Source organism: Halopenitus persicus, from assembly GCF_900107205.1.
Lineage (GTDB): Archaea > Halobacteriota > Halobacteria > Halobacteriales > Haloferacaceae > Halopenitus > Halopenitus persicus.
The window spans coordinates 1-110,754 of record NZ_FNPC01000006.1; the positions used below are offsets into that span (position 1 = coordinate 1).

Consider the following 110,754-nt stretch of genomic DNA (forward strand, 5'->3'; position numbering starts at 1 on the left):
TCCGTGTTTCAGACGAACCTTTGAGGGGTTGAAGCTTCGGAAGAACGATGAGGACCAGAAGGGCCGCGACAGGTTTCAGACGAACCTTTGAGGAGTTGAAGCGTGGCTCGAGCGTAGATCTCCCGGTCGAAGGCCTCGTTTCAGACGAACTTTGAGGAGTTGAAGCAACGGACGCGCGGCTCATCCGTTCTCGGCTTGTCAAGTTTCAGACGAACATTTGAGGAGTTGAAGCCCGTACCAGGACTTCCGCGATCTCGAGAGCCGCGAAGTTTCAGACGAACCTTTGAGGGGTTGAAGCCTCTGAGCTGTAAGAGAGATCGCGAGAACCAGCGGTTTCAGAGGACCCTTGTGGGGTTGAAGCTGGGACCAGATCGGCGGGCTCATCGACTACGACGAGTTTCAGACGGACCTTTGTGGGTTGAAGCGTCGAGACCGTGATGTTGTTCGTGCCGTTCTCGATCGTTTCAGACGAGCCCCTGAAGGATTGAAGCGATGATCCAGTCGCCGGTATCCACGCAGTGACGAGTTTTAGAGGGATTTTCGAGTTGAAGCGTCAGTTTCCAACTCTAGTGGTCTTACGAAAGGGAGATTCAGACGAGTAGTGAAGCGCGTGATCCGGTCAAAACGGAGACCATCACTCGAGAGCGATGCTCGTCTACCGCTAGAGACGACCACCGACCCCGGAAGCACCGCCGCCAATACCGGTCCCCGAGATCGAACGATAGAACGCCACCGAGAAGACGGCGTAGAACGCGCCACCCACGGCGATCGTGACCACGTACACGACGGCGGCCACGACCAGCAGCGGCAGGGAGGCCTCCGGCAGGGGCAGTGCGGCGGGCTGGGGCGACAGCAGCATCGAGGCGCCGGCGCTGAGGCCGCCGATGACGACGCTGCCGGCGATCAGGATCGCGGTGTAGCCGAGGACGCTCAGGATGTTCCGGCGCACGAGGCCGACGCTCCGCTTGAAGCCCCCGATGATGTCGGCGTCGTCGAGGACGATCGCGTGGGCGTAAAACTGGATCGCGAAGTTCACGACCAGGTAGACGAGCGCGAACAGCAGGCCGACGATGGCCACGATCGCCAGCGTCGCCAGGCCCATCTCGGGACTGCCGGCCAGCAGGCCGGCGCCGCCGAAGACGACCACCAGGAGGCCGGCGAGGAACGCGACGAACCCGAAGACGAGGTTGATCGCGAAGACGGCCAGATACGCCACCAGCAGACTCACGTAGTTCGCCTTCCCGGCCGCGATGAAGTCGTCGAGGCCGGTCCGGCCCGAAAGCGCCGCGTCGGCCATCGAGATGATCCCGCCCTGGAAGAAGGGCACGAAGAGGATCATCAACCCGGTGATGCCCAGCGAGACGGCCGCCGCGACCAGCGGCCGCGACTGCTGGAGGGCGAACTGGGGCAGCTGGACGAGCCCGTAGAGCCCGACCAACACGATCAGGATGGGATTGCGCGTGAGTGCACCGACGGCTGGACGGAGGGAGCGGAGGGCAGCCATACCGGGAGCGTCACTACGACACACCGTAAACCTTAGCATTTCGACAGGAGGGGCGGGGGACGGTCGAGCGGGGCGAGGATGACTCCCGGACCCGGCTCCGGCTCCGACCCCACCCCACGCGAACCGTTTAGTCGCTGGCGGCGGACCGGTCGGTATGCACGCGGTCCAGTTCGCCGCACACGGCGATCGCGACGTGATCGAGTACGCCGAGGTCCCCGACCCGGAGCCGGGACCGGGCGAGGTCCTCGTCGACGTGAAGGCGGGCGCGCTCAACCACCTCGACCTGTGGACGCGCCGGGGGCTGCCCGGGATCGACCTCGAGATGCCCCACACGCCCGGCAGCGACGCGGCCGGGGTCGTCGCGGACGTCGGCACGAACGTCGACCGCTTCGACAGAGGCGACCGCGTGGCGGTCGCGGCGGGCACGTCCTGCGGGACCTGCGAGTTCTGCCGGGACGGCGACCCGACGCTGTGCCCCGACTTCGCGATCATCGGCGAGCACCGGCCGGGCGTCCACGCCGAGCTGGCGGCGGTCCCCGCCGAGAACCTCGTGCCCGTCCCGGAGGGCGTCGACTGGACGACCGCGGCGGCCGCCCCGCTCGTGTTCGGGACCGCCTGGCGGATGCTGCACACGCGCGCCGACGTCACGGCCGGCGAGCGCGTGCTCGTGCTCGGCGCCTCCGGCGGCGTGGGCCACGCGGCGGTCCAGATCGCCGCCCACGCCGGCTGCGAGGTGTTCGCCACCGCCTCGACCGCGCCGAAGCGCGAGCACGCGGCCGACTGCGGCGCCGACCACGTCATCGACTACGAGGCGACCGACTTCGCCGACCGCGTCCGGGAACTCACCGACGGCCGGGGCGTCGACGTCGTCGTCGACCACGTCGGCGCGGCCACCTACCCCGACTCCCTGGCCTCGCTCGCGAAGGGCGGCCGGCTCGTCACCTGCGGCGCGACGACCGGGCCCAACCCCGACGCCGGCCTCAACCGGATCTTCTGGAACCAGCTGTCCGTGATCGGCTCGACGATGGCGACGCCCGGCGAGCTCGACGACGTCCTCGAACTCGTCTGGGACGGAACGTTCGAACCCCGGATCCGCGAGACGCTCCCGATGAGCGAGACCGCCGCGGCCCACCGGCTGCTCGAGAACCGTGAGGGCTTTGGCAAGGTGGCCGTAATCCCCGACAGTGAACGGTGACCGCGCGGCCGGGGCCGAGGACGGGGACGACGCCGAAGGCGCGAGCCCCGGCGACGCCGACCGGACCGTCCGGATCGACGAGACGGGGACGGTCACGGACGCGGCGGACCCCGATGACGACGACTCCCCGACGGACGCCGGCAGCGCCGCCCACGAGGAGCCCGAACCGGACGGCTTCGGGCGCGCGGGCTGGGCGCTCACGGCCGCGCTGATCACCTGCACCCTGATCATCCCGGGCATCATCTACCTCTACCCGTACGTCCTCGGCCGCTTCGAACTCAGCTTCTTCGGAACCTACCTCGCGCTGCCGATGATCCCGGCGGTGCTTTTGGGCGCGATCGCCGTCTGGTCGATGACCGCAGCGACCCCCGGCGGACGGGACGATGAGGAGGAGTGACGCCCGAGAGTGACTCCCGAATCGGTCCGGCCGTCCGCCACGGCGCACCGGACGACTAATCCTTAATAACTCGCGGCGCCGTCGTTAATATATGACCGTCGTCAGCGTCTCGATGCCCGAGGAGTTGCTCGAGCGGATCGATTCCTTCGCCGAGGATCACGGCTACACCGGCCGCAGCGAGGTGATCCGGGAGGCCTCCCGGAACCTGCTCGGGGAGTTCGAGGACGTCCGCCTGGAGGACCGCGACCTGATGGCCGTCGTCACGGTGCTGTTCGACTACGAGACCACGAGCGTCGAGGAGCGGATGATGCGGCTGCGCCACGAACACGAGCACCTCGTGGCCGCGAACTTCCACAGCCACGTCGGGGCCCACTACTGTATGGAGCTGTTCGTCCTGGAGGGCGACCTCGAGTCGATCTCCGCGTTCGTCGGGAAGATCCGGGCCACGACCGAGACGCTCTCGGTCGATTACAGCGTGATGCCGGTCGACGAGTTCGGTCCGACCGCCGCGACTGACCACGCCTGATCCGGCGTGGCGGCGGTCACGTCAGGTCCGTCGACCGATCCCGACGCGACGACGACCCCCCAGTCGGAACCATAAAGAGCGAACGCCGGCTACGGACTGCCATGGCGGACTGTCCACTCGCCGACGACTGCCCCAGTTTCGAGGAACGCATCCAGGGGATGGGGTGTCAACACTACGGCAACCGCGGGGGCGCCGAGTGGTGTCAACACTACGATATGCCGATCCAGGAGCTGAAGCGCCAGCCCGTCCAGCCCGGCGAGGAGGTCGTCGTCGAGGTCGACGACATCCACGAGAGCGGCGCCGGCGTCGGCCGCACCGACGACGGCTTCATCATCCTCGTCGACGGGGTGCTCCCGCCGGCGCGCGCGAAGGTGCGCATCCACCGCGTCCAGTCGAACCACGCGACCGCCCGGGAGGTCATCGAGCGCCTCCCGGCCGATCCCGACGCGGACGACGCGGCGGCGGACGCCGACGACGCCGGGAGCGACGGCGCGGACGACGAGGACGAGGAGCACGACGGCCCGGGCCGCGAGCGGCTCGGCAGCCGCGAGAACTTCTGGGGCCGGTAGCCCCGCCCACGCCCCCCGCCAGGGGCGACGGACAGTCCGTACTGTACCTTTTTCCGGGTCCGCTCCCTTCGGTGAGTCATGACTGAAGACGACGCCCCCGAGGACGCGCCCGGCACCGCCGCCACCGCGGGCACCGCCGACGCCACGAGCCCGGCCGCGGACGGGGGCGACCGCGAGGCGGACGACGATCCCGGCGACGTCGACGCCGACGCGGCGATCCGGATCGATGATGCCGTCGATGCCGACGACCCCGAGACCGTCGCCGTCGACGAGCTGCTCGACCGGGTCGGCTTCGACGCCGACGACAGCGTGCTCACGCGCCGGCAGGCGGAGGTGCTCGCGCTGCGCGAGCGCGGCCTGAAGCAGTCGGTCATCGCGAACCGGCTGGGAACCTCCCGGGCGAACGTCTCGAGCGTCGAGTCCAGCGCCCGCGAGAACGTCGCGAAGGCGCGGGAGACGATCGCCTTCGCCGAGGCGCTCGCGGCGCCGGTGCGGGTCGAGATCCCGGCCGACACAGACCTCTATGACGTCCCCGGCCGCGTCTACGACGCCTGCGACGAGGCGGGCGTGAAGGTCAACCACACCGCGCCGGAGCTGATGAAGGTCGTCAGCGACGCGGCCGGCGACGCGGTCCACGGCCGGGAGGTGCGCCGCCGGCTCTTCGTCACGGTGAGCAGCGACGGGACGGTCCGCGTTCGCCACTCGTGAGGGCGACGAACCACGGGTAGTAACGGGTCACGGGCAGCGAGGGTCACGGGCAGCGAGGGTCACGGGCAGCGAGGGTCACGGGCACGACGAATCACGGACAGCAACGAGTCACTCGGGGACGCCGGCCGCGACCCGCTCAGGCGGACGGCACCACGCGCTCGGCGTGGCGGCGGGCGCGCTCCCGGATCGCCGCCGCGTCGACGCCGACGTGCTCGCCGTCGGCGTAGCGAACCTCGCCGTCGATCACCGTCAGCGTCACGTCGTCGCCGTGGGCCGCGTAGACGAGGTGTGAGACGGGGTCGTGGACGGGGGTCGCCCGCGCCGCGTCGGTGGCGAGCCCGATCACGTCGGCGCGGGAGCCCTCCCGGAGCGCGCCGATCCGGTCGAAGCCGGCCGCCCGGGCGCCGGCCTCGGTGGCCATCCGGAACACGGTCGCGGCGGGGAGCCGCGTGGGGTCGTGCGCGTCCACCTTCCCGAGGAGGCTGGCCTGCCGCATCTCGGTGAACGGGTCCAGCGTGTTGTTACACGGCGGGCCGTCGTTGCCGAGCGCGACCGTGATCCCCCGGTCGAGGTAGTCGGCGATCGGCGCCACCCCGCTGGCCAGCTTCATGTTCGAGGACGGACAGTGCGTGACCACGGTGTCCGTCTCGGCGAGGACCTCGCGTTCGGTCTCGTCGGTGTGGACGCAGTGGGCGAGGGTGACGTCCGGGCCGGTCAGCCCCACCTCGTCGAGCCAGTGGACGTTCCGCATCCCGGTCGCGCGCTCGACCGCCGCGATCTCGTCGCGGTTCTCGCTTGCGTGCGTGTGGATCCGGACGCCGTCGTATCGGTCCGCCAGCTCCCGGCAGCCCCGCAGGCACGCCTCGGTGCACGAGAGGGCGAACCGCGGCGTGACCGCGTACCGGAGGCGCCCGTCGGCGGCGCCGTGGTACTCGCGGATCAGCGATTCGGTCTCCGCCAGCGCCGTCTCCGCGTTCTGTTCGAGCCCGTCGGGCGAGTCGGCGTCCATCAGAACCTTGCCGAGCCGCCCCCGGATCCCCAGCTCGCGGGCCGCCTCGAAGGCGGCCGCCGAGTGGTCGACGGTTAGGTGGTCCAGGACCGTCGTGGTCCCCGACGCGATGCATTCGAGGTAGCCGAGCTCGGCGGCGGTCCGGGTGGCGTCCGCGTCCATCGCCGCCTCCATCGGGAGCACGTGATCGAAGAGCCACTCCAGCAGCGCCGCGTCGTCGGCGATCCCCCGTCCGAGCGACTGGACCGAGTGGACGTGCGCCCCGACCAAGCCGGGGGCGACGATGTCGGCCGTCCGCCGCTCGTCGTCGGGATACCGGTCGACCAGCGATGCGCGCTCTCCGACGGCGTCGATCCGCGACCTCGACACCCGGACCGCGCCGTCCTCGATGACCGTTTCGGCGTCCGCGACGACCGTTCCCGTGATCAACATCCCTCGATGGACAGGGGATCGCGGCTTAAGAAGGTGGCCGTTCGACGCCGGACCCACACCGGCCACCGCGGCGCGCTGGCGAGCGTGCAGACGGACGCGCAGCCACCGTGACGCGAGACCGCCGCATCCCGAATGGGCAGCGTTTTCCGCCCGCCGCGCCGATCGGGAGGTATGACCGCGGACGACAATCCGACGGCGACGCTGCACACCACCCACGGCGACATCGAGGTCGAGCTCTTCGCGGAGCGGGCACCCCGAACGGTCGAGAACTTCATCGGCCTCGCCGAGGGCGCCAACGACTACGAGAACGCCGAGATCGCCCCCGGAACCGGCGCCTGGGAGGACCCCGACTCCGGCGAGAAGCGGATCGACCCCCTCTACAGCGACGTCGAGTTCCACCGCATCATCGACGGCTTCATGATCCAGGGCGGGGACCCGACCGGCACCGGCCGCGGCGGCCCCGGCTATCAGTTCGACGACGAGTTCCACGACGAGCTGACCCACGACGGCACGGGAATCCTCTCGATGGCCAACTCCGGCCCGAACACCAACGGCTCGCAGTTCTTCATCACCCTGGACGCCCAGCCGCACCTGGACGGGAAACACGCCGTCTTCGGCGAGGTCGTCGACGGAATGGACGTCGTCGAGGAGATCGGCTCGCTGCCGACCGACCGCCAGGACGCGCCGATGACCGACGCCGGGATCGAGTCGGTCACGATCGAGCGGTAGGGCGGGACGGACGTCAAGGGGACGGGAATCCTCGACTGACCCGCCTGAACCCTACTCGACCGTCGTTTTCACGATGCTCACGGGCGTGCTCGAGCGCCGAGCGACGCGCTCGGTCACCGAGCCCAGGAGCCGCCGGTACTCGCCGGGGCGGTCGGTGGTGCCCATCACGGTGAGGTCGACGTCCTCCTCGTCGATGTACCGGAGGATCTCCTCGTGTGGCTCGCCGTGGGTCACCGCGGTGACGACGTCCTCGACGCCGGCGTCGGCGGCCGCCTCGCGGACCCGGTCGACCGCCTCGTGACCGACGTCCTCGAGGGTCTGCTCGACGCCCTCGAACTCGTGGACGAACTCGTCACCGGGATAGGCGTTGACGACGCCACTGTCCACGACGAAGAGGACGTGCAGCTCGGCGTCGTACCGGTTCGCCGCGTCGATCGCGTGCGTCACCGCGCGGTCGACGCCCTCGCTTCCGTCCGTCGGCAACAGGATCCGGTCGTACATCGAGCGACGGTTCGGGCGGAGCCCGGTTAAAAGCCAACCCTTACTCCGGAGTCGTGGGAACCACGGTCGGCATCGCCGTGCCGGCGCGTCAGCAGCGACCGCCGGCGGCCCAGCTCGACGCACCCGGCGTCGATCGGTGCCGATCCGGTCGCGTTGGGCGCCGATCCGGCCGCGTTCGAGTCGCCGTATTGCGGTCCGCAAAAACGTTTCCGACAAGACTTATGAGTTATCACGGGTAATGTTAACACGCACAGATGTTCGAACGCTTCTCAAGCGGCTACTACCTCGGAACGCTGTACGTCGAGCCCCACGACGGGGACCGTGCGCTCATCCAGCGCGCCGACCACGAGCGCGTCAACGAACAGCTGTACGCGACCGGCGAGGGGCTCGAACGCCTCGACGCCCCGCTCGTGATGAAGCTCGATACGGGCCACATTCCGGTCGACGGCGACGAGGAGGTCCCCAGCGGCACGCTCGTCGTGCCCGACGGGATCGCGGACGAGACCCTCCCCTCGCGGAAGAACGTCCTCCTCGCGGACGCCGACCGGGCGGCGGACCTCCTTCAGTGGGAGGGCTGGCGGCCCGCGGCCGGGGTGTGAGTCCCGTCTCGCCGACCGCTCGGCGGTCGCCGTGACCGCCCGAGCGGTCACAGCGCCCGCCGGAGGTGCTCGTCGATCTCCGCGACCAGATCGGGCCGATACGTCCAGAACCCGTCCCAGACGTTTCGTTCGTCCTCGAGCGCGACCAGCGCGGCGGGTCCGGGAGCGGATTCGGAACCCGAGTCGCCGGCGACCGCCCCGTCTCGGGAAGCGCCGGACGGACGAAAGACGACGAACCACGACCGGCGGTACTCCTCGGAGGTTCCGTCGTGGACGGTGACGGGGAGCTCCGCGGCGGGGTCCCAATCGGCGATGCCGTAGACGTGAACGTCGGTGCCGCTCCGACCGACCGTCTCGTAGACGGTCCGCGTGCCGGCCTCGTCCTCCAGCCGCGAGAGATACTGAAACGACGAGCGGAGGGTCCCCGACCCGGCCTCCGCGGCCCGGCGCTCGATGACGCGCGAGACCGTGATCAACAGCAGCTTCTCCTTGTTGGACTCGGGATAGCCGCGGAGGCGAAAGGGGACGTCGTCGAGCCCGTCCAGCACGGCCGGGAGCTCGACCGCGTCGAGCTCGCGACTGCCCGTCTTGTACAGATCCGAGTTGACCAGCAGGATCGTCGAGAGCAGCTCGTCGACGGTCGAGCGCGCGAGGACCTCCCCGTCCTCGACGAGCGCCACGAGGTCCGTCTCGCCCGCGTCCGGACTGTCGAGCTCCTCGACCGCGACCGGCTGGTCGGCGAAGAGGCCGTCGAGGAGCCGCCGCGCGGCATCGGGCGCCGACCGGTTCAGGATCACCAGCGAGCGTTCCGGCGGGTCGAGCCGGTCAATGAACGCACGCAGCGAGTCGGCCATCACCGGATCACCGACTGCCGAACATATAAATACTGTCTCGAGAGTCCGAACGGGCTCGGGAATCCGGAGCCGTCCGCGTCCGACGCGGTTCGACGTGTGGGTCCGCGTGTCCGATGCGGTTCGACGTGTGGGTCCGCGTGTCCGATGCGGTTCGACGTGTGGGTCCGCGTGTCCGACGGTTCGACGTGTGGGTCCGCGTGTCCGATGCGGTTCGACGTGTGGGTCCGCGCGTACGATGCCGTTTACGTCCGAACGGGGGATGTGAGCCGCCGATCGCGCGATCAGGGAGCCGCCGACCCGCGTGCCCCGCGGCCGGCGTTCGACGGTGCGCGTCGCACCGGGGCTCCGGATCGGTCCCATTGCCTCCTGCGACGATCCGTCGCTCCCGCGAACGACCGGATCGCGGTCGTCGCCGGGAGTGGGACCGATCGAACCGCGTGGCGAACGGCGGGCGACTCCACGACCGTGATCCGGCGGCGGTGTAACCGTCATCGGTTACTACCCTATGTCAACAGCTAACAGGTTAGAGGCCGTATATAACGAACGAGCATTACATGACAGACTTCGGCGGCTACCGCGACCGAGTGGCACAGATCGACCTCTCCGAGTCGGACGTCTCCTACCGGGGGATCGACGACGAGGACGCCAGGAAGTACATCGGCGCGCGCGGGCTGGGCGTGAAATACGTCTTCGAGAAGGGCGCCGACGTCGACCCGGACTCCCCGGAGAACCGGCTCGCGTTCATGACCGGACCGCTGACCGGAACCCAGGCCGTGATGAGCGGCCGGATCGCGCTGGTGACGAAGTCCCCGCTGACGGGGACCGTCACCGACTCACACCACGGCGGCTGGTCGGGCGCCCGGCTCAAGTGGGCCGGCCTGGACGGCCTCCTGCTCGACGGGGCCAGCGACGATCCCGTCTACCTCTACGTCGAGGACGGCGACGTGGAGGTCCGCGACGCGTCGCATCTGTGGGGCAAGGGGGTCCACGAGACGATCGACACGATCGGCGAGGAGGTCGAAGGAACGGTCGGCCGGAACGTCTCCGTGATGGCGATCGGGCCGGCCGGCGAGAACGGCGTCCGGTACGCCTGCGTCGTCAACGAGGACGACCGCGCCTCCGGGCGCGGCGGCACCGGCCACGTGATGGGCACCAAGAACGTCAAGGCGGTCGTGGTCAAGTCCGGCACGAACATGCCGGCCCCGGCCGACCCCGAGACCTTCCAGGAGGGCCACCAGCAGTCGATGCAGGTCATCCAGGAGTCCGACGTCACCGCGCCCAACGAGGGCGGGCTCTCGATGTACGGGACGAACGTCCTGATGAACATCACCGAGGAGATGGACGGGCTCCCGACGAAGAACGGGAAGTACACCTCGACGCGCAGCTACGAGGACGCCGAGGGCGTCGACATCGACGCCGAGCGCGTCTCCGGGGAGAACGTCCGCGAGAACATCCTCGTCGACGAGCCGACCTGTCACTCCTGTCCGGTCGCCTGCAAGAAGGAGGTCGAGGTGCAGACGATGCACAAGGGCCAGGACATGAACGTCCGGATGGAGTCCTACGAGTACGAGTCGGCGTTCGCGCTCGGCCCGAACTCGGGCCACTCCGAGCGCGACGACATCGCCCTCATGATCGACCGGTGTAACGACGTCGGCGTCGACACCATCGAGGTCGGCAACATGATGGCGATGGCCATGGAGATGTCCGAGCAGGGCAAGATCGAGGAGTACGGCGACCTCGAGTGGGGCGACTCCGAGGAGATGGTCGACCTCATCACCGACATCGCGCACCGCGAGAGCGACCTCGGCGACCTGCTTGCCGAGGGCGCCGAGCGCGTCGCCGACGAGGTCGGCGCACACGACAACAAGCTGTCGGTCAAGGGCCAGACGATTCCGGCCTACGACCCGCGCTGTATGAAGGGGATGGGCATCGCGTACGCGACCTCCAACCGCGGCGCCTGCCACCTCCGGGGGTACACTCCCGCCGCGGAGATCCTCGGCATCCCGGAGAAGGTCGACCCCTACGAGTCGGAGGGGAAGGGCGAGCTCACCGCCACCTTCCAGGACCTGCACGCGATCTCCGACTCCTTCGACATCTGCAAGTTCAACGCCTTCGCGGAGGGGATCGAGGAGTACGTGCTCCAGTACAACGGCATCACCGGCCGCGACGTCACCGAGGACGAGCTGCTGGCGGCGGGCGAGCGCGTCTACAACCTGGAGCGCTACTACAACAACCTCGCCGGCTTCGACGGCGCGGACGACACGCTCCCGAACCGCTTCCTCGACGGGCACCCGGACGCGATCCCCGGACAGGGCGCAAGCGAGGGCGAGCTGTGCGAGCTCGACGAGATGAAGGACGAGTACTACGAGGTCCGCGGCTGGGTCGACGGCGTCGTCCCCGAGGAGAAGCTCGAGGAGCTCGAGATCGAGGTCGGGCCCGGCACCGGCGTCTCCAGCGGCGAGGGCGCCGCGCCCGCGGACGACTGAGGCGCTCGGCGACGGCTGAGGCGCCCGCCCTCAACCGAGGTGCCGGTCGCCTCCGGACACGCCCGATACCGAGTGAAGAACGCCCCCGCCGGATCGTCCGGCACCGCGGCCGGCCATACATCTTTTTGCCGACATCGACCGAAGAGACGGTATGAACCCCCGGATTCCGGTCGCCGTCGGCGCCGCGCTCACGGCGGCCCTCGTCGTCGCGGGTGCGGTAACGGGACTGCTCGAGACCCGGATCGCCTTCTCGGCGCTGATCGGACTGCCCGCCGGCGTCCTCGCGGGCGCGATCGTCGCGGCGGCGACGGCTCGAGTCTACGGGACCCTCGCGCGCCCGACCGGGGCAGTTCTCGAGGGGATCGCGGCCGTCGGCCCCGCGTTCCTCGCGCTCGCGGCGGTTCGATATTCGGTCGCGGCGACTCGGGGCGTCCTCTCGACGACGACGGCGATCGCGCTGGCGCTGCTGGTCGGGGTGGCGGTGGCGGTGCTCCGCCGGCGAGCGGCGGGGTGAGCGACCAGGGAAGCGGGCCGGTCCCCGGGCGCCGATCCTCAGCTCTCGGCGACGGTCTCGAGCACCTCGACGCTGCCGGTGAGCTCGCGGTGGACGTAGGGCATGTCGATCCCGTCCTCGTCGAACCGCTCCTTGACGGCCTGTACGTACTCCGAGCGGACGCGCACGAAGTCGCCGCGGTCCGGGTCCTCGATCCACCACCGTGACTGGAGGCCGACGGCGGAGTCACCCAGCTCGACCAGCCGAACGGAGACGCCGGGGTCGTCGAGGATCTCCTCGTGGGCCCGCGCCTCCTCGAGGATGACGTCGGTCGCGCGGTCGATGTCGTCGTCGTAGCCGATGCCGAAGACGAACCGCTGGCGGAGCGTCTCGTAGGCGACGGGGTTCGTCACCGCCGTGTTGGCCAGGTCGCCGTTCGGCACGGTGACGCGCTCGTTGTCGAAGGTCCGGATCCGCGAGACCCGGAGGTCGATGTCCTCGACGCGCCCGCTGTTGCCGTCCCACTCGATCCAGTCGCCCACCTCGAAGGGCTTGTCCTTCAGGATGAAGACCCCGGCCACGAAGTTCCCGAGGAGGTCCTGCGCGGCGAACCCGACCGCCAGCGCCAGCGCGCTGCCGAAGACCGCGAACGCCGAGAGGAACGCGCCGTAGCCCGCGACCGTCAGCCCGATCGCGAGCGCGCCGACCCAGACGGCCGCGTTGGCGACGCTCGCCGCGAGGCCCACGACGGCCCGGTCGAACCCCCTGGCCTCGAGCACCCGCCGAACGCCCGGCACGACGACGAATCGACCGACGAGCAGGGCGATCAGGAACCCGAGGAGGAACGACGCGATCGAGACGCCGATCCCGGCGAGGTCGATCGACTCCCGCACCGCATCGACTTGTAGCGTGACGCTCATCGGGAACCGGTTCGAGTGCCCTCATCAAGAAAGTACGGCAGACGGACGCCGAGCTCGGGTCGGCGGACCGGTCACGCCTCCAGGGGGGCCTCGCGGTCGGCGACGCGCCGGAATCGACGGCCGTGAACGTCGTTTTCCCGGATCCGGTCGCGGATCGGCGCCGGAAGCCACTCGCTGTCGGTCCCGGATTCGGGTGCGACGCGCGGCTCCGGGGAGTCGGAACCGGGCGCGGCCGGCGGCGACTCGTCGGAAGTCACGCCCGCCGGCGGCGCGGGATCGATCCCGGACCGCCGGATCCCGTCGGGGAGGTACCGGTCGTGGGTCGGCAGCCGCTCGTGGAGGGCCATCCCGCCGGCGTCGGCCACCGCGCGCAGCTCCTCGAGGCCCGGCCAGGCGTACGCCGGGTTGATGTAGTCCTCGGTGACCGGCGAGACGCCGCCCAGGTCGTCGATCCCGCAGTCGACCAGCTCGGCGGCGGGCGTCAGGTTCGGGGGCACTTGAACGGAGACCGCGGCCGGCAACGCTTCCCGGGCCATCGCGACCGTCCGACGCATCGTCTCGACGCTCGGCCGCTCGAAGTCCGACCGCTCGTTGGGGACGACGTTCTGCACGATCACCTCCTGGATATGTCCGTACCGCTCGTGGAGCTCGCGGATCGCCAGCAGGCTCTCGGCGCGATCGCGCCAGTCCTCGCCGATCCCGACCAGGATCCCCGTCGTGAAGGGAACGCCCAGCCGACCGGCCGCCCGGATCGTGTTGAGCCGCTGGCCCGGCGTCTTTCGCCGCCCGCCGGCGTGGGCGTCCACGTCCGCGGTCGTCTCGAGCATCACGCCCATCGAGGCGTTGACGTCCCGAACCGTCTCGAAGCCCGCCTCGGTGAGATCGCCCGGGTTCGAGTGGGGAAGTAACCCCTCCTCCAAGGCGATCGTGCACGCCTCCCGGAGGTACTCGAGGATCGAGTCGTGACCCCACTCCGCGAGCTGGTCGTGGATCGCGGCGTACCGGTCGTCGGGGTCGTCGCCGAAGGTGAACAGCGCCTCGGTGCAGCCGGCGTCGGCGCCGATCCGGCATTGCTCGCGGATCTCCCCGGGCGTCAGCAGGCTCGCCTCGCCGGGGACGTCGTAGTAGGTGCAGTACGTACAGGTGTACCGGCACGCGGTCGTCAACGGGAGGAAGACGTTCCGCGAGAACGTGAGCTCGGCGGCGGGCTCGACGTCCGCGGGCGTGACCGCGAGCAGGCTGTCGACCGCCTCGGGGTCGACGGCGATCTCGACGTCGTAGTCGTCCGCCGCGGGGAACACGCCTGACGCTCGTGGGCCGACCCTCAAAAGGGTATCACTCGACGGCGGTCCGCTCGACCGTGACGCGGCCGTCCGCGGTCCGGAGCTCGAATCCCGCGTCCGACAGCCACCGTCGAGCCGTCCCGGTTCCGTGGAGGAGGACCTCCGCGAGGTCGTCCCGCTCGTCGACGTCGGTCCCGAGCCGATAGGAGTCGATCTCGGTCAGGGAGGCGTCGATCGACCGCGCGGCCCGTCGGTGATCGCGAACCGAGGCGCCGTGGTAGTCGACGCGGAACGCCGGGTCGCGGACGACGAGCGCGTTCGTCCCCCCGCCCCGCCCCGGCGCGAGCACGACGTCGCCCGTCGCGTCGAACAGTCGTTCCAGGGACCGCGGCGTGGCGATCGCCAGGTCGCCCATCACGACCGCGATCGCGTCGGCGGGGTCGGCGACCGTCCCGGGGAACGCGTCCGTGATCGCCGCGGAGACCGCCGGCGTCAGCTCGCGGTCGTCGACGCGAACCGCGGCGGTCGCAGCGAGGTCGGCGCCGACCCGATCGGCGAGGTCGATCGGTCGATCGGCGAGCACGGTCGGCTCCCCGTCGGCCTCCCGGACCGCCCGGAGCACGTCGCGGAGCATCGCGTCCGCGAAGGCGCGTCGCTCCGCGGGCGTGAACGTGTCCGACAGCCGCGTCTTCGGACGGTCGGCGGCGAACGGAACGAGAACGTCCATCGAAAATACCGGCGGCGACCGAGTCAGAACAGCGATTCGAGCTCGTCCTCGTCGTCGTCGACGAGCGACTCGAGGTTCTCCTCGCTCTCCTCGCGGATCTCCTCGAGGTTGTCCTGGGCCTCGATCGCGACCTGCTGGAGCTCCTTGATGCGGGGAACGTTCGTGACGCCGGCCAGGAGGATCACGGACGCGACGAACCCGGAGCCGCGGTAGGGGTAGTCGCCGCCCCGGACCTCCATCGAACCGGTCTGCTCCTCGAGCCACTTGCGGCCGCGCTCGATCCCCTTGCGGTTGAGGTACTCCGGCGGCCCGGCGAGCACGAGCAGGGCCCGTTCGGACCCCTCGATCTCACAGGGGAGCGTCAGGCGGCCGAGCGCCGCCTTGCGGACCAGGCTGGTGATGCGGTTCGTGGTGTGGGCGGTGTCGAGCTCGTCGTTCTCCTCGCCGTTTCGGAGCCGCGACAGGAGACCGCCCGAGGAGGTCTCCTCGACCTCCTCCTCGGCGTAGCCGACCGTCGAGACGCCGCCGCCGGAGAGGGTGTTGATGATCTCCGAGGAGTCGACGACGCTCTCGGCGACCTCCTGACCCTCCTTGACCTCGCCGGCGCCGAAGAGGATCCCGAACCGGCGGACGATCTCGTCGTTGATCTGCTCGTAGCCGCCCTGGACCGATTCGCCCGTCTTCCGCCAGGCGTCGTTGTCGAACACCAGCAGGTTGTCGACCTCGCGGACGAACGTCTGGAACGACCGGGCCGCGTTCAGGGTGTAGATGCCGCCCTCGTCGCTGCCGGGCAGGATGCCGAGCCCGTAGACCGGCTCGGTGTAGATGCGCTTGAGGTGCTTCGCGAGCACCGGTGCGCCGCCGGATCCGGTTCCCCCGCCGAGTCCGGCGACGACGAGGAACGCGTCGACCTCGTGGACCGGGATCGAGTCGATCGCGCCCTGTACCTCGTCGATGTCCTCCTCGGCGATCTCCGCGCCGAGCTCGTTGTCCGCGCCCACGCCGTGTCCCTTGACGCGGGACTGTCCGATCAGGACGCGCTGGCTCTCCGGGATGTGCTCGAGCCCCATCAGATCGGCTTTGGCCGTGTTCACCGCAGCGGCCGCCCGCACGATCTCCGAGCCGGTCCGTTTGTCGTACTCAAGGAACTTGTCGACGACTTTTCCCCCCGCCTGTCCGAAGCCGATCATTGCCAGTTTCATGGAATCCCCAGTCCGTCTTTGCAAAAACCACAGACGGATAGCAAATATAAGCCTTGTGATGGGGGAGATCCGTCGATCGCCCGAAAAAGCCCGAAAAGAGAGGCGTTGCGGCGTGATACGCACAATATCGGATCGAAGAACTGCAGCCCGCCCCTCGACGTCATTTCCAGGATCGCTTATATATGTCCCGTGTTCTCACGGGGCTCGAACGGTCGATGACGACGATTCGCGGGAGACGTCGGACGGGCGCGTGGCCGGCCGTCCGACGGACGCGCTGCGGGACGCGTGGCAGGATGGGCCACGATACGGACGGACACACAGCTCGGGCGGACGTGCGGCAGGACGGACACACAGCCCCGAGTGGACGTGCGGCAGGACGGTCACAAGCCCGGGCGGACCACGGCACGGAGGCAGGCCCGTCGCGTCAGGGGCCGTCGAGGCGGCCTCAGACGCCGAGGTACTCCTCGAAGGTCGTGAGATCCTCGGCGGAGACCTCGAACGCGTCGATGTCGTTTCCGTCGGTCGTGTTGTCGAACGTCAGCGACCGGTACTGGTCGGGCCCCATCGGGAAGCCGGGCACGACGCTCAACGCCGTGAGGCCGACCCGCGCGAGCGCCATCGGCAGGGGGACGATCGTGATCGACCGCCCCTCGGACTCGTAGACCATATCGGTGATCTCACGCAGCGTGAGCTTTTCGGGGCCGGCGAGTTCGTAGGTCTCGCCGGCGTGGGCGTCCTCGGTCACCGCATCGGCCAGCATCGGGACCAGGTCCGAGACGTGGATCGGCTGGAACCGCGTTCTGCGGCCGCCGCCGGGGAGCGGGTACACCGGGAGCCCGGGCGCGAACCAGGACTTCAGCCGCTTGGTGAAGGAAACGAATTCGCCGCCGTCGCCGAAGACGACCGAGGGCCGGACGATCGTCTCCTCGACGTCGGCCGCCGTCACGAGCCGCTCCGCGGCGCCCTTCGCGCGGATGTAGTGGGTCGCGCCGTCGGGGTCCGCCCCGAGGGCGCTCAGCTGCAGGAACCGGTCGACCCCGCCATCGACCGCCGCCTCGACGAGGTGCTCCGTCCCGCCGCGGTGGACCTCGTCGTGGCGTTCGTTCCCGCCGGAGGGCTCGAACAGCGGCGAGAGCGCGACGAGGTTGACGACGGCGTCGTGGCCCGCGACGGCGTCATCGATCGAGTCGGCCGCGGTGACGTCGCCGACGGTCGTCTCGACCGATTCCACCCCGTCGAACTCGTCCGACGGCGACCGCGAGAGCGCGGTCACCTCGTGGCCCCGGTCGGCCAGTTCACGACACAGGTACGACCCGATGAAACCGGTTCCGCCGGCGACCAGGATCTCCATACCCGTCCTTGGAGGAGAATCCACCTAAAACTACCGCGGGGACGGCGATTCCGAGGCGGCTCAGCGCGACAGCCCGCCGCCGATCCGCGGGCGTATCCTGACCGTTTATCCGGACGGCCGTCACAGCGGGAGTATGCTCCTCACGCTCGAGGGACTCGACGGCAGCGGGAAGACCACCGTCTGGGAGGCCCTCCGCGCCGACCGGCCGGACGCGGTGTTCACCCGCGAGCCGACCGACAGCTGGTACGGCGACGCCGTCTACCGGTCGATCGCCGACGACGACGCGGACCCGCTGGCCGAGCTGTTCTTATACACCGCCGACCACGCGAACCACCTCTCGAGCACGATCGAGCCCGCGCTCGAGGCCGGCGAGCTCGTCGTTTCCGACCGATACTGCGACTCGCGGTACGCCTACCAGGCCGCCACGCTGGCCGACACGCGGATCGACCGTCCGCTCGAGTACGTGCGCGGGATCCACCGACCGTTCACCCGCGAGCCCGACGTCACCGTCTACCTCGACCTCGACGCGGAGACGGCCGCCGACCGGGCGGGATCGACGAACAAGTTCGAACGGCGCGAGTATCTCGCGCGGGTCAGGGCCAACTACGAGCGGCTGATCGAGTCCGACCCCGACCGGTTCGTCCGCGTCGACGCGACGCGGCCGCCCGCGGAGGTCCTCGCACGCGTGGAGTCGATCATCGACGATCGGACGTGACCGACATCGTCGACGATCGGACGTGAATCGACGACCGGACGTGAATCGACGACCGGACGTGAATCGACGACCGAACCCGACGGCCACTGACGGGCGAATCGACCGACTGTGACCTCAGTCGGTCGGTTCGGGAAGCTCGTACTCGTCGGGATGTTCGACGTACAGGACGTCGATCGCCACCCCGAGAACGCCGGGCAGGAGGATCATCACCGTCAGCACGGCCGACGTCGTCTCGAGGTCGATCCCGATCCCGAGCGGACCCGAGACCACGAGCGTCGATATCAGCAGCGCGATGGGGATCAGAAAGGCCACGTAGATCGCGGTCCCCCACGTGGTGTCGAGACGGAGGCGAAGGAACCGCGTCATCACCGCCGCGATGAGGGTGTGGAGGCCCAACACCACGAGGAACAGCAGAACGCCGAGGATCGTGGCCATATCCCCCCTACGGGACCCGTGCTTTTTCCTCTATCGACTCACGAACCGACCACGAATGGGAGGTCACGGCGAGCCGACGCTCGTCCGTCCCGCGGAGACGCCGCTCACTCGTCGAGGGCGACGTAGGTCTTCGTGTCGAGAACGCCGTCCAGCTCCTGGATGGCGGTGGTGGTCGTCGACAGCACCTGGTAGACCTCCGACACATCGAAGACGACCATCACGTCCCAGTCGCCGGCGATGACGTGGGCGGTCCGGACGCCTTCCATCTCGCGGATCGATTCGATGAGATCCGGCGAGGACCCCACGTCGGTGTCGACCAACACGTATGCCCGTACCATATGGCAACGTACACCACACGATCGCAAAAACCTTCGTACGATACCCCGTCCGCAACCCGTCTCCCGATTCGCCAACAGGGTTATTTCCCGTCCGGTCGTACGACCGTGTATGCGAGTAGTTAACATAGGATATGGACGGGTCGGGTCCCGGACGGCTCGCGTCCTGACCGAGGAGGGGCACGCGGTGACCGTCATCGAGTCGGACCCCGACAGGGCGCATCGAGCCCGTGAGGACGGGTTCGAGGTCGTCGAGGGTGACGGCTCCCACGAGGACGTCCTGGAGTCGGCCGGGATCGACGACGCCGACGCGCTCGGCGCGCTCACCGGCAACCTCAACACGAACTTCGCGGCGTGTATGATCGCGAACCATTACGGCTGTCGAACCGTGATGCGCATCGACGAGGACTACCGCGAGGAGATCTACCGGAAGTACGCCGACGAGGTCGACGAGGTCGTCTATCCCGAGCGCCTCGGCGCGATCGCCGCGAAGAACGCCCTTCTCGGCGGCAGCATCCAGGCGATCGCCGACATCGCCCAGCATCTACAGGTGCTCCTCATCACCGTCACCGAGGACTCCCCGATGCGCGGATACACGCTCTCCGAGGTGGCCCTCCCCGGGGAGGCGCGGATCCTCGCGTTCGGCAAGGGCGACGACCAGCTCGGCATCCCGCTGCCGGACGACTCCCTCGAGGCCGGCGACCGCATCGCCATCCTCGCCGATTACTCCGTTCTCGACGACGTCCGCCAGCTGCTCGTCGGGGACGTCGAACCGACGGCCAGGGCGATGGCCGGAGGTGAGCGATGAGCGTCACCGCGTACGTGATGGTGAAGGCGAACACCGGGGAAGCCGACCGGCTGAAGGCCGATCTGGCGGCGCTGGAGGGCGTCGAGACCGTCAGCATCGTGGCCGGCGACGTCGACTTCATCGTCACGGTCTCCGTGGAGACCCCGGCCGACGTCAAGGACGTCGCCGCGACCGCCATCCAGGAGCTCGACGGCGTCGAGAGCACGCGGACCTACGTCGCGATGGAGTGACGCCCATCTCGGCTCCCGAACCGACTCCCGAACCGACTCTCGGACCGACCCCGATCCTCCGGACCCTTTTCAGATAGCACGACCCAGCCGCCCCGTGACCTGAGACGCGCCCCGGCACGGGCCAGACGGGTGTGCAGCATCCCGTCCGGGGATCGGAATCCGCCGCCTGTTCGCCGGGACACAGCAGCGCCGCCGGTCGTCCAGCCACCCAGCGGTCGGTTCGAGTCCCGCGTCGACCGCTCAGAACCCGCCGGCGTTCCCCTGCTGGCGCGCCTTCGAGAGGATCTCCGTCACCGGCTCGGTGTAGTCGTATCCGGGGATGATCCCCTGGACGTAGGTCCCCTCCACGAAGTCGATGAACGCCGCGGCGTCCGCGACACCCCGTCGGGCGTTCACGTCCGTGATCGTCGCCGTGACGACGATCTCCGATCCCGCACGCCGAACCGATGGATCGAACTCCCGGGACCGCTTCGTGACGCCCGAGACGTCCGCGACGCGCAGCTCGAACGTCTCGAACCAGCCATCCTCGACGACGTCGGCGACGTGCTCGTCGGTCACCGCCGAGAGCGTCGGCACGGTGACGACGACCTCGAAGGTCGTCGGATCGGTCTCCGCGACCGTCGTCTCCGTCTCAGTGTCAGCCACATCATCCGCTGCACCCGCATCCGTCTCTGCATCGACCCCATCCGTCCCTGCGCCGCCGTCCACGGACCGGTCAACCGTGACGCGGCCGTCGAACGCGGTCGTCGTGTAGTTCCACGTGGATCCGTCGATCCGCTCGAACGATCCCTCGGCCTCGAACGCACGACGGATCGGCGTCGATGACTCGCTCATACCGATCGATGGATCCGTGCCGGCAAAAGCCCGTTGCGTGGCCGGATCCGAACGCGTCAGCGCGCGGACCGGGATCCACGCGAGCCGTCGCCGACGGTGGCAGCAGCCGCCGGTTGTGACGACCTTTTTGGCCGTGACGCCGACCGATCGGTATGGCCGAGCAGTTTCTCTCGACGTCGGCGCTCCGTGACGCCCTCGCGGACGCCTCCTTCGACCGCCCGCCAGCCATCGTCAGCAACGCCCACATCACCGGACTGAGCGTGGCGCGAGCGCTCGACGCCCACGACGTCCCGGTGATCGCCCTCGACCGGAACGGGGACGGCGTCGCGCCGCCATCGAACGCGGTCGAGTTCGCCGGCACCGTCACCTATCCGCTCGAGGACTTCGAGGGGTTCCAAACCGACGTCGAAGCGATCGTCGAGGCGGTCGGCCGGGACGTCGTCCCGTTCGGCTGTATGGACGAGTGGGCCCACGCGTACGCCCGGGTCGACGGCGACGGCGTTCGGCTCCCCTTCGCGGACGCGGCCGTCGTCGACTCGGTGTTGAACAAATCCGAGCTGTACGCCACCTGCGAGCGGCTCGACGTTCCCTACCCGGAGACGCATCGCCTCTCCGAGGTCTCGATCGACGAGGCGGCCGACGCGCTCGGGTTTCCGCTGGTCGTCAAGCCCGCGTTGAAACGCGAGTTCGAGGAGGCGTTCGGCACCAACGTCATCGAGGTCGCCGACCGGGAGGAGTTCGCCGACGTCGTCACGGCGGCCGAAAACGAGGGGATCGACGTGATGGCGCAAAAGCGGATCGACGTCGCGGCGGGCGAGGACCGTTCGCTCGCATCCTACGTGCCGCCCGCGGGCGTCGAGGACGCGATCGGGGTCGTCGGCAACGCCCGCGTTCGATACCCCCGCCAGTTCGGAACGTCCTGTCTCGTCGAGCGGGTCGACCATCCCGCGATCGAGGAGCGGGCCCTCGGCGTGCTCGAGGAGACCGGCTACTACGGCATCAGCGAGTCCGAGTTCGTCTACGACGCCGACCGCGAGGAGTACCTCCTGCTCGACGTCAACACGCGGCCCTGGAAGTGGATCGGAATGCCCGTCGCCGCCGGCGTGAACCTCCCGATGGCCGCCTACGCCGCCGTGACGGACGCGGGCTACGAGGCCGCCGAGCCGCGGGATTCCCGGTGGGTCTACCTCCGCGATTACCTCTCGCTGCTCGCGGGTGAGGACGCGTTCTGGGACGTCCTCTCGGCGGACGACTGGGCCGCGCTGCTCTCGGGCTCGTTCGAGACGGCGGCCGACACCGACCTGACGACCGGCGTCTACCGCCCCACGGACCCCGATCCGGCCGCGAAACTCATCGAGACGGAGTTCACGGACCGGGAGTACTACTGTGCCTGCTGACCGGCGTGGATCCCGCTGACGGGCGTGAAAAAACGAGGGTCGCGAAACCAGAGCGACGAAACGAAGGTCGACCGTCAGTCGTCCTCGACGATCACTTCGACCGGGCCGTCGTCGGCCTCGTCCGCCTCGGCGTCGGTCGAGTCCGCCGCCTGCTTGCCCTGCCAGTACAGCCCCGCGGCGACGGCGAGGACCACCCACGACCGCCAGCTCGCGAGGTTCAGGGTGTAGCCGATGCCGAACGGCTTCTCCACGAGCATTCCCTCGTCGGGCTGCCAGTAGGACGACAGGAGCCGCCCGAGGCTCGGTCGCTCGAAGTTGTACGGGATGCCCAGAAGTTCGCCGGAGGACGGTTTCTCTGCCATACGTGTGGGTACACGGACCGACGGCTAAACCGTTTTGGCTCGCGTTCGGTTCGGGGCACCATCCGTCCGTGAACACGTCGGTCGACCGTCCGCGATCGACGGGCGGTGATCGCCGTCATTCAGCGATGCCCATCCCGACTCATTCAGCGATACCGACCCCGACCCTCGATCGTCCGGAGCCGGTCGAGGACGTTCGTTTCACCGACCGCGGCGTATCCGGATTCGGCGGCGGAGACGAGCGGATCCGGGTCGGTCGCCGTCCCGCGGATGGACTGTTCGAGGATGTGCAGGTCCATCGCGTGGTCCTCCACGTGGCCCGTGTGATAGCCGAGCCCGAAGTCGATGAGCGTCGGCGCCGACTCGCCGACGCGGACGTTTCGGGTCGTCGGATCGCCGTGAACGAACCCGGCCCGGTGGAGCCGAGCGAGGTGAGCGCCCACCTCGCGAACGCGATCCGGAGTGATCCGCTCCGCGAGATCGGCGGTGCCGACGTACTGGAGCGTCAACTCCGCGTTCGCGACGTCGACGTCGTGGACGAGCGGCGTCGGGACGCCGGCACGACGGGCCTCGTTCAGGAGGCGTGCCTCGAGCGTGGTCCGGTTCCGCCGCAAGGTCTCGTCCAGCGTCGGATGCCGGTAAGCCTTCGGCCGCCGTCGTTTGCGGACGGTCGCCTCGTCGATGATCTCGACGGCCGCCTCCGCACCCCGCAGATCGAGGGCGTCGCCGCGGTCCGTGGCGGCACGCGTCGTCACGTCCTCCGAAGCGTCGGCTGCAGTCGTCGCCGCGTCGGTCGCTGCGTCCGCCGCGTCCGGCACGGTTTCGGCCGTGTCCGCCGCGATTTCGGTCGCGTTCGCGGACCCGGCGGATGACGCCGTGGTCCCGCGCCAGGTCACCGGAACCTGATCCGGCCGGTAGTTCGGGTCGATCGCGGACTCGGAGATCGGGACGGTGTCGCCGGCCGCCAGCATCCGCGCGCCGAGGACGGCGATCATTCCGGCGTTGTCGCGGAGGAATCGCGGTTCCGGGGCGTGGAACGCGACGCCGCGCTGGGCGCACATCGTCGCCAACATCTCCCGAAGCCGGTCGTTCTGTCCGACGCCGCCGCCGAGCACGAGCTGGTCGTTCCCGGTCAACGAGAGCGCCCGCTCGGCGACCTCCGTCAGCATTGCGAAGACGTGCTCCTGAAGCGAGAAACAGACGTCCTCGACGGGCACGCCCTCGTCGTACAGGTCCTTGGCGGCCGACATGATTCCCGAAAACGAGAAGTCCATCCCCTTGACGACGTAGGGGAGATCGACGTACTCGCCGTCGGCCGCGGCCCGCTCGACCTTCGGCCCGCCGGGATGGGTCCAGCCGACGTGCCGGGTGAACTTGTCGATCGCGTTCCCGACGCCGGTGTCCATCGTCTCGCCGAGCACGCGATACCGGCCGTCGTGGTAGCCGAGGACGTGTGCGTTGGCGCCGGAGGCGTTCAGACAGATCGGGTCCTCGAAGCCGGACCGGTGGCGGCCGATCTCCAGGTGGGCGACCATGTGGTTGACGCCGACGAGCGGGACGTCGAGCGTCCCGGCGACTGCGCGCGCGGCGGTGCCGACGGTTCGCAGACAGGGGCCGAGTCCGGGACCCCGGGAGAACGCGACCGCGTCGATGCCCCCCGCGCCGGCGGTGTCCTCGGCGTACGAGAGCGCGGCGTCGATGACCTCCGGGAGCGTCTCGGCCATATGTTCGGCCGCCTCTCGAGGGTGAATGCCGCCGCTATCGGGCTCGTAGGCGTCGGACTCGATGAAGACGTCGTCGGTCTCGGCGTCGTGGATCGCGGCGCTTGCACACCACGCGGTGCCCTCGATCCCGAGAACGCGCATTCGGTATCCGGGGCGGCGCCGTCAGGCTTCCTCGGCTTCCGCCTCGGCCTCGTCGTCGGCGTCGACGCCGATCTTGTTGCGCTCGAGCATATACTCCTGTTCGACCTCGCGGGCGTCGTCAGGGGTGTCGTAGGCCTTCGCGTAGCCGATCGTCTTGCGCATTCCGAACTTCGTGTCGAGTTCGTGAATCACGACCTCGTCGGAGTCCTTGTCGAGGGTCGCGGCGAGGGAGTCGCGCACGGAGAGGCGGGAGGGGGTCGCCTCGTCGTGGGTGATCTCGAAGCGGATATCGGTCCGGTGCAACATAGGGTTCTCATCCTCGGAGACGATGTCGATGTCCATGGTCAGTTACCACTACCTCCCCGCGAAAGGAGTAAAAGGATTTCGAAGCCGACGTTTCCGCGGTTCCGCGCCGCGTCGGCCGCCGTAACGCACGCACACCGAAGCCAGGGAGGCGGTCGGCTTTTGGCCGCCGCCGTCCTAGGTCGGCCGTGGACGTACACGTCCGATACGAGGGGGACGACGACCCCGAGAAATGCACGGCGCGGAAGCTCGCCCGGTTCGACCTCGCGGACCTCCACCGGTCGGACCGAGCGACGCCGCCGGGCATCGTGTTGAACCCGCACGCGGAGCGGGCGCTCTCGCCCGCCGACGCCGCGACCGCCCGGGAGAACGGACTCGTCGCGCTGGACTGCTCGTGGGAGTCGGCCGGCGAGAAGCGGTTCTCGCTGGGCGGCGACCACCGCGCGCTCCCGTACCTCGTCGCCGCCAATCCGGTCAACTTCGGTCGCCCGATGCGGCTCACGACCGTCGAGGCGCTGGCCGCTGCGCTCGTGATCCTCGGCGATCGTGACCACGCCGAACGGCTGCTCGGGAAGTTCACCTGGGGCGAGACGTTCCTCGAGCTGAACGCCGAACCGCTCCGTCGGTACGCCGCGTGTTCGGATTCCGCCGACGTGGTCGAGGTCCAGGGCGAGTACCTCGACCGGTGAAACCGGATCGCTTTGCCGGCCTCCGGGTCGGAGGTGCGGGTGTGGGACCTTCACACTAATGTGGATGCGGCACCTACGGTCACGTATGGACGCGCGCCGTCTCGAAACCGCCCTCGCCGAGGAGTTCGGCGGCAGCGCCGCCGAGCGGCGGGTCGTCGCCAGACAGGCCCGTGACCTGTCCGACTCCGGAAAGCCCAAGCGGGACCGCGGCCACGCGCTCACGGTTCCGGACGTGCTGCGACACCTCTCCGATGCACCCGAGGGGTCGAGCCTCGTCGAGCGGTGGAACTGGTGGCTCGGCGCGCTCGAGACCGCGTACGGCGGCTACGACCGGTTCACGGTACGGGTCGTCGCCGACGACGACGAGGTCGACGTCGACCAGTAATCCGACGTCGACCGGTGGTCCAACGTCAACCGGTGGCGATGGTCCCCGACCGGTTGCTCCCGGAGCCGTACTTTCAGTTTCACTGCGGGGTATTGGCTCGCTTATACCCGTGACCGGGACGGAGCGACGCATATGAGTTCGCGAACGCAACCCACGCGGTTCGCCGGGTCGACCCGCATCGACGTCACCGACTGCGCGGCGACGCGTATTCCCGATCGGGCCGCGGCCAACGCCGTCGGCGGCGCCGAGGTGTACCTCGAACGCCGCGGCGGCCGAACCTATCTCGTCACGGAATCGGCGTGACGTCGACCGACGGTCGGCGATCAGCGGTCGGCGGTCGACGACCGGTGACTGACGGTCGCCAGTGAGCACCCGGATCCAGTCGACCGGCGGTACGCACCCGGAGCGTGCCGATCCGGATCGACGCCCACTAGCATCGTGGCCCCGGAGATATCCTCGATGGACGTTCGGTTCCTCGGCGGCGCCCGCGAGGTCGGTCGGAGCGCGGTCCTGATCGACGACCGTCTGCTGATCGACCACGGGATGCTCGCCGGAACGCCCCCGCGGTTCCCGGTGAGCGACGTCGACCCCGACGCGGTCGTGGCGAGCCACGGCCACCTCGACCACGTGGGCGTGATCCCCGCGCTGGTGAGCGGCGACGCCCGCCCGCCGATCCACTGGACGCCGCCCACTCGGGAGCTGGCGCTCACGCTCGCGCGGGACACGCTCAAGCTCCACGGCGGCACGTTCCGGTGTCCGTTCACCGAACTCGACGTCGAGCGGGTCACCCAGGTCTCCCGGACCCACGGCTACCGCGAGCCCTTCAGTGCGGCCGGGTACGAGGTGACCTTCCACGATGCCGGCCACATTCCCGGGAGCGCGCACGTCCTCGTCGACGACGGCGAGACGCGGCTCCTTTACACGGGCGACTTCCACACCGACGACCAGCGCCTCGTGGCGGGCACGACGGCGCGCCCGGAAGCGGACGCCGTGATCTGTGAGAGCACGTACGCCGACGTCGAACACGACGATCGGGCCGACGTCGAGGAGCAGTTCGTGCGGAGCGTCGAGACGACGCTGTGGGAGGGCGGAACGGTCGTCGTTCCGGCGTTCGCGATCGGGCGGACACAGGAAATGATGTTGGTCTGCGAGGCGTACGACATCCCCTGTTACGTCGACGGGATGGGGAAGCAGGTCACCGAGATGCTGCGACGCCATCCCGAGTTCGTCCGCGACGAAGAGGCGCTTCGGCGTGCGAAGTCCCACGCACGGTTCGTCACCGGCCGCGACGGACAGCGCAAGCGCATCGCCGACCAGCCAGCGGCGATCATCACGACAAGCGGGATGCTCTCCGGCGGCCCCGCGATGACCTACATCCCCGAGATACGGTCGAATCCGGTGAACAAGATCACGATGACCGGCTACCAGGTCGAGGGAACGCCCGGACGGGACCTCGTGGAGACGGGCAGCGCCGAGATCGACGGACGCGTGATGCCCGTCAGCGCGCAGGTGGAGCAGTACGACTTCTCCGCACACGCCGACCGTCCGGGGCTCCGGGCGTTCCTCGAGCCGTACCTCGAGGCCGGATCGCGGCTGCTCGTGGTTCACGGGGACCGGTGTTCGGCGTTCGCGGAGTCGCTCCGGGCCGCGGGCGGAAACGCGAGCGCGCCCGAGGTCGGCGAGACGGTTACGGTCGGGTCCTGAAACGATCGTGGTCGGGTCCCGAGACGGACGCAGTCGAACGAGCGACCCCGATCCGCGCGCCGTCATCGACCGTCACAGTGTTTGCCAGCGTGCGAGAGTATTTTGGGTGCGGCGGTCCAGGTACCGGTATGACCGACGAGCCAGGCGCGGACCGCCGTTCCCCGGTCGGGGAGCCGGTCGTCCGGGCCGACCCCGAGATCACCGGCGACCGCGCCGCGGAGGCGATCGGCTTCGACCCCGACGATCCCGAGAGCGTCGCGGAGGCTGCCGCGGTCGTCAACCGGTTCGCCACCGGCGAGGTCGGCGGCGACGACCACGTGCTGATGCTGCGTGGGGCGGCCGCCTGTGCGGCGCTCGTTCGCGGCACCGGGTCCTACAAGCGCGCCGCCGAGCGCGCCGGCGACGGGGTGTCGGTCTCGTTCATCCGGAAGTGGGCCCGCGTCCACGACCTCCCGCAGGCGATCCGCCGCCACGTCGCGCGAGGGGAGATCCCGCCGACCGCGGCCAAGCACATCGCGCGCGTCGGGGGGTCGGACCGCTACCTCCTCGCGTGGGCCGTCCTCGACGGCGACCTCACCGTCCGCGACGTGCGGTCGATCGCGTCGGACGTCAACGACGGAACGCGGCTGGAGGCGGCGCTGGAGGACCGCGACGTCAGCCCGGGCCGGATCACGCTCGATCTCCCGGTCGACGCCTACGTCGAACTTCGACGTGACGCATCGATGCGAAACGAGGATCCCGGAACCATCGTCGGCGCGGCTCTCGATGCGTTCGAACCGGACGCGTGAGCGCGACTTCCGGCTTGGTCGTGTGACGTGACTACGGAAGGATGCCGGCAGCTGAGGGCCGAAGGATGCCGGCAGCTGAGGGCGAAGGAGGCTGGCCGCTGAGGACGGTGAATTCCGTCCGTGAGCGGCGGGGGGATTCGGGAGCGGACGGGCCGACTCGATGCGGTTTCCAAAGGTCTTTGGCCGTTGCGATCCTTACTTCGGTCGATGGATGACGCCGTGCGGGCTCGTGAGGCCGCACGCGAGGCGCTGGCTGACGTGGAGCCGACGCGCCTCCGTGCGGTCCTCGACGAGAGACTGGTCGACGCCGCCGTGACGCCGGGGGTCCTCGCGATCGTCACCGCGCGAGCGCTGTCGCCCGACCTCGCCGTCGATCACGTCGAGGAACGCGCCGCCGGCGTCCAGCTGATCTACGAGGGACTCCGTCTCACCCGCCACATCGCCCACGAGGAGCCCTGGCTCACCGCCGCCGAGGGGGCCGACATCGAGGCCGACCTCGACGTGCTGGCCGCCGACGTGCTCGTCTCGCGCGGCTTCTCGCTGCTCTCCCGGACCGAGGCCGCGGCCGCCGCCGTCGAGGTCGTGCGCGCGTTCGGCCGCGACCAGACGCTCCGGGAGCGCCCCGACGCCGACGAACTCGCCCTCGACCGGAACCTCGAGGAGGACGTCTTCGAATTGGCCGTCGTGGCGGGCACGACCGCCGTGGGCGGCGACCCGCCGACCGACCTGCTCGCGTACGCCCGCGAGCTGGCCGCCGACTACGACGGCGGGTTCCCGCCCGCGGGCCAGGCCCTCTCCGACGGAACCGCCGACCGGATCGCGACCCTCTCCGAGGAGCGCGTCTGACCGCGGCGATCGGCGCCGGCGGCGACGATCCGCGGTGAAACGAAGACCCGTGTGAGGGCGTCGCGGTGGCCGCCCGAATCGAAACGCCTAAAGACGAATCCGGTCAACCGACGTATGCGCATCGAGCGCCTGGGTAGCTTAGCGGTAAAGCGCGTCCTTGGTAAGGACGAGACCCCGGGTTCAAATCCCGGCCTAGGCTTAAGCCGTTTCCTTCAATTTCCCCTGTTAAAGGGGGCGTTACGTCCAATAATAGTATTCTCAACCCCCATAAAATGGGGTGTCGCGCGAGTCGCAACTCGGCTCCGCGCGTCAGCGATCGCGAAGGACGGTGGTCGCAGTGAGCGACGCGGGCGAGTTCTTCGACCAGCTCGAGGAAGCTGACGCAGTCACGACCGACGGGGCGGATTCCGTCCAGTCGGCAATCAAGCAATCGGAAGTCGATCGTGCTCGACCACGCCGGGAAACCAACTCCAGCCCCTCGTCTCGACGACCACGTCGCTCCCTCACTCCGGAATACGTTGCTCGCTGTCGGTTCTGCCGGTGTAAATTCACGGCGGCTTCGCTCGCGCGGTATCACGAAGGGCGCTGTGACGCCGAGCCGGTCTCACAGTGCCGCTACTGCGAGGCGGAGCACACTCCGGATGATGACCCGGAACGGCACCTCGACGCCTGTGAGGCATACCAGAGCATCCTGCAACAGGAACACGACCAGGGCGAGACGGACGACACAGTGGAGGAAGCGGAGGACGAGTCGTTTGCACGGCTGTTCATCGACCCACAGCCTCACGAATTCCACGCGTATCTCAAATGGGACTGTTCCTCCCTCGAAAACCCGTTACGGTCGTACTTCGGGCTTCGGTCGCTTCAGGGAGAACATAATTTCGAGGATCACGGGCGATTGCGAACGTCGATGGAGCTCGGCGACGACACGTGGGCCGTCGAATTCGGATTCAAGCCATCCGGGATTGCGCCCCGTGACAGGCCGGATTTCCAGCTGGACGAGGTGAGGGAGTACCTCATCTACGTGTATCCGGATGCATACTCGTCGTGGGCGGATGCGAAAGACGAGGCGCGTCAGCGGGCGTACTTCCGTATCTCTCCTCGGTGGCCCGATATGAGTTCCAAAGACGGGTTGAAATCGATGTCGAACCCGGACATCGAAGGATACGACGTCGAGATGGAAGGGTCCTACTGGGAGTTCAAGCAGTATCCGGAGGTCTTCCAACGGGCACTCGACACACTCGCTGACCGCCAGGGCTTTCGATTCAATAGCCCCACGTACATCCATCCGGAGGATTTCAACCCCCGAACCATCCATTCCTCATCAAATATCGTCGATGGGGAGTACTACGTGCGTGTCAAAATCGGAGAGACAGACGTGGTAATCGCCTACGATGGAACGCTTCATCGGATCTCGCTACTGCTGTCCGGTGACCGGCAAGGGTATGCGAAGACGGTCCGCGACGACCGGGAATGTCCGGGATACTACCATACGGCCACGATCGACGCTCGACGTGCGAGTGAACTCATCGGGTCACACGAACTCCCGAAGGAATTCAAGCACTACCATATGCGGAACCCCGACGCGGTCAAAGGAACCAAGCTTGAACACCCGAAGATCGGGGTCTCGTTCCAGAATTCGATCCACGACGGGACGCTGTACTGGGACGACCTGGACAAGCTGGAGACCGAGTTGGATGAAGCACTGCTGAACGTCCTGGAGTGGTCGGACATCCCGACGCGGCCGGACGACCACTACTTCGTCGAGGACGACTACTTCACCGTCACGGGGTCTCGACGCTGGCGGAAACTGCTACCGGAGCGTCTCCCCCGCATTGAGTCCAAGCAGGACGACCAGATCTTTGCGACCGCGAGCCAGATGAACGCGACCGATGCGGAGCTCGTCGATACACTGTTGACCGACGGTGGAACAACGTCGCCCGCGGATTTGGCGGACTCCATCGGCGTGCATCTCGATACGGTCTACCGGGCTCTCAAGCGTCTTAGGCCACTCGTCGACCACACCTACGGGGAAGTCCAACTCGGCTCGAAGTACATTGCGCAGGAACTGACAGGCTATATCGACCAGGTCTCCGAGAGCATCCAACGCGGGTGGGAGAACGCCCTCGATGGACTCACGCGAGCGGAATCGTTCGGAGACGATGCTGACCCGTGGAGCCGGTGGCTCGACCAATATGGCGGAACGATAACCGCGACGGAGGGTGCTGATCCGGACGAGCTCGAGGTCGGGTTCCAGCCGGAAAGCATCGAAGACGCACGCGAACTCCTCCGCCAGGGTGCAAGACGATGGGCGGAGGTGACCGGAAATCCGCTGCGTCAATTCGGATTCGAGTTTGCGCCGGTAGTCACGTGCGTCGACGGCACCTGTTACGCACCAAAGCGCTTCGCTGACGCGCTCGGAACCCCCAGCTAGCACGCCGACTCTTGAGAGGCATCACTATCCATCCGGCCGTTTATCGGCGTTTCTTGCCCCTTCTTTGGTCCGATTCGGAGTTCATCGGTGACCAATCGAACGTGAACACAGCCGCAACGGAGAAGGTTAGTTGCAATTTCGGCGGGGGGCACCGAATTCCCTCTTAGAGGTGTGGCTAAGGAGCCACGGAAAGAAACCACTGCCTCGCTTCGCTCGGCAGATTCCAGCAGAAACAGGGGTTGTCGGCGCGCCTGACTCGGCGCGCCTCGTTCATTCCCGAGCAACTATCAAGGACTCTCCCTAGAACAATGGCGCTTACGTGAAAACCGCGGTATACGAACCGCGGCTACACGGCCGGTACCTCACGCCCTCAACCGTTACGCGGAAGCGTAGCTGACCTTGCGGTTGCCGAGGGGGTAGGTGTCAGTCGCCAGTTCATCCCTGATGAACGAGCGGATCTCGTCAGCCGACTTGGAATGGACCTCCGACACACGATCGGGGGCTACGCTCGTCACGATCTCGAGGAGGCTGTCGCGGTCCTCAGGGAGTACCACCGGACTATCCAGCCCGGGGATATCGTGCCCGACGATATACCGGCCCTGCTCGCGTCGGAGCACGTCGTATTCCCACATCACCCTACACCTCTTGGTGACGTAGTTTTGGCTGTAGTCGGTCTCCTGCGAGATTTCGGCAGGACGAGCCGCGTAGTCGATGCTTTTCAGGAACGTAACGATCTCGTCGTCTGCGGGCTTCTTGTCGTATCCCATTTAAATTGTGAGTGTGCCAAGAAGTTCCCTCGGTGAAAGTTAAGCCTAAGATGGAGGGCCGATATGCTCCTCTTGAGGCAACCCCACCACAGGGATGAATCGGTCATCCCTGTTGGCACGTAAAGGGGTGACCTCGACTGACAACCGGGACACCTGTCTGCTTGGCTGGCGGTGGGTGTCCCGACGACGGTTCTCCGATTGTGTCGGCCGTTCATGAGTTTACTTCACACGAGTATGTGAGGCACTGGCGCATAAAAATGGTTTCGGGGGTGGAGCGAAAGTGGAATGTAACAGCAAAAACGCAGTACTGAAGCGGTTTTTATCTCGAAATACGGCGGTTGAGAAAGATCAAATTAGACCAGATCTCACCTATGAATGTTGGGATATCGATCGTCCTTAGATCTGTCAGAGTAGCAGATATTGACGATCAGTTAGTGTAATTAATGAGGGTGTCGTAGAACGGTTTCCTCATCTTGTTGAGCTACCCGTGAATCGGTAAGTACAGGGGAATAATGTAACGCGACGTCTAGCAATGGCTCCGCGGAGTGGTAGGAAACCCGTACAAGATACAGAGGTGGATTCGTCGTTAGATACGCGCTATTCTACTCGTTTTCCCCGCCGTCTTCCTCGTCGTCGTGTTCCGAATCCCACTCGCCTAGCCGAGTCTGCTGGGGCTGGAAGTCAGATTTGACGTCTTCGAACGCCCGCTCCTTCCACTTTACTTCGGTCTTATGCTCGAGATACTTGTCCTCGGCAGCTTGTTTCGCCGCTTTGATCGACTGTCCCTGAAACAGGATCCGGTAGTCCCGGGACGAGTTCAGGCGGTCAGGTTCGCTCGTAAGGAAGCCGACATCGCGGCCTGTCTCGAGAAGCGAGTCCACCCGTTGCTCAACCAGCTTGTCGCGGACATCTCCGGTGAACCCAACTTGCAGCTCATCGTCGAACGCGTCGTAGAACCCGCTCCGGCTGAACTCAAACGGATGTGGATCCTCCTCCTTTCGCTTCGTATTTATCAGCCGCTCAGCGAGCGCCTTGAGTTGCGTGAGCGGATGATCGCTGAACGTAAATTCGATAGGATTCTCCACCTTGCCAGCATCCATCGAGTCGTTTACCTCGCCGGCGAGACGCTGATCGCGGACATTGCCGTGTACTTGCACGATCTGCTGGTCACCCAGATCATACCCCCAGAAAGCGTAATTCGGCGGAATGTCTAAGTCGTTGTCAATTCGGTCGTAGTCCATTGACACGATCTGAGTCAGCTTCCCGCAGACGACGTATTGCTCGAAGACGATTTCGTCGACGCCGAGCTGGTCACGGAGCACTTCGCGATACTTGTCGGTGCCAACCACTTCCTCGATTTGCTCCAGCTTCTTTGCCCAGTCTCGACCAGCAGCACCTCCCGACTTGCACTCCACGATACAGACCTTCGCGGATCCATCGTCCTCCTTTGCGAGAATAACGTCTCCGTTTTTGACTTCCTCTTCCCCGACTTCCACCGAGTTTTGCTCTTCCAGCGGTTCCGTGAACGCGAACCGGTACCCGGTCTCATACCCGTCAGCTATCGGCTTGTGATGGAATGCCGACGCGATAGCAGTGACGATCTCAAGGTGTTCTTCCTCGCGCTCGTACGTCGTGTCAAGTTCGTCGTAGATCGCGTTCTCATCGAGTTCGTCGTAGGCGTCGTTGTACTGCTCATCGAACCTGTCCCGGTCTTCTTGGTGGAGCCGAGAACGGTAGTCCTCGATTCGATCGTCGATCCGGGACATTCTGCGTCAGGAGACCCGCGTCGGACGGGCGTTGGCGTCGATCTGATCGGAGATGAACTCAAAGAGGCGGATCGACTGGTCGATCCCCGTGTCTTCACGTGGGTAAATTCGAATCGCGTCCTCGTGCGTACGGAGAACTGTCTTCCCGTACGATCGCTCATCGATGAGTTCCGCCTTCAGGTGTGGGGAGGACCGTTCAACGAGTTGCTGTTGCTGGAGGCTTTCCCCGTCAAAGTTGACGTCCGGGGGTTCGGGTTCTTCGGAGAAGGAGATGTCCAGTTCACCGATGTTGAATTCCCACTCTTGAATCTCCTCTTCCAGCCGCTCAATGTCTGCTTGCGTCACTGCGGACTCAAGCTGGACAGCCCACGGGTGACTCTCTGGGATCGTTTGCCCGCTTGCAAACTTGTTCTTCGTCCGCTTGAAGCCAGAGGTATCGATCGCATCCTTCACTTCCTTTAGCCGCTCGATCGAATCCTGAATCACTGAGAGAACTTCCGGCAGACCGCCGTTCTTGATCGTAAACACGCCACGTGTCGTCACGCGGAACTTGAACTCGTTCGATTTCTGGAACTTCAGGTTCGTCGGGAGAACTCCGTACTCGTACTTGATCTCGTTGAACGTTTCCAGTCCATCCTTGCCATAGTACTGGAAAGTACGCTCAAAGCGTGGTCGGCGCTTCGCGGATATTTCCGAATGTTGGCTACGCGACGCGGTGAAATACGGCATAAGCACGTCCGAGTAGCGGTTCACGATCCGCTGTCGCAGGTTCTCCATCTGCGTCTTGGAGATCCACATCCGCCCGATCTTCCGTTCGCTCTTCAGGTAGGCGTCGATGGATTCCGGCATATCCTCGGTCTTTCGCCCTGTCGTGAACCAGATCGGAAACTCATCGCTTAGGAAGACGTAGTACGGAACGTCCAACGCTTTCGCGTTCAGCAGAAGGAGATTACCGTGGCGCTCTTCGATGTGGAAATGCGACTGCGTGGATTCGACTAGTTCTTCCGACGAGTCGAAGTCGCAGATGGAACCGATGACGCTCAGATCGCCGTCAATCTCGGAGAGGGTTGCCGTCTCCTTGATGTGCTCTGTGACCTCCTCAAGGGAGTAGAAATCCCTGTCGCCCGCGTTCAGGAAGTCAAAGTCGCTGTTGGGCATTAGAGGTCACTTCTTTCGCTTGAAACACTTTCAACGGAGGAAATATAAAACCACCCGGATTTTTGACTCTGTGAACTCTCCCCCTCAAACTGGGATACGAGCCTGAAGGATCAGTTCCGGCCATCTCTCCGGGAAGTCGCTCCACCGCCACCCCATCTTTTCGTGCTCAGTACGCATCCATCTTACACGACGGTACGAACATCATATGTAGTGGGTGGGAAGTTCGGATCGTAATCGTGTGATCTCTCAGCTATCAGCGTAGGCGACGTGGTCGCCGACCTCGCAGTCAGTCGTCCGCGACTGCCGCTTCCACGATTTCGATCTCCTCGTCGGTCAGGTCGTAGAGGTCGTAAACGATCTCGTCGATGAGTTGATCGGTCTTCTCGATCTTCGCGTCGAGTTCGTCAGCGCGCTTCTTCGTTTCGACGTACCGCTCCAGGTCGTCGGCGACGTCGTCGGGATCCGGCAGCGTGATCGCCTTCAGGCGGTCGACGAGCGAGTTCGTCTTCGTGGCGTTCTCGCGGAAGCCCGCAAAGCCGCCGGCCTCCTCGACGGCAACGGGAACGAATGCCTCGACGAGCGCGGCCTCGTTCTCGGAGATGTCCAGCAGCGTGAACGCCTCGTGAAACTCCGTCTCCGTGTAGCCGTATGTGTCGGTCTCGTGGGCATCCTCGTCCTCGGGCTTGTACCGTGCCGTCGCGGAGACCGTGACCGTCGTGCCGTCGCGCTCAGTACGCACATCGCCGACGCGGAGGTTCTCGTGCTTCTCGGCCGTCGCGTCGAGGATGCCCGACGCGGTTGGCTGGAAGAGACCGATGTCGGGGAGATCCGGACCGTCTTCGTAGTTACCGAGATACTGTTTTAAATCGAGTGAGAGTTTTTGACGTGATTCTCGATAATCAAACATATTCTTGACTTTATTGACCATCTCTTGAGATATCTTGTCTATTGGAACACCAATTGGTTCGATGTAATCTTTGGTATACCGATAATATCCGCCTCGAAGAACGTTGCTTGTTCGCGTAATGTAATACCAAACTAATGTAGAGTTAAGTATCCCAACTACGAAGTTCGGAGGTATGTCTTCGGGGAGATCTGGGCTATAAACCATATTTGAGTAGTATAGATCTCCCTCCGAATCGTATGTGACTTCTCCCTGCTTGACGATCTGTCCAAGTACAATTTTTTCACGCTCAAACCGACGGGGATTCCGTGGACACCAATGCGCATACCATGATTCAAAGATTTGATTTTCGCTCCCTCGCTCTGCCAGAGCTGACTGGTTGGTTTTTAGATACTCATATGTTTGCGGATACTGCTTTTTTAATTCACTTTCTGATATTAGCTGTCCAGATGGGTCATATGGATAAATTAGCCGAGAAGACGTTTTCGGCGGCATATAACGGGAAACGTCTTTGCCGTCCACATATCGATGAGTTAGGTCTTTTTCAATTTCAACCTCATCTTTCAAGGCTTTCGAATATCCAGTAACTGTATCTCGATTCACCCGACAATTTTCTAGTACGAATACATCATTTGCACTTGTCTGAATTCCGACGAAAATACTGTTTGTAACGTCCTCAAATGATTCTCCTGTCCCTTCGATTTTGGATAGTATTTGTTGTTCATCTCCTCCAACAAGGGTCCACTTGTCATCACCGGTTCCAAGTGTAGAATCTATATACGGTTGATTAATTGTGGATTCCAGCTCACCGCTAACTTGTTTATATTGAACTTCTTGGGAGTTATGTCCATCTCTCATAAATAAGAGGCAGGTGTAGATTGTCGCAGAATTAAAAACCTGATTTTGGCCAAAGTCGACGATTGCTTCAACTTCTTTTGAGTTATTCAAGAATCTCCGAAGAGACTTGCCTGCTCGTGATTCGAAGAATTTGTTCGGTATAATCAGACCGACTCTGTTTTGAGTGAGTTCATATCCCCTTTCAGTAAACAACCCATAAAGATCGTATCTTTCTTTTGCCACATCGTACATCTGTTCGAAATATCTTTTGTCAGATCCACCGATGTTTTGAATCTTCACATACGGCGGATTTCCGATCACCGCGTCAAACCCTGCAGCTTCCAGCCGCTCACCGTCTTCTCCGTAGAATGCGACCGGGAACTCCAACTCCCAGTGGAAGAACTGCTCATCGCCCGCCATCGCCTGCGCACTTTTGAACCATCCCTGTTCCTCGATCTGTCCCCAAGCACTCTGCTGGAGGGCACGCGCCATCCGTTCGTAGGCGTCGTCCGGCACGTCGAGGCCGAACTGATCGGCCGTGTGGACGTTCGCCATCGCAAGGAGATGCTGGTATAAGGGGTCGTCGCGGACCTCGTCGTAGACGTCTTCCATCTCCTTGGCGTCTTCGAGCGTCTCGTTGTCGATCGACAGCAGATCCTGAAACTGCTCCATCACGTGGGCGATCGCCTCCTGGCGAGCGTGGTCGAAGAACTGCGAGAACGTGATCTGTCCGCCCGCGTCCGCCGCCTCTGCCTCCGTCTCCTCCTCGTCGCCGTTCGCGAGCACGTCCTCGATGTCGCTGCCGACCAGCGAGTTCCCCGTTTTCAAGTGGTGGTCGAGGAACGCCAGCGGCTGCTCGGCGGCGAGTGTTCGCAGCCACAGCGACACCTTCGCCAGCTCCACGGCGAGCGGGTTGAGATCGACGCCGTAGATACAGCGCTGGGCGACCTTTCGGCGTGCCCAGTTGATGTCGTGGTCCTCGTCGATCGTCTCGACGCCCTGCTGTTCCGCCTGCCGCTCCTGGGCGTCGATGATCTCGCGAGCGAGGTAGTCGACTGCGCTCGTGAGGAAGTGCCCGCTCCCCATCGCCGGGTCAAGAATTTTTAACTCGAATATGCGCTCCGCGAACTCCTCGGCGAACCCACCCTCGCTGTATGAGTCGTACCCAACCAGATCCTCGCGGATGTCCTCAACCAGCGGCCCGAGCGTCTCGTCGACGATGTACTCGACGACGTACTCTGGCGTGTAGTAGGAGCCGGTCGCCTTGCGCTCCCCGCTGCCGGTCGTGAGGTACACCTCGCCCGCCTCGACCACGACGTCGGCGGTCTCCGCGTCCTCGTCGCCCTCAATAGCTACGTACTCGCCGTCGTCCAGCGTGAGCGGTTGGTCGGCGACGTGCAGCTGGTACTCGAGAAGGCCCTCATAGATGCTTCCGAGATGACGCACGTCGAGCGATGAGTAGTCGACGAAGATCTTCCCGCCGCCGTTGCCGTTCGTGCTTCGCGTTAACAGGTCGATGACCCGCGCGAGGTGGGCGTCACCCACCGCGTGCTCAGCCAGGAACTGCGCCTCGGGGTCGTCGTCCTCGTCCGGGTCGGTCCGGAACAACCCGCCGTTGTACGCCGGAATGTAGAGGTCCTCCTCGGGGATCCCCCGCGATTTGCTCCCCTGGTCGATCAGTTCGAACAGCTCCTCGAGCCGCGAGTTCAAGTTGTCCTGCCAATCCCGGTACTGCGGGTCGTCGCCGTCGAGATCGTCGGCGACCTCCTGCTTGAGCGAGTTCAGGCTGTAGGACTCCTCGTAGATCTCGTTGTCCGTGTCCAGCAGGTCGCGACCCTCGGCCTCCGCGTAGAGCACGAAGATGAGCCGATAGAGGTAGATGAGCGAGGCGTCGTGAACGAGGTCGAGGTCGTCCTCGTCGAGGTCGTTGTCGGGATACTGGAGGTATCCTTCCGAGAGCACCTTGATCGCCTCGTAGATGTTGTCCTGGAGGTCCTCCCCGAGGTCCTGCGCGAAGACGTTCGACTCGTCGTAGACGTCGTCGAGGAAGCAGTCGCCGCCCGCGTCCTCGAGAAACGCCTGCTGTCGGAAAAAGAGGTAGAAGTATTTGAAGGCCGCAAGGTCGCCGTTCTCAAGCACCTCCGGTAGGTCGATTTCATAGTAGGAGTCGAGCCGGTGGCTCGTCGGTCCGTAGTAGAGCCGCCACTTCTTCCCGTCCGTCAGGACGGCCCACTGTGCCGGCGTCTCCTGGAGGTAGACGTGGATCTGGTAGCTCGGGTTCTCGAAGTCCCGCTCGTGCTCAGCGCTCCCGCGCGTGTCCAGCGGGCGTCCCCAGCGCTTGGCGTCGGCGACGGCGACCGCATTCTCGTAGAAGTCCCCGCCCGCCTCCCGGCGCTCGAAGGCGTCACGCGCGGCGTCCTCGCTCTCGAAGAAGCCGTAGTCGGGTCGGCGCTGCGTCCGGCTGGTGCTCTCCTCGACCTCGAAGGGGATCCCCAGCTTCCGGAACATCGGTCGGATGAACTTCTCCTCGAGCTGGGACTCGTTCCGCTTCGGAGCCGTGCTCTTTTCGCGCTCGTAGAGGTCGCTGATCTCGTCGTACGCGCTTTGCAGTTCGTCATCGTCGATCTCGTCCCACGCCTCCGTCTCTGGGAGGTGCTCGTCGAGGTAGTGGTTCGAGAACAGGTCGCGGTTCGTTCGGTAGGTGAGTGATTGCTGCATACGTTAGGCGGAGGGTCTGATGGCGGAGTCGTCCGACTTGCTACTGTTGGTGTCGCGGGGGGCGAGGACGGTCACGTCGTCGACGTCGACCTCGGCCGCGTTCCCACCGTCGAGGCCGAAGTCGCCGGGTTCGGGACCGGAACCGATGCTTCGTCCGGTGTGCCCGGGAGGGTGCCCGACTCGGTTACGGAATGTCACGTATGCACCGCATAAGTCAGGGTGGCCGTATAGTGTTTTCTTCGACCACAAACCGGGCCGCGTCTGGGGATGACGAGCCCCGTCTCCGTCGCCGAGACGTCGGGCGTGCTAGGCGTTCCGATCGATCCAGTCGCAAAAGGCGTCGAAGTCTTGGGCACCCGCTTCATCGGCGATCTCGCGGAGCGTCCCGATTCGGAGTTCGTCGTGGAGCGGGACGGTTGCCCACCGACGATCGTCCTCGTTCGTTGGGTGTTCATAGTGCAGTTGGGCGTGGTCTCCGATGGTTCGTTGCCATTCGAAGTTGCCGGCGTTGACAAGCACCTTGACGACCTCGTGCCCCGAAAAGGTCCGCCTTCCCATTTATTTGAGCACGTCCGGGGGTTCTTCATCACCCGTCGTGTTGTCCGCCGGGTCGATCCCCAACTCCTCGAGTTCCGCATCCGTGGGTTCCCGACCAATCTCTCCCCGGTAGAGTGCGACCGCTTCATCGAGGTTCTCGAGCGCAGCGTCACGGGACTTCCCTTGAGTCGTCACACCCGTCTCGACGTCCTTGGCGATCCACCAGTTATCCTCCCGCCAGAGGCGGATCTCATCCTCGTGAGGGGCCCCGTCCCGTGTTGAGGTTGCCATTACGCTACATTCGTGCTGAAAGGCGAATAAACATTGGGGGCACACCCGTGGCTGGTCACGGACGTCTGTAGCCGCGTATTCGCATTTCATCCGTGGTGGGGTACAGTTGGTCCAATCCCTCGGGGCCGTCGTATAACCACTACCAAGCGAGGCAAAATAGGTCGGGACTGCCGGGCTGTTCGGCTTGTACCGGCCCTCATTACGGCGGTGTCTCAGTCGGACTGACTGATGGCCTTCCTCCGGATACCCCGACCAACCTGGCCAGTTCGGGACGTTGGAGAGGCACGACTTCAAGCCAAATCCGTCCGTTTTGCTCGGTGAAAAAGCGGTTTAAACGACGAATAGAGGTTGGTGGTCGACTCGTTCAGTTGTTACTCACCGGTGCCCGTCAGTTCTCGGCCAATATCCGACCAATCCATCCCGATGAGCCGGGAAAGATCGTTCCGAGTCCCCGACCATTCTATTCGTGTTTCCAAACCGAACTCCGACGTTCTGACCGAGCGAGATTCGATTTCTACGGGGAGAATCAAGTGTTACTTCTGCCGGGACACTCCCTCACCGTCGATCGCTTGTTCTCCCCCGGCTAATTCCCTCGCCACAATTGGCCGGCCCCCGATCTATTAGGCTAATCTCGGCACCACGTTAGTAGAGCCACCGGTGGCTACTGATCTCTTCGGGAGACATCGCCCCGTCGTGGAACAACCGGAACTGGATGGTGCGCTCGATAGCGACGAATGCCGGCTCGTCACGACCATATAGTACCCCTACTCGAGGAGATTCGCCCGACCCCTAATAGCCGGCACGCACGGCGAAGTTGGACCAATTCGGCGTCGTCGACATTCAACTCCTCCTCGATCGTTCCGAAGCTGTCCTCGAAGATCCGCTCGGCCACCACCAATCGGTTCCGGATGTCGTCATTCATCGGTGTACACCTTGGTCCGGAGATCGGAGAGTTGGTCGGAGCCGACCAACGTGACCCCGATGTCGAATTGGGGGCGAAGCTGGTCGCCAATTCCGTGACACCGTCCGTCGATTCGCCGAGCGATTTGAACGTGTATCGATCCCCCTCGAACCGTTGGTCCTCGAGATCGCTGACGACCGAGTGGACGGTCCGCCGGGCTTCTGTTTTATCGTCGTCGACGATCACCAACAGATCAATGTCGCTGATCCTGTCCACCTCCCCCGAGCGACGCTGCCAAACAGGACGACCCCGACCAATTTGTCCACCTCGCACTACGGGGCCGAGAGAATCCAACACTTGGATAGACAGAAGGTGCGAGTCTTTCTATGACACGCTCGTAGGGTCTATAAAATGAGCTTGCGAACGCGGGTGCCCTTGGTTCCTGACTAAACCCAAAAGCGCAATGGTGGAACTGGCAGGGCGCAGTTAACGTGGCTACAGTTGCTATAGCTATTGACTTCTACTCGTCCGAACTGGAACTGCTATCTGAGGGAGCGCTGCCGTCGTCGTTGAATGCACCCTTGAACGTTTCTTCGCCGCTGGATTCAAACCCGGAGTCGGACGCGACATCGGCGGCCGAATCTCCCGAATCTGCATCATCACTCATAGGACAAATGCTAATACAGTACCACCCACTATAAACACAACGCCGATTATAGACAACCGCTTTGCCCAATTAATCGTTTTACCATTAATTTCGGTTTTCTTGTTGACTTGGGTAATCCATAATTCATAGTCTTGCAATGTTTTATAGAGATAAGCAATTTCAGAGGGATCAGTCGAACGCAAACTCTCGAACGCGTCAGTACTTTGGCCGATAGTCACTTTCGCCGCTTCCTGACCTTCAGCTGCTAAAAAAACGGAAATTGCCATACTTACTAAACCAACGCCCACGAGCAACATTGAATATACTGAGAAAGTGAGACCATCCAGCGCGTTTGCGACGGCTGCGACATATACTGTGGCGATGAGTCCGTTTAATTGGACGATACGCCATGCTTTCTCGTTTACGTCGTTGAATGCTTCCAACTGTTGATCAAGGGTTCGACGAGCCTCATCTAGTGCGTGCCGATATGTTTCGATATCGTATTCCAAGCCCTCATCTTCCTCGGCATTGGTTGCTTCTGCTTGGTCTTCTGTGGATGTACTACCGTCCACGCTTAGGATAGGTCATTGGCCGATTAAATAAGTCTTTGTCAACTATTCACGAATTACTAGATCATAGCGTATCATAGAATCATTCACAACCGATTTACTGCGGTGCAACCGGTAGAAAAAACCGATCTATCAAGCAACTAATTTAGGTGTGTCAGTCGTTATGTGGAAATAGTAGAAGACAATTTTGTGACAGTCACCGCGAACAATTCTCCGCATTCGCACTCGATTCGCTGCTCCCGAGTATCTAATTTGAGCCATTTGCCACATTCACAAGCTTCAGCGAGCAGCTGTTTCGTGTGAAGACATATCTGAAGAATAGGATTTCAACAGAGCCTCGAACCAAATACGGTCTGCATCATCATCGATATTGTAGGAGCACACCACCCGTGACAGTGACTCAAACCTGCGTTTGTGCGTCCTGAAGACGTTTATCGATGGCGTCGGGATAGCATCACAACTGATGACGGTGACACGTCGCCGCCTCCTCAAGACTCTCGGTACGACCGGCGCGATGCTCGTGTCGGCCGGATGTCTCGATAGCAGTGTTGGTGCTACGAATGACAGCAGATCGTCTACAGATACTCGGACAGCAACACCGTCCACCGACCGTAACCATCGCGTCCCGATGGGGCGGACAGTGACGATTGGAGATAGGCGTATGACAGTGGAAAACCCACGCATCAGGAAAGCGGTGGTTACCACCGGAATGGCCCACACGCGGGTCGTGGCTCACGCAGGCCAATTCGTCGTCGTGGACGTGCTAATCAACGGAGCCCAACCCAACGTGCGGGCGGTCGATCTCGATTTCTGGTCGTCAGTAGACGAGCACATCCTCTCCGACAGCGATCCGCTGTCGTCCCTCATCGGAGAGTCAGCAGCGTGTGCATTCGCCTTCCCCGCACAGCGACACGATCGGGCGGCAATCGTTCACAAAGCCGACGGGGAAGAGTCGGGAGCAGGAGTCTACTGGGACCTTCCCACTCACATTCGAGAGCGCCTCGCTTTCGAACCAAAATTCACCGTTTCGGGCTTCCGTGTTCCGAAGCACAACGGGCAACGTGTCCTAGAGCTGACCGTAGCCAACGAGGGTGAGCGCGATGGGACGTTCAGAGCACGGGTGTCGCTGAAAGGATTCAGCGGTGGGAGTATCGTGGGATTTCCCGTTCCCGCTGGAGAGTCACGGACGTATACCGGCAGCCCCGGTGATATTCTTCTCTACCTGGAGAATCAGGGCGAGGGCACGCTCACGGTTCAGTATCCCGCCGACGGGGGTCTGACGAGCATTGAACGGACTGTCCAGCCTTCCCGGACAACGACTGGGTCAAACACCTGAACGTTCAGTTCGCACGCTCTCTCTAACGGCTTATTCACTGAATCGCCGGTGAAATCAAACACCGGTAATGAGATAGAAGCTCTCCGGGGCCACTATGTCCGCATCGCTTCTCCGATACGTGCCTCGGTCGGCTCTGCAAGGTAGGGCTCGATGGCGGAGTAGTCGGACCATCCCCCGATGCTCATCATCGTCCGGACATCGACCTGACGCTCAACGAGATGGTAGGTCGCCCAGGACCGGCGGAGATCGTGCGACGAAACTGCCTGCCAGCGTGGATCGTCAGTTTGCTCTGCGACCGCGTGAGCGGCTTCCTTGACCCATCGACGGACGGAGGGGGTGCTGGCGTCGACCCACTGGTCGGAGAGGCTGAGCCCCCGTTCACGGCTGTATTTGTGAACGTCGTCGGTGACATCGTCGGGCATCCACGCGTCGCGTGTCTTCTTTGACCCGCCCTTCGTATTCTTTCCCTGGACCTCGAAGAGCCAGACCTCACCATCATCGGAGTACCGCAGGTGGCTATCGCCCGGGTAGCTCACTTCCGACGCACGGAGCCCGCATCGACCCATCAACTGGATCGCTACCTCACGCTCCCAGCCGTCCTCTCCGGCAGTTCGCTCCAGCCAGTCCAGTTCATCGGGAGAAAGCCAACACTTCGTCACGTCATCGCTGTCGTCGACGCGAACCATAATCGGGTATATTAGTATATCCGATTATATCTTTGGTTTCCTTGGACCAACTTTGCCCAGATATACCGTCCAATTGCCAGTACGTAATCGGGTTATATAATAACTCGATTAAACGGACTACCGAGCTATTCCTGCTTGCTGCATCTTCCGATTGCTGCGAACCGAACACAAGCCACTACCCAAGATCGAACTGCTATTGTTCTCTGAACCAATAGACCTATTGTATTGGCCTGTGTACCAATAGAGGAGGATGGCCTCACTGACCGACGATGACCTGGATGGCGTGAGCGAGGGGAGGAAGTATCCCGACGGGACCGTTGTCCGCGTGTTCTGTATGCGGACGGACCGTGACGCGTACCCGTCCGGGTGGGCCTACAAGCTCCACTACGGTGCAACGGAGCCCGACCCGCCCCGCACACTCGCTGATGGGACGATTCGTCGGTACGACAACTCACACGAGGATACCAAAGGACACGAACTGCACGTCGCACCGGACCCTGACCCGGACATAATCGTGTTTCCCGGGATGGTCGAACTCTGGGAACGGTTCTGGAGCGAGATTCCGAAATTCGAGTTCGAGGTCAAGTGAAGCCATCACACCACGGTGATACTATGAACGATACCACGCCGCCGCTGCACCCGATGGAGCGCGAACGGCTTCGGGCCGAATCAACCCTCGTCGTGACTGTCAAGACGTCCAATGAGTTCCACGAGGACGTTACCGATGGCATCGAGGCGCTCGAACGGGGGGACGCGGCGGATTCCACGCCGACGCTCTCGTTTACCAGTTACGACGACCTGCTAGAGACGCTGACGCCGCGCGTCCTCGAGCTCATCGAAGCTATCCGCCGAGAAGAGCCAGCCAGCATCAACGAGACCGCACGGGTCGTCGACCGGGACGTGAAGAACGTCCACGAGGAGCTCAGCCGACTCGCCCAGCTGGGCATCATTTTCTTCGAGGAAGACGGCCAGCGCAAGCGTCCAGTCGTCTGGTTCGACGAACTCGTCATCAACCTCCCGTTCGATCCAGAGGCTGGTGACGCCGCAGCTGCAGCACCGTAAGATCTGACGAGTTAACACCGTCTCAGTAGTTGATGGTTGGAGGATCGAATCATTCCTTATTTCGGGTTTGTGGCTCTGTAGAAATCCTATTTTCTCGACACCTATCTTGCCAGAATAGCTGTTATGCAGGTGTGGGACTGATGGTTAGAGAAATTACCAGTTTCGATGGATAATTATGCGAGCGTACTGCAGACACAGCGCATAGTCAGCAAAGTTCGACTTCCTCATTCGTATGACACACGGCCGTGCACCAAGAGACTAAGAGTCAACGGTGGAATTAATTATCTCAGCCAAAGTCGTCCAGTATTCTTCCTGGTCTTCAATTTGATCAGGGAGATTGAGATGAAGGTAACTCCAATGGAATGAGGGTATGACATTGTACGAACTCACGTGATGAACTTCCAAAACATCATCTTTCATTCGGCTAAATGAACTAGCACTATCAAATACTTCAAACAGAGATTCGGTCGCTTCCTCTCCAAAAGTAACGACTATTTCTGGACTAACAGTTCGTAACTCGTCTTTCAGATATTGTTCACAGTGAAGTTTCGCCTTGCGATTTTTCCATTTTTTTCGACGCCCCTCAATATCGGCACATTTCTTTATATTTGTAAAGTAGATGCCTAACTTTCGTTCATCAGAGAAATCAGCAGAGATGTCCTTAAAAAATGAATCGGAGAATCGATTCCCTTCTTTTATCCATTCAGGAATCGGATTGTTTCTGACTTTACTTTCGAATTGCCCGTCTCTTTCCTTTTGAGATTTAGGAGAGTTCTGAGTTTTGCGATCTTCATTCGGTGTTTCAGCTACAAAAGCAATCTCCGCATCAAGCACACCCTCTCCAAACTTTGGGTAGAAACGGCATTGACTATCTCGGTTTGGACATTCAAAACAGGGACCAGCTCCAGTATTCCAATTATTCCACGTTTCCTCAAAGAAGGCCGGGATATTGTCTAAGGACATAATATCACGACTATCTATCAACGGGGTTATTCCTTTTGATGAATCCGAACTCTGCTCAGAGAAAAGGATATGCCAACTGCAACCTCTGTATCGGTCACGGCGCTTCTGACGAAAATCAGGGATGTTACGACCTGGTTCGCTCCACCATCGATCTATACCCACACTGTTCAGAGTGTCTTATCGATATTATGAGTGAGACAGCCGACAACGAGTTCACGGAGCTGCTTCCACCAGTGTCGTGAGCGCACGAATACCCGCTTGCTCAACGAACCGGAGCAACCGCGATTTCGGGAGAGGTTCCATCCAGTCAGACTACCGGACGTACCTGTACCTCCCTGAGGATTTCAACAGAGTCGGTTTTGTTGAAATTCTTTGAAATTTTGACTGGTTGCGAACAACACAGGGATCTACGTATCGATCGGTCGAATGATCTCACTCAATATCTGCCAAAAACACCGTGCTAGATACAGAAGAGATAGTCAGATGCAGTTTTCGTCCAGATAAGAGAATCTATTCAGACCATAACAATATGTATTTTGAGTATGCATTATCGGTATGGGGTTATCGGCGTTCCTAAAGAAAGTCTTCGACCAGTTTCTCTCGAAGAATTCGTCTGGTTCCGTACAAGAATCTTCAGAATATGAGCAAAGCGGGCATCATAAGGATATAAGACTAGTCCGGGTGATTGATAGAACAGCTCATATCTCTCCAGTAGATCGTGAGAGAGAGATTGATTACGTGATTAACAACCCGACCGATAAGGAGTTTAATTTCGTGTTCTTGCCGCTTCGAGAATTCAAACGTAATTTACAGCTATTTGACGAGGAAGGAACTAAATTAAACTTCTATGAGAATAGAAGGGTAGAGGGTATGATTGATCAGTTAAAACAGAAGGATCCAGCTGGATGGGGGGAATTTCAGGAAAAGTTTAAAGAGTACGACTATAAAGTATTAGTGCAGTTACCTCGGGAGAGACCTCTTAAACCAGGTGATTATAGAACTATAAAAACAACATTCGATCAGTCAGAAACCGTTTCCTTTCATAGTATCTCGGATCCAAAATGGTATCTGGGATGGATATCTAGATGGGAAAAGAAATTTTTTCGAATACCCACATTCCGAGCCAACGTAGAGCAATTTCCCACCAATCATCATGATGAGTATATAGTCATTAAGGGGCCGCCTGGCTACGGTACCAAAGGTTCGACAAGACGGGAAGACGGGGAACCAGCTAGGGACCTGTATGAAAATGGGCTAGATGATGATACTCGGGTAATCTCCTGTCGATTACCACCAGCTAAGAACCGCAGATATGAATGGGATCTAGACTATGATTTGATTCCGAATCATAGCGGCCTTATGTCTGTTTTAGTGATTTACCTTCTGTTATCTATTGTCGCAGCTGTTTCTTCAATCATACTATGGGGTATGTTTTCTATATCTGATCCTCAAGGGTTAATTCAAGCTACTTCGGGAGGATTCATTACAGCTACACTTGGACTGATTTTTGCACTGAGTGCTGAGTGGACTAACAGATACAAAATTCTCTGTGTTATCCCGCTGCTTCTCCATGGAGGAGCATGGGTGCTATGGCAGTTTACGTAGAGCCCTAGATCCACTTTTGCCTTCCACACAAACTACTAATGTAGGTGTATCTAAATAGCATATAAGAAAGGGCTATGGACGACGACAAAAATCTTCAAAAGGCGGCTGAGGAACAGTTGTTTCAGGTGGCAGTACGGGGTAGTGGTACGGTCACGTGGTCCGGGAAGGAAGATCAGAGTGACGAGAATTAATCGGTGTAGCACCTGAGCTGGTCGACAGACGGTTCCGAAAATCGAGAACTAGTTGTCGCGGTTTTATTCTACAATGAGAGTAGCAAGCACGAGAGGTAGAACTCGGAGAGGATGAAACCGATTCTTGCCTGGATGATGGGTTGGTGGCGTCAGCGTTTGTACACCGTCTGACTCGCTACGTGATACTTCGATTTCTTCTGCATCAGGAGGATATGTCCACCGGAGGAGTGGGGAGGGATCGTTCATCTGCTCCGTTAGATACGTGATAACGAAATCCGCGGTTTCGTACCATCGAACCTCGAGAGTGCCAGATGCTGTCGATGAATCCTGGTCATCAACAGTTGCACGTACCAGACGCGGGTGGGTTCTGCGCGGCTCGAGGCTAACGTCCTCGACTGCCTCACGCTGACTCAGAAAACGATGAATCACCCGCAAGGACTCCCTATCCGGGCCGGTGTCCCATCGCTCGATCGTTGGGACAGTGTTTGGGGAAGTCATTGCGACTCAGGTGACGCACCGTCATCGGAATCGGTCGCAACGAACGCCGATATCAGACGGCTATCGTTTTGCTGGAGTTGACGTGCTGCCTCGTAGAGGCGAATATCCCGTTGTATGCTGTTCCACGTCCCGATCTCTTGCATCAACTCGTGGACCGGCCGGTCACTGTTTGGTTCGTATATCGAGGCAGTGTCCGGTCCTTCAACGCCGAACTCTTCCTTGAGCTCGGCTTCTTTCGCTTCCAGTTCACGAACTCGCTCAGCAAGATCCTGGGTTGAATGTTTTTCCGCAATCTGGGTTACCTCCCGCCATTCCAGGTACGTGTCGTTCCGGCGAAACATAAGGGAACGGCCGGGGTTTTGGAATTCGACGATGCCCATTTGCTTCAGACGCTTCAAATGCTTCTTTGCCGTATTAGGGGAGCATCTGGCGAGGTCAGCGATATCATCGTGTCTCGTGAATTCAGAGATCCCGAGAATCACTTCATAAATTCGTCCAAACGCGTCGTTTTCCGCGTCCCATGAATCGCGGATGTTGGTGACGACGTCTTCCGAAGGTTCCATACGAACCGCTGTCCATCTGACGCAAATTATTTTTCGATCACGAAACTATCTGTTCTCACTAATCTATTTTTACCCAAGGCCCTTCGTACCGAGTGTGAAGCACACATCGGCTCTTGAAGGAAACCCACGATTGCTGGCCCCCGAATTAACGGCCGGCATTGTGGCCCCTCACGAAGTCGATAACCAACTGATGCCGTAACCAGCACGACGAACCCAACAATATGTCCATAGAAGCGACCAGCATCTGCTCTAGCCCACGAACCGCGCGCAAATCGGCAGCCCGGACGGAGGAGAGCAATGAGTAGCCAGGAAGTCGTTTCCGAATTGAACCGCTACGCGGACCGGAACACCGAGTTCCTGTCCCGGGTTCTCGCATACGGCGACACGGAGGCGCGAGCGTATGCGCTGGCCCTCCTCTCGAACGGTGCTACGGCCGAGGACATCGACAAGATACAGGCAGAACTCGACCGAATACGACGCGATCTCAAGTAGTGGTACTACTCCTCCGAGAGGGACTCGGCAAACGCCTGTGCGTCTTCGAGAATATCGGGATTGTCGTCGACGATTTCGGAGAAGTTTCTCGCTCGCTGGATGTCCTCGAGGAACTCCGGGTTTTCCTGTGCGAGACGGAAGACCTGGTCCCGGACCTCACTTTGATCCTCCTCGATCGATTCGATTGCGCCGTACTCGAGGGGTTGATTACACCAGACGCACGTTTCCCGATGGCGCGGCGTGTCCTTCTGACATCGCGGACATTCGACCGGACCCAATGGCTCGGATTCGTCCTCCTCAACCTCGAGTCCGTGCATTTTCGCGTACTCGTTGTCGGCGTCACCGCCGAACCGTGCAACGTAGTGGGCCGTCGCATCGCTGCCCCGCTTTCGTCCTTGGCGATCCTCGATAAACGCCTGGTTCATACCTTGACGAGCCAGATACGTTGCGTTGGACTTACGGAAGTTGGTCGGTGTGACCGGCTTCTTGACGTCAGCGCGTTCGGCTGCGTCGGAGAAGCAGTTGTTGAACTGTCGGTAGCTAAGTTCCTCAGCTTCAGTCAGTTTCGACCAGAGTGGCGACTTCGGATCGTCCGAGTCAGGATGGTCGTTCAGCCACCGCTGGAGGTACGGCACGCTCGGAACCAGTGTGACCGATCGTTGCCCGGTCTTCCCGTCGACGTGAATACTGAGACCGTGCTCGTGGTCGCTTACGTTTCCGATAGTGAGGTTTCGAAGTTCACCGCTTCGAGCCCCAGAGTCAAACGCGACGGCGATGAGGGCTGCGTCACGAGAGTTTCTGGTCTCCTCGATCATCGGGAGAATATCGTCCTCCCAACGGAGCATATCGCCGGGATCGGGGACCGGGTCGTGGCTGTTAGACATTCCCGATGGAATCCACTCAACGCTCGTCGGAAGATCGTCTCCCTCAGTCACTCGCCGGGCAAGAACCCTGATAGCAGTCCGATAATCGTGGTTTGTGTATTCGTTGTCGTAATTACGGTTGATCCACCGAACGAGATCCTCGGCCGCGTCGCGGTCCTCGAGGGCACTCGCAATGCCGCCGACGTTCTCGGCCAGAATGGTACAGTGACGAAGCAACTTGTTGTGACGGTGGTCAGTATATTCCGATTTGAGGAGATCAATCTTGTCGGAAAATCTTATGAGAATCTCCTTATCTCTCTGATCTATTTCATTAGATGTCTCGATTCTTTCGCGCAGAGTTTCGATTTGTTTCCTAACGTCTGCCATTTATCGAACACCGGTGTTTTATTAGGGAAGACATTGAACCTTTTGTTTATGTCCCGGCCTAGGCTCTTTCCTCCGTACACTCCTTGTGCGCACACGTTTCCGGCGATACTCGTCTGAACGAAACCCGTTCAAGATCGGCTCCTATCGCTAGGAAAGCATCCTGAACGGTGGGCACTGCCGAATCGGTCGTCATCGATCGACCCATCAGTCGTGCGGGTGGAACCGCTCCATCGCGCGTCTGACCGCGTCCGTGTCGCCGATGAAGGTGACGTGGTCGCCGTACTCCAGGACGGTGTCCGCCGACGGGACGTGGTTCTCGCCGTCGCGGCTGACGACGGCAACGAAGGTGCCGTCGGGAATCTGCGCGTTGAGGTCGCGGATCGTCTTCCCGGCGAGGTTCTCCGCGGTCACCTCCACCTCCTGGACGTCGTGGCTATCGCCCAGCTCGTTCATCCAGTGGGTGATCGCCGGCCGTTCGATCCGGTCGTCGATGGCCACCGCCGTCGCCGTCGGCGAGTCGACCCCCTTGACGCCGATGCTCTCGAAGGCGTCGACGTTGTCCGGCTCGTTCACCCGCGAGTACACCGATTCCACGCCGAACTTCGTGATCGCGAGCTGGCACGCGAGGAGGTTGACGTCGTCGTCGCGGGTCACCGTGATCACGCGCTTGGCGTCCTCGATTCCGGCGCCGCGCAGCGTCTCCGTGTCACTGCCGTCGCCCTCGTAAACGGTGAATCCCTCCGAGCGGGCCTGCTCGATCTCGTCGTCGTCGGTCTCGATGATGATGACGTACTCGCCCCGACGCTCCAGTCGTGTGGCGAGCGCCCGGCCGACCCGGCCGCCGCCGATGATTAGCGTGCGCATTGGTGACACTCCAAGGACGTCGCCGATCCGTCGCGCCAGCCCGGCCTCGATCGCGACCGTCACGAAGATGACGGCGAACACCGTCCCGACCAGAAGCTCGCCCGCCGCCACGTTTCCCGCGAGCTCCAGTTCGATCGCGAACAGCGTGGCCACGCTCGCCGGGATGATCCCGCGCGGTCCCACGCCGGCGATGAACAGCCGCTCGGGCCACGTGAACCGCTCGACGCCCGCGGTGGCGATCAGCGCCCCGAGCGGGCGGAGCACGAGCATGATCACGAGGACGAGGCCGACCGCCCCGAGGCCCAGTTGCAGTATCGCCTCGACGTCGATCAGCGCGGCCAGCGAAATGAACACGAACGAGAGCACGACGAGCGTCGTGTTCTCCGCGAACCGCTCGATCTCCTCCCTGTTGTTGATGTCGAGGTTCCCGAGCACGATCCCGCTCGTCGCGGCCGCCGCGATGCCCGCTTCGGCGGCGACGGCCTCGGCGGCCGCGAACGCACCCACCGCCGCCGCCAACACGAGGAACTGCGACGCCTGCACGTCGCGCTCGGGGACCAGATCGCTGTCCAACAGGACGTAGATCACCACCGTCGCGAGCAGCCCCGCGAGCACGCCGACGCCGAGTCGCTCGACGAACGAGAAGACGGTCGCCGGAACTCCGAGGTCGTCGAGCAGCAGCGTTTCGAAGATCACCACGGCGACGATCGCGGCCGTCACGTCGTTCACGATCCCCTCGGTCTCCAGCGCGGTCGCCACGTGGTCCCTGACGCGGACGACGTTGAGTATCGGCGTGATCACGGTCGGCCCCGTCGCCACGAGCAGTGCCCCGATGAGCAGCGCGATCTCCCAGTTGGCCCCCTCGAAGAACCGGACCGCGGCCGCCGTCCCGAGAAACATCACGAGCGCGCTGACCGTCACCAGCCGAAGCGACACCGTGGACGCGCCCCGGATCCGGTCGATCTGCAGAGCGAACGCGCCCTCGAAGACGATGATCGCAACGCTGAGCCCCACGATTATCTCGAGCCCGTCCCCGAACGTCTCGAGGGTCACAAGCCCCAACACCTCCGGTCCAAGCACGACGCCGATGAGCAGATAGAAGACGACGCTCGGCACCTGCAGGTGGTGAGCAACCAGCTGAACGACGAGTCCCGACACGAGAATCGCCGCAATGACCGGCAACAGACTGGACACGTCTACGACTTGTACGTCCGTCGCCCTCCTTAGTAGTACTCCTCGGGGGATTCATCGAACGCCGCGTCGATGAACGTGATCAGTTCGTCGTTCGCAACGGCCAAATCAACGAACGCGTCCCCGGTGTTTCATCGGGGAAGCTGCATACTATTAGCCTGCCGAGATACGCTCTAACGACGGGGAATACGGGTTATCCAAGGGATGAAATCGGGGTATTCCGATTAGATCGGCAACGCGTTGTCTAAACCCGGTCAAATCCCGATTTATAGGGCACGTGACAGTATTCGTCCTTGGTGGGGACGAGAGCCCGGGTTCAAATTCCGGCCTAGTCTTGGCGGAGCGACACTGTTTCCCTCCCCGTTTTACGCTTCTCTTATGGGAGAAACCAATGGTACTCAAGAACGCTCCGTTGTACTGTACGGACGCCCCGACCCGGTCTCGTGGTTCGTCCAGTCGTCAAGACGCCTTGAATAGCCCCTCATTTTAAGCGAAGCGTGTCGGGAAGAACGACCGATGTGTCCGACCATCAAGGTCAGCGAAGAAACCCTAAACGAGCTGGACTCCCACCGGGAGAACGGCGAGACCCACAACGAGGTCATTCGGGAGTTGGTGAGGATCTACGAGCAGCAGGGAGCGTTCACTCGGGAAGGGTACTCCGAGTGATTCCTCCCGCGACTGCAGTCGTGGATCGTCTCCTCGGATCCGCGTACCGGATCCGATGGCGATGCCGGTTCGATCGCGCTCGGCCCCGATGACGGCTCGGAACCGGCCGTCGAGTCGGTCCCCACCTCCCGTCGTTCGAGCAGACCGTTCCGGACCGTCCCGCGTGAACCGCCCCGGAGTCGAGCGGGCCGCGGGAGCTTCGCTCTCCCGTCATTGCCGGTGGATCTCCGGGTCGCCCGTCGTCGAACCGCGGCCGCAGCAGCGAGTTAGGCCCCCCATCTTTGGGAGCCTGCCGGGATGACGGAAGCGGGTGTCACAACCGATGCAACGAAACCCGCTGGACGAGTTCGAATCGTTGTTCTCGACGTTTGCAGGTGGCGGCCAAGCGGCCGTCGATATCGCCGAATCCGACGCGGCGTTCGTGATCCGGGTCGATCTGCCGGGCTACGACGAGGACGACATCGACGTTCGGTTGACCGACCATACGCTCCACGTCCACGCCGAACGGGAAGCCGAATCCGAAAGCGAGGACGGGGAGGCGTACATCCGACGCGAGCGCAGCCACCGTGCCATCTCGCGGACGATCGAGCTCCCGGAGACGATCGACGAGGACGCCGTCAGCGCGACCTACGAGGACGGCGTGCTGGAGATCACCCTTCAAAAGGAGGCGGAATCGAAAACCGAGGACCGGACGATCCCGATCGCCTGATCGGTCGACACCGGAACGGGCCCTTGCGACCGACGTCATTGTTTCGAAACCGTCGACCCGAGTCGCTCGCCGGAGGGACGGCCAGGGAACGGTTCGATCGAAGACATTAGGTTCGGAATTGATTGTGGAACGCGGCCACGCCACTACGTGCGGGTCGCGAAGCGCCGTTCGCGGCCCGGACTTCGGAAACCCATTGACAGCCCTCGCGGCGGCTTCCGTTCGCCGCCGCTCGCCCCGACCGTCCCACGCCGGGGCGGCTTTCTCTCGTCGTGGCGCCGACGATCCGAGGCCGAAAAGCCATCCGCGGTCGCCCATGCTCCGGAACGGAGGGTAACGTTGCTAGGCCGTGTCTTTTTGCCGGGCGTCCCGGGAGTCCCCCTATGGACGAACCGGAGCGGGACCGTCCCGTCCCCGTCGACCACGAGGAATCGCGTTCCGAGCACGTCGAGTCGATCCTGGCGGAGACCGAGTGTCTCGCGGACGAGGCCCACAAGTATCCGATGCGGCGCGAGGAGTTGGCGACGGAATACGCGGACCACATGATGGACCTGCCCAACGAGACGGAGTCGCTCGGCAGCGTCTTCGACCGGCTCGTCGACGAGCAGTACGACAGCCCGATGGAAGCCCGCGAGGCCGTATACAACGAACTCACCGGCGAGGAAGCCGACCTGCGCGAGTACAACGACGAACGCCCGCTCGAGCCGCTCGCGAGTGACACGCAGGCGGTCGAGTCCCTGGACGAGGAGCAGGGTGGGTGAGACGATGGCACAGATCGATCCGCGTGGGTCGTTCCGTAGTCATCCGGAGGTCGAGCCCGCCGTCGAGTCGGTGAACAGACACGCTCGCGCGGTGAACGATCCCCGTGATCTCGACGCCCTCGTCGACCGGCTTGCCGATGCCGACTGCGTGCTTCTCGGCGAAGCCTCCCACGGCACCTCGGAATACTACCGCTGGCGGGCACAGATCACGGCGAAGCTGCTGCGCGATCACGGCTTCTCCTTCGTCGCGGTCGAGGGCGACTGGACGAGCTGTTACGAACTCAACCGCTACGTCAAGGATCTGCCCGACTCCCACGACGGGGCGCGCGAGGCGCTCGAGGCCTTCGACCGCTGGCCCACCTGGATGTGGGCCAACTGGGAGATGGCGGGCTTCTTCCAGTGGCTCCGAACGCACAACGACGGACTCCCCGAGGACGAGCAAGCCGGATTCTACGGCCTGGACGTGTACGGCCTCTATGAGTCGCTGCAGGCGGTCGTCGACTACCTCGAGGACGTCGATCCCGATGCCGCCGCGAACGCCCGCGAGGCCTACCGGTGTTTCGAACCGTACGGCGAGGACGCACAGCGATACGCCCGGTCCCTCCGGTTGGTTCCCGAGTCCTGCCAGGAGGAAGTCGTCGCGGTGCTCGAGGAGTTGCGTCGGAACGCGCCGGAATACGCCGGGATGGCCGGCGACGACGCGTTCAGCGCCGAGCAGAACGCGCTGGTCGCGCGGAACGCCGAGGCCTACTACCGAGCGATGGTCGACGGGAACGAGGACTCCTGGAACGTACGCGATCGGCACATGACCCGAACGCTGAACCGGCTGCTCGACCAGCACGGCCCGAACGCCTCGGGGATCGTCTGGGCACACAACACGCACGTCGGCGACGCGCGCGCGACCGATATGCCACGGCACGGTCGCGTCAACGTCGGCCAGCTCGCCCGCGAACAGGACACCATCGGCGACGTCGAGATCGTCGGGTTCGGCTCGACCGTCGGCGAGGTCATCGCGAGCGACGCTTGGGGAGCGGATATGCGGACGATGGACGTTCCGCGGGCCGAGACGAACAGTTACGAGGACGTCTTCCGCCGGGCGGATCCGGAGAACGCCCTGCTGTTCAGCGATGACGTGCCCGACGGTGACCCGCTCGAGAACGCGCGCGGACATCGCGCGATCGGGGTCGTCTACCATCCGCAACACGAATCCGGGAACTACGTGCCGACGGTCCTGCCCGACCGCTACGACGCGGTCGTCCACATCGACGAGACGACGGCGCTCCACCCGGTCGAGCTCCACCCCGAGCGCGAACGCGTTCCCGAACTGTACCCCTCCGGGCTCTGAGGGTGTGTTCTTCGGGCACTCAAGGTGTGTTCTTCGGGCACTCAAGGTGTGTTCTTCGGGCACTCAAGGTGTGTTCTCCGGACTCTCGAGGTTCGTTCCGTCGGGGTCCGAGGGGTGTGCGTCCAGTTTTCAGGAATCCATCGGCTGACCGTCCGTCGTCCCTGCGGCGTCCGGCGGATGAAGATGATTGGGTGGGTGACTTTTCCCCTCCGGGCGGAATCGCCGCGCAATGCTCGTCGCATTCGACTTCGACGGTGCGCTGGCGGTTTCGGACCCGTTCGTCCAGCTCGGCGAACGGCACGGCACGGGAAACGACATCGCCGCCCTCCTCGACCGGATGCAGGCCGGTGACGTCGAGTACGAGGACGGGTTGCGATCGGTCGCCAGCCGCCTCGAGGGGCTCCCGACGGAGGCCGTCGACGAGGCGTGCACCGATCTCCAGCGTCGTGCCGGGGCCACCGACCTCCTCGATGGGCTCCATCGCGCCGGTCACCACGTCGCCATCATCAGCGATGCCCCGGAGGTCGCGATCCGCTCGTGTTTCGAACCCGGCACCTTCGCCGCTGACGCGGTCGTCGGGACGCGTCTCCCGACCGAGAACGGCGCCCTCACGGGCGACATCGAGGGGCCACTCGTCGGGCAGGGCAAGGACGCGGTACTGAAGGAGATCGTTGCCCGGGCGGGCAAGGACATGACCGAGACCATCGCGGTCGGTGACGACCGGCGCGACCTGCCGATGCTCCAGGCAGCGGCGACGGGCATCGGCGTCGATCCCGACCCGATCGTCGCCGACCACTGCGATCGCGTCGTGCCCACGATTAGCCGTCTGGAACGACAGTTCGAGAAACACAACGTGGTCTAGGGGTTTCGACCCCCGGGACCAGCGTCCACGCCGTTTCCTACGGCGAGTATTCGGGCGACTGGGCTTCGATCACTTCGGCGACGTCCTCCAGCTCCTCGCCCGCCGTCGCGACGACGTCGTCGAGCGTGGCGACGCCGGTGAGTTTTCCGTCATCGACGACGGGAACCCGGCGGACGTGCGTCTCCGCCATCTTCTTCGGCAACTCGACCGCTTCGGCGTCGCCCTCGATGGTGACCGGGTCCTCGGTCATGACGTCGCGTGCTTCCAGTCCCGAGACGTCCCGCTGGTCCGCGATCGCCATCGCGAGGTCCCTGTCGGTGACGACCCCGACGGGTCGCCCCATCTCCTCGACGATGACGCTGCCGACGCCCTCGTCCCTGAGGCGTTCCGCGATGCGGGTGGCTGGTGTGTCCGGCTCTGCGACGACTGGCTCGACCGCGAGATGTTTCACTGGCATCGGTCCGTCACTCGCTTTCGGAGAGTGAGTGTTAAAGAGGAAGCCTAAGTGGAGGACCGGCACGTCACAGGAACTCCCGAACCTCCGAGTACCACATATCGTGGTGCTCGACCGCGTCGATCCGGTCGGCGATCTCGACGGCGAGGACGTGCCAACAGCGCTGGTCGGGGTCGTCCTCGTCGAGGTTGTACGTCGAGTCCGCACACGTGCAGCCGCCGTCCTCGATCACGTACTCGTCCTCGTGGCCGACGACGACGGTGAAATCCCGGTAGCGTTTGACCCGCCCCTCGCCGACGGCCTCGATCGCGCGCTTGCCGCGGTCGCCGTGGGCGTCGACGATCGCCGCGGTCGCGGGACCGGTGAGCTCGCCCGCCGCCGCGAGCGCCGCGTGCCAGTCGTCGGCCGGGTCCATACCCCCGCGTTCAGGAGGCACCGGCAAAACGGCGTCGGTGCGTGGGGCGTCACGGCGGCGTCAACGGCGATCACGTCGGGAAAGCGCCCCACCTCCGGAACGGCCGCTTTTTACCGGCCGTCGCCGAACGGGGCGGTATGGAACGCGAGGAGGGCGGGATCGTCATCGAGGTCCCGGAGTCACGCGACGGCGCGAGCGAGGGCACCGGCGACGACGTCTTCTTCAACCCGACCCAGGAGCTGAATCGGGACGTCACCGTCGCCGTCCTGCGCGCCTACCGCGACCGGGAGCCGCGGGCGGCATCGTATCTGGACGCGATGGCGGCCTCGGGGATCCGCGGCGTGCGCGCCGCCGCCGAGGGATACGACGTCACCTGCACCGACACCGACGCCGACGCCGTCGCGTTAGCCCGGTCGAACCTCGAGCGGAACGACCTCGCCGGGGAGGTCCGCCAACAGGGGTGTAACGTCGCGATGCACGAGGGGCTCTTCGACGTGGTCGATCTGGACCCGTACGGGACGCCGATCCCCTTCGCGGACGCCGCCTTCGCCAACGCCCGAAACCTGGTGTGCGTCACCGCGACCGACACGGCGCCGCTGTGTGGCGCCCACCAGCGATCGGGGATCCGCAAGTACGGGGCGGTCCCGCAGAACACCGAGTACCACCCCGAGATGGGGCTCCGGACGCTGCTGTCCGCGCTCGTGCGGACGGCGGCGCGCTACGACGTCGCCGCGACCCCGATCTGCTCGCACGTCTCCCGGCACTACGTGCGCACCTATCTCGAGCTCGACGGCGGCGCGCAGGCCGCGGACGACCGGATCGACGAGCTCGGGTTCGTGTACCACTGTGAGGACTGCCTGTACCGGTCGCACGAATACGGACTGATCCCCTCGGCCGACCGGCCGGATCGGTGTCCGCGATGCGACTCGAACCGGCTGCTCGTCGCCGGCCCGATCTGGCTCGGGGCGGTCGCCGAGCCGGACTTCGTCCGCGCGGTCGGGGACGCGATCGACGACGGGATGGGCGAGGCCGCGCGGGCGCGGCGGCTCCTCGAACGCGTCGCGACGGAGCTGGACACGCCGACCCACTACGACCAGCACCGGCTCTACAAGCAGTGGGGCGAGCCCGCGATCGGGATGGACGAGTTCGTCGACCGGCTCCGGGCGGCCGGCCACGAGGCGACGCGGGCCCACTACCACGGAACGGCGTTCAAGACGCCGGCGACGATCCCGGAGATCCGCGAGGCGGTCATCGAGGAGTGACGGCGTCCGGACCCTCGTCGTTCCAGGCCCTTCCGTTTCCCCGGATCCCCTCGTTTTTGTAGGCTACGGCCGAATCGATCGGCGTGTACGCCACGGTGTCACCCCACGTCGAGACCGCGAGGCGGATCGTCGCCGTCGTCCGCGACCGGGACGTCACGTTCCTGGCGGCCAGCGTCGCGTACTACGCGTTCATCTCCCTGGTCCCCTCCTTGCTCCTGCTGGTCGCGGTCGCGAGCGCGGTCCTCGGCGACGCGTTCGCGACGATCGTGCTGGCGGAAAGCAGGGCGTTCCTCACCCCGGCCGGTCAGGAGACCGTCGCGACCGCGATCGCCTCCGCGGAGGGACGGACGGGGGCGACCCTCCTCGGCGCGGTCGTGTTGGGCTGGTCGACGCTGAAGGTGTTCCGCGGACTCGACACCGCGTTCCAGGCGGCATACGGGATCACGGAACCGTCGACGTTGGTCGGCGAGCTCTCGGACGCGGCGGTCGTGGCCGTCGGGATCGGGACGGGGATCGTGTCGATGATCGTCATCGGGACGCTGGTGGCGGGCAGCGAGATCCTCCCCGCGATCGCGGACGTCCCCGGCGTCGAGGTCGTCGGACTGCTCGTGCTGCCCGTCGTGCTCGTGGTCGTCTTCCTGCCGATGTACTACGTGCTCCCGAACCGCCCGATGTCCGTCCGGGAGGCGATCCCCGGGACCTTCCTCGCCGCTGCGGGCTGGACGGTTCTCCAGGTGGGGTTTCAGGCCTACGCCGCCACCGCCGGCCAGTACCAGGTCTACGGCGTCCTCGGCGGCATCCTCCTGCTCGTGACGTGGCTCTACCTCGCCGCGATCGTCGTGATCGTCGGCGCGGTGGCCAACGCGGTGATCGCGGACCGGCAACTCCAAGGGGACCCCGGTCGACCGACCGATATGGGCGACCGCGAGGACACCGAGGCGCGCGCCACGAGCGACGACGAGACCCCACGGGGGGCCCCCGACGTCGCCGCGCTCGAGGCCGAGGTCCGTCGGCTTCGAGCCGACCTCGACGAGTTCGAGGACGACGTCGAGCGGCGAACCGTCGACCGACCCCGACTCGAGACCGAGCTGAAGACGTACGTCCGCAAGCGAATGCGGCGCGGACACGCGCGCGGCTGGGGACCGTATCTCGTGTTGCTGTACGGAACCGTCCTGACGCTCGGCGCCTTCCGGTACCTCGAGGGGGGCTACGCGATCGGGGCGATGCTGATCCTCGGCCTCTCGACGCTCGGCCTGTACACCCTGTTCGTCCTCGTCGGAGTCGGGCTCAACGTGCTCGAGGCGCCGGGCAAGGCGGTCGACTACGTCCGGAACCGCGGCGACGACTGATGACCCGCGGGATCGGCGAATCGGCGATCGTCGAGGCGCTGCCGGACGCCGTGGTCGTTGCGGGCGCCGCCGTGACCACGCTCGGCGACACCGCGTTCGTCTTCGTGCTCCTCCTCGCGGCCTACTGGTTTCTCCCGGCACGGGCGGCAACCGAGCCACGGCGCGCGGCCGCGACCCTGATCGCGACCGTCACCGGCGCGCTCGCCGTGCTCACGCTGTTGAAGGTCGGATTCGGACTTCCGCGACCGCCGGCTGCAGCCGCTCCGGCGACCGCACCCGACTGGCTGCCGGCGCTCCTCGAACCGTGGTTCGCGGACGCGACCGCGGCCGACGGCTTCGGGTTCCCGAGCGGCCACGCGACGGGCGGGGCGGTGACGTATCTCGGACTCGCCGCCGTGCTGGACCGGCTCGGCGCCCCGCGCCGCCGGCTGGCGCTCGGCGCGACCGGGGCCGCGGCGGTGGCGCTCTCGCGCGTCGTGATCGAGGTGCACTACGTGGTCGACATCGTCGCCGGCGCGGTCCTCGGAACGACGCTTCTCGTCGGGGGCGTCGCGCTGGCTCGAGGGCGCCTCGACGGAGTCGTTCGACTCGGCGGACTGGACGGGACGATTCGCGACCGAATTGCCCGGGAGCGACGGCGTCTCGACCCCACGCGGCCGTTCGTCGCGGCGGCCGTCGTCGCCCTACTCGGGGTCGCCGTCGCGGTCGAGGCCCGCGATCCGGGAAGCGTCGTCGACGCGAGCGCGGCCCTGGGAACCGCGCTCGGCGGCGCCGCGGGGTGGCGTCTCTGTGACGGCACGGAACCGCCGGTGTGGGCGCCGGTCGGGCTGACGGCGGCCGCGGTCGCGGGACCGCTCTGGGTGCTCGCGCTCGCGGACGTCGTCCATCCGGTCGTCGGCGCCCTGCTGGCGTTCGTGGCGACCGCGATCATCCTCGCGACGCCGCGGCTTTCGGTCCGCGTCGATCACCGGCGCGAGGCGTCCTCGTCGTACAGCGACTCGCCGTAGGTCTCCGCGAGCTCGTCGGCGAACTCCAGCTTGTCGGTGGCCTTCCGGAAGACGCCAAGCAGCGTGTGAACCTCCCGGTCGGTCGGGTGTGCGCGACCCAGCAGCCGGCGGAACAGCGTCTCGCATCTGTCCCGACGGTACTCGCGGTGGTCGGCGTGGTCGAGGAACCGCTCGAAGTAGTCGTGGAGCCGCTCGATGTCGGCCTCGGAGGCGCGCTCGAGCTCGACGTCGGGCAGCTGATACTCGTCGACGGTCAGCTCGCGGAGCTCGTACAGGAGGACGGTCGCGGCCTGTCCGAGGTTGAGAACCGGATAGTCCTCGTCGGCCGGGATCGAGCACACCTCGTCGAGCTGCCGGAGCTCGTCGTTATCGAGCCCGGTCCCCTCGCGGCCGAACACGAGCGCGGTCCGCGTCTCGACGGTGCGCAGCGACTCCCGCAGCTCGACGGGCGTCGAGTAGGGGAACCGGACGTGGCGCCGGGCGTCCTCGCCGGTGATCGCCGTGCAGCCGACGGTATGGTAGGTCTCGACGACCTCCTCGAAGGTGACCGTCTCGGCGTTCGGAAGGACGTCCTCCCGGGCGTGACCCGCGAAGCCGTAGGCCTCGCCGTCGGGCTCGAGCTCGGGCGGGTCGACGAGCTTGAGATCCGTGAGCCCGAAGTTCTTCATCGCGCGGGCGATCGTGCCGACGTTCCCGGGCGTCTCGGGTTCCACGACGACCACGACGGGATCGGTCGATCGGGGGCCGGACCCGGATTCGAAATCGGAGCTGGACCCGGGTTCGGAGTCGAATTCGGATCCGGATCCGGGGCCGTATCCGGGATCGCCCGACGTATCGGGGTCATCCGACGTATCGGGGTCGACCGGCGGGCTTCCGTCGGTCATCGGTCCGCGCTCGGATACTCCGTCGAGAGGTCGACGTCGGCGTCCGAGACCTCATCGGGCGAGAGCCGGTCGTCCGGGTCGAGATCGTCGTCCCCGTCGCCGTCCGACGCGTACGACCGGATGTCGATCCGCCGGCCCTCGAAGTCGGCCTCGAGCCGTTCCTGCACCTCCTGCTGTCCCGGCGGGTCCGGAAGGGCCTCCGGGTTCGATTCGACGTGCTCGAGGCCGCCGTATCCCTCCGGGGCGCGGTTGCCGGCCGCGTACCACTCGTGGAACCGGTCGGCGAACGTCTCCTCGCCCTTGTGCTCGCTGCCGCCGTCCTCACGGAACCAGTAGAGGAAGTCCGCCTCGTGGTCGTCACACAGCAGGAGCTCCCCCATCGGTTCGCCGTAGACGATCGTCGCCTGGTTCGCGCGGTACAGCTCCTCCTCGCCGTACTCGAGGTAGCACGCGTCACACGGTTCCTCGACCAGCTTCGTCAGCCGCACGAGCTGTTCGCGAGGCTCCTCCGGAATCTCGTCGAGCGGCTTGAACTCGCCGTCCGCGTCGAAGATCTCGGACTCCTCGAAGCGCCATCCGCGAAGCCCGACGCTCACCTTTCCCATATCCACGTCTCGGCGGCGCGGGAGTATAAGCGCGTTCTTCGCGGGGTCGGCCGTGGGCCCCACTATCTCCCCGGGGTCGACCGTGGGCCTCCTCCCGTCCGATGCCGGGCTCGCCCGCATCCGGTTCCGGACCGCCTATGGTGCTCGCGGCCGTGCCGATCCGTATGCGAACTGTGGACGCCGCAGGACTCGAGATCGGCGACGGGCGGCCGCCGCGGATCATGGGCGTGCTCAACGTCTCGGCGGAGTCGCCCTACGACCCGAGCGTGTTCGACGACCCGGGGGAGGCAGCTGAGTACGTCGATTCGGAGTTGGTGGACGAGGGAGCGGACGTCGTCGACGTCGGGCTCGAGTCGGCGAACAAGCGGTTCGACGTCCTCACGGCCGACCAGGAGCTCGACCGCCTCGAGACGGCCCTCGAGGCGATGGCGTCGACGTCGGGCGACGCCGTCTGGTCGATCGAGACGCGCTACCACGAGGTCGCCGACGAGGCGCTCCGGCGCGGGTTCGACATGGTCAACGATATCTGCGGGTTCGCGGATCCCGAGATGCCGGCCGTCTGTGCGTCACACGACGCCGCCGTCGTGAAGATGGCCTCGCCGCCGGACCTCGAGCGTCCCGGCGCGATCCCCGACGTCGACGGGATCTACGAGGCGCTGGCGCGGAACGGCTTCACGGAGAAGACGATCATCGACCCCGCCTTCGGCGGGTGGACCGAGGAGAAGACGCTCGCCGACGACCGGGAGACCTTCCGCCGGCTCCGGGAGTTCCGGGGGTACGGGCGGCCGCTGCTGGTTTCGATCAACCGGAAGAACTTCCTCCGGGACATCCCCGGCCGCGACACCGAGGCTGCGCTGCCGGCGTCGCTGGCGGCCACCTCGATGGCGGTCGAGCGCGGCGCCCACGTGATCCGGACCCACGACGTGGCCGAGACCCGCGATGCCGCGCTCATCGGCGCCGAATTCGCCCGGGAGCGGTACCGCGAGACGGTCGACGGGGTCGGGATCGAGGAGCTCGACGTGACGACCCCGCGCGAGGCGACGCGGCATCTCGACCGGCTGGATGCGACCGCGACGCTCGCCGACGAGAGCGTCGTTCGGGTTCTCGAGCTGACGGGGCTCGACGGCGAGCAGGCTCGGACGCTCCGGTCGGCGACGGAGGAAACGGCCGCGGCGTTCGCCCTGGCTGGCTCCGCGACCGCGGGCACGGAGGCGGAGGCGACGGCGACCGACGGGTCCGGGCGGACGCCGACGCATGGGCTCCTGCTCGGAACCCCGGCCGCGCTCGGCCGCGTTCACGAGCGCGTCGCGGACGACGGATCGCCGCGCGAGGACGCTCCGCTCGGGAACGCGATCGGACGGCTGATCGACCGGACGGGATGGGAAAAGTAAGAGAAAGTTTATGCCATCGGATGGAAAACGGTTCGACCGGACGCCGAAGGGGCACGTGGATAGGGGCGTACTGTGCCACTTCGGCCCACACTATTACCGACCCCGAGCCGCGGCACCCTCGATCGCGACTGCCATCGCGAACCGATCAAAGCTCCCGAAACCGCCGCGGATCGACGGGTGGACCGAATGAACTTCGAGACGTGGGAGCCGGCCTACGAGGCGATCCTGGCTGACTTCGGGTTCGACCGGGCCGCCGACGAGCGCGCACGCGACGTCGCCGCGACGCTCGCGACCCCGTTCCCGACTGGCCGGCTCTCCGTCCTTGCGGACGCGACCGTGGCGATCGCGGGGGCCGGCCCGTCGCTGTCCGACGCCGACGCCCTCGACCGGGCCGCCGACGCGGACGCCGTCGTCGCCGCGTCCACCGCGGTCGACGTCCTCGCCGAGGCGGGGATCGCGGTCGACGTGATGGTCACCGACCTCGATAAGAATCCCGGGACGGCGATGCGGCTGAGCGAGGCGGGAACGCCGGTCGCCGCGCACGCACACGGGGACAACGTCTCGGCGGTCCGGGAGTGGTTCCCGCGGTTCGAGGCCGAGCACGTGCTCGCGACCACGCAAGCCGCGCCGTGCGGTCCGGTGGTCAACGTCGGCGGGTTCACCGACGGCGACCGGGCGGCGTTCCTCGCGGACCACGCCGGCGCCGCGGCGCTGCGCTTCGTCGGGTGGGACTTCGCCGACCCGACCGTGAGCGGGACGAAGGCGCGCAAACTCGAGTGGGCGGCCCGCCTGTTGCACTGGCTCGAGCGGCGGCGCGGCGAGCGGTTCGAGATCCTGGACGGGCGACGATCGGAGCTCTCCATCCCGTGGGCGACCGATTGACCGGGGGAGGCAGGCCGTACGACGGGGAAGACGTTCCACATCGCCCGTGAACGCCACGTCGCCCGTGACCCGTGAACGCCACATCGCCTGTGAGCGCCTCCCGAGCGCGGCGCGTAACGCACCATTTATAACCGCGCCGGCGGTAGACCGTCCCACGACTATGCCGAGTTCCAACGGGCCCAACAAAGCGACGCGCAACAAGCTCTCGAACACGCCGCGCGAGCGCGGGACCTCCCCGCCGCAGCGAGCGATCCAGGAGTACGAGCCGGGCCAGAAGGTCCACCTCAAGATCGACCCGAGCGTCCGGTCGGGCCGCTTCCACCCCCGGTTCGACGGCCACACCGGGACCGTCACCGGCAAGCAGGGCTCGGCGTTCACCGTCGAGATCACCGACGGCGGCAAGGAGAAGACGCTCATCGTCTCGGCCGCCCACCTGCGCGCACAGAACTGAGAGCGCCCTATGACGATCTTCAAAGAGAAGCTCGAGGAGGAGACCATCACGACGGCCGAGGCCAAGGAGATCCTCGTCGACATCGAGGCCGAACGGGCCGACGACGAGGACCGCGAGCTGCGATACGAGCTCGCGCGGGCCATCGAGCACGTCAACCGCTTCGCGGTTCTCGAGGCCGAGGAGTCCCGCGAACTCGTCGAGGAGCTCGCCGCCCTCGAGTACGTCGACGAGCAGGCTGCGATCAAGATCGCCGACCTGCTGCCGGGCGACCGCACCGAGCTGCGCTCGGTGTTCGCCCAGGAGCGGTACTCGCTCGACGGCGACCAGCTCGACGAGATCCTGAACGTCGTCGCGAAGTACGCCTGAGTCGGTCGCGGCGGGAACGGTCGCCGATCCGGCGTCCGAACCCGACGGACTGCGCAGTGGCCCCGGAACGAACCGCGAGCCGCGACGGACGACGATCGGGCTCCATACGAGGGCCGCGATCTCGTGGTGGAGATCGGATCCGCGGGGTGGCGGGCGATTTTTAAGTGTCACCTTCCCATAGCAAGGCGTATGAACGAACCCCAGCGTTCGCGCGTGCTCCCGGACGGCGGGACCGAGGCCGAGTCCGGCGACGACACGGGGCGTTCCGAGGACGGCGGATCGGCCGCCGACGCGTCCGCGGACGCCGCCGACGAGGACCGCCGGTTTGCGGTCGCGCTCGACGTGTTACCCCAGGGCCGCCCCGGCGACGACCGGCCCCAGTACCAGAAGTCGCCGATCGCGTACGCGCTGGGGGAGGCGGACTTTCGGCTGTTCGAGCTCACGCTGACCGACGACGCCGACCGCTCCGTCGGCGACCGGATCGCCCTCGAGCCGCGCGCGGACGACGTCTCGCGGTACCGCGAGGTCGACTACGACGACCTGACCCACAACGCGGCCGCCGAGATCGAGTACGCGGTCGAGCAGATCGTCGAGGAGAACGAGCGCCGGTTCGTCGACTTCTACAACGACGCCGAGCCGATCACGCTGCGGCTCCACCGGCTCAACCTGCTGCCCGGGATCGGCAAGAAGCTGCGCAACAACGTCCTCGACGAGCGGAAGCGCGGCCCCTTCGAGAGCTTCGAGGACATCGCCGACCGGATCTCCGGGCTTCACCGACCAAAGGAGGTTCTGGTCGAGCGGATCATCGAGGAGATCCGCGAGGACGACCTGAAGTACCGCGTGTTCGTCGACCGCCGCGAGGAGTGACCAAGCGAGCGTCACGACGTCGACCGACGGACCGCCGCGACGACGGACCGGGCGACCGCCGCGACGGTCGGCAGCCTGACCGCGGTCGGAGAGCGGACCGACCGAAGCGGGACGGTTCGGCCGAGACGGGACGGTTCAACCGAAACGGGACGTTTACCGGGGCGCTTCGCCTAGCCGGCCGTATGACGGACTCGCCGAGCGATCCCGAGCCGGGCGACCGCGATCCGGACGGGTTGATCCGCCGGGCCGGCCTCCGGGTCGACCCCGACCAGGACCAGCACTTCCTCGTCGACGACCGCGTCCTCGACCGGATCCCGACGTACCTTCCGGACGCGGCGGACCGAAGCCACCTCCTCGAGATCGGCGGGGGAGCGGGGGCGCTCACCGACCGCCTGCTCGCCTCGCTGCCCGCGGACGGACGGCTGACCGTGATCGAACGCAACGAGGGGTACGCGTCGTTCCTCGAGACGGAGTTCGCGGACGCGGTCGCCGACGGCCGGCTTGCGGTCGTCGCCGGCGACGCCCTCGACGTCGAGTTGCCGCCGTTCACCGCGTCGGTCTCGAACCTCCCGTACGGCGTCTCCTCGGAGATCGCCTTTCGACTGCTGCCCGAGAAGCGGCCGCTGGTGGCCACCTTTCAGGCGGAGTTCGCGGACCGGATGGTCGCCGAGTCGGGGACGAGCGAGTACGGGCGACTGTCGGTCTCGGCGCAACACTACGCGGACGTCGAGATCGTCGAGCGGATCCCCCGGGAGGCCTTCGAGCCGAAGCCCGCCGTCGAGAGCGCGGTCGTCCGCTGTATCCCGCGGGACCCGGAGTACGAGGCCGACGACGAGGCGTTCTTCCTGCGGTTCGTCAAGGCGCTGTTCACCCAGCGCCGGAAGACGGTCCGAAACGCCATCCGGAACACGGGCCACATCTCCGGCCTCGCGACGCCGGAGGCGGTCGTCGAGGCCGTCGACGAGGACTTGCTCCGGAAGCGCCCCGGGGATCTCGATCCGTCCACCTTCGCCGAGATAGCGGCGGTCGCCGTCGAGCACGGGACCCCGACCGAAGAGTGAGCACGGGGAGCCGTCGAGGACGAGCACGAAGCCGACCGGAAGGGGAGAGGTAACGGTCGAATCGGGGGGAGCACGAGGAGTCGACCGGTGGCGTCCGGGGCGAGTGTGAAGCTTCTTGAGTGAGCACGCGCAAGAACGGCCGACAGTGACCGTAGGTGACCGATCGACGTCGACGGCCCAACCAGCGACGGAGCGCCGCCGATGACCGGCCTCGGAGCGTTCCTCGCGCCGACGACGGAGATGGCCGCCGTGATGCCCGCGCTCGTGACGGACGCCCTCCTGGTGAACGACACGATCCGGCCCGGAAACGGACGGGTCGCGCTCGGACCGCTCGAGCGGGCGGTCGCGAGCGTCGGCGTGGCGGTCGTCGTGATCGCCGTTCGGTACCTCGTGCGACGCTATCGGCGCGCCCAGACGGGCGACCTCGGGACGACGAAACGGCTCGCCCTCTCGAGCGTGATCGCCGCGTCGACCGCCGCGGGCGTGCTCACGGTCGTCGGGCTCTGGGGACTGGGCGACCAGCTCGTGGCCGCCTACGGCAGCCTCGCGCTCGCCGAGCAAGTGCCGAACATCGTGCTCGCGGTCATCGTGCTCGGCGGCGCGTACGCGCTGACGGACTTCCTCGGACAGATCATCCACGAGGTCGTCTCGACCGGAAAGACGATCTCGACCCACCAAAAGCAGATCATCTACCGGCTGACCCAGCTCGGGGTCTACTCGCTGGCGGGGCTGATCGTCATCGGCCTGTTCACCGACAACCTCGGCAGCCTCCTCGTCGGGGCCGGCTTCCTCGGCATCGTCGTCGGGATGGCGGCGCGCCAGACGCTCGGGTCCGTCCTGGCCGGGATCGTGTTGATGTTCTCGCGGCCCTTCGAGATCGGCGACTGGATCGAGTTCGAGGAGAACGAGGGGACGGTCACCGAGATCACGATCTTCCACACGCGGATCCAGACGTTCGACGGCGAATACGTCACGATCCCGAACGACCGGATCGCGAACAACCCGATCATCGACCGGTCCCGCAAGGGACGGCTCCGCATCGAGGTCGAGGTCGGGATCGACTACGACGACGACCCGGACCACGCGGCCGAGGTGGCACAGGAGGCGATGGCCGGGATCGACAACGTCCGAACCGCACCGCGACCCAAGGTGGTCGCCAAGCGGTTCGGCGACTCGGCGGTCGTCCTCGGGGCTCGGTTCTGGATCGACCAGCCGAGCGCCCGGAAGCGGTGGCGCACGCAGACGGCGGTCATCTCGGCGATCCACGGGGCCTTCCGCGAGGAGGGGATCACGATCCCGTTCCCGCAGCGTACCCACGGCGCGCGGTCGGAGGGGCTCTCGGTGACGGTCGGGTCGGGAAGCGACGTCACCGGCGCGAACGGCGGCGGTCGAAACGGCGACGCCGGGGCGGGAGGCGACGAGTGACCGACCTCGCCGAGCGCCGCGGAACGGAAACGACCGTCTACCAGCCCGCCGAGGACTCCGGTCTGCTCGCGGAGGCCGCGATCGCGGAGGCGACCGGCCGCGTGTTGGAAGTCGGCACCGGGTCGGGCTGGGTCGCCGAACGCATCGCCGAGGCCGACGCGGACGGCGACCTCGAGGTCGTCGCGAGCGACGTGAACCCACACGCCTGCGAGCAGGCACGGGAGCGCGGCCTCGAAGTGGTTCGTGCGAGCCTGCTCGACCCCTTTCGGGACGGCGTCTTCGACACCGTCGCGTTCAATCCGCCGTACCTGCCGACGGACCCGGACAACGAGTGGGACGACTGGATGGAGGCGGCGCTGTCGGGCGGGCGAACCGGTCGCGAGCTGATCGAGCCCTTCCTCGACGACGTCGGCCGAGTGCTTGCCCCCGACGGGCGCGTCCTGCTGCTCGTGAGCTCGCTGACCGGCTACGAGGCGGTCATCGACCGCGTCGAGGCGGCCGGCTTCGCCCACGAAGTCGTCCGGGAGGAGTCGTATCCCTTCGAGACGCTCTCGATACTCCGCCTGACGCGACGGTGACGACTGCTTCCCGTTGACGACCACGTCACCATGGGAGAAATCCCGTGACTACAGCGAAACCCACGCGGATGACCGAGCGGGTGATTACCATTGGGAATAAGTTGTATTAGAAAATATTAAACTACGGCATATCCAAGCGTCGGCGATGACTAACCGTGTCGCGACCACGCCGGGGCTGTTTCCGCTCCCGGACTGGGCGAAGGAAACCCTCTCGGATCTGAAGGGTCACCAGAAGGGTGACCTCCTCAGCGGCGACGAGGGGCCGGAGATCGTCTCGACGTACGCCGACGTCCGAGCCGAACTGATCGACGACCAGCTCGAGGCCGGGCTGGACCGCGTCGTCGAGGGACAGCCGCGGTGGGACGACATGATCGCCCACCCGCTGACCGTCGCCGATGGCGTCGAGACCGGCGGGATCGTCCGCTATTACGACAACAACAACTTCTACCGCGACCCGCGGGTCGTCTCGGAGCCGACGGCGAGCGGCGACGTCGCGGCGGAGCTGTCGTCCGCGGCCGAGCACGTTCCGGACGACGTGGGGCTCCAGGCGGTCCTTCCGGGCCCGTACTCGCTGTCCGAGCTGGCCACGAACGAGACGGACGCCGACGCCGAGGCGTTCCGCGAGACGATCGCCGAGTTCCTGGCGGCGGAAGTCGATGCGCTCGGCGCGCACGAGACGCTGTTCCTGCTCGAGCCGTCGCTCGTGGAGCAGCCGCCCGCCGACGGCGTGGATGCGCAGGCCAGCGCGGCGATCGACCGCGTCGCGTCGGCGACCGACGCCGACGTCGTGGTGCACACCTACTGGGGCGCGATCCCGGAGAAGCCGTACGCCCACCTGCTGGACGCCGACATCGACGCGGTCGGGATCGACCTCGTCGCCGGTGACCGGGACGATTCGGTGTACAACGTCCAGGAGTACGGCGCGCCGGACTCGGTCGCGCTCGGCGTCGTCGACGGCCAGAACACGCTCGTCGAGGAGCCCGAGACGATCGCGGACCGCGTCGAGTGGTTCGAGGACCAGCTGCCGGTCGGCGACTTCGAGACGACCTACGTCACCTCGAACACCGAGCTGTTCTACCTGCCGGAGAACAAGTATCAAGCCAAGCTGAACGCCCTCGCCGCGGGCGTGGAGGTGCTATCCTGATGGTCCGAGTCCCCGACGCCAACCGCGACCAGTTCCGCCCGGAATCGCATCCGAACGACCACTTCCTGTTGACGACCGTCGTCGGCTCGTACCCGAAGCCGAAGTGGCTCAACCGCGCCGACGACCTCGTGGAAGACCCCGACTCGAAGTTCGACGCGGACGACCTCGCCGAGGCCCACGACGACGCCTGCCGGCTCATCACCCACGAACACGAGCGGGCCGGGCTCGACACCGTCGTCGACGGCGAGATGCGCCGCAACGAGATGGTCGAGTTCTTCGCCCACCGCATTCCGGGCTACGAGTTCAACGGCCCGGTGAAGGTGTGGGGCCACAACTACTTCGATAAGCCGTCCGTCGTCGAGCCGGTCGAGTACGACGAGCCCTGGCTCGTCGACGAGTTCGAGTTCACGAGCGACGTCGCCGAGCGGCCGGTCAAGGTCCCGATCACCGGGCCCTACACGCTCGGGTTCTGGGCGTTCAACGAGGCCTACGAGACGACCGAGGACCTGGTGTACGACCTGGCCGACCTCGTCAACGAGGAGGTCGAGGCGCTGGTCGAGGCCGGCGCGCAGTACATCCAGATCGACGAGCCCGCGCTGGCGACCACGCCGGAGGACCACGCCATCGTCCACGAGGCGCTCGACCGGATCACCGCCGGGATCGACGACGACGTCCGGATCGGCCTGCACGTCTGTTACGGCGATTACTCGCGGATCTACCCCGAGCTCAACGACTTCCCGATCGACGAGTTCGACGTCGAGCTGTGCAACGGCGACTACGAGCAGGTCGAGGTGTTCACCGACCCCGAGTTCGAGCCGGACCTGGCGCTCGGCGTCGTCGACGCCCACACCGCCGAGGTGGAGTCGGTAGCGGAGATCAAGCGGAACATCAAACAGGGGCTGCGGATCGTACCGCCGGAGAAGCTCACGATCTCGCCCGACTGCGGGCTCAAGCTCCTGCCGCGGGAGATCGCCTACGGCAAGACCGAGAACATGGTGACGGCCGCCCGCGAGGTCGAGGCCGAACTCGACGCCGGCGCGATCGACCTCGAGAACCCGCTTGCGGACGAGTAGGCCGCGAAACCGCCTGCGGACGCTGCGGGATGATCGCGGCGAGCCGGTCGCGGGGTCGCCCGCGAACGGGAAGTCGCCCGCGAACGGGGAGCCGATTCGGCGTCGCGTCGCAACGCCAAAGGTCGTTCCCGCCGTCACGACGGTATGGATCTCGACGAGACGGACCGAGCGATCCTTCGGGTTCTCCGGGCTGACGCCCGAACCCCCTTCTCGGAGATCGCACGCCGGGTGAACGGAACGAGCGATTCGGTTCGCGACCGGGTGAACCGGATGGAGGACGCGGGCGTGATCGAAGGGTATCACGCCGCCGTGAACGCCCCGGCGCTGGGCTACGACGTCGAGGCGCTCGTCGGGCTCGAGGTGACCCAGCGCAACGTCGACGACGTCCTCGCGGCGCTCGCGGACATCGACGCGGTCCGCGACCGCCACCTCACGGCCGGGGAGTGGGACCTCGTGCTCCGGATCGTCGTCGAGGACACCGACGCGCTTCGGACGCTCGTCCACGACCGGATCCCCGGGATCGAGGACGTGATGCGGTCGCGAACCACGCTCGTGCTGGACACGGAGACGGACGCGGGCGGCCTGCAATCGTGACCGGAGGCGCTGCAATCGTGACCGGAACGCTCAACCCGCCGCTCGTTCGCTTGTGAGTCAATGAGCGATTGGCTCGATGACCGCCTCGACGTCTCTCCCGAGGTGGCGTGGATCGCGACCCTGATCTCGATCGTGGTCGGACTGACTGCCGGCGCGGCGCTGTTCCCGCGGACCGTCTACGACGGCTTCCTCTGGCGGTACTTCTGGGGGCCCGTGGTCGCCGACGGTGAGGGCGCCGCCTGCGCGGTGCGCCGCGGCGGCGGAACCGAGTATCTCTACTCCTCGGACGCGTGCGCGGAGGCCGCGGCGGCCGCCGACGCGGTCGTCGCCTCGCCGGGGTACACGATCGTCTCGACGGTCTCGTACATCGTCATCCTGCTGTTCGCGCTGATCGGCGTCCTCCTGTTGCTCCGCCGGCTCGGGATCGGCGAGGAGCGACGGTTCTTCTTCGCGCTGTTTCCGTTCGTCCTCCTCGGGGGCGCGCTGCGGACGATCGAGGATGCGGGGGTGGCCGCGCTCGACGCGGGCGGCCAGCATCTGATCCCCGCACCCTGGACCGCGCTGTTCATCAGCCCGTTCATCTACGTGACCGTGTTCGCGATCACGCTCGGCTGCGTGGTCCTCGCGTACGCCCTTGCGGCCCGCGGATTGGTCGACGACTACGCGCGTCCGCTGTTCACGATGGGCTCGGTGGCGGTCGTCGCCTCGGTCGGCTATCTCGGGTACCTCGCGGCGACGACGTCATTCGTCGGCTTCAATCCTGCGGTGATCGGCTCCATTCTCACGATCGCCACGGCGACGACCGGCGTGACCTGGTGGCTGATCGAGCGGTACGAACCGTCGATCAACGACGGAACCGGGTACATCGGGCTCGTGATCATCTGGGGACACGCGATCGACGGCGTGGCGAACGTCATCGGCCTCGACTGGATGCCCGTTCTCGCCGGAAGCCCGAACCTCGTTCCGAAGCACGTGGTCAACGCCGCGATCGTCGACTGGACCGCGCGGCTGCTGCCGGCGTCGGTGCTTGCGGTGACCGGCGACGCTTGGCCCTTCCTGATCGTGAAGCTCGCGGCCGCGACGTTCGTCGTCTGGGTGTTCAACGACGAGATGTTCGCCGAGTCGCCGCGGTACACGGTCCTGCTACTGATCACCGTCCTCGCCGTCGGCCTCGGCCCGGGAACGCGGGATATGCTACGGGCGACGTTCGGGATCTGAGACGGATGTGGTCGACCATCCTTCCGGACGTGCATCGAACTCTCACGCCGCCGAAAAATCAAGGATCGGCTGAGATCGAGCCGATCGGCGCGTGAAAATTCCGAAATCTGAATTTTCAGATCCCTCCACGGTACCACGTGTCGCACAAGTGTTAACCGTCGGTGGGGCCTGTCTTCAGTTGCAATGTCGAAAGGTACGGTTGACTTCTTCAACGACACTGGCGGCTACGGTTTCATCTCGACTGACGACGCGGACGACGACGTGTTCTTCCACATGGAGGACGTCGGCGGTCCTGACCTCGAGGAGGGGCAGGACGTCGAGTTCGAGATCGAGGACGCCCCGAAGGGCCCGCGCGCGACGAACGTCGTTCGCAACTAGGCCGTTCACTCCGAAGACGCCAGCGTCACGCTGACGGTTTGCAGTTCTCGACGCGCCACCCCGGTCCGGTTTCGGGCGACCGCGTTCGCAACGTTCACGCTCGCTAGCGACGGGTCATCCCGTCGAGAGGGCGGCGTTTTTGCCGATCGGTCCGATACCACGAGCCCGAATAGCGATCGCGTTCGACCGTTCGATACGGCTCGGATGAGTCGACCGCCGGATGAGTCGACCGCCGGATGAGTCGACCGTCGAATGAGTCGACCGCCGACGCGGTTCGACTCAGTCGATCTCGGCGGCTGCCGCGAGCAGCTCGTCGTGGATCTCGCCGTTGGAGGCGACCAGTCCCGTCGAGTCGTGTCGCCAGCGGTCGCCTTCGAGGTCGGTCACGGTGCCGCCGGCCTGCCGGATCAGGTGAACGCCCGCGACCGAGTCCCAGGGATGCGGGACGACGTTCGTGATCGCGCCGTCGATGCTGCCGTGGGCGACCCCCGCGAGCAGTGCCTGAGCCGAGCCGATCCGCCGGATGTCCCAGAAGCGCTCGAGCAGCGCCGCGCACGCGTTTCCGTACTCCTCGCGGCGGTCCATCGGCCACCACATCGCCGGCGCGGCGAGGGCGGCCTCGGGATCGGTCACGTCGCTGACCGCGATCGGCTCGTCGTTCCGGACGGCATCAGTCTCGCCGGCGACGTAGACGTCCTCGAGTGCCGGCAGCGCGACGGCGGCTGCGACGGGCTCGCCATCCACGACCGCCGCGACGGCGGTCCCCCAGACCGGATCGTTTCGGACGTAGTTGGTCGTCCCGTCGATCGGGTCGACGATCCAGGTGGCGCCGGCGTCGGGCACCGCCTTCAGCTCGTCGTCCTCCTCGCCGACGACCGCGTCCTCGGGGAAGTCCTCCCGCACGACGTCGATGACCTCCCGCTGGGCGGCGCGGTCGGCCTCGGTGACGACGTCGGCCGTCCCGCCCTTCGTCTCGACGGCGATCCCGGTCCGGAAGTGCTCGTGGGCGACGCGGGCCCCGGCCCGGGCCGCGCGCTCGGCCACCGTGACTCGATCGACGGTGTCGGTCATACCCGGACTCGAGTTGGCGCGCCCGTTAACGCATCGATCGGGAGGGCAGGACTGTGTCGGGATGGTCACTCAACGTGTACAAGGGGACCGAGGGTCGTCTGTGGGGGATCGACTTTTCGACTCGAGGGAGTGAGTCCAAGCTCGAGAGGTACCTCCGGCGATCATACTGGACAGAGACACTCCACCGTTTCACGTGAAGCGGAGTGTTGATGGAGGGACAACAGTCGGGGAGAATATTGGAATGCGATGAGATCGGTGATCGTCACACAAAGAAATATCAACGCTTTAGAAGAAATTGTGGAGTGAATGAGATAGTGAGGATAGTACGTCGTATCTTCCGCCGCTTCACTTGCAAGTGTGGTGTGTTCGATCCGTAATATACCCCTGTTATCGAGGATATAAGGGTTTCAGGCTTATTCCGCGTCGATAATTGGTTCCTATCTGTCACCATAGTGAAAGAAATGCTCCACATTCACTTGAAAGAGTTGAAAAGGTGATTTTATATATCACTACGGAAACGCAGAGGTATGCATCGCTTCGAACGAAAGCAGAACATCTTCCGGAACAAGGATGCCCTCAACGAATCCTATCAACCGGATCGGATCGAGGAACGTGACGAGGAGATCGAGGAGTATATGGAGGCGTTACAGCCCGTCGTCGATGGGTGGGAGCCCAATAACATCTTCATCTATGGGAACACCGGTGTGGGGAAGACCGCCGTCACCGACTATCTACTCGAGAGACTCCAAAAGGACGTGTCAAGCTATGATGATCTTGAACTCTCCGTCATTTCACTGAATTGTAAGACGCTAAACTCTTCGTATCAGGTTGCGGTCGAACTCGTGAACGAGTTACGTCCGACGGGACGAGAGATCAGCTCAACAGGATATCCACAACAAACCGTCTTTAAAAAGCTATACGAGGAACTTGAGGCGATCGGTGGTACGATCCTGATCGCCCTCGACGAGATCGATTCGATCGGAGATCGTGACGAACTCCTCTACGAATTACCACGTGCACGGGCGAACGGTAAGCTTGAGTCGACGAAAGTCGGTGTAGTAGGCATCAGCAACGACTTCAAGTTTCGTGAACAGCTCGATCCCCGGGTTCAGGATACGCTTTGTGAGCGAGAGATCCAATTTCCGCCCTATGAGGCGCCAGAGCTCGAGAATATTCTCGAGTCACGTGCGGAGATCGCGATCGTCGATGGTGCCATTGAACAGGGCGTGTTGAACTTCTGTGCTGCCCTCGCTGCCCGTGATAGTGGGAGTGCAAGACAGGCATTGGATCTCCTCCGATTAGCCGGCGAGATTGCGGAAAACCGAGAGGCGAACCACATCGAACGCGCTCACGTTGAAACCGCTCGCTCACAACTCGAACAGGAACGCGTCGAGGAGGGAATGCGGGAATTAACGCCACACGGCCGACTTGCGCTGTTGGCAGTCGCCTCAAGAAGTGCGAAGGAGGAAACGCCGTGTCGGGGGCGGGATATATACACGGAGTACGTCACGCTCTGTGAGTCATCAGGGAGCGAGCCTCTTACACAGCGATCCGTTCATAATCACCTCTCCGATCTCCGAATGCTCGGAATCCTCTCCGCATCCGAGAATCGAAGTGGATCACGAGGAAACTACTACAGTTACGAACTGGACGTTCCGTTTTCAAGCGCCGTTGAGGCAATGGCAGACGTTCTCCGGCTCGACAGCGAGATCGACACGATACGACGGATGGCTGCTATAAACGACGTCGTGTAGTCGATCGGGAACTCTCGTCGACATCCAGGTCGTGTTCCGTGGACGTCGACACTCCACTCTTACAAGTGAACAAAAAAGACCCTCACCCGGCTGGTATTCACTTGTAAGAGTGGTGTGTCCCTGTCCCCGAAGACGAAGCAGCCTCCGCTTTCAGTCTGCTTCACGTGAAACAGTGGAGTGTCTCTGTCGTCCACCGAAAATCAATGAGATCTATCGGAATGGTCGGTATCCCGCGTAGCGTCATCAATATCTGCTCGACCCAGTCACGGCTCACGGGTTGAGAGTGGTATGTGAAGTTTTGCGAGGGAAGAACGCTCCGAGAGCGCCCTTCCGCATCACGGGGGGTGACCCCGGCGATGCGAGGGGAGGGATTTGAACCCACGGACCTCTACAGGAGCGGATCTTGAGTCCGCCGCCGTTTCCCGGCTTGGCTACCCTCGCACGCATCTCGGGCTGACGCCCTCGTCCGGGTTTAAGGCTCCGGTTCCGGATCGATACCCGAGTCCCGTAGCGTTTAGGCCCGTCGCAGTCCCACCGATCGGTATGGACGACCACACCCGGGACCCGGGCGTCGCTCCGCCGCTGGGAAACCCGACCGGGTGGCGCCGCGGCGACCTGGTCTGGGAGCACGCGACGCTCCGGCGGGCGACCGAACACGGGGTGCGGCTGTTCAACGCGGGCGCGTACCACGAATCCCACGACTGCTTCGAGGACGAGTGGTTCAACTACGGGTCCGGCTCGACCGAGTCGGCCTACCTCCACGGAATGGTCCAGGTCGCCGCCGGGGCGCACAAGCGGGCCGATTTCGGGAACGACGACGGGATGCGGTCGCTGTTCGAAACGGCGCTGACGTACCTCCACGGCGTCCCGGAGGACTTCTACGGGGTGGACGTCGCGGACGTGCGCGTCACGATCCGGGCCGCCCTCGAGGACCCGACCGCGATCGACGACTGGCGGATCACGATCGACGACGCCCGTCCCGACGCGTATCCCGTGGACTACGAGTACGTCGACGAACTCGAGGGCTGACCGCCGCCGACCTGAATCGGGACCGGATAACCGTCGTCGGGACCGGACAACCGTCGTCGGGACCGGACACCCACCGGATCCGATCCGCACTTACCCGCCCGGCCGATAGGAACGGTATGCGCGTCCTCGAACTCGGTGACGGTCGCCCCGAGATCGCGGTGGTCGCGGCGATCCACGGGGACGAACCCTGTGGCCCCCGCGCGGTCGATCGGCTCCTCGCGGACGAGGAGGAGTACGAGCGGCCGGTCAAGCTGATCGTCGCCAACGAGGAGGCGCTCGCGGCCGGCGAGCGCTACCTCGAGACGGACCTCAACCGGGTTTTCCCCGGCGATCCGGACGCCGACACCCACGAGGGGCGGCTCGCCCACCGGCTCACCTCGGAGCTGACCGGGTGTACCACCCTCGCGCTCCACTCGACGCAGTCGTACGCCGAACCCTTCGCCGTCATCGACACGATGGACGAGGTCGCCCGTGGCGTCGCCCCCCACCTCCCGGTCGAGGTGGTCGTCCAGACCGACGCGTTCACCGAGGGCCGGCTCATCGAGCATCCCCACACGATCGAGGTCGAGTGCGGCCTCCAGGGCACCGACGAGGCGGCCGACAACGCCTACTGGCTCGTGCGCGCGTTTCTGGCCGCGACCGGCGCGCTGTCGGCGCCCGGCGCCGACGGCGTCGTTGACGCCGGCGGCCGGAAGGACGTCGACGTCTTCCGGCTCGACGACAGGATCCCCAAGCCGCCGGCCGACGAGTACGAGGTGTTCGCGCACAACTTCGAGCGCGTCGCGGCCGGCGAACGCTTCGCGGCCGCGGACGGGGAATCGATCGTCGCGGAGGAGCCCTTTTATCCGGTCCTCCTGTCGGCGTACGGCTACGAGCGCGAGTTCGGCTACGCCGCCGAGTACGTGGACACCTTCGGCTAACGCGGTCCCGAGCGGCGGCGTGAACCGTCACGTTGCCGCGCCGGCAGCGTGACCCATCCCGTGTGAGCAACCATTTAGGGCTCGCCCGGCAACCATCGAACGATGAAGGTCCGCGGCGAACGCGAGTGCGTGTCCTGCGGGACCCAGTGGTCCTACTACGAGACCGGCGAGATCGCGTGTCCGGAGTGCGGAAGCGTCCGGAGCGTCGGCATCGCACGGCGCCGCCGCCACACGGACTCGCCGGCGGAACTCGACCTGACGGCCCACCGCGCCCGCTTCGGCGAGGCGAGCGGGCCGCTCCCGGCGGAGGGCGTCGACGACCTCAAACGCGACCTCCGCGAGTACGTCCGCAAGCGCGGGTTCATCGACGGCGGCGAGCTACGGGGACTGGACGACGACGTCCTGCTGGCGGCCTACGAGCTGCTGCAGGTCGTCGACGCCGTCGGCCGCCTCCCGGACCCGGACGAGCGCGACCGTGAGTACCTCCTCCGCCTGCTGGCCGGGGCGGACGAGGGCGACCGGCCGGCGCCGGAGGACGTTCCCCCGAACCTCCACGCGGCGCGCGGGCTCGCTGCGGTCGAGGCGGTGGAGGCCTATCGCGAGGACCTGCGGACCCACCTCGAGGACCTGGCCGCGGACGAGATGGACGATGCGGGCGAGGCGGACGATGCGGACGGGGCCGAGGCGAACGATGCGGACGGGGCCGAGGCGGACGGGGCCGAGGCGACCGACGAGGACCGCGACATCGAGGCGACTCGGGACGTCCTCGAATCGCTCCGCGACCGGAGCAAACGCGTCGAATCCCTCCAGGGCGACGTCGACCCCGAGACCGCCGAGACCCTCGTGCGAGCGGCCGACGACCTCGGCCGCTACCTCCGAACCGGCCGGCCGGACGCCCTCGAGAGCGCACGCGACCGGCTCTCGGAGCCCGTCGTCTGAGGTGTCGTCGCCTCGCTTCCGATCGACCTTTTAAGCCATCGTGACGAACGCTCCCCGAAGGATGCCCACCGTCGACTTCGACGTCCACGCCAATCGCCACCGGCTGAAGCAGCTGCGGAACGCCGGCGACACGGAGCTCTACGAGAACCGCGACGACGTCGCCTGTCCGGCCTGCGGCGAGCCGTTCACGCGGCTGTTCGTGACCGAACGGGCGACGACGACGTTCCCGGAAACCGACGGTTCACGGTTCTGTCTGGGGAACGGGCCGGACGGGATCTACGTTTTCAGACACTGAACGGCAGCGTTCGACGGCGTGAGACCGCTTTCTCGTCGAGAGTTTATAAGTGGCGTCGGCCTCGGCCGGCCCGATCCGCAGCCCCTTTTAAGGCAGCTCGATCTCGACGCCCGTCTGCAGGCTCGCGGCCTTGACGGTGTTGTACAGCAACATCGCGCGGGTCATCGGGCCGACGCCGCCGGGGACCGGCGTGATCGCGCCAGCCACGTCGGCGGCGGAGTCGTACTCGACGTCGCCGACGAGCTCGGTTCCCTCGCCGTCGTCGGTCTCGATCCGGTTGACGCCGACGTCGATGACGGTCGCGCCCTCCCGGATCATCGATCCGTCGATGAACTCCGGGACGCCGACGGCAGCGATCACGATGTCGGCGTTCCGGGTGTGAGCGGCCAGGTCCTCGGTCCGGGAGTGACAGACGGTGACGGTGGCGTTCCCCTGGGGCGCCTTCTGGATCAGCAGGTTGGCCATCGGCTTGCCGACGATGTCGGACCGGCCGACGATCACGGCGTCCGCGCCCTCCGTCTCGACGTCGTGGGCCTCCAGCAGCTTCAGGACGCCGTGGGGGGTACACGGTTTAAATCGGGCGTGGCCGGCGACGAGCCGACCGACGTTCTCGGGATGGAACCCGTCGACGTCCTTCTCGGGGTCGATCCGGCGGAGGACCTCGCGCTCGTCGACGTGGTCGGGGACGGGCAGCTGGACGAGGATGCCGTGGACGGAGTCGTCGTCGTTCAGCTCGTCGATCGTCGCGTAGAGCTCGTCCGCGGGCGCCTCGGGGTCGACCTCGATATGGATCCCCTCGATGCCGACCTCCTCGCAGTCGCGCTGTTTCATCGAGACGTACGTCTCGCTGGCGGGGTCGTCGCTCATCAGGACGGTCGCCAGACCGGGTCGCGATCCGGCATCGGTCAGCGTCTCGACGCGGTCGGCGATCGCGGCGCGAACGTCCGCGGCGACGGCGTTGCCGTCGATGATCTCGGTCATATCCGGATCTCAGCGAGCGGCCTCAAAAGGGTCGGGGATCGCGGCGGCCGGATCGTCGGTCAGCGCCGGTTGCGGTTCCATCCCGGTCGTATCCGGTCGTCTCAGTCGTACACGGGATGCGCCGCACAGAGCTCCTCGACGCGCTCGCCGACCTCGTAGATCACGTCCTCGGAGTCGTGGTTGTCGACGACCCGGTAGATGAGGTCGGCGACCTCCTCGATCTCCTCGACGCCGAACCCGCGTGTCGTGAGCCCGGCGGTTCCGGCCCGGATCCCGGAGGGGTCGAACGCGGACCGCGTCTCGCCGGGGACCGTGTTGCCGTTGAGGACGATGTTGGCGGCCGCGAGCGCGTCCTCCGCGTCGCCGCCGCTGAGGTTCGGGTGGGACTCGCGCAGGTCCACGAGCACGAGGTGGGTGTCCGTGCCGCCCGAGACCAGCGAGAGGCCGTGGTCGGCCAGCCGGTCGCCCAGCGCCCGCGCGTTCTCGACGACCTGCTCGGCGTACTCCCGGAACTCGGGCTCGAGGGCCTCCTTGAACCCGACCGCCTTCCCGGCGACGTTGTGCATCAGGGGGCCGCCCTGGCCGCCCGGGAACACCGCGTTGTCGATCGCGTCGGCGTGTTCGTCCCCGCACATCACGATCCCGCCGCGGCCGGCGCGGATCGTCTTGTGGGTCGACCCGGTGACGAAGTCCGCGGTCCCGACCGGCGAGTCGTGGACGCCCGCGGCCACGAGCCCGGTGATGTGGGCCATATCGGCGAGGTGGTAGGCGTCGACCGCGTCGGCGGTCACCTGGATGCGGTCCCACTCGACCTCGCGCGGGTACGCCGAGTAGCCCGAGACGACGATGTCGGGGTCGAACGACTCCGCGAGGTCGCGGAGCCCCGCGTAGTCGATGGTGCCGGTTTCGGGGTCGACCTCGTACTGCTCGACGTCGTAGAGCTGCCCGACGAAGTTGGCCGGGTGGCCGTGGGAGAGGTGGCCGCCGTGGGTGAGATCCAGCGACAGGATCCGGTCGCCGGGCTCGAGCATCGCGAAGTAGACGGCCTGGTTGGCCTGCGTGCCGGAGTGGGGCTGGACGTTGACGTGCTCGGCGCCCCATAGCTCCTGCGCCCGCTCGATCGCGAGTTCCTCGACGTCGTCGGCGTACTCGCAGCCGGCGTAATATCGCGAGCCGGGATACCCCTCGGCGTACTTGTTCGTGAGGACGCTGCCCTGGGCCGCCAGCACCGCCTCGCTGGCGTGGTTCTCGCTGGCGATCATCGCGAGCGTCCGTTCCTGTCGTTCGGCCTCGCCCTCGAGCGCGTCGGCGACCGCGGGGTCGGCCTCCCGAACCTGGTCGTAGTCCATACTGAAAGCCGTGGGTGACACCACAATAAGCCTGTCCGTCCGGCGTCGCGCTCCACGAACGGTCCGCTCGATGAGACGAACGGCCGACCGGGATCACACGGCGATCGCGGGCAGGAACCGCCGGAGTACGGTCGGGCCACGGCCGAATCACGGCTCGCAAGAGAAGACAACCATCCGACAGTTTGGCTGGATCGGCGACGGGGCCAACTGCGTCATCGGCACCGAAGCCGCCGACTCCTCATCGGGACCGATTGCGCCACCGACCGGCCAAATAGACGGCGACGCCGAGGAACGCGCCGACCGCGTTGACTCCGGCGTCGATCGCCCCGCCCGATCGCCACGGAAGCGGGACCTGAAGCAGCTCGACGAGCGCGCCGTAGCCCGCCGAAAGGAAGACGGCGGCCGCGAGAACACGAAGCCGAGACCGCTCCGAGAACGCGGTTCCACCAGCCTCAAGCGCTCGCAGACAGCATACCGCGAGAATCGCGTAGCCGAGGAGATGGCTCGCGACGAACGGATCGAGGCCGAAGAGGACGGGGAAGGCCTCGGAGCCACCGTCACCGGTCCCGCTGCCGGGAACCGGCAGGATCGAGACGACGAGCACGAGGAGCGCGACGCGTGCCGGCAATCGCCAACGGTGGCGATCGTCGGGGACCGAACGCTCCGGGGCCGCCCCCGGCGGGTCGGACGCCGAGCAGTCGGCGTTCATCGCGTCCGCCCTGTTCGGACCGTTCGGGCCGGAATCCGGGTCGGGAGGCATCGTTCGACCGACGGTCGGATCGCCACCCGTTTATCCGCGGCGGTCGAACCGCCGACAATGAGCGAGACGCTGGACGACGACCTCTATCAGCGCACGATGGCGCTGATCGAGCCGGGGGACATCGAGCTGATCGGCTGTATCGTCCACTCGACGTACGACGGCCAGTCGGACCTGGAGATGCACGAGCTGACGGTCGCGATCAACGACGTGATCGCCGAGGCGGCCGGATCCGGCGAGACCTACATCGAGGCCGGCAACGATGACTCGAACTTCTCCTCGAACCAGTTCCAGGGCCGCACCATCGCGGACGAGTCGTTCGTCTGGGAGTGCCAACAGCTGCTCCGGGAGGGGACCTTCGATCTGGTCTTCTACTACGAGGCGGACGCCGACCAGGACGCGATCGTCGAGGGGATCGAGGCGCTCGAGGGCGTTGACCGCGTCACGCCGGTTCCCTGAACGGGAGGTCGAGGGATGAGCGACGTCGACCCCGAGACGGTCCTGATCCCTGGTGCCCGTGACGTCCGGGCGAGCCTCGATCGTGCCCGCGGGAGCGACCACGAACGGGATGGCGACCACGACCGGAAGAGCGACCACGACCGGAAGAGCGACCACGAACGGGAGAGCGACCGCGACCGGAAGAGCGACGGCGCGACCGCGTGCGTGGTCGCCTGCCCGCCCCACCCCCAACACGGCGGCACTCGCCACGACGGGCGCCTCCAAGCCGTCTCGACGACGCTCCGCGACCGCGGCGTCGACTGCCTTCGGTTCGATTACGGCGCGTGGGACGGCGGCCCCGGCGAGCTGGCCGACGTCAGGAACGCGCTGGCGTGGGCGGGCGACCGCTACGACCGGGTCGGCCTCTTCGGCTACTCCTTCGGCGGCTGTCTGGCCCTCGTCGCGGCTGCGGATCACGAGGCCGATGCGGCGGCCTCGCCCGTTGCGGCGGTCTCGGCGCTCGCGCCGGCCCGCCGGCTGACGCCGGACGTCGACGCGGCCGCGGCGGTCGACCGAATCGCAGTGCCCCTACAGGTCGTCTACGGGACGCGGGACGACACGGCGGAGTGGGAACCCGTCGTCGAGGCGGCCCGCGAGCGTACGGCGGATCACGGGACGGATGCGGTCTCGCTCGTCGAGCTCGAGGCGGACCACTTCTTCGTCGGCCGCACGGACCGGATCGGCGAAACGGCCGGCTCGTGGCTCGCGGACCGGGTCGAGACGGACAGCAGCGGACGGTGACGAGTCGGCGGCTCGCGGTGCTGGCCAGGTGACTAGCGATACGGGACCGGCGACCAGGGGTGCTGGGCCGCCCGGCGGTCGACGTGGATCGGTCGCCGGGAGCCCTCAGATCTCGAGGTTCGGCGTCGGGACGGCGCCCTCGTCCGCCTCGGGGTCGTACTCGTCGATCGCCGCGAGGACGACCGCGAGCGTGCCGTCGGCGTTCCACCGACCCGTGTTGATCGCGAGGTCGTAGATCGACCGGTCGGAGACGTCGATGTCGTAGTAGGACTCATACCGCTGCGCCTCGATGACCTCCCGAACGCGCATCTCGGCCGACAGCTCCTCGCGGTCGGCGGTGCGCTCGACGCGGACCTCCTCGGGCGCGTCGAGCCAGATCCGCAGGTCCGCGCGGTTGCCCGCGATCCAGCCGGCCAGCCGCGACTCGAGGACGAAGGCCTTGTTGGCGGCCCCCCACTCCTCCGCGATCCGGCGGAGCCGGCGGTCGAGTTCGCGGTCGATCGCGTCGGACTCGCCGGCCTTCGCGACCAGCTGCGAGAGGCTCATCTCCCGGTCCTCGGCGATCGACCGGAAGATCTCCCCGCCCGAGACGTACCCGCAGTCGAGAACCGTCGAGAGCCGCTCGCAAAGCGTCGTGGCGCCGCAGCCGGGCGGGCCGGACACCGTGATGAAGAGGTTGCTGTCGATGCGCCGGTCGACGGCCGCGTCCGTGCTGGTCATCCGATGGAGTGCTCGCGCGCGAGACGGGTAAGGATGGGGGGTCGAGTAAGAACGGTAAGGATGGAGGTCGGGTGAGAATCCGGGTCGCTTGGGACGTCGCACCGGTCGTCGCGGTTGGGGCCGACTTACCCGCGATGTCGAAGATTTATAATGTTTTAACGGTATCCCGTGAATCGGTACCGGATGACGGAGGATTTCAGCATCGTTGAGCCGGCCGACGTCCCGACGACGCGATTCGATACCTGCGAGACGGCCGTTCGGAAGCTCACGGAGCCGCTCGGCTGTGTCGAGCTGCGGGTAAACCAGGTCATCGTTGAGCCGGGCGAGGTGACCACCCCGCACACCCACGAGGGACAGGAGGAGGTGTTCGTCGCGCTGACCGATGGACAGATCTCCATTGCGGACGAGATCCACGACGTCCCGGAAGGCGGCATCGTTCGCGTCGACCCGGAGACCGTTCGAAACCTCCTCAACCGAACCGAGGAAACCCACGTGTGGCTCGCGTTCGGCGCGCCGCCGATCGGGACCGTCGACGACTTCGGTGCATACGTCGTTCCCGACGACCGATGAGGGGTCAGTTGTACCCGCGCCAGCGGTGGCCACACTCCTGACACTTAAAAAAGCGCGTCGGGGGCTCGTCGGCCGCGCCGGTCTGTTTGATCGTGTACCAGGCCTCGCCGTGGCCGCACTCGTCACAGACGACGTCGGTCGCGGTGGGTTTCCCCTCGAAGTTCGCGTTCTCCTCGGTCTCGATCGGCGACGCGTCGCCCTGCCGCTCCGTGGAGACGTACTGCTCGGCCAGATCGTCCTCCCGCTCGGTGGTCGCCCCGCAGTCGTCGTTTTGACACACCATTCGGCCGTCGACCGACACCATCATCGAGCCGCACTCGTCACAGAATTGCATCGGTGGATCGTTTCCCGGCCTACGGTCGGCAGCGGTTTGAAGGGTTCGCTCCGGCAGCCGGGGCCGGAGCCGCGGTCGGTCCCCGCAGCCCACTCACTCGTTCACGTGGATCGCTCACTCGTTGACGCGGTCGAAGGTCGGCCCGTCGGTGGAGACCATCGGGCAGTTGCGGACGCGGAACCGGTCCATCTCGACCACCTCGACGATCTCCGTTCCGTCGTGGGTGCAGGCCAGCGTGGGCGGGTCGGTGCTGTAGGGACACCGCTGACAGTACTCGCGTTTGTCGACGATCCGGTCGTCGTACTCGGCGTCACCGGCCCAGTCGGCCTCGGCGGACTCGCCGGCGTCGGGTTTCGCCGACGCGCCGCGGGTCGTCCCGGAGTCCCCGACGGTCCCGGCCGTCTCGGAGACCTCGGCCACCTCGGACGCCGTGACCGTTTCGGGCGCCCGGTCGAGCGCATCGGGGTCGTCGGTCTCGAGCGCCGACCAGACGTCCGTCTCGCCGACGTCGACGTCCATCGCCTCGAAGGGGTCGTCCTCGAGAGCCGCCTCGGGAGCCTCGTCGTCCGCGAGCGCGTCGATCCGCGAATCGAACTCGTCGGGGGGCGCTCCGTTCGGACCGGCTTCGTTCGGGCCGGCTTCGTTCGGGCCGGCTTCGTTCGGGCTGGCTTCGTTCGGGCTGGCTTCGTTCGGGCTGGCCTCGTCAGAGTCGGAGCCGTCCCGGTGGCCCCGGTCGTCACGGTCGTCACGGTCGTTCCGCTCACTCATTCGGTCTCACCCTCGAAGAGGTCCTCGGGATCGCGCGGCTCCGTCGTTTCGCCCTCCAGCGCCGGCGGGTCCCCGACCCGAAGCCACGCGTTCCCGAAGAAGCCGGACTTCGGCTCGACGCCCTCGAAGTGGCCGTCACAGTGGGGACACCGCGGGCGGCCGAGGAGCCCGAGCTGCACCGTGGTCTCGCACGACTCGCAGCGGGCCGCGGTGATGCCCTGCCGGTTCGCCGCCTCGAGCAGGTCATCGAGGGTCTCCCGCCGGGCTCGCTCCCGCTCGAGTCGGTCGAGACGCCGCTGGACGTTCACGAACGCGCCCGCGAGCCGGGTGAGCTTCTCGTCGTGGTCCGCCAGGCGGTCGGCGTGATCAGCCACGTCCGTCCGTAGTTCCTCGGCCGAATCGATCTCGCGTTCGAGAGAGTCGTATCGGCTCGACAGGTCCGCGACCGTCGATCGGAGCGCGTCGATCCGGTCGTCGATGGCGGGGTGGGTGTGGTCCTTCGGCGCCCGCGATTCGGCCTCCTCGAGCACGCTGATGACGCGCTCGCGGACGTCGGCGATCTGCTCGTCGAGGTCCGTCCGGAGCGTCTCGACGTCGGTCTCGAGTCGCTCGACGTTTGAGCGCGTTCGATCGAGGTCCGCCCGGACCCGCTCGAGCGTCTCCGCGTCGGGGACGTCGATCCCGCGCTCCTCGGCGAGCCGCGCGATGGCCCTGGCGAGCAGCTCCTCCCGACGGTCCTCGGGGAGGTCGGCCAGATCCGTCGGAGGGTCCGCAGTCCCCTGGGACGGCCCCGATCGGTCCGCAGTCTCCGCGGACGGCTCCGGTCGGTCGTCGTCCCCCGCGGATGGCTCCCCCCGGTCCTCCTCCGGAAGCGTCATCCGATCGCGATCACCCATCTACGCCCGTTTCAGCGCCCATACATAAGTAAGCTTGCGCGTCGGCCGTCCGGGCGTCGACCCGAGCGCGGCGGAAGCCGACGCGTTTTACCCGGGAAGGGTTCTCCCGTCCCGTATGCGCTCGATTTCGCGGCGGCTCGTCGGTGCGGCGTTGATCGGCGGTGGGGCTCTCCTCGCGCTCGCGGCGGTCATACTCGCCGCGACCGAGCTGCCCACGAGCGTGGCAAACGTCGTCCCGGGCTCGGCGATCGCGATCGACGCCGGAAACGGCGGCAACGGCGGACTCAGCGGCCACTCGGCGCTCCACCCGACGGCTTACGCCGCGGGAGCGACGCTGCTCGTCGCCGGCGCCGTCGCCGTCCGCGACCGACCGGTGGGGCCGAAGGCAGCGATCGCGGTCCCCGCGGTGGGTCTCGGGCTCGCGCTCGTCGGCGTGACGCTCGGATCGGGGATCATCGCCGGGTCGGAGGGGACCGTCGGGCCGGGAGCCACGGCCGGATTCGGGACCGGCCTCGAGGCGGGCAACGTCCTCGCGCCGGGCGACGTCCTCGCGATCGCGGGAACCGCCGCTGGAACCGCCATCACGCCCATCGTCGTCGGCGCGCTGCGCGAACACACGGTCGTCCTCCTGGCGGGGTTCGTGGTCGCGATCGCCGCCGTCGTCGCGGCGCCGAGCCCGGGTCTCGTCGCCGCCGTCGGGCTCGTGGGCGGGGGCGGCGCCGTCGGCGCCGCCTGGCGGCTCGACCCGGGTGGGTGGCGGCCGTGACGGCATCACGCCGCAGCGGCCGATCCCCCTGCGTCCGGCCGGCGGCGCCGTGAGGACCGCACCGGCCGGCGGCGCTGCGACGACCGCTGCGGACGCCGGTCGACGCGACACCCCTATCCGTTTCGGACGCGAACCGCGGGTATGGCGACCGAGGCGTGTGCGGTCTGCGACACGGACGTGCGGATCGCCGGCGGGATCGGCGACCTCTGGAGCTTCGCCTTCGAGTCGACCCAGGGGATGACCCTCGAGCTCGTCGACGGCTCGGAGTTCTTCCTGTGTTTCGACTGTATGGAGCGACTGCCCGGCGACGCGGAGCCGACCGCGGCGGACGTCGAGCGGTTGCAGGCCGAAGACGGCGAAGCGGCGGTCGAGAAACCGGCTGACGGCGAAGCGGCGGTCGAGAAACCGGCTGACGACGACGCGACCGTCGAAGAGCCGCCTGACGCTCCGACCGAGTAGCGCCGGTCGGGAACCGACGCCGTCACCGACCCATCCGACACCTTTACTCCGATCGCAACGGACCCCGGAGTGTGGACCCCGACCGGATCCTCGCGGAGTTCCCGGCGCCGAGCTTTCGCGGCGCCCAGGAGCAGGCCCTTCACGACGTCCGTGACGCGTTCGCGGCCGGCAACGACGTGGTGCTCGTGCGCGCGCCGACCGGCAGCGGCAAGTCCCTGCTGGCGCGGTCGATCATGGGCGCGGCGCGACCGGTCGAGGCTGCCGAGCCGCGGGAGGCGACCGGCGCGTACTACACGACGCCGCAGGTCTCCCAGCTCGAGGACGTCGCGGCCGACGACCTCCTCGCGGACCTGAACGTGATCCGCGGGAAGTCGAACTACGCCTGCATCCTCCCCGGCGAGCACGACACGCCGGTCGACCGCGCACCCTGCGCCCGGCAGCGCGGGTTCGACTGCAGCATCCAACACCGGTGTCCGTACTTTTCCGACCGGGCGATCGCCTCCTCGCGGCGCTTCGCCGCGATGACGCTCGCCTACTTCATGCAGACCGCGGGCTCGGAGGTGTTCGGGAAGCGGGACGTGGTCGTGATCGACGAGGCCCACGGGCTGTCCGAGTGGGCCGAGATGTACGCGACGATCGAACTCTCACCTGACCGCGTGCCCGTCTGGGAGGACGTCGGCGTGCCGGACGTCTCCGGCGGGACGGGCGTTTCCGGCGGGACGGACGATGGGGCGACCGGCGGTGCCGATGGAGACGGAGGATCCCTCGACCGCACGGCGCGATTCGTCGAACAGCTCCGGGGCGTCTGCGAGCGCGCGAAGGACGAGCTGGTCGGCCGTCCGGAACTGGAGCCCGCGGAGGTCGCCCGCCGCGACCGACTGCAGGAGCTGATCGGCGAGCTCGGGTGGTTCCTGGAGGACTACCGGGACCCGGAGAGCCCGACCACCTGGGTCGTCGACCAGCCCGGCGGCGAGGGCACGGCGATCACGATCAAGCCGCTGGACCCGGCACGGTATCTCAAACACACCGTCTGGGACCGGGGGAACCGCTTCGCGCTGCTGTCGGCGACGATCCTCTCAAAGGAGGCGTTTTGCCGCGGCGTCGGGCTCGATCCGGCCGACGTCGCGCTCGTCGACGTCGAGCACACGTTCCCGCTCGCGAACCGGCCGCTGTACGACGTGACGCAGGGGAAGATGACCTACGCGCACCGTGAGGAAACGATCCCGCGGATCGCCGAGCTGGTCGTCCGGCTGATGGCCCGCCACCCGAACGAGAAGGGGCTGATCCACGCACACTCGTACGCGATCGCCGATCAGCTCGTCGACCGGCTCGGGGAGCTCGGCGTCGCGCCCCGGCTGCGCCGGCACACGAAGGCGACCCGTGACGGCGAGCTCGAGGCCTGGCTGGGAAGCGACGACCCGGAGGTGTTCGTCGCGGTGAAGATGGAGGAGGCGCTCGACCTCAAGGACGAGCTGTGTCGCTGGCAGGTGATCTGCAAGGCGCCGTACCTGAACACGAACGACTCCCGCGTCGCGCGCCGGCTGGAGGAGGGCCAGTGGCCGTGGTACCACCGCGCCGCGCTGCGGACGGTCATCCAAGCGTGCGGACGCGTCGTGCGCGCCCCGGACGACCACGGCGCGACCTACCTGGCGGACGACTCGCTGCTCGATCTCTTCGACCGATCGCGGGCTGATATGCCCGCGTGGTTCGCCGACCAGGTCGCGGCGATGGAGGCTCCCGACCTTCCGGCGGCCGACCCGACGGCGGCACTGTCCGGGATCGACGCGGCGCCGTCCCCGGCGGCAGCCACCAGCGGCCCCCGGCTCGATGCCGTGACTGGGGCCGTGACCGCAAGCGACGACGCGGCGACGACCGATGCCACGGCGGACGAGAGCACGGGATCGGAGTCGACGAACGGAAACGCGGAAACGGGAACTGCGGGTGGCGACGCAAGCGGCAGCTCGACCGGCGGCGGAGGCGGGACCGAAACGCGGTCCGAACGCGACGCGAAGCGCCGCCAGGACCATCCGCTCTCCGACGTCTGGGGCGACGGCTAGCCGGACGGACTTAAATAAGCGAGACGCCCCAGGCCACCATCGAGGAGACCATCAGGAACGCGAAGAACAGCGCGAACAGTTTCTGTCGGTCCATATTCCGAGTAGGCGGTCGAACACGCATAATTCCTGTGTCCCGTCGCCGACGCCGCTCCGTTTCCCCATCGACGCCGCTCCGTCTCCGACCGACGCCACTCCGTCTCCGACCGACGCCACTCCGTCTCCGACCGAGGCCGACCGATCGACAACCGGGGAGCCGACGTCGAACCGGAGGATCATCATCAACGATCAGTATATATGTGCCTTATACGCTCGGCATCCTCGGCCGAACGGCGATCCATACCTTATACCATATAAGGTGTTTGTATCCCCTCAAGGGAATAGTAACCTTCATAATCCCTCACGTCTCACCGACGTGTATGGCATCCCACGGGCTGGCGACCGCGCTCACGCTGTACGGGTCGCGAACACTGACGCTGTCGCAGGCGGCCGCCCAGGCGGGGCTCAGCGAGGCCGAGTTCATCGAACAGCTCGAGCGACACGACATCGAGGTAACCGAGTCCGAGCGCGCCGCGGCGCTCGACTCCGACGCGGTCGCCGCGACCGCCGACTGAGCCCGACGGACGGCTCACGCCCCCTTTTCAAATCGCTTCCGTCGAGACGACGGGAGCGGCTGCGCCACGCTGACCGGACGGTCCCACCGGAAGAGCCGTGCTACCGGTCGAGCGACTCCGGTTCGGGTTCGACGTCGGCTCCGGACTCCTCGTCGTCGGGAACGAGGTAGACCTCGCCGTCGTGTTTCACTGCGGGCACGGTATCGGGGGGAGCCTCGTCGTCGAGGAAGTCGGGGTTCGGGACCGTGACGGCCTCGTACGTCTCGGGATCGAGCACCTGGACGGCGTGTTCGTCCTCGACGGTCACGACGGTCGTTTCGGCGGCGTCGTCCCGTCGGCCGACGCGGTCGGCATCCGGCGTCTCGCCCTCCGCGAAGTCGGAGACGTACTCCTCGCCGGAGGCGAGCCGCGTTCCCCGGATCCGGTTCGAGACGCTTTCGACGAGCACGGGCCCGTCGCCGTCGTTCGGGTCGATGATCTCGCCGGCCGCGTAGCGGGGCAGCCGGACCGCGAAGGTCACGCGATAGACCTCGTTGCCGTCGCCGTCCTCGGTCACGAGCGTCGGATAGGACTCGAAGCTCCCGCCGAGCTGCTCGACGATCCGGGTCGCGACCGACTGGCCCAGCCCGTTCGAGGAGATCTTGACGTTCGGGCCGTCCTCGGTCTCGGTCACCTCGGTGATGAACGCCTCCCGGTCGCCCTTCGCCTCCTGGTCGGCGACGTGGGATTCGGCGATCGCGAGCGCCTGATCGCGTTCCGCCGGGGTGAGATCGCGGTCGTCGGCCCGGATCTGAACGATCGCGGCGTAGTAGCCGCCGGCGATCCGGCCACACCGGTCGCAGGTTCCGCGGGAGATCCTGACCGGCACGGTCACGGACTCCTCGCGGAGTGTGCCCCGGACGACGCCCGAGAACTCACAGTGCATCCGGATCGCGTTCTCGTCGACCTGCTCGGGCTCGACGCCCCAGTTCACCTCGGCCGCGTCGACGTGGACTCCGAGCGCCTCGGCCGTCTCGTCGACGGCGACGTCGGTGTAATCACGCGCGCCGACGTCCCGCCAGGACTCGCCGCGACGGACCGCCCCGCAGCCGGAACAGACGAGGACCTCGATCCGGTCCGGGGCGTCGACGAGGTCGAAGTCCTCGAAGTAACAGTCGTCACAGAGCGTGCGATCCCGCGTGCGCGGCTCGCCGGGGCGCGGCTCCGACCGCTCCGCGACCGGGTCGCCACAGCGGGGACAGAACTCGCGGGACTCGCTCATCGAGCCAGCGTAAGCGCCTCCGTCGGTTAAATCGACCGACTCGGGTGGTCGAGTCCCCGACTCCGAACCGGCCGACCGTACTCCTCGGACCGTTCGGGCCGACCGTACTCCCCGGACCGTTCGGGCCGACCGTACTCCCCGGACCGTTCGGGCCGACCGCGCCACCCAAGCCGTGTCATCGATCACGAACGCCGGCAGGGTCTGCACAGGTGATGTGGCTTTAACATCGGCGGCGTCGATGTCCCGCGTATGGCAGACGATCCTGCGGACGACGAGACGCAACGGTTCGCTACACGCAGCCTCCACGCCGGCGCACAGCCCGACCCGACGACGGGATCGCGGGCGACGCCGATCTATCAGACGACGTCGTACTCCTTCGACGACGCCGACCACGCGGCGTCGCTGTTCGCGCTGGAGGAGCCGGGCAACATCTACTCGCGGATCATGAACCCGACGAACGCGGTCCTCGAGGAGCGGATGGCCTCCCTCGAGAACGGGATCGCCGCGGTCGCGACCAGCTCCGGGATGGCCGCGTTGAACCTCGCGACGTTCCTGCTTGCCGCGCCCGGCGACAACATCGTCTCCGCCTCCTCGCTGTACGGCGGAACCTACACGTACCTCACCCACACGGTCGAGCGGCGCGGCGTCTCCACCCGGTTCGTCGACACCCTCGACGTCGACGCCTACGCGGAGGCGATCGACGAGGACACCGCCTACGTCCACCTCGAGACGATCGGCAACCCCGCGCTCGTGACGCCCGACATCGAGGCGATCGCCGAGATCGCCCACGAACACGACGCGCCGCTTCTCGTGGACAACACGTTCGCGACGCCGTACCTCTGTAACCCCCTCGACCACGGCGCGGACCTCGTGTGGCACTCGACCACGAAGTGGATCCACGGCGCCGGCACCACGATCGGCGGCGTCCTCGTCGACGGCGGCAGCTTCCCGTGGGGTGACCACGCCGAGAAGTACCCCGAGATCGGCGGCGACAATCCCGCCTACCACGGCGTCAACTTCACCGAACGGTTCGGCGACGCGGCGTTCACCTACGCGGCCGTCGCCCGCGGCCTGCGCGACCTCGGCTGCCAGCAGTCGCCGTTCGACTCCTGGCAGACGATCCAGGGACTCAACACGCTCCCGTTCCGGATGGAGCGCCACTGCGAGAACGCCGAGATCGTCGCCGAGCACCTCGCCGACCACCCCGAGGTGAGCTGGGTCAACTACCCCGGTCTCGAGAACCACGAGACCCACGAGACGTCGAGCGAGTACCTCGACGGCGGCTACGGCGGAATGATCACCTTCGGGCTGGAGGCGGGCTACGACGCCGCGAAGACGACGGTCGAAAGCACCGAGCTCGCCTCGCTGCTCGCGAACGTCGGCGACGCGAAGACGCTCATCATCCACCCCGCCTCGACGACCCACCAGCAGCTCACCGAGGAAGAGCTGCTCTCGGCCGGCGTCACCGAGGACCTGGTCCGGCTGTCGGTCGGCCTCGAGGACCCCGCGGACATCATCGCGGACATCGATCAGGCGATCACGACGGCGACCGAGTAGACGTTCGCCGCCTCGAACCCGGGACCGTTCGCCGAAACGATTAGGGGCGTTCCGCCCTCGGTATCAGACGGTATGACCAAAGTGAGCGTGGTCGGTGCCGCGGGTACCGTCGGTGCCGCGGCCGGCTACAACATCGCGCTGCGCGACGTCGCGGACGAGCTCGTCTTCGTGGACATTCCGGACAAGGAGCCGGAGGCGGTCGGCCAGGCCGCCGACGTCAACCACGGCGTTGCCTACGACTCGAACACGACCGTCCGTCAGGGCGACTACGCGGACACCGCGGGCTCGGACGTGGTCGTGATCACCGCCGGGATCCCCCGCCAACCCGGCCAGACCCGGATCGACCTCGCGGGCGACAACGCGCCGATCATGGACGACATCGGCTCCTCGCTGGCCGAACACAACGACGAGTTCGTCACCGTGACCACCTCGAACCCGGTCGACCTCCTCAACCGCCACCTCCACGAGTCCGGCGACCGCGACCGGCACTCGGTGGTCGGGTTCGGCGGGCGGCTCGACTCGGCCCGGTTCCGGTACGTCCTCGCCGAGCGGTTCGACACGCCGGTCCGGAACGTCGAGGCCACCATCCTCGGCGAGCACGGCGACGCGCAGGTGCCCGTCTTCTCGAAGGTCCGCGTCGACGGTCGTGACCCGAGCTTCGACGCCGACGAGCGCGAGGCGATCCTGGGCGACCTCCAGGAGTCCGCGATGGACGTCATCGAGCGCAAGGGCGCCACCCAGTGGGGACCGGCGACCGGCGTCGCCCACGTCGTGGAGGCGATCCTCGAGGACACCGGCGAGGTGCTCCCGTGCTCGGTCGTCCTCGACGGCGAGTACGGCCACACGGACACGGCCCTCGGCGTGCCAGCCAAGCTCGGATCGAACGGCGTCGAGGAGATCGTCGAGTGGGACCTCGACGACTACGAGCGCGAGCTGCTCGCCGAGGCAGCTGGGAAGCTCTCCGAGCAGTACGCGGAGATCGCGTAGCGGCCGCGCGTCGAACGCCTTTTAAGCGCCGTCCTCACTCCCGCCCTCGATCCGCTCGGAACCCCCCTCGATCCGTTCCGAGAGCCAGTCGTAGTGGTCGATCAGCGCGTTCTCGCCGGCGTCGGTGAGCCGGTAGACGTCGGCGATGCCCTCGGTCCGCGATTCGACGTGGCCGGACTCCGCGAGCGCCGTCAGCATTGCGTGGAACGACTGCGGGTCGATCCGCTCGTCGTAGTGGGACGTCAGTCGGTTCTTCAGCTGCTGTTCGCGCAGGCTCCCGGCCTCGTACAGGAGCGCGCAGACGTCGCGGCGGCGACCGCTGTGGAGCCACTTCGACATACCGGTCGATCGGTCCGGTGACGATATAGGACTCCCGGAGTCGTCGGGCGTGGTTGGACCGTCATATGGATGAATCGTCGGACGGGCCGAGTCACGCTCCACCGTCACGACCGGGCACCGACTGGCGGAACATCGTCCGGAAGGGGAAGTCGGCGTCGCGGGACTCGAAGCGGTCGAGCGTGAAGGGCGAGAGCGAAAACGGCGCCGGCTCGCCGGTGAGATGGGCTCGAACGGCGGTCCCGATACTGTCCGCGGCCATCACGCCAGCGCCGTGGAACCCGGCCGCGACGACCAGGCCGTCCGGAGCCTCGGCCGGCGCGTCGATGATCGGCTTCGCGTCCGGCGTGGTCGCGTCGGCCATCGGACAGCACTCGTAGCGGACCACCGGCGCGTCAGCGTCGACGCTCGCGAGGATTCCCGGGAGCTCCTCGCGGAGCAGTCGGTCGAGTTCGTCGCCGATCTCCCGCGGGTCCTCGGGCGGGGCCGTGGCCCGGTCCGATCCGCCGTACTGGTGTTCGATTCCGACGAGCAGCCGGCCGTCCCGGGTGCCGCGCCAGTAGGCGCCGAGGACCGGATCCCCGCCCATCGGAACCCCGTCCGGAAGGTCGGCCTCGAGGTACGCGACGTTCCAGGTGAACGGCCGGATCGGGACCCGGAGGACGTCCGCAAGCAGGTCCGGCGTGGCCGAGCCCGCGGCCGCCACCACGGCGTCGGCGTCGACGGTGCCGTATTCGGTCTCGACGCCCGCGACCTCGTCGCCCGCCACGGCACCGTCCGTAACGCGGACCGACTCGACGGTCGTGTCCGGCCGGAACTCGACGCCGCGGCGGACGCACTCGCGGCGCATCGTCGCGAGGAACTCGTCGACGTCGAAGTAGCCGGTCCCCGGCCAGACGAGCGCCTTCTCGTAGGGCGCCTCGGCATCAAACACGTCCGCGTACGCGTCGGCGTCGACGAGGCGTACCTCGGTGGCGCTGGACTCCTCGGCATCGTTGTTCGACGTCGCGGTTTCCCGGGCCGCGTCGACGTCCGCGGGCCGCACCCCGCGGACGTACTCGCGGTCGGTCCACTCGAAGACGCCGGTCCCGTCAAGCTCGCGGAAGAACTCGATCGCGTGGCGGCTCCAGGCCGGCTGGTCGGGGTAATCGACCGGCGTCGTGATCACTCCGGAGGCGCGGCTCGAGGTCCCGTTTCCGATCGCGTCACGGTCCAGCACGACCACGTCGTGATCCGGCGCGAGCCGATAGGCGGTGCTCAATCCCGCGACGCCGGATCCGACCACGGCAACACGTGTCATATCGGCCGGTCGGCCCCGGTTCGTATAGTGGTTTCGCCGACCGCGTGGGAGAACGCGTCCCGGTCCCAATGAGGAGACCTACCCTCCCAACGAGAGGAAACGCCTTTCCCCGCGAGGCGCCCCACTTCGAACAATGCGTGGGAGGCCGTCCCGGGGAGGGACACGATGAAGGTCGCCGAAGCGGTCCCGGAGTTCGCCGACGCGTTCGGCTTCGAGGAGTTCAACCGGATGCAACGCGAGGCGTTGCCCGCGCTCCTGGAGACGGGCGAGAACGTCGTGGCCAGCGCGCCGACCGGATCCGGAAAGACCGCGCTCGCGGAGCTCGCGATCTGCAAGACGCTCGATGCGGGCGGGACGGCGCTGTTCGTCGCGCCGCTGCGCGCGCTCACCAACGAGAAGGAAAGCGAGTGGGAGCGCTTCGAGGAGCTCGGCTACTCGGTCTACGTCGTCTCGGGCGAGCGCGATCTGAATCCCAGACGGGCCGAACGGGCCGACGTCATCGTGATCACGCCCGAGAAGGCCGACTCGGCGACGCGGAAACACGACTCCGCGCGCTACTCGTTCATCGCCGACGTGGACTGCGTGCTCATCGACGAGGTCCACCTCCTCGACTCCGACCGTCGCGGCGGCGTGCTCGAGGTCGTCGTCTCCCGGCTGCGCCGGATCTGTGACCCGCGGATCGTCGCCCTCTCGGCGACGATGTCGAACGTCGCGGACGTCGCCGACTGGCTCGACGCGCCGCCGGAGGCCACCTTCGAGTTCGGCGACGACTACCGGCCGGTCGAACTGGAGACCGGCGTGAAGACCTACTCGCACGGCGACAACGCCTTCGCGGACAAGTACCGCCGGCTCTACCGCGCGATCGACCTTGCCGAGCCCCACGTCCGCGAGGACGGGCAGGCGCTCGTGTTCGTCTCCTCCAGACAGGACACCGTGCAGGCCGCGAAGAAGACCCGCGACGAGATCGCCGACCGCGACATCCCCGTCGGCGCGCGCGGCGAGTACGACTTCCACACCGAGGCGAAGGAACTCACGAACGACACGCTCCGCCAGTCAGTCCTCGACGGGGTCGGGTTCCACCACGCCGGACTGGGCAAGGACGACCGCGACCGCGTCGAGGAGTGGTTCCGCGAGGGGTTGATCTCGATCCTCTTTTCGACCTCGACGCTGGCGTGGGGCGTGAACCTCCCCGCCCGCTGCGTGATCATTCGGGACACGAAGTATCACGACCCGCTGGCCGGCGAGACCGACATCTCGCCGCTCGACGTGCTCCAGATGCTGGGTCGGGCGGGGCGTCCCGGCTACGACGACATCGGCTACGGCTGGGTGGTCTGTGACCGGTCCGACGCCGACCGATACCGCCGGCTGCTCCGGGAGGGCAAGCCGATCGAGTCGCGGCTCGCCGAGGATCTCGCCGGACATCTCAACGCCGAGATCGCGATGGGGACGATCCGCGATCTCGATGACGTGATGGACTGGATCGAGACGACGTTCTACTTCGTGCGCGCGCGCTCGGAGCCGGAGCAGTACGGCTTCGATTCGATCCGCGACCGGGTTCGGGACACGCTCGAAGGTCTGGTCGCCGACGGGTTCGTCGAGACCGATGCGGACCTGGGGATCGAACCGACCGCGGTGGGACGGCTCGCCTCGAAGTATTACCTCCGGCTCGAGACCGCGAGCCGGTTCCACGAGCTCGCCGAGCGCGACTCGCTGTCGGTCGCGTCGATCCTCGAGGCGGTCGCGGCCGCCGGCGAGTTCGACTCCGTCTCGGCGCGGTCGGCGGAGGCCGACGCGATCGACCGGATCCTCTCGGCGAGCGGCCTCGAGACGAGCCTCGAGGAGGGCCACCGGAAGGTGTTCGCGATCCTGGCGGCGAGCATGGACGACGCGGTCCCTTCGGACCTCCGGTCTGACGCGTGGGTGATCCGGCAGAACGCGCTGCGGTTGGTCGCCGCGCTGACCGAGTTCCTCGACCGGTTCGCCGGCGCGCGGGCGGCCAACCTCGCGCGCCGCGTGGAGGCGCGGCTCGACCACGGCGTCGCCCGCGCGGCGGTCGCGTTCACGGCGATCGACGGCGTCGGCGCGAACCGCGCCGAACGGCTCGCCGACGCGGGGTTCGACTCGCCGGCCGCCGTGGCCGAGGCCGACCCGAGCAGCCTCGAGACGGCCGGAATGAGCGAGGGCGTCGCGAGCCGGATCGTCGAGGCCGCCGGCGAACTCCCGCGGATCGACGTCGAATGGGGATCGTTCCCCGAGGCCGTCGGAACCGGGAACAACCGGATGTGTGAAGTGACGGTCCGGAACCACGGGGGCGGCGCACGCGCCGGCGTCCGCGTGACCGTCAACGACGTCGAGATGAACGAGAAGACGATCTACCTCGACGGAGAGACGACCGTTCCGGTCGGCGTGTTCGGGCCGCCGGACGCCGACGAGCTCGCCTTCGTCGTCGAGGTGACGTTTCCCGAGCACCCCCTGCTTCCCGTGCGTGCGAGCCGGTCGGTCAACGTCGAGTAAGCGGTCCGGCACGGTCGAGTGAGAGCCCGACGCCGTGTGAGGGTTCAAAGGCGATGCCGCGCCAGACGGGATATGCCATCGCGACTCCGCGTCCTGGCCGGCGACTGCACCACGATCCTGAACGGTCCCCGCGAGCGCACCCAGCGCGGCCGCGTGGTCGTGGTCGTCAAGCCCGACAACACGACGCTCGTGCACGACGCCGACGGCTACCAGCCGATCGAGTGGCTCACCCGGCCGGACTCGGTGACCGTCGAGACGGACGCGTCCGGGTTCACCGTCACCGCGCACGACGGCGACCGGACGCTGCAGGTGATCACCCACGAACGCGAGGCCGGGATGGAAGTCCCGGCCACCGAGGCCGGGATCCCCGTGGGGAGCTGTCCGGACTGCGCGTCCGCGTTGGTTCGCTCGGGCGGCCACGTCGCCTGCGTCGGCTGCGAGGAGCGATACGGGCTGCCGACCGGCGCGACGGTCACGGAGCGGAGCTGCGAGGAATGCGGGCTGCCGCTGCTTCGCGTCGAGCGGGGCGAGGTCTTCACGGTCTGTCTGGACGTGTACTGCGACTCGCTGGCTGACGCCGTCGCCGACCGGTTCGACCGCGTCTGGTCGTGTCCCGACTGCGGCTCCGACCTCCGCGTCCAGCAGGCGACCGGCCGGGTCTTCCTCGGCTGCGACGCGTATCCGGAGTGCGAGACGACGTTCTCGTTCCCGGACGGCGTCGTGGTCGACGACTGTCCCTGCGGGCTGCCGGTCCTCGAGACCGCAGAGGGACGGCGCTGTCTCGACGGGAGCTGCGAGCGCTGGGAGGCGGACGCGGGCGACCGCCGGGACGACACGGAGCCGCCCGCGGCGTGAAACGCCCGTGACGCGAGTCGTCCGCGGCGGGAACCGTCCCGGGCGCAGGTCGTCCGGAACGTGCATCGCCCGCGACCTGACGTCTCCCCGGCGGACCGCAACCCGTTTACGACCGCCGCCCGGCCGGTCAGGTATGCAACCGGACGGCGAGCTCCGCGGCGACGGCGTACACGTGGGCGGCGACGCCCGCCAACGGTTCTACGACTCGGGGGGATACGGGCGCCCGCTCGGCGGGAACGCGATCTCGCTCACGCCGTTGGAGGCGGCACACCTGCTGTTTCGGGGCGACCTGGGCGCGGTGACCGTCGGCGGCGAGGCGCTCGGGTTCGAGGCCTTCTTCGTCCACGCGGCCGCCGCGGGCGACCGGTTCGCGGTCCGGTTCCTCGTGTACTCGGACCTGCGCGACCGGGGGTTCTACCTCTCGCCGACGCGCGAGGGCTGGCCGGGGCACAACCGTCTGGCGGGAACGAACGCGGACTTCATCGTGTACGAACGCGGCGCGAGCCCCCCCGATGGGGACGTCGCTCACCGGCTGCGCGTGGTCGGCGAACGCGAGTCGATCCCGGCGGCCGAAATCGACGGGACCACGCTGGCCATCGTCGACGAGGAGAGCGACCTCACGTACTTCGAGACGCGAACGGCCGACCCGACGGGGGAGACCGACTACGGTCCGCCGACGGACCTCCCCGGCGTCCTGCTCGAGGACCGCGTGGTGGTGTGGGACGCGCCGACCGACCTCTATGACCGGGGCTTCTACGGCCGTCCGCTGTCCGGGCGCGCCGCGACGATCGACGGGGCGCTACAGCTGTCGCTGCTCGAGGCCGCGTTCCTGGCCGAACGCGGAGCGTTGCGGTTGGACGAAACGCTCGCGCTGGCAGGGGCGGCCGGGGACGCGGAACGGAGCGATGGCGTCGGCACCGATGGAACCGGCGGCGGTGCTAGCGGCGCCGATGAAGCCGACGACGAGGGATCCGACGACGCCGAGGGGGCGGCGGACGCGATCCGCCGGCGCGGACGAGCGGTCGAGGGGGATCGGTTCGACCGACGGCTCCGCGTCTACGCGGACCTTCGCGAGCGCGCGATCGTCCCGAAGACCGGCTTCAAGTTCGGCGCCGACTTCCGGACGTACCTCCACGTGGAGACGGTCGAGGACCTGCCCCACTCCGAGCACCTGGTCCGGGTCATCGAGCCGGACCACGCGTTCGTTCCGCGCGAGCTGTCGCTTGACGTGCGGCTCGCCGGCGGCGTTCGCAAGCGAATGGTTTTTGCGCTGACCGACGCGAGTTCCATCGACTACCGTTCGGTAGCTCGGATCACCCCATGACCGACGACGATCACACGCCACGCGAGGTCGCCACCGCCGCCGACGCGCTCGCCGACGCCGACGCGAGCGCCGCGGGCTGCGGGATCGTGACCGACGGAGGAACCGACACCGCAGCCGGGGCCGACGACGTGGAGCTGGACCCGTGGGGATCGGCGACGGTCGACGACTACCGAAAGCTCTTCGAGGAGTTCGGGATCGAGGAGTTCGACGACGTCCTCCCGGACGTTCCCCATCCCCACTACCTGATGCGACGCGGCGTCATCTTCGGCCACCGCGAGTACGACGCGGTCGCCGAGGCGATGGCGAACGACGAGCCGTTCGCCGCGCTGTCGGGGTTCATGCCCACGGGCGACCCCCACATCGGTCACAAGCTGGTCTTCGACGAGCTGATCTGGCACCAGCGGCAGGGCGGGGACGCCTTCGGGCTGATCGCCGACCTGGAGGCCCACGCCGCGCGCGGGCTCTCGTGGGACGAGATCGACGAGCACGCCCGGAGCTACGTCCTCTCGCTGATCGCGCTCGGGTTCGACCCCGAGGCGGGGACCGTCTACCGGCAGTCCGACAACCGGGAGGTCCAGGACCTCGCGTTCGAGCTGGGGTCGAAGGCGAACTTCTCCGAGCTGCAGGCGCTGTACGGCTTCGACGGCGAAACGAACGTCTCGCATATGCAGTCGACGATCACCCAGATGGCGGACATCCTCTACCCGCAGCTGGTCGACGGCCCCAAGCCGACCGTGGTGCCGGTCGGGCCGGACCAGGACCCGCACCTACGCCTCTCGCGGGACCTCTCCGAGCGGATGCGGTACTTCAAGGTCACCGAGGCGTTCGCGAGCTTCGAGCTCGGGGACGACGAGCGCCAGCTCGTCCGGGCGGCCTTCGACGCGCTCGCGGCTGCTCCGGACGAGGACGATGCCGACGACGCGGAAGCCGACGATGCCGACGACGCGGAAGCCACCGCCGACAACGCCGACGACGGCGACGAACCGGTGCGCTGCGAGGCGGCCGCCGAGTGGCTCGAGACGTACGAACCGCCGCCGGAGCTCACCGACGCGCGGCGGTCGGCGATCGAGAAGCTCCGCGCCGCGGGCAAGGAGCCGCTCCGCCCGCGGGTCCGGTTCCTCGACCGGAACGCGACCGACGACGCCTTCGAGGACCTGATCGGCCGCGTCGAGGGCGAGAAGCGCGTCTTCGAGGGGCACGTCGACGCCTTCGACCTGACGCGCGAGGCGGCCGAGACGCTCGCCCGCGAGGTCGAGCTCGACCACGACGGGTTCGGGTTCCGACAGCCCTCCTCGATCTACCACCGCTTCATGTCAGGGCTCACCGGCGGCAAGATGTCCTCGTCGATCCCGGCCAGCCACATCTCGCTGCTCGACGATCCCGAGGAGGGCGCCGCGAAGGTGAACGCGGCCACGACCGGCGGGCGGTCGACCGCCGAGGAGCAGCGCGAGCTGGGCGGCAAGCCCGACGAGTGTCCCGTCTACGAGTTGTACGCCTACCTGCTCGCGGACGATGACGACGACCTGGCGCGGAGGGTCTATGAGGAGTGTGCCGGCGGGGACCGGCTCTGTGGCGGCTGTAAGGAGCAGGCCGCGGAGCTGATGCGCGAGTTCCTCGCCGACCACCAGGAGAAACGCGAGGAGGCGGCCGAGCTGCTCGAGGACCTGGACATCGACTTCGAGTCCGACCGGCGCGGCACCGGCGGCGAACACTGACGGCCGTTCGGGACGACGGCGAGCACTGAGGACCGTGCAGTACGGCGGCGACGGGAACGGACCGGGACCACGTTCGCTCTCCGTCACCCGATCTCTGTTCTGAGGTGGCTACCGAGCAGCCCGCCGATCGCGCTCAGCGCGACCCAGTAGGCGAGGACCGCAAGGATCGCGAGCACGACGAGCACCGCGATCGAGAAGCCGATGACGGCGTCGGGAGCGAGCGGGAGGAACGCCAACACGACGAGGAGGAGCAGGATCGACGGGACCGACGCGAACAGGCCGGAGAGGCCGCCGACGACCGCACCGTCCTCGGGATCCGTGCCCTGCAGGTAGCCGGCGAGGAGGCCGCCGGCGATCGGCGACAGCGGGATCCAGGTGAGGACGGTGGTCGCGATCGCGCCGATCGCGGCGTTGAGGAGGGTGTTGCCGTCGGTGTCCATACCGCAAGTGAGGTCGGCATCGAATATAAAGGCGGGCACGAGGCGGGTCGGAAAGCCCGGCACGGGGCGGGCCGGAAAGCCCGGCACGGGGCGGGCCGGAAAGACCGGCACGGGGCGAGTTCGGAGCACCGTGGGGAGCTCGACCGGGAGGACGATCGCGTCGTTCCGCGCCTTTTAACCACGGGACGCGCCAACGCCGGATATGAGCGAACCACGCGTCCCGGGGACGGCGGACGCGATCGAGCTCCCGTGCGGGGAGACGATCGGGCACGGCGACCTCGATCTCGGGATGCGCGAGTACGACTGTGCGTGCGGGGAAACGCACGCGGTAGTGATGGACGTCCATCCGCCGGAGCGGTTCCTCCCGGAGTTCCTCGTCGAGGTGCTGCGCGAGGCCGTCGAGACGACCAGCGAGGAGATGCCCGAGTTCGGCACGCCGCACCTGCTCGGGGTCGTCCTCGAGGAGTTCCCGGACCGGGTCGTCGCCGAGGACGCCTCCGAGAACGCCGACGTCGGCTACGCGCTCGTCTGGGTGGCCGAATTCGACGCGCGGCGGCTCCACGAGGTGATCGTCGAGCTCGTGGTCGAGCTGATGGAACACGCCGTGAGCCACGCGGAGGACGACGGGGCGTTGCAGGAGTTCGAGAAGCAGATGACCGAGTTCGACGTCGCCGAGTTCGTCGAGCGGTACCGGGCCGAACGCGACCTCGAAGCCGAGGACCCGTACGCCTAGCCCGGCCGAATCGGCCGCTCGACGGCGGGGTATATAAGTGATCGGACGATGTCCGACGAACGTCCGACTCCTGTCTCACTGAACGCTATGTGTATGGCTCCCGTACGTAAGACGTATGCACACCCGGGAGTTCGAACCGCTGCGCGGTGTGCTCGCCGAGGCCGACGAGCCGCTGACGGCGCGGGAGATCCTCTCGCTGCTCGAGGAGCGGGAGGAGTTCGACAACCCGCACCGCGTCGCGACCGTGCTGGGACGGTGGGCCGAGCGTGGCGAGGTGGAAGTGATCGCCGACAGCCCCTACCGATACCGGCTCAACACGTGATCCGCCATCGGGATCGACGAGTCGCGACGGCGACGACCGGCTAGCGGTATGGTTGGGCAGTGAGCGTTGCGACCGGCCGGTACGGTATGCCCGGGCGGTACGTTGTGGTCGGACGGTACGTTGCACAACCGAACGAAAACGGATGCTCGGGCGGACTCGGCCCCCGATACGCCCCCGACCGTGGTACGTGACCACATCTCTTGCGAATTTCGAAAAACTCCTTCGAGAATCGCATTCTTTCGCCGCCCTTATTACGATGTACGCACTCCGGTCGGGTAATGAGCGACTCACCAGTGGCCTCCGAGACGACGGAGACGTCCGAGGACCGCACCATCCTGCTCATCGGCAGCGGCCCGATCCAGATCGGGCAGGCGGCCGAGTTCGATTACTCCGGCGCGCAGGCGTGTCGCGCCCTGCAGGAGGAGGGTGCTCGGGTCGTCCTCGTCAACTCGAACCCGGCGACCATCATGACCGACCCGGAGATGGCCGACCGGGTGTACATCGAGCCGATCACGCCCGAGGCGATCGCCGAGGTCATCCGCGAGGAGAAGCCGGACGGCGTCATCGCCGGCCTCGGCGGACAGACCGGCCTCAACGTCACGGCCGAGCTGGCCGAGCAGGGCATCCTCGAGGAACACGACGTCGAGATCATGGGGACGCCGCTCGACACCATCTACGCGACCGAGGACCGCGACCTCTTCCGCCAGCGGATGGAGAACCTCGGCGAGCCGGTCCCCGCGTCGACGACCATCTCGCTGGGCGAGGACGAGTCGGTCACCGACTTCGACGAGGCGGCGTTCCGCGAACGCGTCCGGGACGCCGTCGACGAGGTCGGCGGGCTGCCGGTCATCTCGCGGACGACCTACACGCTCGGCGGGTCCGGATCCGGCGTCGTCGAGGAGTTCGACGAACTCGTCGATCGCGTCCGCAAGGGCCTCCGCCTCTCCCGGAACGGCGAGGTGCTCATCACCGAGTCGATCTCGGGCTGGGTCGAGCTCGAGTACGAGGTGATGCGCGACGCCGACGACTCCTGTATCATCATCTGCAACATGGAGAACATCGACCCGATGGGGATCCACACCGGCGAGTCGACGGTGGTGACCCCCTCGCAGGTCATTCCCGACGACGGCCACCAGGAGATGCGCGACGTGGCCCTCGAGGTCATCCGCGATCTGGGGATTCAGGGCGGCTGTAACATCCAGTTCGCCTGGCGCGACGACGGCACCCCGGGCGGGGAGTACCGCGTCGTCGAGGTGAACCCCCGCGTCTCCCGCTCGTCCGCGCTCGCCTCGAAGGCGACCGGCTACCCGATCGCCCGCGTCACGGCGAAGGTCGCGCTCGGCAAGCGGCTCCACGAGATCGACAACGAGATCACCGGCGAGACGACCGCCGCCTTCGAGCCGGCCATCGACTACGTCGTCACGAAGGTGCCGCGCTGGCCCATCGACAAGTTCGACGACGTCGACTTCGAGCTGGGCACGGCGATGAAATCGACCGGCGAGGCGATGTCGATCGGCCGGACCTTCGAGGAAAGCATGCTCAAGGCGCTGCGCTCCTCCGAATACGATCCCGCCGTCGACTGGGTCGACGTGGACGACGAGACGCTTTCAGCCGACTACCTCGAGACGCCGACGCCCGACCGCCCGTACGCGATCTTCGAGGCGTTCTCGCGCGGCTATACCGTCGAGGAGGTGTGTGACCTCACGGGGATCAAGGAGTGGTACGTCGAGCGGTTCGAGCGCATCGCCGACGCCCACGAGGGCGCGAAGCACGGCGAGTTCACCGACGCGGCGATCGCCGGGTTCACCGACGCCGAGATCGCCGACGCGGCCTCCCCGGAGGCGCCCGCGGACGTCGAACCGAAGACGACCTCGACCGACGGCGGCAGCGTGACGCCGGTCTCGGTCGACGAGGTCGCCTCCTCGACGCCGAGCCGCACCTTCAAGCAGGTCGACACCTGCGCCGGCGAGTTCGAGGCGTCGACGCCGTACTACTACTCGGCGCGGCTCCCCGAATACCTCGCCGGCGCCGACGCGGGCAGCGGCGAGAGCGACTACGGCGAGCTCCAGCGGATCGACCCCGACGTCGAGAGCGTCGTCGTCATCGGCGGCGGCCCGATCCGCATCGGGCAGGGCGTCGAGTTCGACTACTGTGCGGTCCACGCGGTGCGCGCGCTCCGCGAGATGGGCATCGACGCACACGTGATCAACAACAATCCCGAGACCGTCTCGACGGACTACGACACCTCCGACGGGCTCTTCTTCGAGCCGATCACCGCCGAGGAGGTCGCCGACGTCGTCGAGGCGACCGACGCCGACGGCGTGATGGTCCAGTTCGGCGGCCAGACCTCCGTGAACGTCGGTGAACCGCTCGAGGCGGAGCTGGAGCGTCGCGGGCTCGACTGCGAGATCGTCGGCACCTCCGTGGAGGCGATGGACCTGGCGGAGGACCGCGACCGCTTCAACGCGCTGATGGACGACCTCGGCATCGCCCAGCCGGCCGGCGGCACGGCGACGAGCCGCGAGGAGGCGCTCGAACTCGCCCACGGGATCGGCTACCCGGTCCTCGTGCGTCCGTCCTACGTGCTCGGCGGCCGCGCGATGCGCGTCGTCGAGGACGACGCGGAGCTCGAGGAGTACATCGAGGAGGCGGTTCGCGTCTCGCCGGACAAGCCGATCCTCATCGACCAGTTCCTCGACGACGCGGTCGAGCTGGACGTCGACGCCGTCTCGGACGGCGAGGACGTCCTCATCGGCGGCGTGATGGAGCACGTCGAGAGCGCCGGCGTCCACTCCGGCGACTCCGCGTGCATGATCCCCCCGCGGTCGCTCGACGACGCGACGCTCGGCCGCGTTCGCGAGGTCACCGAGGAGATCGCGACCGCGCTCGACACCGTCGGCCTGTTGAACGTCCAGCTGGCGGTCACCGGCGTCCACGACCCCGACGCCGACCCCACCGTCTACGTGCTGGAGGCGAACCCGCGCTCCTCGCGGACGGTCCCGTTCGTCTCGAAGGCGACCGGCGTCCCGATCGCGAAGATCGCCGCGACGGTGATGGCCGGCGAGTCGCTCGCCGACCTCGACGTCGACGAGCAGATCCCCGAACACCTGAGCGTGAAGGAGGTCGTCCTCCCGTTCGACCGCCTGCCGGGCTCGGACCCGCGGCTCGGCCCCGAAATGAAGTCCACCGGCGAGGTGATGGGCACCGCGACGTCGTTCGGCAAGGCCTACGACAAGGCCCAGGACGCGACCGGCAAGCCGATCCCCGAGTCGGGAACCGCCGTCGTCGACCTCTCGGCCGACCAGTTCCCGGACCCGGACACCGAGGCGGGCGAGGCGCTCGTCGACGGCTTCTCGGAGCACTTCGAGCTGTCCACGGCCACCGACCTGGTCGCGGCCGCCCGCTCGGGCGAGCTCGACCTGATCGTCTCGCGCCAGCGCGATCTGCTGGAGGTCGCCGTCGAGGAGGAGATCACCTACTTCTCCACGCCGGCCAGCGCGAAGGCGGCCCTCGAGGCGCTCGATCACGTGGATGACGACCTGGACGTCCTGGCGGTCTCGGACCGCCCGAAGCGCGTCGCCGATTGGGGCGCCGGGGAGTAGTCCGCGCCCCCGACGCCGAGGGCGAATCGGCCACGACGCTGACGGCGACCGACGAGTTACCCCCAGTCGCGTTTTCACGCTCGCCGAAGCCGTTACCTGACGGGCCGTCATTGCCATCGATATGCCGACCGACCGGCCGGCGACGGATGAACCGCTGTCGCCGCCGGCCGACGAGATCCCGGCGTCGGTCCCCGGTGAATCGCGGATCCGCGAGACGAACGGCGTCGGACTACACGTCGTGGAAGCGGGTCCCGCGGACGGCGAGCTGCTCGTGCTCCTCCACGGATTCCCCGAGTTCTGGTACGGCTGGCACGCCGTGATCGAATCGCTTGCGTCAGCAGGGTTCCGCGTGGTTGTGCCCGACCAGCGCGGGTACAACCTGAGCGAGAAGCCCGACGGGATCGCCCCCTACCGGATCGGCGAGCTGGCCCGCGACGTCGTCGGGCTGATCGACGCGTACGGCCGCGAGACGGCGCTCCTCGCGGGCCACGACTGGGGCGCCGCGGTCGGCTGGTGGGTCGCGCTCCACCACCCCGGCAGACTCCGGCGGTTCGTCGCGGTCAACCTCCCGCATCCGACGGTGTTCCGGCGAACGCTCCGAACGTCGTGGCGCCAACGGCTGCGAAACTGGTACATCCTGGCGTTTCAGCTCCCGTGGCTCCCCGAACGGGTTTCCCGGGTGCGGAACTGGGCCCCGGTCGTCGAGGGAATGCGCCGGTCGAGCCGGCCCGGTGCGTTCGACAACGAGGATTTCGACCGGTATCGCCGCGCGTGGTCCCGGCCCGGTGCGTTCGCCGGGATGGTGAACTGGTACCGAGCGGTCGCTCGCGAGCGGCCGACTCCGGCCCGCACCGCCGTCGACGTCCCGACGCTCGTCGTCTGGGGCGCCGGCGACCGGTTCCTCCGGCGGTCGATGGCCGCCGAGAGCCTCGCGCACTGTTCGAACGGTCGACTCTTGATGGTCCACGACGCGACCCACTGGATCCTCCACGAGCGACCGAACCGGGTGGCCCGGGCGATCCGCGAGCACGTCGAGTGACGGCGTCCCGTTAGCATCCCGACGACGACCCTTCAGGCGGAACTGGCTCCGGGATCCGACTCCTCCAGATAGAGACGATAGCACGGTCCCGCCAGCAGCAGCG

Annotated in this window: 113 protein-coding genes, 2 tRNA genes and 1 pseudogene (1 of these 116 only partly in view); 69 read left to right on the top strand and 47 right to left on the bottom strand. The window is 66.2% G+C overall.

Going from position 1 to position 110,754, the window contains the following annotated elements; genetic code table 11:
* Positions 1-661: 661 nt before the first annotated feature.
* Positions 662-1,504 carry a DUF7847 domain-containing protein gene (locus tag BLV25_RS10540; RefSeq protein WP_092733035.1) on the bottom strand — a complete coding sequence of 281 codons (843 nt, stop codon included), beginning with the start codon at positions 1,502-1,504 and terminating at the stop codon, positions 662-664.
* Between the two features lie 154 nt (positions 1,505-1,658).
* On the opposite strand from BLV25_RS10540, the gene BLV25_RS10545 reads away from it, so the two are divergent.
* From BLV25_RS10545 to BLV25_RS10565, 5 genes are all read left to right on the top strand, one after another.
* Positions 1,659-2,699 (top strand): zinc-binding dehydrogenase, encoded by a 1,041-nt coding sequence (locus BLV25_RS10545; protein ID WP_092733037.1) that lies wholly within the window; start codon positions 1,659-1,661, stop codon positions 2,697-2,699.
* Positions 2,689-3,096 carry a hypothetical protein gene (locus tag BLV25_RS10550; RefSeq protein ID WP_394327122.1) on the top strand — a complete coding sequence of 136 codons (408 nt, stop codon included), beginning with the start codon at positions 2,689-2,691 and terminating at the stop codon, positions 3,094-3,096. The genes BLV25_RS10545 and BLV25_RS10550 overlap by 11 nt, the downstream gene beginning before the upstream one ends.
* A 91-nt stretch (positions 3,097-3,187) precedes the next feature.
* On the top strand, positions 3,188-3,622 hold the full coding sequence (locus BLV25_RS10555; protein ID WP_021072691.1) for a CopG family ribbon-helix-helix protein: 435 nt from the start codon (positions 3,188-3,190) through the stop codon (positions 3,620-3,622).
* A gap of 101 nt (positions 3,623-3,723) precedes the next feature.
* A complete protein-coding gene (locus BLV25_RS10560; RefSeq protein WP_021072692.1) occupies positions 3,724-4,191 on the top strand; it encodes a TRAM domain-containing protein in 468 nt (155 codons plus the stop codon).
* A 222-nt stretch (positions 4,192-4,413) separates the two neighbouring features.
* Positions 4,414-4,899 carry a Tfx family DNA-binding protein gene (locus tag BLV25_RS10565; protein ID WP_092733448.1) on the top strand — a complete coding sequence of 162 codons (486 nt, stop codon included), beginning with the start codon at positions 4,414-4,416 and terminating at the stop codon, positions 4,897-4,899.
* A 136-nt stretch (positions 4,900-5,035) separates the two neighbouring features.
* Here BLV25_RS10565 and BLV25_RS10570 read toward each other — a convergent pair whose 3' ends face one another.
* On the bottom strand, positions 5,036-6,340 hold the full coding sequence (locus BLV25_RS10570) for a 5'-deoxyadenosine deaminase (protein WP_092733039.1): 1,305 nt from the start codon (positions 6,338-6,340) through the stop codon (positions 5,036-5,038).
* Between the two features lie 171 nt (positions 6,341-6,511).
* On the opposite strand from BLV25_RS10570, the gene BLV25_RS10575 reads away from it, so the two are divergent.
* Positions 6,512-7,069, top strand: coding sequence for a peptidylprolyl isomerase (locus tag BLV25_RS10575; RefSeq protein WP_021072695.1), 558 nt, complete (start codon positions 6,512-6,514; stop codon positions 7,067-7,069).
* Between the two features lie 51 nt (positions 7,070-7,120).
* Here BLV25_RS10575 and BLV25_RS10580 read toward each other — a convergent pair whose 3' ends face one another.
* Positions 7,121-7,570 carry a universal stress protein gene (locus BLV25_RS10580; protein ID WP_021072696.1) on the bottom strand — a complete coding sequence of 150 codons (450 nt, stop codon included), beginning with the start codon at positions 7,568-7,570 and terminating at the stop codon, positions 7,121-7,123.
* Between the two features lie 254 nt (positions 7,571-7,824).
* Between BLV25_RS10580 and BLV25_RS10585 the strand changes: the two genes are divergently transcribed.
* Positions 7,825-8,169, top strand: coding sequence for a DUF5802 family protein (locus BLV25_RS10585; protein WP_039400903.1), 345 nt, complete (start codon positions 7,825-7,827; stop codon positions 8,167-8,169).
* A gap of 47 nt (positions 8,170-8,216) precedes the next feature.
* Here BLV25_RS10585 and BLV25_RS10590 read toward each other — a convergent pair whose 3' ends face one another.
* Positions 8,217-9,023: a DICT sensory domain-containing protein gene (locus tag BLV25_RS10590; protein ID WP_039400905.1), complete on the bottom strand. Its 807-nt coding sequence runs from the start codon at positions 9,021-9,023 to the stop codon at positions 8,217-8,219.
* A gap of 554 nt (positions 9,024-9,577) precedes the next feature.
* Here BLV25_RS10590 and BLV25_RS10600 point away from each other — a divergent pair.
* Positions 9,578-11,509: an aldehyde ferredoxin oxidoreductase family protein gene (locus tag BLV25_RS10600; RefSeq protein WP_021072700.1), complete on the top strand. Its 1,932-nt coding sequence runs from the start codon at positions 9,578-9,580 to the stop codon at positions 11,507-11,509.
* Positions 11,510-11,660: 151 nt separating this feature from the next.
* Positions 11,661-12,023 carry a hypothetical protein gene (locus BLV25_RS10605; RefSeq protein ID WP_092733045.1) on the top strand — a complete coding sequence of 121 codons (363 nt, stop codon included), beginning with the start codon at positions 11,661-11,663 and terminating at the stop codon, positions 12,021-12,023.
* Positions 12,024-12,061: 38 nt separating this feature from the next.
* Here BLV25_RS10605 and BLV25_RS10610 read toward each other — a convergent pair whose 3' ends face one another.
* The 5 genes from BLV25_RS10610 to BLV25_RS10630 form a co-directional block, all read right to left on the bottom strand.
* Positions 12,062-12,922 (bottom strand): mechanosensitive ion channel family protein, encoded by an 861-nt coding sequence (locus BLV25_RS10610; protein ID WP_021072702.1) that lies wholly within the window; start codon positions 12,920-12,922, stop codon positions 12,062-12,064.
* 71 nt (positions 12,923-12,993) lie between these two features.
* The gene (cofG, locus tag BLV25_RS10615) at positions 12,994-14,223 is read right to left on the bottom strand and encodes a 7,8-didemethyl-8-hydroxy-5-deazariboflavin synthase subunit CofG (protein ID WP_092733048.1); all 1,230 of its coding nucleotides are present in this window, start codon (positions 14,221-14,223) and stop codon (positions 12,994-12,996) included.
* Positions 14,224-14,257: 34 nt separating this feature from the next.
* Entirely contained in the window at positions 14,258-14,932 is a 675-nt protein-coding gene (gene cofC / locus BLV25_RS10620) for a 2-phospho-L-lactate guanylyltransferase (protein WP_092733051.1), read from the bottom strand.
* A 23-nt stretch (positions 14,933-14,955) separates the two neighbouring features.
* Entirely contained in the window at positions 14,956-16,134 is a 1,179-nt protein-coding gene (locus BLV25_RS10625; protein ID WP_039400910.1) for a tubulin/FtsZ family protein, read from the bottom strand.
* A gap of 445 nt (positions 16,135-16,579) precedes the next feature.
* Entirely contained in the window at positions 16,580-17,485 is a 906-nt protein-coding gene (locus tag BLV25_RS10630; protein ID WP_092733054.1) for a complex I NDUFA9 subunit family protein, read from the bottom strand.
* A gap of 133 nt (positions 17,486-17,618) precedes the next feature.
* Between BLV25_RS10630 and tmk the strand changes: the two genes are divergently transcribed.
* A complete protein-coding gene (tmk, locus tag BLV25_RS10635) occupies positions 17,619-18,200 on the top strand; it encodes a dTMP kinase (RefSeq protein WP_021072708.1) in 582 nt (193 codons plus the stop codon).
* A 114-nt stretch (positions 18,201-18,314) separates the two neighbouring features.
* Here tmk and BLV25_RS10640 read toward each other — a convergent pair whose 3' ends face one another.
* Both BLV25_RS10640 and BLV25_RS10645 read right to left on the bottom strand, forming a co-directional pair.
* The gene (locus tag BLV25_RS10640) at positions 18,315-18,635 is read right to left on the bottom strand and encodes a hypothetical protein (RefSeq protein WP_021072709.1); all 321 of its coding nucleotides are present in this window, start codon (positions 18,633-18,635) and stop codon (positions 18,315-18,317) included.
* A gap of 104 nt (positions 18,636-18,739) precedes the next feature.
* Positions 18,740-18,973, bottom strand: a complete 234-nt coding sequence (locus BLV25_RS10645) for an Lrp/AsnC ligand binding domain-containing protein (RefSeq protein ID WP_021072710.1) — start codon at positions 18,971-18,973, stop codon at positions 18,740-18,742.
* A 109-nt stretch (positions 18,974-19,082) separates the two neighbouring features.
* On the opposite strand from BLV25_RS10645, the gene BLV25_RS10650 reads away from it, so the two are divergent.
* Together BLV25_RS10650 and BLV25_RS10655 are read left to right on the top strand one after the other, a co-directional pair.
* Positions 19,083-19,778: a potassium channel family protein gene (locus tag BLV25_RS10650; RefSeq protein WP_092733058.1), complete on the top strand. Its 696-nt coding sequence runs from the start codon at positions 19,083-19,085 to the stop codon at positions 19,776-19,778.
* Positions 19,775-20,008: an Lrp/AsnC family transcriptional regulator gene (locus BLV25_RS10655; RefSeq protein ID WP_021072712.1), complete on the top strand. Its 234-nt coding sequence runs from the start codon at positions 19,775-19,777 to the stop codon at positions 20,006-20,008. Before BLV25_RS10650 ends, BLV25_RS10655 begins: the two co-directional genes overlap by 4 nt.
* A 240-nt stretch (positions 20,009-20,248) precedes the next feature.
* Here BLV25_RS10655 and BLV25_RS10660 read toward each other — a convergent pair whose 3' ends face one another.
* Positions 20,249-20,842 carry a DUF5813 family protein gene (locus BLV25_RS10660; RefSeq protein ID WP_092733061.1) on the bottom strand — a complete coding sequence of 198 codons (594 nt, stop codon included), beginning with the start codon at positions 20,840-20,842 and terminating at the stop codon, positions 20,249-20,251.
* A gap of 152 nt (positions 20,843-20,994) precedes the next feature.
* Here BLV25_RS10660 and BLV25_RS10665 point away from each other — a divergent pair, with 152 nt between their 5' ends.
* Positions 20,995-22,239, top strand: coding sequence for a carboxylate--amine ligase (locus BLV25_RS10665; protein WP_092733065.1), 1,245 nt, complete (start codon positions 20,995-20,997; stop codon positions 22,237-22,239).
* A 74-nt stretch (positions 22,240-22,313) separates the two neighbouring features.
* Here BLV25_RS10665 and BLV25_RS10670 read toward each other — a convergent pair whose 3' ends face one another.
* The 3 genes from BLV25_RS10670 to BLV25_RS10680 all read right to left on the bottom strand — a co-directional run bounded on the left by BLV25_RS10670 (position 22,314) and on the right by BLV25_RS10680 (position 24,805).
* A complete protein-coding gene (locus tag BLV25_RS10670; protein ID WP_021072715.1) occupies positions 22,314-22,601 on the bottom strand; it encodes a DUF5808 domain-containing protein in 288 nt (95 codons plus the stop codon).
* Positions 22,602-22,744: 143 nt separating this feature from the next.
* Positions 22,745-24,463 (bottom strand): bifunctional N(6)-L-threonylcarbamoyladenine synthase/serine/threonine protein kinase, encoded by a 1,719-nt coding sequence (locus BLV25_RS10675; RefSeq protein ID WP_092733068.1) that lies wholly within the window; start codon positions 24,461-24,463, stop codon positions 22,745-22,747.
* A 21-nt stretch (positions 24,464-24,484) separates the two neighbouring features.
* Complete coding sequence (locus BLV25_RS10680) at positions 24,485-24,805, bottom strand: 30S ribosomal protein S24e (RefSeq protein WP_021072717.1); 321 nt, start codon at positions 24,803-24,805, stop codon at positions 24,485-24,487.
* Between the two features lie 149 nt (positions 24,806-24,954).
* Here BLV25_RS10680 and BLV25_RS10685 point away from each other — a divergent pair, with 149 nt between their 5' ends.
* From BLV25_RS10685 to BLV25_RS10715, 8 genes are all read left to right on the top strand, one after another.
* Complete coding sequence (locus BLV25_RS10685) at positions 24,955-25,455, top strand: DUF367 family protein (protein ID WP_092733071.1); 501 nt, start codon at positions 24,955-24,957, stop codon at positions 25,453-25,455.
* An 85-nt stretch (positions 25,456-25,540) separates the two neighbouring features.
* Positions 25,541-25,840: a hypothetical protein gene (locus BLV25_RS10690; protein WP_021072719.1), complete on the top strand. Its 300-nt coding sequence runs from the start codon at positions 25,541-25,543 to the stop codon at positions 25,838-25,840.
* 132 nt (positions 25,841-25,972) lie between these two features.
* Positions 25,973-26,143: a hypothetical protein gene (locus tag BLV25_RS17450; RefSeq protein ID WP_021072720.1), complete on the top strand. Its 171-nt coding sequence runs from the start codon at positions 25,973-25,975 to the stop codon at positions 26,141-26,143.
* Between the two features lie 156 nt (positions 26,144-26,299).
* The gene (locus tag BLV25_RS10695) at positions 26,300-27,544 is read left to right on the top strand and encodes an MBL fold metallo-hydrolase (RefSeq protein WP_092733074.1); all 1,245 of its coding nucleotides are present in this window, start codon (positions 26,300-26,302) and stop codon (positions 27,542-27,544) included.
* 128 nt (positions 27,545-27,672) lie between these two features.
* Positions 27,673-28,332: a DUF7119 family protein gene (locus tag BLV25_RS10700; RefSeq protein WP_092733077.1), complete on the top strand. Its 660-nt coding sequence runs from the start codon at positions 27,673-27,675 to the stop codon at positions 28,330-28,332.
* A gap of 207 nt (positions 28,333-28,539) precedes the next feature.
* Positions 28,540-29,178, top strand: coding sequence for a DUF7114 family protein (locus BLV25_RS10705; protein WP_039400926.1), 639 nt, complete (start codon positions 28,540-28,542; stop codon positions 29,176-29,178).
* A gap of 127 nt (positions 29,179-29,305) precedes the next feature.
* Positions 29,306-29,377 (top strand) — tRNA-Thr (locus BLV25_RS10710).
* 138 nt (positions 29,378-29,515) lie between these two features.
* Positions 29,516-31,612: a DUF7845 domain-containing protein gene (locus BLV25_RS10715; RefSeq protein ID WP_092733080.1), complete on the top strand. Its 2,097-nt coding sequence runs from the start codon at positions 29,516-29,518 to the stop codon at positions 31,610-31,612.
* A 377-nt stretch (positions 31,613-31,989) separates the two neighbouring features.
* Here the strand turns inward: BLV25_RS10715 and BLV25_RS10720 are convergent, their stop codons facing one another.
* The 9 genes from BLV25_RS10720 to BLV25_RS16790 form a co-directional block, all read right to left on the bottom strand.
* Positions 31,990-32,379 (bottom strand): hypothetical protein, encoded by a 390-nt coding sequence (locus BLV25_RS10720; protein WP_092733083.1) that lies wholly within the window; start codon positions 32,377-32,379, stop codon positions 31,990-31,992.
* A gap of 602 nt (positions 32,380-32,981) precedes the next feature.
* A complete protein-coding gene (locus tag BLV25_RS10725; protein ID WP_092733086.1) occupies positions 32,982-34,145 on the bottom strand; it encodes a hypothetical protein in 1,164 nt (387 codons plus the stop codon).
* A gap of 6 nt (positions 34,146-34,151) precedes the next feature.
* Positions 34,152-35,303: a hypothetical protein gene (locus BLV25_RS10730; protein ID WP_092733089.1), complete on the bottom strand. Its 1,152-nt coding sequence runs from the start codon at positions 35,301-35,303 to the stop codon at positions 34,152-34,154.
* Positions 35,304-35,589: 286 nt separating this feature from the next.
* The gene (locus tag BLV25_RS10735) at positions 35,590-39,762 is read right to left on the bottom strand and encodes an Eco57I restriction-modification methylase domain-containing protein (RefSeq protein WP_092733092.1); all 4,173 of its coding nucleotides are present in this window, start codon (positions 39,760-39,762) and stop codon (positions 35,590-35,592) included.
* 306 nt (positions 39,763-40,068) lie between these two features.
* Positions 40,069-40,320, bottom strand: coding sequence for a type II toxin-antitoxin system HicA family toxin (locus BLV25_RS10745; RefSeq protein WP_092733097.1), 252 nt, complete (start codon positions 40,318-40,320; stop codon positions 40,069-40,071).
* Positions 40,321-40,590, bottom strand: a complete 270-nt coding sequence (locus tag BLV25_RS10750; RefSeq protein WP_092733100.1) for a type II toxin-antitoxin system HicB family antitoxin — start codon at positions 40,588-40,590, stop codon at positions 40,321-40,323.
* A 745-nt stretch (positions 40,591-41,335) separates the two neighbouring features.
* Positions 41,336-41,512 carry a hypothetical protein gene (locus BLV25_RS17890; protein ID WP_256335702.1) on the bottom strand — a complete coding sequence of 59 codons (177 nt, stop codon included), beginning with the start codon at positions 41,510-41,512 and terminating at the stop codon, positions 41,336-41,338.
* A 499-nt stretch (positions 41,513-42,011) separates the two neighbouring features.
* Positions 42,012-42,158 (bottom strand): hypothetical protein, encoded by a 147-nt coding sequence (locus BLV25_RS17455; RefSeq protein WP_176819478.1) that lies wholly within the window; start codon positions 42,156-42,158, stop codon positions 42,012-42,014.
* Positions 42,155-42,709: a hypothetical protein gene (locus tag BLV25_RS16790; protein ID WP_143114425.1), complete on the bottom strand. Its 555-nt coding sequence runs from the start codon at positions 42,707-42,709 to the stop codon at positions 42,155-42,157. The genes BLV25_RS17455 and BLV25_RS16790 overlap by 4 nt, the downstream gene beginning before the upstream one ends.
* A 658-nt stretch (positions 42,710-43,367) precedes the next feature.
* On the opposite strand from BLV25_RS16790, the gene BLV25_RS10765 reads away from it, so the two are divergent.
* A complete protein-coding gene (locus BLV25_RS10765; RefSeq protein ID WP_092733103.1) occupies positions 43,368-44,042 on the top strand; it encodes a hypothetical protein in 675 nt (224 codons plus the stop codon).
* Between the two features lie 92 nt (positions 44,043-44,134).
* On the opposite strand, the gene BLV25_RS10770 is transcribed toward BLV25_RS10765, so the two are convergent.
* On the bottom strand, positions 44,135-44,728 hold the full coding sequence (locus tag BLV25_RS10770; protein ID WP_092733106.1) for a site-specific integrase: 594 nt from the start codon (positions 44,726-44,728) through the stop codon (positions 44,135-44,137).
* A 250-nt stretch (positions 44,729-44,978) separates the two neighbouring features.
* On the opposite strand from BLV25_RS10770, the gene BLV25_RS10775 reads away from it, so the two are divergent.
* Together BLV25_RS10775 and BLV25_RS10780 are read left to right on the top strand one after the other, a co-directional pair.
* Positions 44,979-45,317, top strand: coding sequence for a toxin-antitoxin system TumE family protein (locus BLV25_RS10775; RefSeq protein ID WP_092733109.1), 339 nt, complete (start codon positions 44,979-44,981; stop codon positions 45,315-45,317).
* Positions 45,318-45,340: 23 nt separating this feature from the next.
* Entirely contained in the window at positions 45,341-45,790 is a 450-nt protein-coding gene (locus tag BLV25_RS10780; RefSeq protein WP_176819479.1) for an HVO_A0114 family putative DNA-binding protein, read from the top strand.
* A 258-nt stretch (positions 45,791-46,048) separates the two neighbouring features.
* On the opposite strand, the gene BLV25_RS10785 is transcribed toward BLV25_RS10780, so the two are convergent.
* Positions 46,049-46,753 (bottom strand): uracil-DNA glycosylase family protein, encoded by a 705-nt coding sequence (locus BLV25_RS10785; protein ID WP_092733116.1) that lies wholly within the window; start codon positions 46,751-46,753, stop codon positions 46,049-46,051.
* Between the two features lie 555 nt (positions 46,754-47,308).
* On the opposite strand from BLV25_RS10785, the gene BLV25_RS16795 reads away from it, so the two are divergent.
* Positions 47,309-48,358: a hypothetical protein gene (locus BLV25_RS16795; protein WP_143114426.1), complete on the top strand. Its 1,050-nt coding sequence runs from the start codon at positions 47,309-47,311 to the stop codon at positions 48,356-48,358.
* 685 nt (positions 48,359-49,043) lie between these two features.
* On the opposite strand, the gene BLV25_RS10790 is transcribed toward BLV25_RS16795, so the two are convergent.
* Positions 49,044-49,610 (bottom strand): DUF7342 family protein, encoded by a 567-nt coding sequence (locus tag BLV25_RS10790; RefSeq protein ID WP_092733119.1) that lies wholly within the window; start codon positions 49,608-49,610, stop codon positions 49,044-49,046.
* A 297-nt stretch (positions 49,611-49,907) separates the two neighbouring features.
* Between BLV25_RS10790 and BLV25_RS10795 the strand changes: the two genes are divergently transcribed.
* Positions 49,908-50,102: a hypothetical protein gene (locus BLV25_RS10795; RefSeq protein ID WP_092733122.1), complete on the top strand. Its 195-nt coding sequence runs from the start codon at positions 49,908-49,910 to the stop codon at positions 50,100-50,102.
* A gap of 5 nt (positions 50,103-50,107) precedes the next feature.
* Here the strand turns inward: BLV25_RS10795 and BLV25_RS10800 are convergent, their stop codons facing one another.
* Together BLV25_RS10800 and BLV25_RS10805 are read right to left on the bottom strand one after the other, a co-directional pair.
* Positions 50,108-51,352, bottom strand: coding sequence for a tyrosine-type recombinase/integrase (locus tag BLV25_RS10800; protein WP_092733125.1), 1,245 nt, complete (start codon positions 51,350-51,352; stop codon positions 50,108-50,110).
* Between the two features lie 204 nt (positions 51,353-51,556).
* Positions 51,557-53,398, bottom strand: a complete 1,842-nt coding sequence (locus tag BLV25_RS10805; protein WP_092733129.1) for a cation:proton antiporter domain-containing protein — start codon at positions 53,396-53,398, stop codon at positions 51,557-51,559.
* A 525-nt stretch (positions 53,399-53,923) separates the two neighbouring features.
* Here BLV25_RS10805 and BLV25_RS17460 point away from each other — a divergent pair.
* The 5 genes from BLV25_RS17460 (at position 53,924) to BLV25_RS10825 (ending at position 57,747) form a co-directional block, all read left to right on the top strand.
* A complete protein-coding gene (locus tag BLV25_RS17460) occupies positions 53,924-54,073 on the top strand; it encodes a DUF7557 family protein (RefSeq protein WP_021072725.1) in 150 nt (49 codons plus the stop codon).
* A gap of 322 nt (positions 54,074-54,395) precedes the next feature.
* Entirely contained in the window at positions 54,396-54,782 is a 387-nt protein-coding gene (locus BLV25_RS10810) for an Hsp20/alpha crystallin family protein (RefSeq protein ID WP_092733451.1), read from the top strand.
* A gap of 380 nt (positions 54,783-55,162) precedes the next feature.
* A complete protein-coding gene (locus BLV25_RS10815; protein ID WP_021072727.1) occupies positions 55,163-55,540 on the top strand; it encodes a DUF5789 family protein in 378 nt (125 codons plus the stop codon).
* 4 nt (positions 55,541-55,544) lie between these two features.
* Positions 55,545-56,885: an erythromycin esterase family protein gene (locus BLV25_RS10820; RefSeq protein ID WP_039400932.1), complete on the top strand. Its 1,341-nt coding sequence runs from the start codon at positions 55,545-55,547 to the stop codon at positions 56,883-56,885.
* 229 nt (positions 56,886-57,114) lie between these two features.
* Positions 57,115-57,747: an HAD family hydrolase gene (locus BLV25_RS10825; protein ID WP_021072729.1), complete on the top strand. Its 633-nt coding sequence runs from the start codon at positions 57,115-57,117 to the stop codon at positions 57,745-57,747.
* A 37-nt stretch (positions 57,748-57,784) separates the two neighbouring features.
* On the opposite strand, the gene BLV25_RS10830 is transcribed toward BLV25_RS10825, so the two are convergent.
* Together BLV25_RS10830 and BLV25_RS10835 are read right to left on the bottom strand one after the other, a co-directional pair.
* On the bottom strand, positions 57,785-58,204 hold the full coding sequence (locus BLV25_RS10830; protein WP_039400936.1) for a CBS domain-containing protein: 420 nt from the start codon (positions 58,202-58,204) through the stop codon (positions 57,785-57,787).
* A gap of 64 nt (positions 58,205-58,268) precedes the next feature.
* Positions 58,269-58,616, bottom strand: coding sequence for a hypothetical protein (locus tag BLV25_RS10835; protein WP_092733134.1), 348 nt, complete (start codon positions 58,614-58,616; stop codon positions 58,269-58,271).
* A gap of 137 nt (positions 58,617-58,753) precedes the next feature.
* On the opposite strand from BLV25_RS10835, the gene BLV25_RS10840 reads away from it, so the two are divergent.
* From BLV25_RS10840 to BLV25_RS10850, 3 genes are all read left to right on the top strand, one after another.
* Positions 58,754-59,878 carry a tRNA (guanine(26)-N(2))-dimethyltransferase gene (locus BLV25_RS10840; protein ID WP_092733137.1) on the top strand — a complete coding sequence of 375 codons (1,125 nt, stop codon included), beginning with the start codon at positions 58,754-58,756 and terminating at the stop codon, positions 59,876-59,878.
* Positions 59,879-59,961: 83 nt separating this feature from the next.
* Complete coding sequence (locus tag BLV25_RS10845; protein ID WP_092733140.1) at positions 59,962-61,227, top strand: YihY/virulence factor BrkB family protein; 1,266 nt, start codon at positions 59,962-59,964, stop codon at positions 61,225-61,227.
* On the top strand, positions 61,227-62,234 hold the full coding sequence (locus tag BLV25_RS10850) for a phosphatase PAP2 family protein (protein ID WP_092733143.1): 1,008 nt from the start codon (positions 61,227-61,229) through the stop codon (positions 62,232-62,234). Before BLV25_RS10845 ends, BLV25_RS10850 begins: the two co-directional genes overlap by 1 nt.
* Here the strand turns inward: BLV25_RS10850 and BLV25_RS10855 are convergent.
* Together BLV25_RS10855 and BLV25_RS10860 are read right to left on the bottom strand one after the other, a co-directional pair.
* Entirely contained in the window at positions 62,192-63,118 is a 927-nt protein-coding gene (locus BLV25_RS10855) for an RNA methyltransferase (protein ID WP_092733146.1), read from the bottom strand. The genes BLV25_RS10850 and BLV25_RS10855 overlap by 43 nt on opposite strands.
* Entirely contained in the window at positions 63,115-63,723 is a 609-nt protein-coding gene (locus BLV25_RS10860; RefSeq protein ID WP_092733149.1) for a hypothetical protein, read from the bottom strand. Before BLV25_RS10860 ends, BLV25_RS10855 begins: the two co-directional genes overlap by 4 nt.
* A 164-nt stretch (positions 63,724-63,887) precedes the next feature.
* Here BLV25_RS10860 and BLV25_RS10865 point away from each other — a divergent pair, with 164 nt between their 5' ends.
* The 13 genes from BLV25_RS10865 (at position 63,888) to BLV25_RS10925 (ending at position 75,151) form a co-directional block, all read left to right on the top strand.
* Positions 63,888-65,114, top strand: a complete 1,227-nt coding sequence (locus tag BLV25_RS10865) for a dihydropteroate synthase (RefSeq protein WP_092733152.1) — start codon at positions 63,888-63,890, stop codon at positions 65,112-65,114.
* Positions 65,115-65,300: 186 nt separating this feature from the next.
* Complete coding sequence (locus BLV25_RS10870; RefSeq protein ID WP_039400941.1) at positions 65,301-65,996, top strand: 6-hydroxymethylpterin diphosphokinase MptE-like protein; 696 nt, start codon at positions 65,301-65,303, stop codon at positions 65,994-65,996.
* Between the two features lie 160 nt (positions 65,997-66,156).
* Complete coding sequence (locus tag BLV25_RS10875) at positions 66,157-66,447, top strand: 50S ribosomal protein L21e (protein WP_021072739.1); 291 nt, start codon at positions 66,157-66,159, stop codon at positions 66,445-66,447.
* Between the two features lie 9 nt (positions 66,448-66,456).
* Positions 66,457-66,813, top strand: a complete 357-nt coding sequence (locus tag BLV25_RS10880; RefSeq protein ID WP_021072740.1) for an RNA polymerase Rpb4 family protein — start codon at positions 66,457-66,459, stop codon at positions 66,811-66,813.
* A 189-nt stretch (positions 66,814-67,002) separates the two neighbouring features.
* Positions 67,003-67,680 carry a DUF655 domain-containing protein gene (locus tag BLV25_RS10885; RefSeq protein WP_021072741.1) on the top strand — a complete coding sequence of 226 codons (678 nt, stop codon included), beginning with the start codon at positions 67,003-67,005 and terminating at the stop codon, positions 67,678-67,680.
* Positions 67,681-67,862: 182 nt separating this feature from the next.
* Positions 67,863-68,741, top strand: coding sequence for a 16S ribosomal RNA methyltransferase A (locus BLV25_RS10890; protein ID WP_092733155.1), 879 nt, complete (start codon positions 67,863-67,865; stop codon positions 68,739-68,741).
* 201 nt (positions 68,742-68,942) lie between these two features.
* Positions 68,943-70,166, top strand: a complete 1,224-nt coding sequence (locus BLV25_RS10895) for a mechanosensitive ion channel family protein (RefSeq protein ID WP_256335703.1) — start codon at positions 68,943-68,945, stop codon at positions 70,164-70,166.
* Positions 70,163-70,744 carry a HemK2/MTQ2 family protein methyltransferase gene (locus tag BLV25_RS10900; RefSeq protein ID WP_021072745.1) on the top strand — a complete coding sequence of 194 codons (582 nt, stop codon included), beginning with the start codon at positions 70,163-70,165 and terminating at the stop codon, positions 70,742-70,744. Before BLV25_RS10895 ends, BLV25_RS10900 begins: the two co-directional genes overlap by 4 nt.
* A 145-nt stretch (positions 70,745-70,889) precedes the next feature.
* Complete coding sequence (locus BLV25_RS10905; RefSeq protein WP_092733158.1) at positions 70,890-71,888, top strand: 5-methyltetrahydropteroyltriglutamate--homocysteine methyltransferase; 999 nt, start codon at positions 70,890-70,892, stop codon at positions 71,886-71,888.
* Positions 71,888-72,961: a methionine synthase gene (locus tag BLV25_RS10910; RefSeq protein ID WP_021072747.1), complete on the top strand. Its 1,074-nt coding sequence runs from the start codon at positions 71,888-71,890 to the stop codon at positions 72,959-72,961. Before BLV25_RS10905 ends, BLV25_RS10910 begins: the two co-directional genes overlap by 1 nt.
* A gap of 144 nt (positions 72,962-73,105) precedes the next feature.
* A complete protein-coding gene (locus BLV25_RS10915) occupies positions 73,106-73,555 on the top strand; it encodes an Lrp/AsnC family transcriptional regulator (RefSeq protein ID WP_021072748.1) in 450 nt (149 codons plus the stop codon).
* A gap of 60 nt (positions 73,556-73,615) precedes the next feature.
* Positions 73,616-74,773: a DUF63 family protein gene (locus tag BLV25_RS10920; protein WP_092733161.1), complete on the top strand. Its 1,158-nt coding sequence runs from the start codon at positions 73,616-73,618 to the stop codon at positions 74,771-74,773.
* 183 nt (positions 74,774-74,956) lie between these two features.
* Positions 74,957-75,151: a cold-shock protein gene (locus BLV25_RS10925; protein ID WP_021072750.1), complete on the top strand. Its 195-nt coding sequence runs from the start codon at positions 74,957-74,959 to the stop codon at positions 75,149-75,151.
* A 279-nt stretch (positions 75,152-75,430) separates the two neighbouring features.
* Here BLV25_RS10925 and BLV25_RS10930 read toward each other — a convergent pair whose 3' ends face one another.
* Positions 75,431-76,222: an inositol monophosphatase family protein gene (locus BLV25_RS10930; RefSeq protein ID WP_092733164.1), complete on the bottom strand. Its 792-nt coding sequence runs from the start codon at positions 76,220-76,222 to the stop codon at positions 75,431-75,433.
* A gap of 527 nt (positions 76,223-76,749) precedes the next feature.
* Here BLV25_RS10930 and BLV25_RS10935 point away from each other — a divergent pair.
* Entirely contained in the window at positions 76,750-77,976 is a 1,227-nt protein-coding gene (locus BLV25_RS10935) for an orc1/cdc6 family replication initiation protein (protein ID WP_092733167.1), read from the top strand.
* A gap of 357 nt (positions 77,977-78,333) precedes the next feature.
* Here BLV25_RS10935 and BLV25_RS10940 read toward each other — a convergent pair.
* A tRNA-Leu gene (locus BLV25_RS10940) sits at positions 78,334-78,417 on the bottom strand.
* Positions 78,418-78,519: 102 nt separating this feature from the next.
* On the opposite strand from BLV25_RS10940, the gene BLV25_RS10945 reads away from it, so the two are divergent.
* The 4 genes from BLV25_RS10945 to BLV25_RS10960 all read left to right on the top strand — a co-directional run bounded on the left by BLV25_RS10945 (position 78,520) and on the right by BLV25_RS10960 (position 81,159).
* Entirely contained in the window at positions 78,520-79,005 is a 486-nt protein-coding gene (locus tag BLV25_RS10945; RefSeq protein ID WP_021072753.1) for a DUF309 domain-containing protein, read from the top strand.
* 116 nt (positions 79,006-79,121) lie between these two features.
* Positions 79,122-79,925 (top strand): M14 family metallopeptidase, encoded by an 804-nt coding sequence (locus BLV25_RS10950; protein ID WP_021072754.1) that lies wholly within the window; start codon positions 79,122-79,124, stop codon positions 79,923-79,925.
* A gap of 102 nt (positions 79,926-80,027) precedes the next feature.
* On the top strand, positions 80,028-80,864 hold the full coding sequence (locus BLV25_RS10955) for a DUF7117 family protein (RefSeq protein ID WP_092733170.1): 837 nt from the start codon (positions 80,028-80,030) through the stop codon (positions 80,862-80,864).
* Positions 80,865-80,925: 61 nt separating this feature from the next.
* Positions 80,926-81,159: a DUF7385 family protein gene (locus tag BLV25_RS10960; RefSeq protein ID WP_021072756.1), complete on the top strand. Its 234-nt coding sequence runs from the start codon at positions 80,926-80,928 to the stop codon at positions 81,157-81,159.
* Positions 81,160-81,246: 87 nt separating this feature from the next.
* Here BLV25_RS10960 and folD read toward each other — a convergent pair whose 3' ends face one another.
* The 3 genes from folD to BLV25_RS10975 form a co-directional block, all read right to left on the bottom strand.
* Positions 81,247-82,140, bottom strand: coding sequence for a bifunctional methylenetetrahydrofolate dehydrogenase/methenyltetrahydrofolate cyclohydrolase FolD (gene folD, locus BLV25_RS10965; protein WP_092733174.1), 894 nt, complete (start codon positions 82,138-82,140; stop codon positions 81,247-81,249).
* A 101-nt stretch (positions 82,141-82,241) separates the two neighbouring features.
* On the bottom strand, positions 82,242-83,489 hold the full coding sequence (gene glyA / locus BLV25_RS10970; protein ID WP_092733177.1) for a serine hydroxymethyltransferase: 1,248 nt from the start codon (positions 83,487-83,489) through the stop codon (positions 82,242-82,244).
* Between the two features lie 238 nt (positions 83,490-83,727).
* Complete coding sequence (locus tag BLV25_RS10975) at positions 83,728-84,249, bottom strand: VanZ family protein (protein WP_092733180.1); 522 nt, start codon at positions 84,247-84,249, stop codon at positions 83,728-83,730.
* Positions 84,250-84,306: 57 nt separating this feature from the next.
* Between BLV25_RS10975 and BLV25_RS10980 the strand changes: the two genes are divergently transcribed.
* Complete coding sequence (locus tag BLV25_RS10980; RefSeq protein WP_021072760.1) at positions 84,307-84,705, top strand: DUF5778 family protein; 399 nt, start codon at positions 84,307-84,309, stop codon at positions 84,703-84,705.
* 15 nt (positions 84,706-84,720) lie between these two features.
* The gene (locus BLV25_RS10985; protein ID WP_092733183.1) at positions 84,721-85,485 is read left to right on the top strand and encodes a dienelactone hydrolase family protein; all 765 of its coding nucleotides are present in this window, start codon (positions 84,721-84,723) and stop codon (positions 85,483-85,485) included.
* Between the two features lie 105 nt (positions 85,486-85,590).
* Here the strand turns inward: BLV25_RS10985 and cmk are convergent, their stop codons facing one another.
* The gene (cmk, locus tag BLV25_RS10990) at positions 85,591-86,205 is read right to left on the bottom strand and encodes a (d)CMP kinase (protein ID WP_021072762.1); all 615 of its coding nucleotides are present in this window, start codon (positions 86,203-86,205) and stop codon (positions 85,591-85,593) included.
* Between the two features lie 183 nt (positions 86,206-86,388).
* On the opposite strand from cmk, the gene BLV25_RS10995 reads away from it, so the two are divergent.
* Positions 86,389-86,775 (top strand): cupin domain-containing protein, encoded by a 387-nt coding sequence (locus BLV25_RS10995; RefSeq protein ID WP_092733186.1) that lies wholly within the window; start codon positions 86,389-86,391, stop codon positions 86,773-86,775.
* Positions 86,776-86,779: 4 nt separating this feature from the next.
* On the opposite strand, the gene BLV25_RS11000 is transcribed toward BLV25_RS10995, so the two are convergent.
* The 3 genes from BLV25_RS11000 to BLV25_RS11010 form a co-directional block, all read right to left on the bottom strand.
* Entirely contained in the window at positions 86,780-87,109 is a 330-nt protein-coding gene (locus BLV25_RS11000) for a transcription factor S (protein WP_039400952.1), read from the bottom strand.
* Between the two features lie 114 nt (positions 87,110-87,223).
* Entirely contained in the window at positions 87,224-87,877 is a 654-nt protein-coding gene (locus BLV25_RS11005) for a hypothetical protein (RefSeq protein ID WP_092733189.1), read from the bottom strand.
* Entirely contained in the window at positions 87,874-88,773 is a 900-nt protein-coding gene (locus tag BLV25_RS11010) for a hypothetical protein (RefSeq protein ID WP_092733193.1), read from the bottom strand. The genes BLV25_RS11005 and BLV25_RS11010 overlap by 4 nt, the downstream gene beginning before the upstream one ends.
* Positions 88,774-88,888: 115 nt before the next feature.
* On the opposite strand from BLV25_RS11010, the gene BLV25_RS11015 reads away from it, so the two are divergent.
* The 4 genes and pseudogenes from BLV25_RS11015 to BLV25_RS11030 all read left to right on the top strand — a co-directional run bounded on the left by BLV25_RS11015 (position 88,889) and on the right by BLV25_RS11030 (position 92,666).
* Positions 88,889-89,539 carry a hypothetical protein gene (locus tag BLV25_RS11015; RefSeq protein ID WP_092733196.1) on the top strand — a complete coding sequence of 217 codons (651 nt, stop codon included), beginning with the start codon at positions 88,889-88,891 and terminating at the stop codon, positions 89,537-89,539.
* A gap of 141 nt (positions 89,540-89,680) precedes the next feature.
* Positions 89,681-89,884: pseudogene (locus tag BLV25_RS18105) on the top strand (DUF7561 family protein); the annotation flags it as partial.
* A 185-nt stretch (positions 89,885-90,069) separates the two neighbouring features.
* Positions 90,070-92,055, top strand: a complete 1,986-nt coding sequence (locus BLV25_RS11025) for a helicase C-terminal domain-containing protein (RefSeq protein WP_092733199.1) — start codon at positions 90,070-90,072, stop codon at positions 92,053-92,055.
* Between the two features lie 416 nt (positions 92,056-92,471).
* Positions 92,472-92,666, top strand: coding sequence for a UPF0175 family protein (locus tag BLV25_RS11030; protein ID WP_021073996.1), 195 nt, complete (start codon positions 92,472-92,474; stop codon positions 92,664-92,666).
* Positions 92,667-92,766: 100 nt separating this feature from the next.
* Here the strand turns inward: BLV25_RS11030 and BLV25_RS11035 are convergent, their stop codons facing one another.
* Complete coding sequence (locus BLV25_RS11035; protein WP_021073995.1) at positions 92,767-93,927, bottom strand: 60S ribosomal export protein NMD3; 1,161 nt, start codon at positions 93,925-93,927, stop codon at positions 92,767-92,769.
* A 249-nt stretch (positions 93,928-94,176) separates the two neighbouring features.
* Here BLV25_RS11035 and BLV25_RS11040 point away from each other — a divergent pair, with 249 nt between their 5' ends.
* Together BLV25_RS11040 and mdh are read left to right on the top strand one after the other, a co-directional pair.
* Positions 94,177-95,484, top strand: a complete 1,308-nt coding sequence (locus BLV25_RS11040) for an O-acetylhomoserine aminocarboxypropyltransferase/cysteine synthase family protein (RefSeq protein WP_092733202.1) — start codon at positions 94,177-94,179, stop codon at positions 95,482-95,484.
* Between the two features lie 72 nt (positions 95,485-95,556).
* Positions 95,557-96,471, top strand: a complete 915-nt coding sequence (gene mdh, locus BLV25_RS11045; RefSeq protein ID WP_092733205.1) for a malate dehydrogenase — start codon at positions 95,557-95,559, stop codon at positions 96,469-96,471.
* Between the two features lie 21 nt (positions 96,472-96,492).
* On the opposite strand, the gene BLV25_RS11050 is transcribed toward mdh, so the two are convergent.
* The gene (locus BLV25_RS11050; protein ID WP_021073992.1) at positions 96,493-96,810 is read right to left on the bottom strand and encodes a hypothetical protein; all 318 of its coding nucleotides are present in this window, start codon (positions 96,808-96,810) and stop codon (positions 96,493-96,495) included.
* Between the two features lie 91 nt (positions 96,811-96,901).
* On the bottom strand, positions 96,902-98,107 hold the full coding sequence (locus BLV25_RS11055) for an NAD(P)/FAD-dependent oxidoreductase (RefSeq protein WP_092733208.1): 1,206 nt from the start codon (positions 98,105-98,107) through the stop codon (positions 96,902-96,904).
* 165 nt (positions 98,108-98,272) lie between these two features.
* Here BLV25_RS11055 and BLV25_RS11060 point away from each other — a divergent pair, with 165 nt between their 5' ends.
* From BLV25_RS11060 to BLV25_RS11075, 4 genes are all read left to right on the top strand, one after another.
* On the top strand, positions 98,273-100,621 hold the full coding sequence (locus tag BLV25_RS11060) for a DEAD/DEAH box helicase (RefSeq protein WP_039400957.1): 2,349 nt from the start codon (positions 98,273-98,275) through the stop codon (positions 100,619-100,621).
* A 72-nt stretch (positions 100,622-100,693) separates the two neighbouring features.
* Positions 100,694-101,476: a topoisomerase DNA-binding C4 zinc finger domain-containing protein gene (locus tag BLV25_RS11065; protein ID WP_092733211.1), complete on the top strand. Its 783-nt coding sequence runs from the start codon at positions 100,694-100,696 to the stop codon at positions 101,474-101,476.
* Positions 101,477-101,609: 133 nt separating this feature from the next.
* The gene (gene endA, locus BLV25_RS11070; RefSeq protein WP_092733214.1) at positions 101,610-102,800 is read left to right on the top strand and encodes a tRNA-intron lyase; all 1,191 of its coding nucleotides are present in this window, start codon (positions 101,610-101,612) and stop codon (positions 102,798-102,800) included.
* Positions 102,797-104,515, top strand: coding sequence for a tryptophan--tRNA ligase (locus BLV25_RS11075; protein WP_092733218.1), 1,719 nt, complete (start codon positions 102,797-102,799; stop codon positions 104,513-104,515). The genes endA and BLV25_RS11075 overlap by 4 nt, the downstream gene beginning before the upstream one ends.
* A gap of 83 nt (positions 104,516-104,598) precedes the next feature.
* On the opposite strand, the gene BLV25_RS11080 is transcribed toward BLV25_RS11075, so the two are convergent.
* Positions 104,599-104,955 carry a DUF5518 domain-containing protein gene (locus BLV25_RS11080; protein WP_021075314.1) on the bottom strand — a complete coding sequence of 119 codons (357 nt, stop codon included), beginning with the start codon at positions 104,953-104,955 and terminating at the stop codon, positions 104,599-104,601.
* A 202-nt stretch (positions 104,956-105,157) separates the two neighbouring features.
* On the opposite strand from BLV25_RS11080, the gene BLV25_RS11085 reads away from it, so the two are divergent.
* The 4 genes from BLV25_RS11085 (at position 105,158) to BLV25_RS11100 (ending at position 110,651) form a co-directional block, all read left to right on the top strand.
* The gene (locus BLV25_RS11085) at positions 105,158-105,688 is read left to right on the top strand and encodes a DUF5815 family protein (protein ID WP_092733221.1); all 531 of its coding nucleotides are present in this window, start codon (positions 105,158-105,160) and stop codon (positions 105,686-105,688) included.
* 115 nt (positions 105,689-105,803) lie between these two features.
* Positions 105,804-106,010, top strand: coding sequence for a helix-turn-helix domain-containing protein (locus tag BLV25_RS11090; protein WP_021075312.1), 207 nt, complete (start codon positions 105,804-105,806; stop codon positions 106,008-106,010).
* Positions 106,011-106,288: 278 nt separating this feature from the next.
* A complete protein-coding gene (gene carB, locus BLV25_RS11095; RefSeq protein WP_092733224.1) occupies positions 106,289-109,612 on the top strand; it encodes a carbamoyl-phosphate synthase large subunit in 3,324 nt (1,107 codons plus the stop codon).
* A gap of 121 nt (positions 109,613-109,733) precedes the next feature.
* On the top strand, positions 109,734-110,651 hold the full coding sequence (locus BLV25_RS11100; RefSeq protein WP_092733227.1) for an alpha/beta fold hydrolase: 918 nt from the start codon (positions 109,734-109,736) through the stop codon (positions 110,649-110,651).
* Between the two features lie 32 nt (positions 110,652-110,683).
* On the opposite strand, the gene BLV25_RS11105 is transcribed toward BLV25_RS11100, so the two are convergent.
* A protein-coding gene (locus tag BLV25_RS11105; protein ID WP_021075309.1) for a TVP38/TMEM64 family protein crosses the window boundary here: on the bottom strand, positions 110,684-110,754 show its 3' portion. The gene runs 580 nt beyond the window's last position; only the last 71 of its 651 coding nucleotides appear in the window; its start codon lies off the right edge, out of view; it ends in the stop codon at positions 110,684-110,686.

Coding starts and splice junctions, on each gene's coding strand:
- BLV25_RS10540 (WP_092733035.1), bottom strand. CDS start 1,504: ATGGCTGCCCTCCGCTCCCTCCGTCCAGCCGTCGGTGCACTCACGCGC.
- BLV25_RS10545 (WP_092733037.1), top strand. CDS start 1,659: ATGCACGCGGTCCAGTTCGCCGCACACGGCGATCGCGACGTGATCGAG.
- BLV25_RS10555 (WP_021072691.1), top strand. CDS start 3,188: ATGACCGTCGTCAGCGTCTCGATGCCCGAGGAGTTGCTCGAGCGGATC.
- BLV25_RS10560 (WP_021072692.1), top strand. CDS start 3,724: ATGGCGGACTGTCCACTCGCCGACGACTGCCCCAGTTTCGAGGAACGC.
- BLV25_RS10570 (WP_092733039.1), bottom strand. CDS start 6,340: ATGTTGATCACGGGAACGGTCGTCGCGGACGCCGAAACGGTCATCGAG.
- BLV25_RS10575 (WP_021072695.1), top strand. CDS start 6,512: ATGACCGCGGACGACAATCCGACGGCGACGCTGCACACCACCCACGGC.
- BLV25_RS10580 (WP_021072696.1), bottom strand. CDS start 7,570: ATGTACGACCGGATCCTGTTGCCGACGGACGGAAGCGAGGGCGTCGAC.
- BLV25_RS10585 (WP_039400903.1), top strand. CDS start 7,825: ATGTTCGAACGCTTCTCAAGCGGCTACTACCTCGGAACGCTGTACGTC.
- BLV25_RS10590 (WP_039400905.1), bottom strand. CDS start 9,023: ATGGCCGACTCGCTGCGTGCGTTCATTGACCGGCTCGACCCGCCGGAA.
- BLV25_RS10600 (WP_021072700.1), top strand. CDS start 9,578: ATGACAGACTTCGGCGGCTACCGCGACCGAGTGGCACAGATCGACCTC.
- BLV25_RS10605 (WP_092733045.1), top strand. CDS start 11,661: ATGAACCCCCGGATTCCGGTCGCCGTCGGCGCCGCGCTCACGGCGGCC.
- BLV25_RS10610 (WP_021072702.1), bottom strand. CDS start 12,922: ATGAGCGTCACGCTACAAGTCGATGCGGTGCGGGAGTCGATCGACCTC.
- cofC (WP_092733051.1), bottom strand. CDS start 14,932: ATGGACGTTCTCGTTCCGTTCGCCGCCGACCGTCCGAAGACGCGGCTG.
- BLV25_RS10625 (WP_039400910.1), bottom strand. CDS start 16,134: ATGAAACTGGCAATGATCGGCTTCGGACAGGCGGGGGGAAAAGTCGTC.
- BLV25_RS10630 (WP_092733054.1), bottom strand. CDS start 17,485: ATGGAGATCCTGGTCGCCGGCGGAACCGGTTTCATCGGGTCGTACCTG.
- tmk (WP_021072708.1), top strand. CDS start 17,619: ATGCTCCTCACGCTCGAGGGACTCGACGGCAGCGGGAAGACCACCGTC.
- BLV25_RS10640 (WP_021072709.1), bottom strand. CDS start 18,635: ATGGCCACGATCCTCGGCGTTCTGCTGTTCCTCGTGGTGTTGGGCCTC.
- BLV25_RS10645 (WP_021072710.1), bottom strand. CDS start 18,973: ATGGTACGGGCATACGTGTTGGTCGACACCGACGTGGGGTCCTCGCCG.
- BLV25_RS10650 (WP_092733058.1), top strand. CDS start 19,083: ATGCGAGTAGTTAACATAGGATATGGACGGGTCGGGTCCCGGACGGCT.
- BLV25_RS10655 (WP_021072712.1), top strand. CDS start 19,775: ATGAGCGTCACCGCGTACGTGATGGTGAAGGCGAACACCGGGGAAGCC.
- BLV25_RS10660 (WP_092733061.1), bottom strand. CDS start 20,842: ATGAGCGAGTCATCGACGCCGATCCGTCGTGCGTTCGAGGCCGAGGGA.
- BLV25_RS10665 (WP_092733065.1), top strand. CDS start 20,995: ATGGCCGAGCAGTTTCTCTCGACGTCGGCGCTCCGTGACGCCCTCGCG.
- BLV25_RS10670 (WP_021072715.1), bottom strand. CDS start 22,601: ATGGCAGAGAAACCGTCCTCCGGCGAACTTCTGGGCATCCCGTACAAC.
- BLV25_RS10675 (WP_092733068.1), bottom strand. CDS start 24,463: ATGCGCGTTCTCGGGATCGAGGGCACCGCGTGGTGTGCAAGCGCCGCG.
- BLV25_RS10680 (WP_021072717.1), bottom strand. CDS start 24,805: ATGGACATCGACATCGTCTCCGAGGATGAGAACCCTATGTTGCACCGG.
- BLV25_RS10690 (WP_021072719.1), top strand. CDS start 25,541: ATGGACGCGCGCCGTCTCGAAACCGCCCTCGCCGAGGAGTTCGGCGGC.
- BLV25_RS17450 (WP_021072720.1), top strand. CDS start 25,973: ATGAGTTCGCGAACGCAACCCACGCGGTTCGCCGGGTCGACCCGCATC.
- BLV25_RS10695 (WP_092733074.1), top strand. CDS start 26,300: ATGGACGTTCGGTTCCTCGGCGGCGCCCGCGAGGTCGGTCGGAGCGCG.
- BLV25_RS10700 (WP_092733077.1), top strand. CDS start 27,673: ATGACCGACGAGCCAGGCGCGGACCGCCGTTCCCCGGTCGGGGAGCCG.
- BLV25_RS10705 (WP_039400926.1), top strand. CDS start 28,540: ATGGATGACGCCGTGCGGGCTCGTGAGGCCGCACGCGAGGCGCTGGCT.
- BLV25_RS10720 (WP_092733083.1), bottom strand. CDS start 32,379: ATGGGATACGACAAGAAGCCCGCAGACGACGAGATCGTTACGTTCCTG.
- BLV25_RS10725 (WP_092733086.1), bottom strand. CDS start 34,145: ATGTCCCGGATCGACGATCGAATCGAGGACTACCGTTCTCGGCTCCAC.
- BLV25_RS10730 (WP_092733089.1), bottom strand. CDS start 35,303: ATGCCCAACAGCGACTTTGACTTCCTGAACGCGGGCGACAGGGATTTC.
- BLV25_RS10735 (WP_092733092.1), bottom strand. CDS start 39,762: ATGCAGCAATCACTCACCTACCGAACGAACCGCGACCTGTTCTCGAAC.
- BLV25_RS10745 (WP_092733097.1), bottom strand. CDS start 40,320: ATGGGAAGGCGGACCTTTTCGGGGCACGAGGTCGTCAAGGTGCTTGTC.
- BLV25_RS10750 (WP_092733100.1), bottom strand. CDS start 40,590: ATGGCAACCTCAACACGGGACGGGGCCCCTCACGAGGATGAGATCCGC.
- BLV25_RS17890 (WP_256335702.1), bottom strand. CDS start 41,512: ATGAATGACGACATCCGGAACCGATTGGTGGTGGCCGAGCGGATCTTC.
- BLV25_RS17455 (WP_176819478.1), bottom strand. CDS start 42,158: ATGAGTGATGATGCAGATTCGGGAGATTCGGCCGCCGATGTCGCGTCC.
- BLV25_RS10765 (WP_092733103.1), top strand. CDS start 43,368: ATGACAGTGGAAAACCCACGCATCAGGAAAGCGGTGGTTACCACCGGA.
- BLV25_RS10770 (WP_092733106.1), bottom strand. CDS start 44,728: ATGGTTCGCGTCGACGACAGCGATGACGTGACGAAGTGTTGGCTTTCT.
- BLV25_RS10775 (WP_092733109.1), top strand. CDS start 44,979: ATGGCCTCACTGACCGACGATGACCTGGATGGCGTGAGCGAGGGGAGG.
- BLV25_RS10780 (WP_176819479.1), top strand. CDS start 45,341: ATGAACGATACCACGCCGCCGCTGCACCCGATGGAGCGCGAACGGCTT.
- BLV25_RS10785 (WP_092733116.1), bottom strand. CDS start 46,753: ATGTCCTTAGACAATATCCCGGCCTTCTTTGAGGAAACGTGGAATAAT.
- BLV25_RS16795 (WP_143114426.1), top strand. CDS start 47,309: ATGGGGTTATCGGCGTTCCTAAAGAAAGTCTTCGACCAGTTTCTCTCG.
- BLV25_RS10790 (WP_092733119.1), bottom strand. CDS start 49,610: ATGGAACCTTCGGAAGACGTCGTCACCAACATCCGCGATTCATGGGAC.
- BLV25_RS10795 (WP_092733122.1), top strand. CDS start 49,908: ATGAGTAGCCAGGAAGTCGTTTCCGAATTGAACCGCTACGCGGACCGG.
- BLV25_RS10800 (WP_092733125.1), bottom strand. CDS start 51,352: ATGGCAGACGTTAGGAAACAAATCGAAACTCTGCGCGAAAGAATCGAG.
- BLV25_RS17460 (WP_021072725.1), top strand. CDS start 53,924: ATGTGTCCGACCATCAAGGTCAGCGAAGAAACCCTAAACGAGCTGGAC.
- BLV25_RS10810 (WP_092733451.1), top strand. CDS start 54,396: ATGCAACGAAACCCGCTGGACGAGTTCGAATCGTTGTTCTCGACGTTT.
- BLV25_RS10815 (WP_021072727.1), top strand. CDS start 55,163: ATGGACGAACCGGAGCGGGACCGTCCCGTCCCCGTCGACCACGAGGAA.
- BLV25_RS10820 (WP_039400932.1), top strand. CDS start 55,545: ATGGCACAGATCGATCCGCGTGGGTCGTTCCGTAGTCATCCGGAGGTC.
- BLV25_RS10825 (WP_021072729.1), top strand. CDS start 57,115: ATGCTCGTCGCATTCGACTTCGACGGTGCGCTGGCGGTTTCGGACCCG.
- BLV25_RS10830 (WP_039400936.1), bottom strand. CDS start 58,204: ATGCCAGTGAAACATCTCGCGGTCGAGCCAGTCGTCGCAGAGCCGGAC.
- BLV25_RS10835 (WP_092733134.1), bottom strand. CDS start 58,616: ATGGACCCGGCCGACGACTGGCACGCGGCGCTCGCGGCGGCGGGCGAG.
- BLV25_RS10840 (WP_092733137.1), top strand. CDS start 58,754: ATGGAACGCGAGGAGGGCGGGATCGTCATCGAGGTCCCGGAGTCACGC.
- BLV25_RS10850 (WP_092733143.1), top strand. CDS start 61,227: ATGACCCGCGGGATCGGCGAATCGGCGATCGTCGAGGCGCTGCCGGAC.
- BLV25_RS10855 (WP_092733146.1), bottom strand. CDS start 63,118: ATGACCGACGGAAGCCCGCCGGTCGACCCCGATACGTCGGATGACCCC.
- BLV25_RS10860 (WP_092733149.1), bottom strand. CDS start 63,723: ATGGGAAAGGTGAGCGTCGGGCTTCGCGGATGGCGCTTCGAGGAGTCC.
- BLV25_RS10865 (WP_092733152.1), top strand. CDS start 63,888: ATGCGAACTGTGGACGCCGCAGGACTCGAGATCGGCGACGGGCGGCCG.
- BLV25_RS10870 (WP_039400941.1), top strand. CDS start 65,301: ATGAACTTCGAGACGTGGGAGCCGGCCTACGAGGCGATCCTGGCTGAC.
- BLV25_RS10875 (WP_021072739.1), top strand. CDS start 66,157: ATGCCGAGTTCCAACGGGCCCAACAAAGCGACGCGCAACAAGCTCTCG.
- BLV25_RS10880 (WP_021072740.1), top strand. CDS start 66,457: ATGACGATCTTCAAAGAGAAGCTCGAGGAGGAGACCATCACGACGGCC.
- BLV25_RS10885 (WP_021072741.1), top strand. CDS start 67,003: ATGAACGAACCCCAGCGTTCGCGCGTGCTCCCGGACGGCGGGACCGAG.
- BLV25_RS10890 (WP_092733155.1), top strand. CDS start 67,863: ATGACGGACTCGCCGAGCGATCCCGAGCCGGGCGACCGCGATCCGGAC.
- BLV25_RS10895 (WP_256335703.1), top strand. CDS start 68,943: ATGACCGGCCTCGGAGCGTTCCTCGCGCCGACGACGGAGATGGCCGCC.
- BLV25_RS10905 (WP_092733158.1), top strand. CDS start 70,890: ATGACTAACCGTGTCGCGACCACGCCGGGGCTGTTTCCGCTCCCGGAC.
- BLV25_RS10910 (WP_021072747.1), top strand. CDS start 71,888: ATGGTCCGAGTCCCCGACGCCAACCGCGACCAGTTCCGCCCGGAATCG.
- BLV25_RS10915 (WP_021072748.1), top strand. CDS start 73,106: ATGGATCTCGACGAGACGGACCGAGCGATCCTTCGGGTTCTCCGGGCT.
- BLV25_RS10920 (WP_092733161.1), top strand. CDS start 73,616: ATGAGCGATTGGCTCGATGACCGCCTCGACGTCTCTCCCGAGGTGGCG.
- BLV25_RS10925 (WP_021072750.1), top strand. CDS start 74,957: ATGTCGAAAGGTACGGTTGACTTCTTCAACGACACTGGCGGCTACGGT.
- BLV25_RS10930 (WP_092733164.1), bottom strand. CDS start 76,222: ATGACCGACACCGTCGATCGAGTCACGGTGGCCGAGCGCGCGGCCCGG.
- BLV25_RS10935 (WP_092733167.1), top strand. CDS start 76,750: ATGCATCGCTTCGAACGAAAGCAGAACATCTTCCGGAACAAGGATGCC.
- BLV25_RS10945 (WP_021072753.1), top strand. CDS start 78,520: ATGGACGACCACACCCGGGACCCGGGCGTCGCTCCGCCGCTGGGAAAC.
- BLV25_RS10950 (WP_021072754.1), top strand. CDS start 79,122: ATGCGCGTCCTCGAACTCGGTGACGGTCGCCCCGAGATCGCGGTGGTC.
- BLV25_RS10955 (WP_092733170.1), top strand. CDS start 80,028: ATGAAGGTCCGCGGCGAACGCGAGTGCGTGTCCTGCGGGACCCAGTGG.
- BLV25_RS10960 (WP_021072756.1), top strand. CDS start 80,926: ATGCCCACCGTCGACTTCGACGTCCACGCCAATCGCCACCGGCTGAAG.
- folD (WP_092733174.1), bottom strand. CDS start 82,140: ATGACCGAGATCATCGACGGCAACGCCGTCGCCGCGGACGTTCGCGCC.
- glyA (WP_092733177.1), bottom strand. CDS start 83,489: ATGGACTACGACCAGGTTCGGGAGGCCGACCCCGCGGTCGCCGACGCG.
- BLV25_RS10975 (WP_092733180.1), bottom strand. CDS start 84,249: ATGCCTCCCGACCCGGATTCCGGCCCGAACGGTCCGAACAGGGCGGAC.
- BLV25_RS10980 (WP_021072760.1), top strand. CDS start 84,307: ATGAGCGAGACGCTGGACGACGACCTCTATCAGCGCACGATGGCGCTG.
- BLV25_RS10985 (WP_092733183.1), top strand. CDS start 84,721: ATGAGCGACGTCGACCCCGAGACGGTCCTGATCCCTGGTGCCCGTGAC.
- cmk (WP_021072762.1), bottom strand. CDS start 86,205: ATGACCAGCACGGACGCGGCCGTCGACCGGCGCATCGACAGCAACCTC.
- BLV25_RS10995 (WP_092733186.1), top strand. CDS start 86,389: ATGACGGAGGATTTCAGCATCGTTGAGCCGGCCGACGTCCCGACGACG.
- BLV25_RS11000 (WP_039400952.1), bottom strand. CDS start 87,109: ATGCAATTCTGTGACGAGTGCGGCTCGATGATGGTGTCGGTCGACGGC.
- BLV25_RS11005 (WP_092733189.1), bottom strand. CDS start 87,877: ATGAGTGAGCGGAACGACCGTGACGACCGTGACGACCGGGGCCACCGG.
- BLV25_RS11010 (WP_092733193.1), bottom strand. CDS start 88,773: ATGGGTGATCGCGATCGGATGACGCTTCCGGAGGAGGACCGGGGGGAG.
- BLV25_RS11015 (WP_092733196.1), top strand. CDS start 88,889: ATGCGCTCGATTTCGCGGCGGCTCGTCGGTGCGGCGTTGATCGGCGGT.
- BLV25_RS11030 (WP_021073996.1), top strand. CDS start 92,472: ATGGCATCCCACGGGCTGGCGACCGCGCTCACGCTGTACGGGTCGCGA.
- BLV25_RS11035 (WP_021073995.1), bottom strand. CDS start 93,927: ATGAGCGAGTCCCGCGAGTTCTGTCCCCGCTGTGGCGACCCGGTCGCG.
- BLV25_RS11040 (WP_092733202.1), top strand. CDS start 94,177: ATGGCAGACGATCCTGCGGACGACGAGACGCAACGGTTCGCTACACGC.
- mdh (WP_092733205.1), top strand. CDS start 95,557: ATGACCAAAGTGAGCGTGGTCGGTGCCGCGGGTACCGTCGGTGCCGCG.
- BLV25_RS11050 (WP_021073992.1), bottom strand. CDS start 96,810: ATGTCGAAGTGGCTCCACAGCGGTCGCCGCCGCGACGTCTGCGCGCTC.
- BLV25_RS11055 (WP_092733208.1), bottom strand. CDS start 98,107: ATGACACGTGTTGCCGTGGTCGGATCCGGCGTCGCGGGATTGAGCACC.
- BLV25_RS11060 (WP_039400957.1), top strand. CDS start 98,273: ATGAAGGTCGCCGAAGCGGTCCCGGAGTTCGCCGACGCGTTCGGCTTC.
- BLV25_RS11065 (WP_092733211.1), top strand. CDS start 100,694: ATGCCATCGCGACTCCGCGTCCTGGCCGGCGACTGCACCACGATCCTG.
- endA (WP_092733214.1), top strand. CDS start 101,610: ATGCAACCGGACGGCGAGCTCCGCGGCGACGGCGTACACGTGGGCGGC.
- BLV25_RS11075 (WP_092733218.1), top strand. CDS start 102,797: ATGACCGACGACGATCACACGCCACGCGAGGTCGCCACCGCCGCCGAC.
- BLV25_RS11080 (WP_021075314.1), bottom strand. CDS start 104,955: ATGGACACCGACGGCAACACCCTCCTCAACGCCGCGATCGGCGCGATC.
- BLV25_RS11085 (WP_092733221.1), top strand. CDS start 105,158: ATGAGCGAACCACGCGTCCCGGGGACGGCGGACGCGATCGAGCTCCCG.
- BLV25_RS11090 (WP_021075312.1), top strand. CDS start 105,804: ATGCACACCCGGGAGTTCGAACCGCTGCGCGGTGTGCTCGCCGAGGCC.
- carB (WP_092733224.1), top strand. CDS start 106,289: ATGAGCGACTCACCAGTGGCCTCCGAGACGACGGAGACGTCCGAGGAC.
- BLV25_RS11100 (WP_092733227.1), top strand. CDS start 109,734: ATGCCGACCGACCGGCCGGCGACGGATGAACCGCTGTCGCCGCCGGCC.